Source organism: Aeromonas sp. 602200 (genome assembly GCF_049173895.1).
Taxonomy (GTDB): domain Bacteria; phylum Pseudomonadota; class Gammaproteobacteria; order Enterobacterales; family Aeromonadaceae; genus Aeromonas; species Aeromonas veronii_A.
Map to the genome: position 1 here is coordinate 402,022 of NZ_JAAKSL010000001.1, position 115,343 is coordinate 517,364.

Here is a 115,343-nt window from a genome sequence, read left to right on the forward strand (position 1 = left end):
GATCTGGTCGCCAGCAATCAGGATAGTCCAACCATTCTGGTGGTTGACGATGTTCCAGATAATTTGATGCTGATCACCTCGGTATTTCGCAAAGAGTTTCATCTCAAGTTGGTCAAGGATGGCGAAAAAGCGATCAGGATCTGCCAATCGGATAATCCACCCGATCTGGTGCTGCTCGATATCATGATGCCCAACCTGAACGGATTCGATGTCGCCAGAATTTTGCGTGAACATCCCCACTCAGAGCACATCCCCATCGTCTTTATGACGGCACTGGATGATATCTATTCCCGTAAACGGGCGATGAAACTGGGGGCCGTCGATTTTATCACCAAGCCGATCGACATCGAGATGCTGCGTTTTCGCATTGCCAATCTGATGCGGCTGGTGCATGCCAGAAGAGATCTGCAAAAAGAGTTCGATCAGATGCTTGAGCTCAATGCGCTCAAAGAGAGCCTCGAGTTCAATATCCGCTATGAAATTCGGGAGCCCCTGCTCAACGCGCTACACCTGCTGGAAGAGCTGGCGGCCGACTCATCGCTCAACATGCTCCAAAAAACCCAGCTATCCATCACCAGAAACTCTGTAGGCGATGCACTGGCATTGACCCGGCTGGCCAGCGAGATTTACCAGATTGAAACCGGCACCTTTGTTTTGAAAGCGGGTAAAGTCCAGCTATTTAATATTTTCAACCGGCTTTCGGTGCAATTCAAAAATCTCTATGCCGAGAAAAAGCTCGATATCAAGCTGACCAAACCCCAAAATTACCTCTATGACGAGCTATTCATCGCAGGTGACGAATTTCTCTGTTATTCCGCTTTTCAAATATTGACACGGCTCGCTTGTGAGCATGCGGCGCCCTCCTCCTGCGTGGAAATTGTCTGTCTGAAATACCCCGACAGCATTATTTTAAATATTGATAGCTCGACCTTGCTGGATATCAACAATGTCCTCTCTCTGTTCGACAGATTCCCATCCTCTAATAACAACAAAGAAGCACACAGTCACAATGGCTATCATGGCAAAATCATGCTGGAAGCCCATGGCGCCACCGTTACTGTGTCGCTGGATGAAGAAACCAGGCTGCTGAATATCTCGGCGCACTTCCCGCAAAAAGAGGGTTTCAATCCATATCCAGAGTGAAAAGAATCACGATCACAGAATTCTGCGGTAACATCGCCGTGGATCATTTTTGGCTACTGCGATGGGTGAATAAAAAAAAGGATTTATCACCCCTTTCCATTTATCGTCATCTGGTGGTTTACGCAACGGGGTCTCTTTAATGCAAGCAGCAAGGGCGAACACCATGAAGCTACCTATTATCCTGTTGGGCTATCTCATTTATACCCCACTCAACAAACCCATCCATTTACGGAGATAACATGAATCTCATTCGCCGCGTTATCCCCTTGTATGTTCATATTGCCCATCTGTTTCTGGGTTTATTGCTGGTGTTTGCCTTGATCACTCTTGGTCACCAATATCGGCAAACCAAAACCATGCTGATGAAAGAGGCTGAAGAGAGATTCACCCTGATTGGCCAAATCACCACTCAGGCTTTAGAAGGGCTGTTCAGCACCTCAGCTTTAAGCGTCAATCTGCTCGCCCAACAGCGCCTGACCGAAGCCAAGACCCTGTCAGAGCGAATGGCCAGCCTTCCCTACATGACAACCCTGCTCAAAGGACAACCTTCTGCCAACGCGGTGTATGCCGGTTACAACAACGGCGATCTATTCTGGCTCATGCGCTGGCCTGCCGACACCGAGGTACAACACCTAACGCCGCCCGCCAATACCCGCTGGATCGTGAAGAGCATCCGGCATCAAGAGGCAACCACTCTTACGGAGACCTTCGCGCTGGCCGACAATCTCACCATCATTGAACGGCAAGAGGAATCAGGACAATTTTTTGATCCAATAGAGCATCCATGGTTTATTCAGGCCAAGCAGAGTGGACAGCTGGTGCAATCTCCTCTCTATATCTCGCACGATACTCAGGAGATGTACCTGAGTTTTGCCGAACCAATGCAAAATGGGGCTGGCGTCATAGGGATGAGCCTGAACCTCCGAGCTATCGAGCGCCTGCTCAAATCCGCCAAGATAACCCCCAATATGCGTCTAGCCATCGTCAATGAGCAGGGCGAGCTAATGACAAGTCATAAAGGTGGGATGGTGATTCATGAAAATGGCGCTTATCGACTTGCAAGAGTGACCGAAGCCGACCTGCCTATGATCCAACACTTGATGAATGCCAGTCAGAATCAGAAGGCAGATAGTCTTTCCTTTAAATCAGAGGGCAATGATTGGCAAGGAATGCGTATCACTTTACCGGAAGCCGATGGGTCAAAATTAACCCTCTGGATTGCAGCACCTGTCGATGAGTTGCTGGCCACCGCCTTCACCATTCGCAATCAGACCTTCCTTCTGTCGGGCATCTTCCTGATCTTTGCCCTGTTCGCGGCCATCAAGCTGGCCAGAACCGCCGCCAGGCCCCTTGATGACCTGACTCAAGAAGCAGGAAAAATCGCCCACTTCGACTTCAACGATCCGATCCGAGTCAACTCCTATATTGCTGAAATCATCGATCTCTCCCAGGCCATGGGCGACATGAAATCGACCATCCAGCGCTTTTTGCAGCTTTCCACCTCCCTCTCCAGCGAGACCAGTTTCCCCCGCTTGCTGGTGCGGCTGCTCACCGAAATGCAGCAACTGACCGGTGCAACAGGCTGCATGCTCTACCTCTCCGATAGCGGCAACAAGAAGCTGGATCTGGCAGGGTTGTGCTGGAATGGCGAGGTGCAGGAGCAAACGCCGATCCACAGTATCGGAACGCTCAATCAGCCAAAACATCCACTGTTCCAGAGCTTGCAAGGAGTAGAACTGGAACCCGTTGCGTTGGTCACCAGCGAATTGCAGATCCTGTTTCCCTACATTGAGGAGAGCGACACGCCGCTGACCTTCTGGCCGATTGCCCTGAAAAACCGTGATGGCCAACTGCTCGGCACCCTGGTTTTTCTGATCGATGAACGGAAGAAGTCCCTGACCCCGCAGCGGATGGCATTTGTCAACGCGCTCTCTTCCACCGCCGCCGTGGCACTCACCACCCAGCGGCTGCTGGAGGAGCAGCGCAATCTGCTGGAGGCCTTTATCCAGCTCATCGCAGGGGCCATCGATGCCAAGAGCCCCTATACCGGTGGCCACTGTCAGCGAGTCCCCGAACTGACCAAGATGCTGGCAGAAGCGGCATGTGAGGCCAAGGAGGGCCCCTTCCAACACTTTTCGCTCGATGAAAAACAGTGGGAAGCAATACATATCGCGGCTTGGCTGCACGATTGCGGCAAAGTCACCACTCCGGAGTTTGTGGTCGACAAGGCCACCAAGCTGGAAACCCTGTGCGATCGCATTCACGAGGTCAGGATGCGCTTTGAAGTGCTGAAACGGGATGCCGAGATTGCCTACTGGCAGGCACGTCTCCATGGGGGTGATGAGGCCACGTTACAGGCCACGCTGCAACAGCAGTGGCAACAGCTGGATGAGGAGTTTGCCTTTATCGCCCGTTGCAACGAAGGAGGCGAATTTATGGCCACAGAGGATATTGCAAGGCTGCAGCAGATCGCGGGCCGCACCTGGCAGCGCACGCTCTCCGATCGGATTGGGATCTCTCAGGATGAACTGGCGCGCAAACAGCGGGCCGCGGAGTCACCGCTGCCGGTCACCGAACCCTTGTTGGCCGATCGCCCGGATCACCTCTTCACCCGCAGCAACCGCGACCGCCTTGCCCCTGACAACCCTTGGGGATTTCAGGTCAACACCCCTGAATACCTCTATAACCGCGGCGAGCTCTACAACCTCGCCATCCGCCGGGGCACCCTCACAGATGAGGAGCGCTACAAGATCAACGAGCACATGATCCAGACCATCATCATGCTCGAAAAACTCCCCTTCCCCGCCAACCTGAAACAGGTGCCGGAAATCGCAGGGGGACACCATGAGAAGATGGATGGCACTGGTTATCCCAAGCGGCTGAAACGGGACGAGATGAGCATCCCTGCCCGGATGATGGCCATCGCCGATATCTTCGAGGCGCTGACCGCCGGCGATCGCCCCTACAAGAAAGCCAAATCTCTCTCGGAGGCCATCCGCATCATGGGATTCATGCAACAGGATCACCATATCGACCCCGAGCTGTTTGCGCTCTTTCTCCGCTCTGGCGTCTACCTGCGCTATGCCAAGCGTTACATGAGCCCGGAGCTCATTGACGAGGTGGATATCAGCCCCTATCTCACCAGCCATTGATCGCCGCGAGGCACTCTGGGTTACCTGATGCCTGCTGTCTGGGGATCTGCATGCAGACCCGCCGTCTTGTCACCGGTGGTCACCCCGATGCGTAATAGAGTGGGGAGGATATGCACCGGACAGCCATGCTAACCCTCTCCATGGCACCTTGTTCTGACTGACCTTACGTACACTTGCCAATAACTGTAATCGAACAAAAAAACGAGAAAAATCAAGATAGATAGCCAAATGAAATGACATAATTGACTATAGTTCAATCGAACGTTTGAAAAACGTGACCACTTCACATGGGCCCAGCGTAATGACCACTGAACGGGAACAGTTGATCCGCTCACTGTTTGATGAGTACATCGAGCTGTATTCATCACGGGATGATCGGCTCACCACGCGGTTTAGCGACAATTTCAGCGGTTTTGCCGGCAGCAGTGATGTTCTGGTTACCGATAAAGATGAGTGGATCCGGATAACCCGCCGCGATTTTGCCCAGATCCCGGGCAGGATCCGCCTGGAAATACTCGATGTAACCCTGCAAGATCTGGCCGCCGATGTGGTGGCTGTCACCGCCTTCTTCCATATCCATCTACCGAAATCAGAACCTATCCTCTCCCGCAGAACCGCCAGGCTAGTGCTGATTTTTCGACACGAAGCCATGGCGTGGAAAATTGCTCACAGCAGTATCTCCATCCCTTACAGTGCGGCTCGGGAAAGCGAAATTTACCCGATGACCAGTCTGGAGGAGCGCCAACATGAGCTGGAGCTCATTATCGAGCTCAGAACCAAGGAGCTGGCGGAAGCGAACCGGAAACTGGAAGCGCTCAGCAATACCGACGGGCTCACCAACATCGGCAACCGTCGTCTGTTCGACAACTCATTGAACCAGGCCTGGGAGCGCTGTATTCAGACAGAGATGCCGATTGCGCTCATCATGCTCGACATCGATCATTTCAAGCAGTTCAACGACCTCTATGGCCACGTTGCCGGTGACGAGTGCCTTCGATTGCTGGCCCATACCCTGGCGCAATCCGGGCGCCGCTCGGGGGAGTTGGTGGCTCGCTACGGCGGAGAGGAATTTGTCATCCTGCTGCCACATGTCGAGCGTCAATCCGCCTATGAAATTGCCCAACATATCCAGCGGCTGATTTTTGCACTCGCGCAGCCACACGCACAAAATGCCACCGGTCTGGTGACCGTTAGCATGGGTGTTGCCTGCCTCAGACCATCGAGTCACTGGCAGCCGTCTGAACTGGTAAAACTGGCTGATGCTGCGCTCTACATCGCCAAATCATCCGGCCGTAACTGCATCAGAGTGGCGGAGTCACCCAGCCTCCCGCAACCAGTCTGCCCATAAGTCCCTCATACGCCACCATCCTCCCCATGGGGAACCACTGCGCGCTAACCATGCACGGCAAGGCTCAACGCATCCCATCGCAACATACCTTCCCACAGATCCAGTGTGCTTTGATAGGTATCTGCCGCGTTGTAATGGACCATGGCATGCAGGCGAGCATGATGGCCAAGTCGCTTGACCACATCGGGCATGGCATTGAGGCTGGCCAGCACCCGCGCCAGATCGCCGGGATCGTTTGGCTGATATTTGCGGCAATTTACGTCATCGGTGAGGTGTCGATCCCACCAGGCGCCATCGGCCGGGATCACTACGCATAATCCTGCCGCCATGGCCTCCAGAATGGAGAGACCAAAGGGTTCCTGATGACTCGTGGAGACAAAAATGCCGCATTGAGATCGGATCTCGCCAAGATTGGCGGGGTTGGCATACCAGTGCGTGTCTGGCAACTGTGGCTGAGGCTGGCTACATGGCTGCAGCGTGCCCTTGGGCTGCAGATAGCACACCATCAGCTCGGGGCGAGCATCAGGGATCATTTGATGGGCGGCCAGCATGGTCTCCAGTCCCTTCCAGCGCAGCAACGAAGCCGCCCACAAAATACGGGGCCCCCCCAGGGTCGCTTTGGGCCAATCAATCTCGCTCAAACCGTTGGTAAATGGCTGCCAGTGTGACGGGAACTCGGTCTCGCCAAGCCGGGCCAGCAATGCCGCCAGGGAGCTGCGGGTCGATTCCAGATAAAAGACAAAACTCGCCCGTTGCAAGGCCCTGGCAGAGAGGCCCGAGCATCCCACAGGGCCATGGATCAGCTGAACCACCCGGCACCGCAACCAGCGGGCAGCCCAGTAACAGCAGAGATCCACCCCTGGCCCAGACGCCGCCACCAGGCACTTCACCTGCCCCAAGCGCAGCACAAGCCAGAGGATCAGCAGGGTCTGCCACCCCTGTTTGAGCAGATAGCCGATGCCGGACTCCCGCCCCTTCAATATGTGGGGCAGCCAAAGGGGGTGATGTTGGCAACGGGGCCAGGAGTCGGGATCCTGGGTCAGCACATGGCATGTGAGCCCGGGCATCCGTTTGGCCAACTCATCGAGCAGCACTTCGGTCGCAACCTTGGAACCACCGCGAAACGGGATGGGATCCACAACGATGACCTTTCCGAACACCGGCTCAGTTTGCATGCTCATCTTGCTGCTCCCTTACTCTGGCACCTTGCGGCGGCCAAACCCCAGTTGCACTTTTTGCGCCACTTTTGCCATCCCACTCACCAGCATATTGCGACCTCTGGCAAGGAGTCGTTGCCCCGCCCAATGAATGAGTGGTCGGAAGGGTGTGGGGGCCGTGGCGTGCCAACGACCAGCCCGCGCGGCGTCCCACACCGCAGTGACCCCGTCAACGTAACGCGCCACCGTGAACAACTGTGCGGCACGCAACTTAGCGGCCCGCCCCATTTCACATCGGCGCTGCGGATTGCTCAATTGCCGCCAGTGATCAGCCATCTCGGCCCAATCCCCCGGGGTTGCCAGCAAGCCGGTCCCCCCCTCTTCCACAACTTCCGGAATGCCGCCCACTCGGTAGGCACTGACCGGAAGCCCCAACATGCCCGCCTCCGCCAACGTCAGACCAAACACCTCCTCACGGGCGCCGGAGACCAGCAGATCCACACCGCCCCGCAAGATAGCCGCACTGTCCGGCCGCTCGCCGAGAAAGTGGACACGCTCGGCCACCCCGAGCTCGACAGCCAACGCCATCAATGCTTCCCGCTCCGGACCGCTGCCAATGATCAGCAACTGGGCCTCCTCCCCCGATGCCATCAGGGCAGCCAGCGAGCGGATCAGCAGATCAATCCCCTTGCGTTTGATCAATGAGCCGACGGTTGCGATGATCATATCCCCCGGGGGCAAGCCCAGCATGCCGACGACCGGCCAGTGAGCACCGCCATTCAGGCGAGCGGCATCGACCCCGTTGGGTACCCGGATCAACCGATCGGCCGCGCAGCCATCCTGGCGCCAGCCGGTCAACACCGGCTCGCTCACCCCGATCAGCACGCTGGCCTGATGGACCCGCAGGCTGAACCTGTCTCTGGGCTGGTAACGGGCATGGAGGTGGCACACCAGCGGCACCTGCAACGCCCGACAGACCCCCGCCAGCCACTGACAAGGAGCCGCGCTATTGGCATGCACCAGCTCAATCTGCCGCTCGGTGATGAGCTCTCTGGCTCGCCGGGAGAGGCGCCGATGGGCCGCAAGATCAAAGCGGGGCGCCTGCCATCCCAGCAGCAGGCTGAACGGCTCGACCATGATTTCGACCCCGAGGGTGGCCGCCTCTGCCGCCAGCGTCGGGCTATTGCACCAGAGCAACGGCATAAACCGGCTGCGATCGAGGTGGGCCAGCAGATCCAGCAGGCAGCGTTCGCTGCCGCGGATCCAGTCCTCTCCGTAGTGAACCAGCAAAACAGGGGTTGCGTTCATCCTCTTGCTCCCTTTGGTGGCACTGCCGGCAACCGGGTTGCCTCCTGATGATCCTCAGCGGTGGCCTTCGCCTCTGTGGCCGCCTGCTGCACGTACTTGATGGCGGCGACGGCCAGCGCCAATTCCAGATAGATGGGCCAGGTAAACCCTTGGGTCAGGAAGGATCCCGAAATCACAAACCCAACCATGCTGGCCATCACCCCCTGCATCGCCGTGATCACTGCAGGAGGCATGCCAGCGAGCTGGCAACACCAGCAACTGCGCAGGGTCACCGCCACCATGCCGATAAACAGCGCCAGCCCGACAAAGCCGGTTTCAGCCAGCACCCCGAACCAGGTGGAGTGCACCGCATGATTGAGTCCATCCCAATGGGGGCTGTAGAAGAAGTAGTTGTAATAGAAATTGGACAAGCCCACCCCCACCAGCGGATGGCCCAGCGCCATGCCCCAGGCCGCTTGCCAGGCGTAGATCCGCCCCATGGCCGAGGCATCGACCCCGCTCTCGGCGGCGCCGCCAGATGCCCGATCGCTGATCCCGGCGGCGGCAAACAGCACCACCAGCGCGACCATCCCCATCGAGATCAACAGGATTTTCGACTTCACCCGCTGCCAGGCAAACAGGCCACCAACGGCGCAGATACCCAGCAAACCACCCCGGCTCTGGGTGGCGATAATGGCGGCCGCAGTCAGCGCAAAGCCGAGCCCCCCCAGTAAACGCCCCCCCACCCCATTGCCCTGATTGAGCAGCAAGCTCAGCGAAAAGCCGGCAGGAAAGAGCAGCACCAGCGCCAGATCGTTGGGATCCCCCAGCACAGAGCCCAGCTCGCGCCCTATGGTCACCCGGGTGCCCTCCACCAGCCCGATCCCGCTCGCCTTGTTGTAGAGGGCCACCAGCGCCACCAGACAGCCCGCCACCACGAAGGTGCGCACCGCCAACGCAAAATCCCCCGGGGTACGCACCAGCCAGGCGGTCGCCAGGGTCATCAGATAGATCTTGCTGTAGCTGCCGGTCCAGGTGGCGATCGCCTCGCCCCGGTTGCTGGCAAACAGCACACCGATGGAGACCATCACAAAGAAGGCCGTCAGCCAGCTCAGGGCTGGACTCCAGTAGGGCTTGATCCGACCGGTCAGCAAAATGTGCCAGACCAGCGCACCGATGGCAGCCAGCGAGAAGAGCAGCGGGATCTTGAGGGGATAGAGCTGGGGGAACACCTCATGCAGCCGAAAAAAGGAGAAGGTGACAAACCCCAGTACCATCAAGAAGGGCCAGCGCAGGGCAAACCAGATGGCGGGAATGGCAAGGCCGAGCACCGGCAGCAGCAAGGGATGGGGCAGCCGCCACCAGAGCAGGGCCAGCACCAGACAGATGGCGCTTGCCCAGATGGCTGGCGTTAGACGAGCCATGATCCTGCCCACCATTGGCCGAGCCAGACCATCGCCAGCGCCCCGAGGGAACTGGCCCAGAGGGTGGAGAGGCGATACGGCAGCGGCAGCAACCGCTGACTCACCAGATAAAAGGCCAGCGCCCGCACCAGATAGACCAAAAGCAGGGTCCAGATCACCCCGGCGACCCCGAAGGGGGGGATGGCGAGCAGAAAGCCTGCCACCCCAAGGGCGCTACAGCCCAGATTGATCACCATCTGGGCATTGCTCTTCTCGCCGCTAAAGCAGCCGACATTGAGCAAGTCCGAAACATTGCGCACCGCCATGCCCAGCACCAGCAGCGGAATATAGGCGATCGCCCCGTGATAGCTCTCCGGGGTCAGCCAGCGAATGAGCAAGGGGGCAGTGAGCCCGACAATCCCCGCGGTAACAAACCCCAGTACCGACCCCATCACGCTGTAGTGGGCATTGAGCCGCAGTCCATCCGGCTCGCGCAGCAGCATGAAACGGCGGGGATACCACCAGAGGGCAAAGGGTTGCAGCAACAACCCCACTGCCAGCGCCAGCTTGCCCGCCACCGCGTAGTAGGCAAGCAGCGCCTCACCCACCACATCGGCCAGCAGCCAGCGATCCAGTCCGCTCAGGGCAAAACCTGCCAGCCCGCTCACCACCAGGGGCAATCCATAGCGCAGCAGCGGCCGATAGTGCTGCCAGTCAAAGCGGATCCCGCTATCTCGCCACTGCCAGAGGCTCAGCAGCAGCGCCAGTGCGACGCAGGTCAGGGTGCCGGAGACCAGCACCCCGCTCACGCCCCAGCCGAGCCAGAGCCACCAGCCGGTCAGCAGGGACTGGATCACCGCCTTGCCTGCGGTCGCCACGAAAAAGAGCCGAGCCTGATTGCGCATCCGCAGCCATGCCAGTGGCACGCCGATCACCCCTTCAAACGGCAGGGCGCAGAGCACCCAGCGCACATCCGCAAGGCGGGTTTCCACCGGCAGCCAGGCTTGCACCAGAGGTGCCAGCAGCCAGAGCGGCACCAGACTGGCCAGGGCAATCAACCAGACCAGCCCAAACATGCGGGCCACCACCTGCAGGCGCTCCTGCTCATCTTTCGCCAGTCCGGCAAAGCGGTAGAGGGCATCCACCAGCCCGAAGCCCAAAATAAGGGAGCCCAGATTGATGAGGGTCAACAGCACCTCCAGCTGGCCGTATTCATGAGGCAGCAGCTGATGGGTCAGCACCGGCAGCATCAGCAGGGAGATCCCCTTCATCAGGAGCAAGCCGCCGGCGTAATAGAGCATGGCAATCTGGTTCACACCAAGTTTCATAGGGCCTCCCAGCCTCCCGAAGCATCCCGCTTCGGGTCAGCTACCGCTAATGCAAAGCCCACGCCACTCACTCCCGCCCTGAAGCGATAGCCCCTTAGTGCGGCTTAACCGGCCTGAACAAGCCCAGAATGAGACTGGCATTTGCGTTTTGCACAACGCTGGCTGCAAATTGCACCGACCAGCGCAATCTGCCCCTCCTCTTAGCCCCATTTGGCCCGTTCTAACAGGGGTCCTCCTGTTGGCCCGATCCCTGCTTTCTGCTTAGCGAGCAACGGACTGCACCAGAGGGAGAGGTCGCCATGAACACCATCAACCTGCACCGGATGAAAAGCTGGGCCAAACAGGGAGAGACGCCACTGGCCCGCCGGGTATGGCGACTGGCCAAAAGTGCCCGCCACTGGTCATTCCCCGTGATCCCTCCCCTGCATCGGCTGCTTTATCGGCTCTATCTGCTGGGCAGCAATGCGCTGGCAACCCTGACCCGCACCCTTTGGTGGACCCCCTTGTTTCAATCTCGCCTCACGGCACCCGCCCCGCGCCTCTATCTCTATGGTGGCATCCCCTATATCTGCGGTCCGGTCACCATCGAAATTGGTGCCGACTGCCGCCTCAGCGCCGCCATGACCATCAGCGGCCGGGCATCGAGCCAGACACCACGGCTGGTCATTGGCCGCAATGTCGGGATTGGCTGGCAAACCACCCTGGCGGTGGGCAGCAAGATAGTGCTGGGGGATAACGTCAGAATTGCTGGCCGTGCCTTTCTGGCGGGCTACCCGGGGCACCCGGTCAACGCCCGCGATCGTGCCCTTGGCAAACCGGATCGCGATGAGCAGGTGGGGGCCATTGTGCTGGAGCAGGATGTCTGGCTTGGCACCGGGGTGATGGTGATGGCCGGCGTCACCATAGGCGCCGGTACCATTGTCGCCGCAGGCAGCGTCGTCACCCGGGACCTGCCCGCAGGTGTGCTGGCAGCGGGTGTACCGGCCACCGTACTGCGCCCCTTGCAACCACAGGATCACAGCGACCCCGCACACGCTTCGGAGACCTTTGCATGAAACCACACACACTGCCGCAACTGGTGGTATTGGGAGAGGATTGGGGCCAGCACCCCTCCAGCACCCAACACCTGATCAAGCGTCTGTTGCCCGATTATCAGGTGCTCTGGGTCAACTCCATCGGCATGCGCTGTCCCCGCTTTACCCTTCATGATCTCACCCGCATCGTCCGCAAAGTGGGGGCCGTGCTGCGCGGCGCGCGCCATGCTGGCGGCCAGTCGGTTGCGCCAGTCGACGCCAGCAGCCCCCGGGTTCTGCCGCCGCTCGCCTTGCCACTGCCGGGCAGTCGGCTGGCGGGCAAGATCAATGGCCACTGGCTGGCGGCGCAGATCCGGCGCCAGTTGCCCGAGCTGGATCGCCCCTTGCTCTGGATCTCCCTGCCCAGCGCCGTCGATCTGATTGGCAAGCTCGAAGAGCGGGCGGTGATCTACTACTGCGGCGATGACTTCTCTGCGCTGGCGGGGGTGGATCATCAAGCCATCGCTCACTGCGAGGCCCGACTGGTGGAAAAAGCGGATCTCATTCTGGCCGCCAGCCCCGCGCTGGCCAGCCGCTTTCCCCCCCATAAAACCCGGCTCCTCAGCCACGGCGTGGATCTCGAGCTGTTTATGCCCCCCAGAGAACGCCCGGCGGATCTCCCCTCCGGCCGCCCCATTGCCGGTTTTTACGGCAGCCTGAGCGACTGGATTGATATTCCCCTGCTGGCAGAGACGGCTGCCGCCCTGCCCCACTGGGATCTGGTGCTGATTGGCCCGGTCCAGACCGATATCTCCCCCCTCAAGGGGCTCCCCAATATCCATTTGCTGGGGCCCCGTCCCCACCACACGCTGGCGGCCTATGCCCAGCACTGGCAGGTGAGTCTGCTGCCCTTTGTCGACAACGCCCAGATCCGTGCCTGCAATCCATTGAAATTGCGCGAATATCTGGCCGCAGGGAGGCCCATCGTCAGCACCGATTTTCCGGCTCTCGATGGCTATCGGGATCAGATCCAGCTCCCCCACGATGGGGAGAGCCTGGCCCAGGCCATCAACCGGGCCGCCTTTGATCAACCCAATCCGGGCTGGTTTCAGGAGAGTGGCTGGGAGGGGCTCACCCGCAGCGAAGGGCGCCACACTCGCCAACAGCAGGTGGCCCTGCAAAGCTGGGATCACAAGGCTGCCGAGCTGAATAACTGGTTGAAGGGGCTGGCCGGATGAGCAGAGGGCTTTGGCTGGTTATCCTGCTCTGCTGCCATGCAGCAATGGCCGCCACCCGGCTGGAGGGGCTGACCCCGCTGCCCCTGACAGGCAACCAGACACCCCAGCGGCTCGATCTGAGCACCCACAACTGGCCAATAGGCAGCGATGATGAACTGGTGATCGAGGGCTATAACCCCAGCGCCCGCCCACAAACCCTGATCCTGCGTATCGACGATAACGCCTCGGTCAACTACCGCAGCCGAGTCAATCTGGAGCGGATTGTCGCACCCGGCCCCTTCACCCAGCGCTTTGCCTTGAGCGAGTGGCGCACCAGCCAGCCCAGAGCGCTGGCGCTGGACAAACTCACCAAGCTCTATCTCTTTATGGCCGATAACGCCCCCTCAATGACCATTCACCGCTGGTACTGGGAACCCGGTCTGACCCTGCCTGCGGGCACCATTGCGCTGGATCTGGGGGCGGCGGCTGCGCCCCGCTTTACCGGCTTTGAGCCCCTGAGCCCGGGGGATCCCCGGCTGATTGGCCACCCCACCCCCATCTTGCGTCCCTCCGGCGATGCCCTTGTGCGCGATGGGCTGCGCAATCTCGACGGGGTGCGGCTGGACCTGGCCAAAGGACGCTACCAGCTCACCCTCTGGCTGGATGACCCAGGTGAATGGGAGTACCTGCCCCACCCCTTCGAGCGCAGCGTGCTGGTCAATGGCGAGCCCATCTGGGCCGAGCAGTGGCAACCGCAGGAGTGGCTAACGCAGCGCTATCTGGCGGGGCAATCTCGCGAGGCACTGCCAAATCCGGATCCCTGGCAGCTGTTCGGGGCACGACAGGGCGGCCCGGTTCATGTCACCCTGAACCACCCCGGCGGCCCGCTCACTATCACATTGGTGGGTCACTCACCGGATGCCAAATACCTGGCGGGGCTGCTGCTTGCCCCCTATCCGGCCAGCACCCGCAAAGAGGCTCTCCCGAATAGTGGAAAAGATCTCGCCGTATTGGCTGACGCTACCGCAAGCGTGCTGACCAAGCAGCGCCAGCTGTTTTTGGAAAAGTGGACTCTGGCCCCCTATTCCCCAACCCCAGCCCCAGCTGCGCAGCAATTGAGCCTCACGCCGATTACGGATGCCGCCCCAACCCTGCAGATCGCCCCGCTATCTGCGGCCGATGCGTTGAAGCAGGCTGCGCAACCCGTGCTGGCCGCCCGTGGCAGCCAGCTGTTGCTGGAGTTTGCCATCCACGCCGCCACCGACGATCCGGCCCCCTTGCTGGTGATCCAGCCCCCCGAGCAGGCAGGATCGCCGCTGGAGCTGACCCCCTATTACGGCAAGTGGCATCTGGTTCGCCCGCAGGCGAGCGGCACCCTGTTGGCCCCCTCGGATCAGGAGCTGGTCGAGGGGATCGCCGGGCTCACCCTGCTGGCAGGCGTACCTCGGCGTCTGGTGCTGCAGATCACAGTCCCTCGCGATGCGCCTGCCGGTCACTATCTGGGCAATATTCAGCTGCTGAGCCAGCAGCAACTGGTGCAATTGCCACTGACTATCGAGGTGCTGCCGCTGACTCTGCCCGCGGCCAGCAAGCCGGTCGGCATCTATGTCGAAGCGCCCCCTTATCTGAATTGGCTGAGCCCCAATCCCGAGGCGTTAAAAGAGCAGATCGCCGAGGCCAGTCGCTGCGATCTGCAGCGGCTCGCCAAACTCGGGATCAGCGGCCTTTCACCCGCCCTGCCACAGGATGAAGCGGGGATGCGGGAGGTCATGGGAGAGGCGGTGGGGCTCGGTTTTGTGCCCCCCCTGCTGGCCTATACCCCGCTCAAACGCTGGGGGGGCGACCCTGTCAGCCAGCTTGAACAGTGGCAGACGCGGCAACAGGGGCTGACCGCCAGCGGCTTGCCGCCAGTGGCATGGAGCCTGTTTGATGAGCCCGATCTTGCCACCCTGCCCGCCATTACAAGCCTGGCGCGAGAGATGAAACGGCGGGATCCGGCGGTGATCCGCGCAGGCCACTTCAATCATCCGGGTCAGGTTGGTCTGCTGGCAGAGGTGGAGATTGCCCTGATCAACGCAGGCTTTGGCGCCGACAAGGCCGATGTGGCGCGGGTGCTCCAGCACAAGGTCACCCCCTGGTTTTACAATCTGGGCACCCCGAGAGCCGCCGGGTTCTATCTGTGGCAAAGCGGCGCCGAGGGCTATTTGCAGTGGCATGGCCGCATGCCCACCGCCCTGCCCTATGACCCCACCGATGGGCGGGAGAGCGACTTTATGCTGCTCGGCCCGCAAGCCTGCGAGGCGCACCGCCTCTCCCACGATCTGTTGCTGTTGCAGCAAGCCATAGAGGATCTGCGCTGGCTCGCCTGGCTGGAGCAGGAGGCCCGCTATCAGGTGGAGGCCGCCTTGCTACTGGAACGCCTGCGCGATCAGCTGCCGACCCGCTGGCAGGTGGCAGAGCAACTGCCCTCTGCCGCCTGGATCCAGTGGCGCCGCGAGATTGAACAACTGGCCAAGGGATTGAAAACATTGCAAACTGGTGCCAACTCATCCTCCTGAAGTGACTGTGTATGGCCAACCAGACTCCCCGATCCACAGCAAAAGACTGCGTCCTGCCCCGCCTGTTGCCTCTGATGCTGCCGCTGCTGATCCTCACCGGTTGCGCCCGTCAGGAGCCGGTCAATGAGACCCTGCCGATCCTCAACCAGTTGCGGGAACAACAAATGGCCGAACAGCCCCAGCTGCAACTGCAGTACCAGCAAGCGGAGACACAACTGTCAGCGGATCAGGAGCAGCTGCTGCATCAGTTTTTAGGCCGTAAGGATCCGGCCCGAATTGCGCTGGTAAGCGGTCCCGGGTTGCAAACCGACATGCTGGAGAGTGCGCGGATGGCGAGCGTGCGGCTAACCGCACTCACCCGTTTGCTGGGAGCTCGCGCCATTGAACTGGAGCCCCGCTATGACCCCATGCTGGCCCCCAATACCTTGCTGATCCGCATTCTGCCAAACGGTGAACCGGGGTCGGTCACCCCAGCGGCGGCGCAATAAGGCCGAGGCAAGAGGTTGGCAAAGCCACCCGATAGAGGGGATAAGGGGCCAGCCCCCACAATTTGCGCCAACCCTGGGTCAGACGGTAAGAGAGCAGCGGCGGGCTCTGGTGCAGCTCGCCTAAAAACATCACCCCCTGACTCATTCCTTCACTCGCCAGCGTCACTGACATCGCCTCCCGATCCGGCGCCACCAGCATGGCCTGCAGCAGGCCGTCACAGCGGGGATGGGCCAGCTGATAGCTGACATAGGTGCCGCCCAATACCGGCGTGGCCACCCGCAAGCGCCATCCCAGCTGGACCAGCTCCAGCAGCATCGGCTTGGCCCCCTCGTTAACTGCCCGGTTCTGATAACGCCAGCCCATGGCGGCAGCACTGAGCAGCGCCACCAGCAACAGCAGCAGATATCCCCTAGATAGATGCATCACGGCGTCCCCGGATAAAGAGGATGGTCATCACCAGCAACATGATGGCCCACTGGTAGAGCTGGGCCAGCGAGCCGGTATGCAGCCAGCCATACCAGCGCAGATCCAGGCTCATCAGCACCAACCGCAGCTGATTGGCCCCGATATAGAGCAGACAAACCAGCAGCAACATGGGCCACTGCCGGTAGAGTGGGCGCTCCGGCGCCAGCCAGCAACAGGAGACCAGCCAGGAGAGCACCACCAGATAGAGTTGAGAAAACGAGGAGCACCCCTTGAGCACAATCAGGGCATGGCCCCCCAACCGCTCGATGCGATTGCCATCAAGGCGAGTCTCCCAGCCCAGCAGCTGCAACCACTGGCCCACCCCCCAGGCATCGAGCGCCAGCACAGGGCCGGAGAGCAGGGCAAACACCTGCTGCCCCCACAACACCGCCACGGTAAAGGCGAGCACAATCTGCAACACCGCCCGCTCATCGCCACTCTGATGACGGCGCCATAGCGAGGCCACCAGCAGCAGACAGGCCAGCGCCTTGCAACTGGCGCTGGGGATCAGGATCAGCAGGATAAAGAGGGCGAGCGCCAGTGGATGCGGGCGCCAGCTCGGTGCAACCCGCGATGCAATTTGCCACCAGATAGCAATCAGCAACACCACCAGCAAGTTGAAGTGGCCCATATTGAGCCACACCATGCCCCACTGATTGGCCAAACCAAGTAGCAGCCAGTTGGGTGCCCACTGCCAGGGACGGATCTCCATCGCAACTCCTGCCGGTTATCAGCGCTTTTGACCGCTGTCGCAAGTTCCATGCCTGCCCGACCTCACCCGGATCAAGCCAAGTCAGAGGATTCGCCAAAGCTGGCACGCTTTATTCATTCCACCCTGCTGGCACTAGCGCCAGGGAGAAGGAGTGAGCAATGAAACTCAAACCGTTGGCAGGGCTGCTGGGGATGTTGTTGGTAACCTCCCCCGCATACGCCTTGACCGAAGTCGATACCGAACTGCAACTGCTGATGGATGTGTCGGGCAGTGTCAGTTCATCGGAATTCAATCTGCAATTACAGGGCTATGTGGACGCCTTTTACAGTCAGGATGTACAAAGCGCCATCCTCGATACCAGCGGCGGCAAGCTGGGGTCAATTGCGGTACAGATGATCATGTGGAGCGGCTCGACCCAGCAGAGCGTGATGACCGACTGGTTCCACCTCTACGACATGACCTCCATCAACAACTTCGCCGCCACCCTTGATGCCCTGGTGCGCCCCTATGCGGGGATGACGGCACCCGGTTCGGCCATGGCCTTTGGTGGCTTGCAGTTTGATACCAACGACTTCACCGCCGCCCGCCAGGTGATGGATGTGTCGGGTGACGGTATCCAGAACGCAGGGCTGGATACCGCCACCGTGCGTGATCAACTGCTCGCCTCCGGCATCGATACCATCAACGGCATCACCATAGGTCAGGACTATGCCGATGGGGTGTTGCAAGAGTGGTATGTGGAGAACGTGGCGGGCGGTCAGGATGCATTTGTCATCAATGCCACCACCTTCGCCGACTTTGGCAATGCCTTGCAGCTCAAACTGGCGGCCGAAATTGAAGGGGGCATTATTCCGGAAGGGGCACTGGCCGCTCCCATCGAGGAGATCCCGCTGGCCGCCCAGCTGCTGCTCGGTATGCCGCTACTGCTGGCCTGGCGCTATCAGCGCCGTAACCAAGGACGCCTGCAGCCCGCCAACGGGCAACTGGCACCCGCCATCGGCTGATTTATCACCCCGTGTGTCGCGATTAGGGAGCAATGGCTCCCTGATTTTTTGGCTTCGTCATAACATTAAGCAAGATATACACGGCAACTGTGTTCATTAGCATACTATTGGCCCATAGAGTGGTCGTAGCTGCCATACTTTACCAACTACCGTTTCCCAATAAAAAGCTGACAACACAAAGCGTTAAGCGTCGCCTTTGAACAATTTGTTATATTTTGGCTTTTCTAATGGCTAATTTCTCGTTATATAAATGAACTGCATAATCTGTCGCTTTAGACATAAAGTGATACCCCACCATTGCCACCACTTCATATTGATGGCTATTTTGTTCAATGCCGAACACTTTTAGTGCAGAGGGATGAATCAATTTTGAACTTAACTTATAGAAAAATTCATAGTCCTCTAGGTAGTCATGCACAACAGCCAAATTACGAATATTAAAAGGATGAGTTGCGACATTTTCAAAGATAGTAGGAATAGGCTCCTTCTGAAGCATACTATAACCACTTTCTGATAGTGGATAATCAGCATCTTTACACTTTTTTATAAATGCTGAGTTTAGAACATCTCTATCGCCTGCCAATTGCGCATAAAATCTGTACAGTGATTCTTCATTTGAATTGACCTCAAGCATGATTAAGTACAGTTCAAAGATGTTTCTGCTTGCGAGCGTGACCACTGAGTTGTTATTTATATTTAAAAGCCACATGTGGACTTCACTGTTAATAGCCTTGAAAATATAATAATTCAACAAAGACTCTTTATTGAGATAGTCCAATGTTCCCATCTCGCTGGCGATATATGCAAGATCCCTGTGGCAACAACTAAGCATATCAATAATTTTCTGCTGTCCGTTAAAATCCATATAGCAACCTATTTAAAACAACTAAAATATCCCACAACGATACATGACTGTAACTATATGTAAGGCTGGATTTATTTATAAATACATCCTTCAATATAATTTCATTCTATCACAAATCACCACAACCAATTAAAAACACTTAAATAAAAAATAATTTTAAATGTTAATTATAATTTAAGGGCTGTAGGTTCGATTAGCGAAGTGCAATCGGACGTTCGCGGCCATTATGTAATATGTTTCTTTAACTAGCCAAAATGCGCCCCTCTTACCTCTTCTCCGAGCCACCGAAACTCGACAACCAAAGGGCCGTAGGTTCGATTAGCGCAGCGTAATCGGACGTTCGCGGTCTTTCTAAAATATTTCTTTTTAACTCACCAAAAACAGCCCAGATTACCACTTCGCCCCACCAAAAACTGACTCTCGAACTGGCACCGGTCGTTACGTTATTGCCATATTGACGCGGAGTGTCACCGCGAGCGTCCGATTACGCCTACCGGCTAATCGAACCTACGAGCTTATCTCTCGAAAATCAGCTTCCAATTTTCCTCCTAGAGCCGTACATTCGACTATCTAAGTGTAATCGTAACCTACGAGTCATGTGACTTTCACCTGTTATAGATTTCATATTCTCGGGATCATTTTAAGAGCTCTTAGCCGCTCATCATTTGCGATCTCTGCACCAAGAAATGTTTGGCTAATGAAGGTTGACACCGCCGGACCAGAATGAATTTTCTTTATTCTTTCTTTAGCTGCATAAACATGTTTTAGCCGAGAATAAACATCTTCCCACCAATCCCATCCATATTTTTTTATGAGACTATCTTTTATCTTGTACATCCTCTTTTTACTGCTGAAACTCTCATCAGAACCAATAAGGCTAGCCCATATCATTCTTTTCTGTAAATCAGTAGGAACCCAGCACTGCTTTTCAAGCTGATTAATAACGTCAGGGTGTAGATAGAGCTTGTGCTCAGAGAGCATCCTATTAACCCATAATGGCTTAGCTTCTTCATATGCTTGAGCCACTTCAGATCTAGTGAATCCTTGGATATGATCCTTCCATGTTTCTAGTTGATCTATCTTGCTTAATTTTGTAGATAATTTTTCCATAGTTCTCTTACATATAATGCTCACCTAAGGGAGTGGAAACGCCCTACGCTGATAGTATCTCTTGAGCGTTTGTTAAGCATTCAGCTTTTCGATTGTGCCCTGTATTGGCAATTTCTGTTCAAAAAACACTCTAAAAGAAATGTGAAGATCTTGAATCCAAATTTCACTATTTTTGGCTTCTAGAAATTTCAATAACTTTTCAGGTATTGGCTCTTTTTGGTAGTGAAATGTAGCATTTCTAAAAAGTCGCAAAGCATCTATAAAGTCGGTTCTTTCTAATAGCAAATCTATTTTATCATTAGAAAAACCCTTCTCTCGATAGCCTTCCACAACAACGTATAACAATGAATAAAAAACTGAAATCCGACGAAATGCAGAACCAAACTGAGAGAGTGTTTGTAATTCACTTGGAAATATCCCATCGACAGGAATATCGGCACTAATTACGACTTTTATAGCATCAGCATTTAACCAATGTGAATGTAATGCGACCATGTTTTGGTCCATACTCTCTCCTTTAAACCTAAAAGTAATTATATGGATCACACGATTAATATGTTATTAACGCCTTCCATCTAACTCCGCCCTACCACTCGTCATAACAACCAATAGATAATATTAAAATCACTGTATTACCAACCAGCGCCTGATTCATAAGTCCATTATCAATAGCCTTGAGCCGGCTCCACTTTTAACACTGGGTATGACCACAGTCAACAAACGGAAATAGAAAATGCAGCCTATCTCCTCTTTTATCGGCTTGCCGCGATGTTTACTCCACCATCTTCACGATATAAAAAAGGCCTCATTAAGAGGCCTAATCAGAAATATCCAGATTCAGGCTGATAGCCCGCTTTTACGGCAATCACCCCGGCTCTGGTGACATGGGCAGCACCTGCCCATCGAGCGCCTGATCACTATGGGATGGATAGTCCGGCACCGGCTCGCAGTAGGGAATCCGGCTTAGAACCGGTGCCTTGACCAGGGCGGCCAGCTGATCGGAGCGGCGCAGGCTGGCATCCGCCAGTTCGGCCACCAGCGCAAGACCGCAGCCGAGCCCCAGCCCGCCAACAATGCCCGCCAGCAGAAACAGCCAGAGCGGGTAGTTGCTCGGCTTGCTGGGGGCAAAGGGCTTGTCGATCACCTTGATCCGCTCCCCCTGCTCGAAGTTGCCCAGATCGCCGGTCACCTTGGCCTTCTCATAGCGCAGCAGCAAATCCTGATAGAGAGTGCGCTTGACCGCAAGATCCCGCTCCAGCTCGGCGAGCTGGCGCTCGGTATCCCCCTGGGAGTCGACCACCTTGTCCAGCCCATCCAGCTGGCTCTTCAAGCCGGCGGCGTTTTGCTCCGCCTCCGTCAGCTGCGTCTGGGCCAGCTGCCACTCGGGCCCGCGGGCCATATCCGGCTGGGATTTGAGCTGCTCGAACTCCTGCTGCAACTGGTCAATCTGATAGCGCAGACTCTGCACCTTGCTGTGCTCGTCGCTGTAGCGGGCCCGCAGCAACACCAGCTCGGTGCGCATCAGCTGCAGCTTCTCATCCAGCTGGCGGGCCAGCTGACTCTCCTGCCCCAGCGATAGCTGATCGACCCGGGCCTTGGCCTGCTGCAAGGTGATCAGGCTCTCGGCATAGCGCTCCTGCAAACCATAAAGACGGGCGACGTTGGTACTCTGCTGCTGGGGCAAGGCGCTGGCATGCTCCCGTTTAAAATCGGCGAGCAGCTGCTCGGCCGCTTGCAGTTCGCTGCGGCGGCTGTCGAGCTGGCTTTGCAGGAAACGTTCGGACGATTCCGCCGACTGGCGCCCCTTGCTGAGCAGGTTGAAGAAAAAGCGCCGCGAAATGGCTTCGAGCAAACCGGCGCTGTTGGCCGCCGAATCCGCCTTGACCTTTATCTCGATCACCTCATCGCCGATCAGCCGCAGCGAGACGGCACTCGAGAGCCAGTCCATGATGGCATCGCGCTGGGCTGGGGGGGTCTCATCATTGACCAGACCGCGATCCCGCGCCACCCCATCCAGTACATAACGGCTGCGCAGCAGGGCTTCAAGCACCGCAAAGCGATCTTTCAGGCTCTCCTGAGTGATCAGATCCTTGAGGGTCGGTGTCTGGTTGGCATCTTGCGGCACCATAAAGGTGGTGCGGCTCTCATACTCCTTGGGGGTGAGCAAGCCGACCGTCACGCCCACCAGCGGCATCACCAGTACCGGGATCACCAGCAGATAGCGACGGCGCCAAGCGGCAAAGAGAATGATGTAGAGGTTGTAATAGAACTGGACAGGCATGGCATCACTCCCTGAGAAAAGCCCTCCCCCCGCACGATGCAAGGGCAGTGCCACCAGAGGTGCTGATCGCCTCTGTGGGCAGATCGCAAGAGTGGTACAAGATTCGCATTCTCCCGCTATCCGGGGTGTCACCCCTTCCCTTGCCGGAGCGCGAACCATGTTGTCATCAACCCCGTCGCACAGACCCCATCCCCGTAGGGGCGCCAGCGCCCAGTCCGTCGTGCAACCTGTCGTACAAATCGTGCAGCACCTGCAGCCCGGCGGGCTGGAGACCATGGTGCTCAACCTCACGCAGGCAAGCCCTGCCGAGCAGCCGGTGCATATCATCTCCCTCGAAGGGCGCAAAGGGGGTGTGTTAAGGGCGTGGCCCGCCCTGCATCCCTTTGCTGGCAATATTCACTGTCTGGAAAAGCCCGCGGGCTGGTCGCTGGAAACCCTCTGGCGGCTCACCCGGTTGCTGCGCCAGCTGAAGCCCGTCGCGGTACATACCCACCATCTGGGGCCCATGCTCTATGGCGGTCTGGCCAGTCGGCTGGCACGGGTGCCCACCCTGGTACACACAGAGCACGATGCCTGGTATCTCGATGATCCCCATCAGCGCACGCTGGCCCTGTGGGGACTGCGCGCCTTCAAACCCATTCTGGTGGCCGATGCCACGCCGGTGGCCAACCAGCTGCTGGCCAAGCTGGGCCAGCTGTCGCCAACCGTGATCCCCAACGGCATCGATGAGCAGCGCTTTGCCCCGGGCGCCGCCGCCCTCGCCCGACAGGAGATGGGGCTGCCGCTGGGGGTCAAGTTGATTGGCTGCGCCGCCCGCCTTGAGTCGGTCAAGGGACATAACTTGCTGCTGGAGGCGATCCGCACCCTGCCAGAGGAGGTGCATCTTGCGTTGGCAGGGGTCGGCAGTTTGCAAAATGCGTTGCAACAACAGTGTCAGCAACTGGGGATCACCCATCGGGTCCATTTTCTGGGGCTGGTCGAGAACATGCCGCACTTCTATCAGGGGCTGGATCTTTTCTGCCTCCCCTCGCTGGCGGAGGGGATGCCGCTCTGCGTGCTGGAAGCGCAGGCCTGCGGGGTGCCGGTGGTGATGAGCGATGTGGGGGCGGCCAGAGAGATCGTCTGTCAGGCCAGCGGCCATATTCTGTCGGAGCGGGATCCCGGCCGCCTTGCCCAGCTTCTGGCACAAGGGTTGCTGCAGTGCCATAGCCTGCGTGCCGTCACCCGACAGTTTGTGTGCCAGCAAGGCAGCTTGAGCCGGATGGCTCAGGCCTATCAGCAGCTCTACAGCCGCTGATCAAGCGACCCGATGACCAGAGGAGCATCCCATGGAGTGGATCATGATCGTGTTCTGGCTGTGCGCTGTACTGGTGGTCTACCACCATGTCGGCTATCCCCTGCTGCTCAAATTCGGTGGTCGGCAGGCGCGCAAGGTGGCCAATCCGCCCCGCCCACTGGATCGGGGATTCAAAACAGACGCAGCCGATGAGGCGCTGCCGACCATCACCCTGCTGATGCCGGTCTACAACGAGGCGGCGACCATCGCGGCCAAGCTGCAAAACCTCGCCAGCCTCGATTACCCCGCCGACAAGCTGTGGGTGCATGTGCATTTCGACGGCTGCAGCGACAACAGTTACCCCATTGCGCTGAGCCAGCTCGGTGATCCCGCCCTGCAGCAGTTGCAGATCAGGCTGTTTGATCACCCCCGCAATCGCGGCAAGGTCGCCGTGCTCAACGAGGCCATGACCCGGGTGCACAGCGATCTGGTGGCCCTCACCGATGTCTCGGCCCTGCTGCCCATCGACAGCCTGCTGCTGGCGGTCGCCCATTTTGCCGATCCCAAGGTAGGGGTGGTCGGGGAAGCGTACCGCTTCTGGCAACCGGGCTCCCAGGGCGAGGAGAGTTACTGGCACTATCAAAGCCAGATCAAGCTCTGCGAATCGGCCCTTGGCGGCATGCTGGGGGCCCACGGGGCCTTTTACATGATTCGCCGGGAGTGCCTCACCCCGCTGGCCGCCGATACCATCAACGACGATTTCATCTTGCCGATGCAAGCCATCGTCAAGGGGTATCGGGCTGTCTACGACAATCGCTGCGCCGCACTGGAGCTGGAAGTTTCCGATGCCGCGCTGGAGGCGACACGGCGCCAGCGGATCGGGGCTGGCAACACCCAGCAGCTGTTGCGGTTACTGCCCCTGCTGCACCCCAAGTTCGGCTGGGTTGCCTTCAACTTTGCCAGTGGCAAGGGGCTGCGGGTGTTGATGCCGCTCTGCCTGACCCTGCTCTGGCTCTGCGCCATCCCGCTTGCCACCCAATCCCTGCTGTTTCAGCTGCTGCTGGGACTGCAACTGCTGGGGTATCTGCTGGTCATCCTGATCCAGCTGACCCCTGTCCACCCCTGGCCCAATCTGTTTCGCAAGATCCACTATCTGGTACTCGGACACTGGTACAACGGCATGGGCACCCTGCGCTACTGCCTGCGCGCCCCTATACGTTTCATGTCACAGGAGAAAGCCGTATGACACACCCCATTCCAAGATTGACCCTGGTGGTCAAACGCAGCATGGATTTGCTCGGTGCCACTCTTGGCCTGCTGCTGACGCTGCCATTGTGGCCGCTGATCATGCTGGCCATCCGGCTCGATAGCCCGGGGCCTGTGTTCTTTCGTCAGCTGCGGATCGGGCGCAGCCACGCCACCCATACCGAGCTCTTTTTCATGATCAAGTTTCGCACCATGCGCGCCGACGCCGAGGCGGCCACCGGGCCGGTCTGGTGTGGCAAGGGGGACAGCCGGATCACCCGCAGCGGCAACTTTCTGCGCAAAACCCGGCTTGATGAGCTGCCGCAGTTTATCAATGTGCTCAAAGGGGAGATGTCGCTGATCGGCCCCCGCCCGGAGCGACCCGGGATCGCCAACCGGCTGGAAGATGCGGTGCCGTACTTTATCGAACGCACCTATGAAGTGGCCCCCGGCATTACCGGTCTGGCGCAGGTCAATCAGGGTTACGACGAGTCGCTGGATGATGTGCGCAGCAAGCTGGCGTTCGATCTGGCCTACTCGGTCGCCCTGCTCCACCCCTGGCGCTGGCTGGTGCAGGATGTGCATATCATCGGCAAGACGATCGCCATCATGGTCGGCAAAAAGGGGCGCTAATCCCGCCGCGCCTACCTCAACCACATCTCAACGCCCATCAGGCCATTGCCACTGCAATGGCCTTTTTTATGACGCATCGTTGTGGCACGTCGCGTTGATCACAGAGAAGCCAGCGACCTGATCGCCATTATCTGGCCCCATCCACAGGCCGGATGTCCGCTTGACCAACCGCAGAAACCCAAGCGTTGCGTGATCACAGAAGCAATCCGCCCCTGCAACCCCTAACACCGGCACATAAAAAACGAGTGGCCAGCGGCCACTCGTTTTGACAGGTTTCTCCGTGATTCAGGCGCCGTAGACGGCCAGAATATCGGCCACTCTGTTGCTCACGCTGTAACCCCTGGCGATGGTGTTGCGGGCCGCCTGACTCATTTTGCTGCGCACCACCCCATCGCTGCGCAGCCAGTAGTTGACCAGCTCCGCCATATCCCGCACATGGCCGGGCTCCACCAGCCAGCCATTGGATTTGTGATCGATCAGGTTGACCAGGCCCCCCACCGCAAAGGTACAGACTGGTATGCCGTGAGCCATCGCCTCCAGGGCCACCAGCGGCAACCCTTCAAAGCGGGAGGTGATGCAGAGCAGGTCGATGTTGTGCCACTCATTGGCCATGTTCTGGAAACCATGAAGCTGGACGCGATCACCATACTGCTGCAACAAGGCACTTTTCATGGGGCCATCCCCGTAGAGATGAAACGCCCCTTCCGGGCAGAAGGCTGCGAGCTGGCAGAACGCCTCCGGCCCCTTTTCCGGCGAGAGGCGGCCGACAAAGGCAATCCGGTTGCCAGTTACCGTAGCCGGCGTCGCAGGCATGGGGACAAAGTTGCTGATCACCGTGCTTGGCACAGGCAATTTGCGAGCGATGGGCTCGCTCACTGCAATACACTTCGCAAAACGCGCTGTAGTGCGATCCAGCCAGCTGTAAAACTTCAGCAACCCCTCCCCGTCATCCCCACTGTGAAAGGTCGAAACCACCGATTTACCGGTGAACCAGGCTGTCAGCCGCCCCAGCACCCCGGCCTTGTAGCCGTGGGTATGGATCAGCACAGAAGCAGGCTGGCGGGCCAGACGGCGCATAAAATCGCGGCTATTTTGGCACACCTCGTAGGGCAAGCCCTGCTGTTTGAGCAGGGTCGTAAAAGGGGTCATACCGTGGTTGCTCACCAGCACTATGGTGGGGCGAAATCCCCTGGCCAGCAGATCGTTGGCCAAGTGGATAATGTGAACTTCTATTCCACCGACCTGACGCGCATCGATGGCCAGCCAGATCTGCTGCATGGGTAACATAAGGCCCTCCTCCCGTGGCTCCATGCCACCTGAAATGAGGCTTTGCATAGAGCGGGCCAGTCAGGCAAAGAGGGGCAGGATCAGGCGCCGGGACAGGCGACCAGCAAGAGGGTCATGTCATCGAGGGCAGCATCATTGATGCGTTCATCAAACCAGCGGGCAATGCGATGAGCCAGTTGCTCAAGACCGGGCCCCGAAGTCAGGCAGATCTCTTTTAGCTGCGACTCCCAGCGCTGGCGCTCTGCGGCATCACGGCTATCGAGCAGGCCGTCGGTCCAGAACAGCAGGATCTCGCCGGGCTTGAGCTGACGCTCATTGGTCACGAAGTGGGGATCCGGGCGTAAACCGGGCAAGGGACCGGTCACGCCGACCTGACGGATGGTGCCGGGCCCAACCAGCCAGGGCGCAGGGTGGCCCGCGCTGGCCCACTGCACCCGCCCCTCGTTGCCGAGTTCAATGCAGAGGGTGGTGAGCAGGGTAGCCCCGAGGAGCGGATCACTGTGAACCGCATTGGACAAGATGGTCAGCAAACGGGCGGGGGCGCGCTCCAGATCGTGTGCCGTCAGCAAACCGCGCAGATAACCGGCATAGGCATGGGCAAAAAACTTGGCTTCTGCATCGTGGCCCATCACATCCCCGAGCCACAGCACCCGATCCTTGACCAGCAGAAAGTCCCCGCCCCCCACGGTGGCCGCACGGGTTTGCAACGCCAGCTGGTATCCCCCTATGGAGGTGGCGGGCAATAACGGGCGCAGCGCCGAGGTCATGCGCTGATCCAGCTGCTCGCCCCATTGCGACTTGAGCTGCTGCGAGCGTTGCAGCACCCGCGAAACCGCCAGCAATAGGTCCTGCTTGGTGATGGGTTTGACCAGAAAGTCATCGATCCCCAGCGCCCCCGCCCGACTCTGGGTCCACTGATCCTGATGACCGGTCAGGAAGATAAAGGGCACCCCCTTCATCTTGGGATCCTTCATCAACTGCTGGCGCAGCCCAAAGCCATCGATCCCTTCCATCTCGATATCGGAGAGCACCAGCGCGGGAGGTTGCTTTCCGAGCGCCAGCAGAGCGGCATGGGAGTCGGCATAACTTTCAACCCGGTAGTGCTCATGGAGATAGGCGGTGAGCAGGGCACGCATCACCTTATCATCGTCGATCACCGCGATCACCGGCAGCTGGTTGACCGGGCCCTGCTGGCGAAGGGTCACGCGATTGCGATCATCGTCGCGAGAGAAGTGCACCTCGGCAAACAGCTGGTGCACCAGCGCCAGCCCGTATCCCCCCTCCTGCAGCTCATCGGGTAACGGCGCACTGGCAAGACCGGGTTGCGGGCCGCCATCATCCTCCAGTATCAGACTCAAGCCCGTTTCATCCTCTTTCAGAGTGAGCCAGAGCCGGGTCGCGGGAGGCGCTGTGTGTTTGACGCTATTGGTGGCCAGCTCACTGAAACAGAGCAGCCAGTTGGCTTGATCCTTTGGGGAGACCTGAAACAGGGAGAGTCCCTGCGCCAGCCGGTTGCGCAGTTCGCGCACCGACTGCAGGGTTGCCGGAGCAGATCGCAACCAGTCATCCATATCGGGCCTCCATCAGCGGGCGATCAGATCCGGAAATTGAGCAAGGCACTGCGCCGACACCAGCGCTTGAGCCATTCGGTCACCCGGTTGCTGGGCAGCCGGTTGAGCTCGCGCAGGATCTCGCTGGCCAGCCCCGGGTTGAGCTTGTCGTTATAGACTGCGCCAATCAGATTGGCCTCGGCACGGGTCAGTTTATCCACCGCACTTTGTACCACGGTCGTCGGCGTCACTCCCGCCAGCACCACCAGCAGCGCCCCTTCACAGGCCCCACACACCTGATCGGCTGGAATATTGCCCCGATTGAGGGCGGTGAGCGGCGAGGTATCGAAGATCACCACATCGTAGTGCTCGAGCCAGCGAACCAGCAATTGGCGCAAGGTATCCTTGTTGCGAAAAGCCATCAGATCCTTACCCGGCGCCGGGAGCAGGGACAACGACCGGCCAGTGGCCACCGGCTCGGGCACATCATTGGGCCCCCAGGCAACCGCCGTGGCGCGGCCGGGGTGATAGAGATTGAGATCCACCAGCAGGGTGCGCAGCCCATCCGCTTCCGAGCGCCTTGCCAGCGCATCGCAGATGGAGCTCACCCCCTCTCCCCCTTCCGACGAGGTGACCGCCAGCGAGCGGATCCCCCGAGCGACCGTCGCCGCGTAGAGGGATTCGAGCTCCAGGTATTGAATGGGGATGCTCATATCAAAGCGTCCCGACCAGGGCCACCACCGAAATCGTGGTCAGGATGTCGCGCATGCCATCCATGAAGATGGCCCAGTTGCTGCTTTTGCTGTCAGGGATAAAGACGGTGTCCCCTGCGCGCAGCACCGGTAACTGGCTAAAGTCGGGCTCTTTGGCAAAGCCGTCGAGATCGAAGCTGCGGGCCTGATCCCCCTGACCACTGGTGGCCATGTTGATCACCACAATCTTCTTGATATAGGCGCTGCTGGTCGGGCCCCCCGCCTCGGCCAGCAGATCCAGCAGGGTCATGGAGGAGTCAAAGCGGTAGCGACCGGGACGGGCTATCGCTCCCAGCACCCGAATGGTGTTCTCCTTCGGCTCGTCGAGCCAGGGACGATTCTTCTCCGGCAGGTAGATGGAGTCGCCGGGCAGCACCTTGGGCAGCAAGGTTTCATCGCCGGTTTCAAAGTAGAGAGCAAGGTCGAGCTTGCTGACCCGCGCAGTGCTGCCACTGCGATGGGCGATACGCACATTGCGCAGATCCGCCGCCGCAGTCGGACCATCGGCGGCAGACAGGATGTCGATAAACCCCATCTGCTCATTGAAGGCATAGCGACCGGGGGCTCCGACCTGACCGAAGATATAGATGGAACTGTCCGGTGACTGGCGCACCCACTGGGACTTGTTGTCACTGGGATCGGTGGGCAGCTCGGGGATCATGATGGTGAATCCGGCCCGGATCTTCGGCAGGCTGGCCAGCGCCCCGCCCTGATGAAGGAACTTGTCGAGATCAAACAGGGTCGGCGTGGCCTGCCCCCCTTCGGCGGTCAGGATCTGCACCTTGGCGATATCGGCCCGCTCGTTGGGTCCTCCGGCGTGGGCGATCAGATCCAGCAGCGACATCTCGTCAGACCATTCATAGCGGCCCGGGATCCGCACCGCCCCCATCACCATCACCGCCCGCCCGGGTGCCACCTTCAACCAGGACTTCTCGTTGATATCGGTTTTTTCCGGCACAAAGATGGCATCACCGGGTTTGACTTGGGGCAGCGCCTTTTGCATCCCTTCGGTATAGGCCTGCAAGTCGATGGGTTCGATCGTGCCATCGGTGCGCAGCAAACGGATCTGGCGACTCTCGGCATAGCGGGTCGGGCCGCCGGCATTGGCCAGAATATCGAGGAAGGAGTCCCCTTCCCGCCCCTCATAGGCGCCGGGTTTGAACACCTCGCCCATGATGTAGATGGTGCGCGCCCCCCGTTTTATCTGCTCTTCATCCTTGGGCACGAAGATGGTGGCGCCCGGCGCCAGATTAGGGAGCAGCTTGTTGTTGCCGGAGTCGAGATAGGCTTTGAGATCGAACAACTCGGGGGCATCACCATTGATCACCCGGATCCGCTCCACCCCGGCAAAACGGGTCACCCCACCTGCCCGCATCAGCAGATCCACGATGGAGTTGCCACTCTTGAAACTGAAGGCGCCGGGGCTGTTGACCTCGCCAAACACCTTGATCGCCTTGCCGGTATCCCCATCCCCGCCTGCCGCCAGGGTTGCCGCATCAAAATCGATCTGCACGTTGCCGATCAAAGGGGATGCTGGCACGAACACCACATCAAGGGATTGCAATGGCGGCAACAGGCTGGCATCGCCGGTATCGAGATAACGCTTGTAGTCGAAGCTAGAGACCGTGCTGCCGCGCCGCACCTGCATATTGTTGAGCTGGGCACCAGGCACCAGACCGCCAGCGGCATCGAGGGCCATCTGCACGTTGCCATCGGGCGCCAGATCATAACTGCCGGGCTTTTTGACATAGCCCATCACGCTGATCAGCAGCCGCTTCTCCAGCAAGGTGACGGTCAATTGAGAGAGGTTGTTGTAAACAGGTTTGAGGGCGGTGCGGATCAGCTCATCCGCCTGTTGCAGGGTCTTTCCCCCCACCACGACGTTGCCGACTTCAGGCAGTGCAATCTCCCCCTGCTTGTTGATCTGGAAAGGCTGATCAAAAGCAGGCTCACCGGGTTGCACTATGGCCAACCGATCACCGGGAGCCAACAAGGTGGAGGCCAGTAACGGGCAGGTGAACAACAGCAAGAGAACACAGATCAATCCTTCGAGAGCGCCCCGTTTCATAGACATCCTTTTCGTCTGTTACGTCTGCCCCCATTGGCGTAAGGGGAGCCCTGACCAATCAGCACGACAGCCATCCGCTGTTGTCTGTTGCAGCCGCAAACGTACTTGTTGTAGTGATTGTGCCAACACGGTCTGACGCCAGGCTACATCCGACCAGAGCCGTCCGTGCATATCCCGTTCGATATCAATACGTTGAGATTGTAGTCGTTTCAACTCGGCAGGCATACACCCCTGCAGACTCGCTTGCTTTAATTCCGTCAGCTGCAAGTCGAGTTCCTTCTGACGCTCATCATAACGAGACCAGACCCGCCGTTCATCCTCATTGACCGGAATACGGGTGGGTCTTGCCTCTGCCATGCCGCCATACCCCTCCGGCGGCCACTGCGCACAACCCGACAGCAGAATGGACGAAAGCAGGATACCAAAGCGTTTCATGATGCAGCGGCCATCATGCCACGGGAACGCATATAGGCCTTGATGCTCTCATGGCAGGGGATCACCCGGTCGATATGCAACATCTCCAGCAGGTCATGAGGTTGACCGGGTCCACAGACAAGGGCCATCTGATGCCCGTTCATAATCAATCTTTTATAGAGAAATACCAAGGCTCCGATCCCCGATGAATCAATAAAATGAACATCGCTGATATCGGCCAGGATATCTCCCGGGTGGGTCGAGAGGGTTTCAAACAACGGGCGGAGCTCACTGACGGCCATCGCGTCAAACTCGTTTTCCAGTACCACTACCTGGATATCATTAAGGGTGTAAGTCATGCTTTCCATCGCTAGCTCCTTGTCGATTCTCAGACTATTTGCTGTCACGGCATTCAGCACGTTGCAAATGTTATGCCGGGCAGTGCCACGGCACTTGTTCTCCAAATGATACTCTTTGCTCCTTATTCACCGACACCCACTCCTCGTTTTGATTGCCAAATTGCAATTAACCTCCCCCGCACGTTGCAAACTGCAATTCACCTTGGCCGAGATCGCCCGATAACAGGCTAAATAGCTGATAATTCAAGCCCATTAGACTGGGCCCGATTATTGCTTACCCTTGGACACAGCTCACAAGCCACCGTTGGCTCGGCCCCCATGCCGCCATTTTCCAGGAAGGAGAGATCATGAAAGCAGGCCTTTACATCGCACCACTGTTGGCAGCCCTTTGCGGCACCGCACACGCAGCCCCCTCCCCTGACAGCACCGTGTTGAAGGTTGAAGGCGCCATCAGCAGCCCCACTCATCAGGCTCTGGCCCTGTGGGACAGCGCCATGCTGGATCAACTGCCGGTACACGAAATCAAAACCCATACCCCCTGGTATGACGAAGCCAAGACTTTTCGCGGCCCGCTGCTGCAAGATGTATTGGCCAAGGTCGGGGCAACCGGCAAACAGCTCACCATTACCGCGCTCAATGACTACTCGGTACAGGTGCCGACAAGCGATGCCGAGCAGTATCGGGTCATCCTCGCCCGCACGATCAATGGCAAGCCACTGTCGGTGCGTGACAAAGGGCCGCTGTTCCTTGTCTATCCGTTCGATCAATATCCCGAACTGCAAAACAAGCTCTATTACGGTCGGGCTATCTGGCAGATCAGCGCGATAAAAGTGGAGTAGATCCCATCATGCGTTCCATGGCGGCCAGTCAACGTTTCTTGTTTGTGGTGCTCTGCGTGCTGCTCCTTGCCTTTGCCGGTATTGGTACCATCCAGTACCGGCAATTTCAGGATCTGCAGCGCAGTACCAGCCAGGGCGAAGACAACGTGATGTGGAACTATTTCCAGCTCTATAACGAAGCGCTGCGTTTTCAAAGCTCGCTGCTCCATGAGTCGCAACCGACCTTCCAACTCAGATACGATATTCTGGTCAGCCGCATGGATCTGGTGTTGGAGAGCAAGGATCGCAGCCTGCTTCAGCAAACAGAGATCTACCAGCAGGCAAGCAAAGCCATTCGCTCCTACATCTCTCTGGCGGATATCTGGCTCGGGCCGGAAGCCACCAAGCCGCTCGACAATCTTGCCCATCAGGAGCTGCGCCAACAGCTTGCCTCCCTGCTTCCCCTGCTCCATCAGCTGACTCTGGAGGTGAACCAGCAGGCGACCCTGTTTGATGTGGCACGTCGCGACAGCGTGAGGGAGCAGATCATCACGACGACACTCATCGCGACCCTGCAATTTGCGCTGCTCTTTGTGCTCGCCCTGCTGATCTGGCGGCAAATGAATATCTCGTTTCTGCAACACAAACTGATGCAGCAGCTCAATGACAAACTGCTGCGGGCAAATCAGGCGGCAGAGGCCGGCACAAGAGCCAAAAGCAGCTTTTTGGCCAACATGAGCCATGAAATTCGCACCCCCATGAATGGCATTCTCGGCATGCTCTCACTGCTGGCCGACCGGGATATGGATCCGAGGGAGCGAGACTATCTGGAGACGGCGCGGGAATCGGCAAACCATCTGCTCGGTCTGCTTAACGACATTCTGGATGTATCCAAGCTGGAAGAGGGCAAGATCGAGCTGCAACTGGCCCCCCATCACTTGCCTCAGCTGCTGGAGGATATCCGGGCCCTGATGCAGAGCAACTGCGATGCGAAAGGGATCAAGCTGACCCTAGCTGTTGCCCCCGATACGCCAGAGTGGTTGATGATCGACCCGCTGAGGGTGCGCCAGGTCCTCTTCAATCTGGTGAGCAATGCCATCAAGTTCACCCATCAGGGGGAAGTAAAGATCCATGTTGATAGCACCCTGTTGGAGCAGGATCGCCACTCGATACGCATCTCGATCCAGGACACCGGGATCGGCATGAGCAAAAGTCAGTTAAAGAACCTGTTTCAACGTTTCGCCCAAGCGGATGTCTCGATCACCCGCCAATATGGCGGATCGGGCCTGGGACTTGAAATATCCCGTAACCTCGCACGCCTGATGGGCGGCGATATCTCGGTAGAGAGCAGCGAGGGACATGGCAGTACTTTTACCTACATCTGGCCCGCTAGAGCCACGACCCCCTCGATTGTTTGCCTGCCGTCCAAGCCGCTGGATCAGGAGAGCTATCGCATCTTGCTGGTTGATGACAATGCCACCAACCGCAAGGTGATCGGCGCCATGCTCGACTCCGTGGGCCATCAGGTCACACTGGCCGTTCAGGGAGAAGAGGCGCTGGAGAAACTGGGTCACACCGAATTTGATCTGGTGTTGATGGATGTCCAGATGCCAGTGATGGATGGCCTGGTGGCCACCACCCGGATCCGCACCTCCCAGATGCCTTGGGCAGATATCCCCATCATCGCCCTGACTGCTGATGCGATGCCGGAATCCAAGCAATACTATCTTTCCCATGGCATGAACGGGTATATCACCAAGCCCATCAATAAAGAGACGCTGTTAAGCGAGATAAACAGACATATTTCCCATGGGCGGCTCAAATACAACACAGCCATGCGTGTCACCAAGCAATAAAACCGCGGATTCCGGGCTACTGAGTGCTCATGTGGGGCAACATTGACGTCTGCAGGCAACTGAATGGGCTTGGGTCTGGAACCCACGCAGGCAAGCCGCTTCGCAACAGCTGCACGGGCCGTCGGCTTGTCTCGGGTATGCAGGGATTTTTTGATCTCTTTGCGGCGACCACAGGGGAGCGTGGTGACTTTCCGGTAATACCAGATGCCGTGGGGACTGAGCCAGAGATTCATCGATGAGCTCCTCGTCGTCCACACAAAGTGGATGACCAAGGGCTTTAGGAAGCTAACTTATTGAATTGCAGAAACAAGTGGTGGCCCTACCAGCCACATCCCGGCACTCGAGTCCCCCGCCTTGGCTGCTACCTTCCGGTCCTGACCAGGTCGACGGGTTATCAATGCGAGAGGACCAATAGGACCACCGGCGAGGAGAATAGGCAAACTGGGCGTTCAATGCAACGGCTTTCTACCCTTCGATTGTTCGTTTGCCTTATTTTTCAACAATCTGCCGAATGAATCAGCTAAACAGCATAAATTTCGCCCCCACCAGCAGCATCAGCAGAGCAAATGCCTGCTTGAGGCGTCTTGGTGACAATCGGTGTGCCAGCTTGGCACCAAGGCGGGCAAACTGGGTACTGGTCAGCACAATGCCCAGCAGGGCGGGCAGATAGATGTAGCCCACACTCCACTCGGGCAGATCGGCATGACCCCAACCCGCATAGAGGTAGCTGAGGCACCCCGCCAGCGCGATGGGCATGCTGCAAGCTGCAGAGGCCGCTACCGCATTGCGCATTGGCACCGAGTTCCAGCTCAGATAAGGGACGGTCAGCGAGCCACCGCCAATACCAAACAGCGCTGACATCCAGCCAATGATGGTACCGGCGATGCCTGTGCCGAACGCTCCTGGCAGGTGTCTTTCCGCCTTGGGCTTGAGGTTAAGCCCCATCTGCAGCGCCATAGTCCAGGCGAAGCAGCCGATAATGATATTGAGGGTACTGGCACTGAGCAGATTGGCCGTCATACCACCGAGCCAAGCACCAACCAACATACCAGCCCCTAATCGGCGGATCATCACCCAGTCGACGGCGCCCGCTTCCTGGTGCGCTCTAAGCGAGCTGAATCCGGTAAAGATCATGGTGGGAAGGGAAGTGCCCAGGGCCAAATGGGTAATGATTTCGGGTTCAAATCCCATCGCCCGAAAACTGACCACCAGCACGGGAACAATGATCAATCCACCGCCAATCCCGAACAACCCCGCCAGCATACCGGCAAAGGCCCCCAGCAGGAGGTAACCCATAAACAGCATAAAAATTCCTGTGTTAAACAAAAACTGGCCAACACGGCCGGGCAACAGTGGATATCTGCATGAAAAAAAAGAGATGGCGCGAGGGCCATCTCTTCATTGTGCCGGTTAGTGCAGTGGAATGGTACCGTCCATCACCTTGTAGAAGGCCAGCACGGCACAGCCAAGCAGGGCCGCCGTCATTCCCTGCTCCAATCGGTTAAGGCCGCGCAGACCGTGATGCTGACGCGCCTTCCAGTAGATGAAGATGCCCGGGCTGTAGAGCAGCGCCACCAGCAACAGGTACTCAACACCGGCTGCGTAGACCAGCCAGCAGCCGTAAACCGTCGCCACCATGGCCAGCAGCAGGTCACGCTTGCGCTGATGGGGTTGACCCTGATAGGTCTCCCCTTTCAATGCCAGCTTCAGGCCATAAGCGCCCGAAAAGACGTAAGGCACCAGCGCCGCCGAGGTTGCGATGTTGACCAGCGCCAGATAGGTGCTGCTCTGGAAGTAGATGATGATCAGGAAGATCTGCACCAGACAGGTAGAGCACCAGAGGGACACCTGCGGCGAGCCGTTCTTGTTCTCCTTGGCAAACCAGCCCGGGAACACACCGGTCTTGCCCGCGATGTAGGGCACTTCAGCGGCCAGCACGGTCCAGCTGAGCAGAGCACCCATCACCGACACCACCAGACCGATGTTGATAAGCCAGGCGCCCCAGGGGCCGACCACGGCTTCGAGGATCATGGCGGTCGAAGGGTTCTTGAGCGCCGCCAGTTGCGGCTGGCTCATGACACCCAGCGAGAACAGGGTCACCATCACGTAAAGCGTCAGGGCGCCGAGCAGCGCCAGCACGGTGGCACGGCCCACATCCTTGCGATGACGGGCACGGGCAGAGACCACCACGGCCCCTTCAATCCCGATAAAGACCCAGAGGGTCACCTTCATGGTGGACTTGACCTGATCCATCACGGAGCCCAGCTCCATGTTGTTCTGGCCCCAGATATCCAGAGTGAAGGTATCCATGTTGAAGGCCAGCAGGATCGCGACACAGAAGACGATGAGCGGCACCATCTTGGCGATGGTGGTGACGATATTCACCAGCGCAGCGACCTGCACCCCGCGCAGCACCAGCGCATGCACCGACCAGATCAGGATGGAGGCCAGCGTGATGGCCACCGGCGTATTGCCGTCACCGAAGATGACGTGATCCGGCGTATCGAAGAAGTAGCTGAGCGCGCTGAATACCACGATGGCGTAAGAGACGTTGGCCAGCAGTTGGCAGAGCCAGTAACCCCAGGCGGCGTTGAAACCGATGAAATCGCCGAAACCGGCCTTGGCATAGCTGAAGATACCGCCATCGAGATCGGGGCGGCGCATGGAGAGGTTCTGATAGACCAGCGCGAGACAGATCATGCCAAGACCGGTGATGGCCCAACCCAAGGCGACCGCCCCGGCACTGGCATGCGCAGCAATGTTTTGTGGCAGACTGAAGACCCCGGCGCCGACCATGGAGCCGATCACCAGCGAAATGAGGGCGCCCAGCCCTAGTTTCTTGTCCATTTCAATCCTGTTTATTTAGGCGGCGGCAGAGCGTCCGTATTCATACTGCGCGCAATATGGGAGGGGCTGGGAATCCTGACCCCGTGAAAAAGGCGGCAACTATATTGCATGACTATTCCGACCGCAATCCCTCGTCCCGTCAATCATGCACCGCCTTGACCGCGCGCAATTTTACAGCACTGACCCATATGGCCTGTGAGCTGGCTCAAATTAACCAAGACCCATTGATATTTCTCATTTTTCTGCCAACACAACCTGACTCGCATGGTTCCTATGCATCGCCATTCAGGCACTCTCTGTATAAATAATCTGCATAAAAAAGCCCCGGTGGAAACACCGGGGCCCATTATGTAAATCCCTATAAACGCAAACCGCCATCCAGTTCTATCATCCGCCCCGACAGATAGTCGTTGGCAAAAATAAAGCTCACCGTCTCGGCCAGCTGTTGCGCCTCGCCAAGGGTGCCGACCGGAATGGCCTGCTGCATCCGCGCCATCGCCTCCGGCTTCATCGCCGCCGTCATGTCGGTGGCAAACACCCCGGGGGCAATCCCCATCACCCGAATGCCATGGCGCGCCAACTCCCGCGCCCAGGTCACCACCAGCGAGGCAACCCCTGCCTTGCTGGCGGCATAGTTGCTCTGGCCAATATTGCCGGCGCGGGCGATGGAAGAGATGTTGATGATAACGCCCCCCTGCCCCCCTTGCGCCATCAGCGCCGCCCCCTCGCGACCGCAGAGGAAGGTACCTGTGAGGTTGACGTCAATCACGCTCTGCCACTGGGCCAGCGTCATCTTCTCCACCAGCTCCCCCTCTTTCACCTTGATCAGCATGCCATCGCGCAAAATGCCGGCGCAGTTGATAAGACCGTGCAGCACGCCAAAACGCCCCTTGATGGCAGCAAAAACCGACTCAACCTCGGCTTCGCTCGCCACATTGCAGACAAACAGCTCGCACTGGCTATCTTGATCGCACTGATCATTCTGGCTGCGCACCAAGGCTGCGGTCGCCTCCAGATCGACGCGATTGATGTCGAGCAGTGCCAGCGTCGCCCCCTGTGCGCCCAGGGCCAGCGCAATGGCCCGTCCCAAGCCACGTCCGGCGCCGGTAATAACGATGACCTTATCTTTGATATCCATCAATGCTCCTTGTAGCTGGTCGAAGGGAGATGCCTTGAAGAGAGGTGGCCCGTCAGGCGGGATCCTGTTTATCCAGATAGAGTTCGACGATGCTGGAGAAATCGCGGCTCCCCTGCCCCTTAGCGGCATGCAGGTTGAACAGGTTACGCGCGAGCGCCCCCATGGGCACAGCGCTGTGGCCATGCTCGGCCAGCGCCATGGCCAATCCCAAATCTTTCACCATCAAACGGGTCATAAAGCCCCCCTGATAGTTGCGGGCGGCAGGGACATTCTCCATCACCCCGGGCCAGGGGTTGTAGCGCTCCAGACTCCAGTTGTTGCCGGAGCTCTTGCCCATGATGGTGGAGAGCACGGCGGGATCCAGCCCCTCCTTCACCCCGAGGGCCAGCGCCTCGGCAGTGCCCGCCATATGGATCGCAAGCAGCATGTTATTACACATCTTGGCGATCTGCCCAGCGCCCAGCGTCCCTGCGTGAAACAGGTTCTGCCCCATGCAGGCGAGCAGGGGCTTTGCCGCCTCGAAATCGGCTGCGTCGCCGCCAACGATAAAGGTGAGCGTCCCGGCGGCTGCACCGGCGACACCGCCCGATACGGGGGCATCGATAAAGCGCAAACCGCGGGCGCGGGCCGCCTCCCCGACCTGACGGGCAGAGTCGACATCGATAGTTGAGCAGTCGATCACCAGTGCGCCAACCGGCAGGGCTGCCAGCAGATCCTGCCCCTCAGACAACCAAAGATCGCGCACATGCTCCCCCGCAGGGAGCATGCTGATCACCACCTCGCAGCCGGTCACCGCCTCACGGGCATCCCCCGCTGCGATGCAGCCAGCGGCGATAGCGTGCTCAATGTTTTGGGCAACCAGATCAAACACCTGCACCGTATGCCCGGCCCTGGCCAGATTGGCCGCCATGGGCCCCCCCATATTGCCGAGCCCGATAAACCCTATCCTTGTCATCCCGCTTGCTCCTTGCATTGCTGATGGCGGCGTCCGCCGGTTGCCAAGATGTTATTCCTTGCAGGCCAACGGATTGCGCCCCTGCGGCCAGCGATAGAACTCGTCCAGCCATTCCCCCTCCGGTGGCAACTGTTGCCAGCGGGGATCTTTATCCTTGTCGATCAGCAGTGCCCGTACCCCTTCCACAAAATCCCCCTTCAGCACGCAGTTGACCGAGAGGGTCAGCTCCTCGGCAAATACCTCGGCCAGGGAGTAGCGGCGAGCCTGCCAATATTGGCGCCACAAAATGGCGCGGCTGATGGGGCTGCCGGTGCGGCAGATCTGCTGCGCCTGCTGGAGTACCGCCTCCTGTTCATCGAAATGGGCGCTGAACAGCCGCGCCAATACCCCTTGCAACGTGCGTCCCGCCAGCAAGGCATCGATTTTCTGTTGATGGGGTAGCAGCACTGGCGCTGGCAAGCGGGCCACCACCTCACGGTGCAACCCCCTGAACAACTGATCGATCTGCTCACGGGGATCACCACTAGCAGCCCAGTCGAGTACGGCGAGGCGTGACAACAGCGCACTGTGCTCGCCACTGGCGATGGCGTGATCCGCCAACCCCACCCCAAGGGCATCTGCGCCATTAAAGCGGGCGCCAGTCAGACCGAGCCAGAGCCCGAGTCGCCCCGGCATCCGGCTTAAAAACCAGCTCGCTCCCACGTCGGGGTAGAGTCCTATGGTTACCTCCGGCATGGCGAACAGGCTCTTTTCGGTCACCACCCGAAAATCGGCACCGGCAAACAGGCCAATACCGCCCCCCATGCAGATACCGTCAGCCACGCAGATAAGGGGCTTGCGGTAAGAGTGGATGTGGTGGTCGAGCCGGTACTCCTGCTCGAAAAAGTCGCGGGCATATTCGAACAGTTCCGATCCGCTTGCCTCCTGTTTGCGGTAATAGAAGGAGCGGATATCGCCACCGGCACAAAATGCCTTCTCACCCATCCCCTGCAGCAGTAAACAGACGATGGCGGGATCCTGCTCCCAACGGGTCAGCATCTGTTGCAGGATCTGGATCATCGGCAGGCTCAATGCGTTGAGAGACGCAGGGCTGTCGAGGGTCAACACCCCGACCTGATGGCCATCTTCGGTGGGATAACAGCTAACCTTGACCGACTCACTCATAAACGGCTCCGTATGGATTTATTCTGTTGGGCCATATTGCCAGCGCGGTAAGCGTTTCTCCAGGAAGGCGGCCACCCCTTCACGCTGATTGGCTTCGCTAAAGAGATCGAGAAACAGCGACCGCTCAAGGGGCAAGGCGGCATCACGCGGGCCACTGCGGCCCTGATTGATCAGGGTTTTGCAGGCGCGCAGGGCGCTCGGGCTCTGGCGCTCCACCAGATGGGCCATCTGGTGCGCCGCCTCCCATGCCTGACCGGTTTTCACCACCTCCTCCACCAGCCCCATCTCGTAGGCCAGCGAGGCACTCACCTTCTCACCGCAGAGGATCATCCGCTTGGCCCAGCCCGGCCCCACCAGTTCGGTCAAACGCTGGGTGCCACCGGCACAGGGAAGCAAGCCCACCGAGGCTTCCGGCAGTCCCAGCAACGCCTGCTGCTCGGCGATGCGGATATCACAGGCCAACGCTACTTCCAGGCCACCGCCCATGGCATAACCATTGATGGCGGCGATACTGACGCCATGAAAACGGGCCAGCGCCTCGAAGGCCTTGCCAAAGGCCTCGGCTACTTCGCGGGCCAGCTCGACATTCCCCTCGACAAACATATTGAGGTCGGCACCGGCGCAGAAAAATTTGTCGCCCGCACCACGGATCACCAGCGCCACCACATCGGGACGACTGTCGAGCTCCACCATCATCTGCAAAAAGGCCTGCAGGCTGGCGAGGGTCCAGGTATTGGCAGGGGGATGGTCGAGGGTGATATAGGCCACGTGGCCATGATATTCGAGTCTGATCCTTGTCATAACATTGTCCTTGTCGATGAAGCTGCCGCCATGATGACAGGCTTGAATGACGCCAACCTGTGGCTGGCTCACAAAGCCGAAACCGGGATGGTGCAATCGGGTGGCAGGCAACACACCCTTGATGCGACCACCGGTTAGCCCAGCGACAAACCGGGATCGGCCAGCATGCGGCGCGCGATGATGAGTCGCATCACCTCGTTGGTGCCCTCCAGAATGCGGTGTACCCGTGTATCGCGCAGATAGCGCTCGAGCGGATACTCGCGGATATAACCATAGCCGCCAAAGAGTTGCAGAGCCTCATCACAGATTCGATAACCCACATCGGTGGCAAACCGTTTGGCCATGGCACACCAGGCACTCTTGTCCGGTGCCCCACGATCCAGCTTGTCGGCGGCCTGACGCACCAGCAAACGAGCGGCAGCCAGCTCGGTCGCCATATCGGCCAGGCGAAACTGCACGCTCTGGAATTCGCTGATCGGGTGACCAAATTGCTGGCGCTGCTGCACATAGGCCAGCGCATCGTCCAGCGCTTGCTGGGCGGTGCCCACCGAACAGGTGGCAATATTGATGCGCCCCCCATCGAGGGCCTGCATGGCGAACTTGAATCCTTCCCCCTCTTCGCCCAACCGATAACAGGCAGGAATGCGAACCCCGTTGAAAACAACCTCCCGGGTCGGCTGGCTGTTCCAGCCCATCTTCTCTTCTGCTTTGCCATAGCTCACGCCGGGGGCATTAGCCGGCACCATAAAGGCAGAGATCCCCTTCGCACCTTCACCACCGGTACGGGCCATCACCACCAGCACGTCAGTGCTGCCCGCTCCCGAGATAAAGACCTTGGTTCCCTCGATGAGGTAGCTGTCACCCTCGCGCACCGCCCGGGTCTTGAGTGCCGCCGCATCAGAGCCCGCCCCCGGCTCGGTGAGGCAATAGGAGCCCAACAATTCGCCGCTGGCCAGTTTGGGCACCCACTCCTTGGCAACCTCGGTGGACAGCCAGCTGCCCAGCATCCAGCTCACCATGTTGTGAATGGTCAGATACGCAGTGGTCGAGGTACAGCCCATGGCGAGGCGTTCGAAGATGAGGCTCGCATCGAGGCGCGGCAGCCCCAATCCGCCAAACTGCTCCGGGGTATAGAGACCACAAAAACCTAGCCCGGCCGCCTGCTTGATGGTCGGGATCGGAAACTCATGCTCCTTGTCCCAGCGCGCGGCATGGGGTTTGAGCGCCTCATCGGCAAAGGCGGCGGCCGCCTCCACATACGCCTGTTGATCATCGGTCAGGGTAAAATCCATCTTGTCGTTCACTCCCTTGTTGCCCGCATTTATTTTCCTGAGTTGGTGCTTTATGACGCGGCGCCCACACACTGGTCATTCGGATCTGCCACTATGGCGCTGTTGTCGTGGTAGCTGATGACGATCTCACTACCACCGCTTTATCGACACACAACAGATTAACAATTGATTTACGTTTACGCTAACGTAAACTTGTGACAGAAGTGAAGTACAAAAATGGACCGACCACTGCCAACCTTGAAGCCGAGTCAGCCGGTCGAACCCACCTTCCTACCCGACTGTCATATCCGCAAGGAGAGCATGAATGCAGATGGATGAGACCCTGAATGCCCTGACCGAACAGGTTGCGGCCTTCTGCCAGAAAGTGATCGCCCCGCGCGCCAGCGAGATCGATCAGAGCAACGCCTTCCCCCGTGATCTCTGGCCCCGGATGGGTGAACTGGGGCTGCACGGCATCACGGTGGCGGAGGAGTATGACGGGGTAAACCTCGGCTATCTGGCCCACGTGCTGGTGATGGAACAGGTGAGCCGCGCCAGCGCCTCGGTCGGCCTCTCCTACGGCGCCCACTCCAATCTCTGCATCAATCAGATCCACCGCCACGGCACGGCGGAGCAAAAAGCACGCTACCTCCCCCCGCTGGTGAGCGGCGAGCATGTGGGGGCGCTGGCCATGAGCGAGCCGGGAGCCGGGTCCGATGTGGTCAGCATGCGCCTCACCGCGGAGCGCGAGGGCGATCACTTCGTGCTCAACGGCAACAAGATGTGGATCACCAACGGACCCGATGCCGACACCTTCGTCATCTATGCCAAGACAGATACCAGTGCGGGCCCCAAAGGAATTTCTGCTTTTATCGTTGAAGCCGGCACTCCCGGTTTTTCTACCGCCCAGAAGCTCGACAAGCTGGGGATGCGCGGCTCCAGCACCTGCGAGCTGGTGTTCGACAACTGCCGGGTGCCGCAGGAAAACCTGCTGGGCACCCTGCACGGCGGGGTCAAGGTGCTGATGAGCGGGCTCGATTACGAGCGGGTGGTGCTGGCTGCGGGCCCCCTTGGCATCATGCAGGCCTGCATGGATGTAGTGCTGCCCTATGTGCGTGAGCGCAAGCAGTTTGGTCAAGCCATCGGCGAGTTCCAGCTGGTGCAGGGCAAGCTCGCCGACATGTATACCCGCCTCGCCAGCAGCCGGGCGCTGGTCTACTCGGTGGCGAGCGCCTGCGATCAGGGTCGCACCAGCCGTAAAGATTGCGCCGCAGCCATCCTGTTTGCCGCCGAAAACGCCACCCAGATGGCCCTCGACGCTATCCAGCTGCTCGGCGGCAACGGTTACATCAACGAATACCCCACCGGCCGCCTACTGCGGGACGCCAAACTCTACGAGATCGGCGCCGGCACCTCGGAGATCCGCCGCTGGCTGATCGGCCGCGAGCTGATGGGGAATAACGCATGAGCAGGCTCCACTCCCGTCTCGACACGGCGAGCCCGGAATATACGGCCAATCGGGCCGCTATGCAGGGGCTGGTCGACGATCTCCATGCCCGCATTGCCGAGATCGCGCTAGGGGGCGGCGCGGCCAACAACGCCCGCCATCAGGCCCGTGGCAAGCTGCTGCCCCGCGAGCGCATCAATCAGCTGCTGGACCCGGGCTCCCCGTTTCTCGAACTGTCGGCGCTGGCTGGCTGGCAGGTCTATGACGAGCCGGTGCCCGCCGCCGGCATCATCACCGGCATCGGCCGGGTTTCGGGCCGGCTCTGCATGCTGGTGGTGAACGACGCCACCGTGAAAGGCGGCACCTACTACCCGCTCACGGTGAAAAAACACCTGCGCGCCCAGGCCATCGCCGAGCGGCTGCGCCTCCCCTGCCTCTATCTGGTGGATTCCGGCGGCGCCTTTTTGCCGATGCAGGATGAGGTGTTCCCCGACCGGGATCACTTTGGCCGCATCTTCTACAACCAGGCCCGTATGTCGGCCCAGAATATCCCCCAACTGGCGGTGGTGATGGGGCTCTGCACCGCAGGCGGCGCCTACGTGCCCGCCATGGCGGACGAGTCGATCATGGTCAGGGAGCAAGCCACCATCTTTCTGGCGGGCCCGCCGCTGGTCAAGGCCGCCACCGGCGAGGAGGTCAGCGCCGAAGCCCTAGGCGGCGCCGAAGTGCACTGTGCCCACTCCGGCGTTGCTGATCATATGGCCCGTGACGATGCCCATGCGCTGGCCATCGCCCGAACCCTGCTCACCCATCTGGGCAGTGATCATGTTCCGCTCTCGGGTTTGGCATCGGGCAGCCCAACCAACAATGAGCCAGCCTACCCCACTCCCTGTTACCCGATCGAGGAGCTCTACGGTCTGGTGGGCACCAGTCTCAAACGCCCTTACGACGCCCGCGAACTGATTGCACGGCTGGTGGATGGCTCTGACTTTGACGAATTCAAGGCGCTGTTCGGCACCACTCTGGTGACCGGCTTTGCCCGTATTTGCGGCATGGAAGTGGGGATCCTCGCCAACAACGGCGTGCTGCACAGCGACAGCGCCCAGAAGGGGGCCCACTTTATCCAGCTCTGTAACCGGCGTGCCATCCCGCTGCTCTTTTTGCAGAACATCACCGGTTTTATGGTGGGGAGTAGCGCAGAAAAAGAGGGGATCGCCAAGCACGGCGCCAAGCTGGTCACAGCAGTGGCCTGCAGCCGGGTGCCCAAGATCACCCTGATCGTCGGCGGCAGCTTTGGCGCTGGCAACTACGGCATGTGCGGCCGCGCTTATGAGCCCGATTTTCTCTTTAGCTGGCCCAACAGCCGCATCTCTGTCATGGGGGGCGAGCAAGCTGCCGGAGTGCTGGTGCAAGTGCGTCGGGACAAGCTGGCGGCCGAGGGCAAACATTTGAGCGAGCAAGAGGCGGCCGCCATCCGCACTCCCGTGCTTGAGCAGTATGAGCGCCAAGGCCACCCCTACTACGCCAGCGCCCGCCTATGGGATGACGGCGTGATCGATCCGGCCCAGAGCCGTACCGTGCTGGCGCTGGCGCTCGCCGCCTGTCAGGGTGCCCGCATTGAACCCGAGCAGTACGGCATCTTCCGGATGTAAGGAGCAAACCTATGTCAGATCCATTTACTTCATCAGCACTTGGCTCTTCAACACAGGGCTCGTTTCGGCTGGAACGGCATGGCCCGCTGGCCGAGCTGGTGCTGTCGCGCCCGGCCCGCCACAACGCCTTTGATGCCGACCTGATGCTGGGGCTGCTCGACTGTCTCGATGATCTGGCCCATCTTCATGGTCATGATCTCGCCGAACGCCCCCACGCCCTGCTGCTGCGGGCAGAGGGCAAACACTTTTGCGCGGGCGCCGACCTCAACTGGATGCGTAATCTGGCCCACGCAGATTTCGAGCACAATCGCGAAGACGCTCGGGTACTGGCGCGGCTGATGCAGACCCTCGATGAGCTTCCCTTCCCTACGGTGGCGCTGGTGCAAGGGGCCGCCTATGGCGGGGCGCTGGGCCTCATCTGCGCTTGCGATCTGGTGCTGGCCAGCGACGATGCCCGCTTCTGCCTCTCAGAGGTGAGCCTGGGTCTGGTGCCTGCGGTGATCAGCCCCTACGTGGTGCGCACTATGGGGATGCGTCAGGCGCGCCGCTACATGCTCAGTGCCGAGCCGTTCGATGCCATTACCGCCTGTCGGCTCAATGTGGCACACCAACTCTGCAAACCGGATCAACTGCTGGCGGAGGGGCGAGCGCAGGCCCTTCGTCTGTGCCGCAACGGGCCGGAGGCGATGAAAGAGACCAAACGACTGCTGGCGGCCATAGAGGCCCATCCTTCCCGCCTGCACGAAGAGAGAACTGTCGAGACCATTGCCCGGGTTCGGGTGGGGCTCGAAGCACAGGAGGGAATGCAGGCCTTCTTTGACAAACGCCCTCCCGCCTGGCGTCCCCGTTTCAAGGATGAGACATGACCCATCACACTCAAATTAAGCGCCTGCTGATTGCCAATCGCGGCGAAATCGCCGTGCGCATCATCAAGACGGCGAAACGCCTCGGCATCCACACCATCGCCCTCTACTCCGATGCCGACGCCCATGCCATGCACACCCGTCTGGCCGATGAGGCATGGCATCTGGGGCCTGCACCGGCCAGAGAGAGTTATCTCGACACCGGCAAGGTGCTGAAGATTGCCAAAGAGGCGCACGCCGATGCCATCCATCCCGGTTACGGTTTTCTGTCGGAAAACAGCGATTTTGCCACCGCCTGCGAACAGCGCGGCCTGCGCTTTGTCGGCCCAAGCGGCGCCGCCATTCTCGCCATGGGCGACAAATCGGGCGCCAAGGCGCTGATGCAGTCCGCCGGCGTACCTGTACTGCCTGGCTATCACGGCACGGATCAGCGGCCGGACTTCTTGCGCGATCAGGCGAGCCAGATTGGCTTCCCGCTACTTATCAAGGCGGCCAGCGGCGGCGGTGGCAAGGGGATGCGCCGGGTCGATCAGCTGGCCGACTTTGACGAGTCGCTGGCGGCAGTCAAACGGGAGGCAAAGGCTGCCTTTGGCGACGATCTGGTGCTGCTCGAGCGCTATCTGCCCAAGGCTCGCCATGTGGAAGTACAGGTCTTTGCCGATAGCCTCGGCAACGCCATCTATCTAGGGGACAGGGACTGCTCGTTGCAGCGACGCCATCAGAAGGTGATCGAAGAGGCGCCCGCCCCCGATATTCCTCCGGCTCTGCGCCGCACCATGGGGGAGGCAGCCGTGGCCGCTGCCAAGGCCATCCACTATCAGGGGGCTGGCACCATCGAATTTCTGCTCTGCAAGGATGAGTTCTTCTTTATGGAGATGAACACCCGGCTGCAGGTAGAGCATCCCGTCACCGAAGCGGTGACCGGACAGGATCTGGTGGCCTGGCAACTGGCCGTGGCCGAGGGCAAGCCGCTGCCACTCACTCAAGATGAAGTGGTGCTGCGCGGCCATGCGGTGGAGGCGCGCCTCTACGCCGAGGATGTGGCGGCCGGTTTTCTGCCCGCAAGCGGCCCCATCCACTGGCTGCACTGGCCCGTTGGTGTGCGCATCGACACCGGCGTCACCGCAGGCGATGAGGTCAGCCCCTATTACGATCCCATGATCGCCAAGCTGATCGCCCACGGTCAGAGCCGCGCCGAGGCGTTCGTCCAACTGGCCGATGCGCTGGCGGCGCTGGATCTCGGCCCGCTGGTACACAACGGCCCGCTGCTGCTGCGCCTGTGTGAAGAGCCTGACGTCTTGGCGATGCGCCACCACACCCAGTGGCCTATCCCCACCACAGCGCAGCCCATTCCTGACCTTGCCTGGCCGCTGGCCACCCTCTGGCTGGCGAGCCGCCCCACGGGCCCCTCTCCCTGGCAGCAAGCCTGCGGATTTCGCCTTGGGCCAGATCGCTGCTGGACAGCGGCGGTGCGCATCGGTGATGAGCGCCGGGTATTGACCCTTCACGATCATGGCGGCCAGTTTGAGTGGCAAGGGGAAACCCGTTGCTACCAGAGAGGTGATGATAATATCCGGCTGCAGCAGGGTGGCTGCTGGCAACAAATCCCCATTCAGAGGGTCGCAGGCTCGGAGGCAACCTTCATCATGACCCTGGGGCGCCAGCGCATCCGCTTCGCGGCCGATGATCGGCAGCACAGCCACCACCATGAGCAGACAAACGAGAAGGCGCAGGGCGCCATCGCCCCCATGCACGGCATCGTGGTAGCCGTGCTGATCGAGCAGGGGCAAACAGTCAGCAAGGGGCAACCCCTGCTGGTGCTGGAGGCGATGAAGATGGAACACCAGTTGCGTGCAGAGCGAGACGGGGTAATTGAAGCCCTGCAGTGCAAACAGGGCGAGCAGGTAAGCCAGGGGGCCGTGCTGGTGCGCTTTGCCGAAGAGACTGCTTCACAGGAGGTTCACCCATGAACCGATCACAGGACGTCCGTGACGACAGGGTCAGTCTGGTGGAGATGGGGCCGCGGGACGGCTTGCAAAATGAAGCCAACCCGCTGGCACTGATCCAGCGGCTGGAGCTGATCCAGCGACTGGCCGACAGCGGTCTGCAGCGCATCGAGGTCGGCGCCTTCGTATCGCCCAAAAAGGTGCCGCAGATGGCGGACTCCGCAGTACTTTTTCAGGCACTGCCGCGCAAGGGCTCAACCCGTTACGGTGCCCTGGTGCCCAATCTGCAAGGCTTGCAGGCTGCCATTGCCGCTCGCGCCGACGAAATTGGCCTCTTCACCGCCTGCTCCGATGGCTTTACCCGCGCCAATATCGGCATCAGCGTGGAGGAGTCGCTGGTCCGCTTCGCCCCGCTGGTGCAGGAGGCGCGCCGACTCGGCATCAAGGTGCGCGGCTACCTCTCCACCGTCATCGCCTGCCCGTTCGATGGCCCGACCCGCCCGAAACGGGTCGCCGCCATGGCCGAACAGTTGCTGGATCTCGGCTGCCACGAAATTTCGCTGGGAGACACCATAGGCGTCGGCACCCCGGGCACGGTGACGCCCATGCTGGATGCGGTGCTGCACGAGATCCCGGCGGGACGGCTCGCGGTCCATTTTCACGACACCTACGGCCAGGGTCTGGCCAACCTGCTGCCCGCGCTGGAGCGCGGCATTCGCACTATCGACTGCTCGGTAGCGGGCCTTGGCGGCTGCCCCTATGCACCGGGCGCTTCCGGCAATGTGGCGTCAGAAGAGGTGGTCTACCTGCTGCACGGCCTTGGCATGACGACCGGGGTGGATCTCGACAAATTGGCGGCCACCGGCCAGTGGGTCAGCGAGCAGCTCGGTCGCCCCAACGGCTCGCGGGTCGGTCAGGCTCTGCACGCCAATGCCGAGCGGCTGCGGGCCCGCCTCTGCCAGCCACTCTCCCGGCAACAGGAGTCATAACCATGTCCCGTTCCCAGCCCTGCAAGGAGATCACCTACAGCATCTCGGAGCTGGCCCACGAATTCGATGTCACGCCGCGCACCATCCGCTACTACGAGGATGAGGGGCTGCTCACCCCGCTGCGGGAGGGGCAAACCCGCATCTACAGCCATCGGGACAAGATCCGGCTCAAGTTGACCTTGCGCGGCAAACGGCTGGGGTTTAGCTTGGCCGAGATCCGCGAGCTGTTCGATATGTACGACACCGACAAATCGAGCAAAACCCAGCTCCACTCCATGATCCAGCTGATCGAGGCAAAACGCGGCATGCTGCGCCAACAACTGGAGGATATCCAGATGGTGATGGCCGAGCTGGAGGCCGCCGAACAGCGCTGTGTTAATTCCCTTAACAGCTTGAAAACTGGCGCAGATTAACCGAATCTGGGAGCAAGCTATTGCCTTGGGGATCCCATGAGATATTGGTGCTGGTTTTTGCTCTTGTTCAGCCTCTCTGGCTGGAGCCATCCCCTCATCAAGGTTGGCGGATACCCCTATGCCCCCTTTGTGGTCAAACTCTCCGATTCCCGCTATGAAGGGCTGACGCTGGACCTCATCGCCAAGCTAAACGAGATCCAGCACGAGGTAAGATTCGTGTTTGTTCCCACCTCGGCCGCCAACCGTTACAAGGCGCTCGATCTGGGCCGTTTCTCGCTGATGCTGTTTGAAGACACCAAGTGGGGCTGGGACACAGATAAATTCAAGATAACAGCCCCCTTTCTCGGTGGTGGTGAGGTCTATGTGGCCCTGAACAAAACGGGCCGGGATCAGCGCTTTTTTGACGATCCTGCCAGCCATCACCTCATCGGGGTGACCGGCTATCACTACGGCGTCGGCCAGTTCAATGCTGATCCCCTCTACCTGCAGCGCAAGCTCAATATCACCCTGGTCAAGGACAACATCAGCGCCCTGCAAGCCCTGCTCAAAGGGCGCGGCGAGGTAGCCATTCTCAACGTTTCATACCTTAACCAGTATCTGCAGGCCAATCCCGACACAGCCGACCAGCTGCTGATCTCGCAAAAATGGGATCAACAGTATCAACACCGCGCCATCCTTCACCCTGAGGCCCCCATTACCCCTGCCCAGCTGGAACAGTGGCTGGCAGCGCTGCAACAAAAGGGTGAACTGGATCGCCTTTGGACAAAGTACGGCGTACAACAGCACGCAACCCCATGATTACTATCCAGCTTTTCTGTACCATGGCGGGAACCAAATGGGAGTGCACCAAATGAACACCACCGAGCCCGCGTCCCCCAAGCTCCGCTTGCTGCGCTACCTTGCCTACGCTTTCCTGCTGCTTCTTATCCTGATCACCCTGCTGCTGTGGCAAACCCCCCGTCTGATCCAGCGCTATCTGCCCGGCTGGCTGGCCGAGCACTACGGCCTGCAACTGATGCTGGGGGAGATTAATGTAGGACTGCGCAACCCTTCTCTCACCCTCGGCGCGACTGCCCTGCTCGATGCCAAACAGCAGCCTATCATCGGTTTTGAGCAGCTATTTATCACCCCAAACCTGCAAGCCAGCTGGCAGCAGAGAGGGGTCGTGCTTTCCACCGTCACCCTGACCAAACCCGTGGTGCTGCTGCAACGGCTGACAGATAAAAAAGGAGATGTTCGACTCAACCTGACCGATGCGCTTGCCACCCTGCTCGCCCCTGCGCCCTCCCCCGAGCCCGAAACAGCCAGCGCCCCGCTATTGGTCGATATTGCCAGCATCGCAGTCACTGACGGCCATGTGCGCTATCAGGATCAACGCAAGGAGAGCGAACCCGGCTGGTTTCCGCCTCTCAATCTGGAGAAAGTGACCCTCAAGCTCGATAACCTGCGCACCGAGGCAAATCACCCGACCGCCTATCAGCTGAACGCCGCCATCAACGGCAAAAGCAGCCTCGCTGCCCACGGCAAACTCGATGTGATGAGCGGCATGGGTCAGGGTAAGGTGAGCCTCAAACAGGTCGACCTGAAACCCTTCGCCCCGCTCTGGACACCCTATCTCAAGCTGGATCTGGCCAAGGGCCACGCCAATGCAGAGGTGGAGTACCAGCTTAAAGAGGGCAAGCAAGGGGTACTGTGGCAATTGTCCAAAGGCAAGCTGACGCTGGACAACTGGCAGCTTAAAAAACACAAGGGCGACGAATTTGCCCGCTTCGGCCAGCTGGCCCTTAGCGATCTGGCTGTCGATGGCCAGAAACAGTCGCTCCAGATCGGCAAGGTAACCCTGCAACAGCCCCTGCTCAAGGCCACCCTCAACCCACAGCAGGAGCTTGATCTGGCTGACTTGCTGATTGAACAAGCTCCCGCCAAGCCCGTCAAAGGAGCCGACACCGCAAACGAGGTGGCCAACAATGCGGCGCCCAAGTCGGCACAACAAGCAAAGACAGCCGGTAACGGCAAGAAACATATGCCAGACAAACCCTGGCAGTGGCAGATCAAGCAGATCGCCATCGTCAAGGGCGATCTCACCCTCACCGAATCGAGCAGCGGCAAACCGCAGGCACGCCAGCTCTCCGGCCTCAAGCTGGCGTTGGGGCCACTGGGCAGCAAGGGGGAGCAACCGAGCAAACTGACTCTGGCCACCCAGTTCAACCAGAGCAGCCCCCTCGCCTTTGATGGCCAACTGACCCTGACTCCTTTCACCTTAAGTGGCGACATCAACCAGCAGGGGCTGCCCCTGACGCTGGCACAGCCCTATCTGGCCGATCTGGTACGCATTAAGGTGCAAAACGGGCTGCTGAGCAGCAAGACCCGCCTTGATCTCGCCACCACCGCCCAGGGAGATCTGAGCAAGCTGACCCTGCAAGGGGGGCTCGATATCAACGGGCTCAAAGTAGTCGATCGGGCAGACAATCAGCGGCTGCTGGAGTTTAACACCCTGGCTCTCACCGGTCTGACGTACGACGGCATCAGCCAGCAGATGCGGATCAAGGACATTGCTCTGAACAAGCCCTTCGCCCGCATCGAGATCAACGAAGATGGCACCACCAACCTGCAACAGCTGCTGTTGCCGCAACCAGCGGCAGCAAAAAGTACTGAAGCAAAGGCAGGCAGCAAGGCTCCCGACTTTCGTTTCACCATCGACCAGCTGCGCACCGAGCAGGGCAACCTGCGCTTTGCCGATCGCAGCCTGAGCCAAGATTTTGTGGCCGATATCGCCTCGCTGGGCGGCCAAAGTCGCCATATCAGCAATATTCCGGGGCAACGCTCCGATCTCGCCTTCAACGGCAAGGTGGATCGCTATGCGCCAGTGACCATTCGCGGCGGTACCAACCTGCTGGTGGCCAACCCGATCCTCGACATCGCGGTCGCTTTCCACAATCTGGAGCTCACCACCTTCACCCCCTATTCGGGCACCTATGCCGGTTATGCCATCGACAAGGGGCAGCTCTCCATGAAGCTGCACTACAAGCTGGAGGGCAATCGGCTGGAGGGGGATAACGACATCACCATCAAGAAGCTGCAACTGGGCGAGAAGATCAAGAGCGATCAGGCCAAGGATCTGCCGCTGGGGCTAGCCATCGCCCTGCTAAGCGATGCCAACGGGGTGATACAGATGAACCTCAAGGTGAAGGGCGATCTCGATCAACCGGACTTCAGCATCGGCAATATCTTCTGGGATGTGCTGGGCAACACCCTGAGCAAGGCGATCACCTCCCCCTTCTCCCTGCTCGCCTCGCTGGCCGATGGCACCGAAGATCTCGACGAACTTCCCTTCCTGCCGGGGGATCCCGATCTCACCCCCACCCAGCAGGAGAAACTGGTCAAGCTGGCGCAGGCCCTTAAGGATAGACCCAAGCTCAGCATGAACATTCGCGGCAAGGTCAACTTCAACGAGGAGCGCCCCATCCTGCAACGGCAAAAGCTGGAGCGGGTACTGGCCAAGCTCACCGGCAATCAGGCGGATCTCGACCTGCTGGAACAGGACTCAGCCCTGCAAGAGGCGCTGGCCCAGGCCTATGAAGAGCGCTTTGGCGAAGATCTGGAAGATCTGGCGGACCGCCTCCATCTGGATGAAGAGAGCACGGCACTGCGGGCCCAGGCGGTGATCCTGCTGCGGGATCAGCAGCTCATCACCGCCAAATCCCTGCGCAATCTCGCCATGCGCCGGGCGCAAAATACCAAGGAGTTTCTGGTCGACAGCCAGGGGATCGCCCCGGAGCGGCTGTTCGTGCTCGACAGCCAGGTCAAGGAAGAGGACAAGGAAGCCAAAGTGATCCTGACACTGGATCAGTGACGCCGCCGCACTTCGTAAAAAGCGTAATAAAAATACAACCCCTCAACTATTTTGACACCTTTTGCTCACCAAACAGCCTGCCTTGGTGAGCATTTGGCCTCTGATGCAAATAATCACGTAGTTTTTTTACGATTTATCCCCATTGCCCCCTTGCGGGCGCGCCACAGCCTGCCTAAAATCGCGCGTCTTTTGTTAACCCCCACCTCTATTTTTGGAGAACGCCACGTGAGCGAAAAATTGGCCAACCCTGCCCCTCTGGGTCTGATGGGTTTCGGTATGACCACCATCCTGCTGAACATCCATAACGCAGGTTTCTTCCCCATCAGCGCCATGATCCTGGCCATGGGCCTGTGCTACGGCGGCATCGCCCAGATCATTGCTGGCATCATGGAGTACAAGCGTGGCAACACCTTCGGTGTGACCGCGTTCACCTCCTACGGCCTGTTCTGGCTGAGCCTGGTGTTCCTGCTGATCATGCCGACCATGGGTCTGGCCGAAGCCACTCCGCACGCCTACATGGGTTGGTATCTGCTGATGTGGGGCATGTTCACCCTGTTCATGCTGGTTGGCACCATCAACTACCCGCGCGCCAAGCAGTTCGTGTTCGCCTCCCTGACCGTGCTGTTCTTCCTGCTGGCCGCCCGTGACTTCACCGGCAGCACCCTGATCGGCACCATCGCCGGTTTCGAAGGCATCATCTGTGGCGCCAGCGCCATCTACCTGGCCATGGCCACCGTGATCAACGAGCAGTTCGGCCGCACCGTGATGCCGATCGGCGATCACAAGAAAGCCGCCGCCGTACAGCTGAAAGCCGCTGCCTGATAGGCAAGCCACTCAGATTGTAAAAAAGGCACCCTCGGGTGCCTTTTTGCTATCTCGAATAACCATTCAACCGATCGGTTATCAGCTAAGTGACCCGGCGTCCACCTCCCCCGCCAGCAAGCGGGTCACGGGGAAACGTAGGGCGGGATCCTGGCTAAAGAACTGGCTCAGTTGCCGGTATACCGCGGGATAAACCTGCTGCAGCCGCAGCGGATCGGTAAAGAAACATTCGCAGCTGACGGCAAAAAATTCGGCGGGATGTTCAGCCGCATAGGGATCGATAGCGGTTACCTCGTCCCGATCAAGCTGCTGGCAGAGCGCATCGAAGGCGCTCTGAAAGGCCTGTTGCCAAAGCAGGCTGCTCATCTGCCCCGGCAACGGCGGCGCACCGTCCGCCTCACCACCCAGCATATCGAGTTTGTGGGCCAGCTCGTGGATCACCAGATTAAAGCCGTCCCAGTCGCCATCCTGCTGCAGTTCGCTCCAGGCCAGCACCAGCGGCCCTTGCGGCCAGGATTCGCCAGCGTTCTCCTCTTCAAACTCGCTCACCAGCCCGAACTCATCCTGTACTTCCTGACGCCGGGTCACGGGCTCGGGAATGATGATGATTTCGTGAAAGCCGCGATACCAGTCAAGGCCGAGGTGCAGAATAGGCAACGCCGCCTGCAGCGCCAGCACCGCCTGTTGACGGCGGCTGAGCTCGACCCCGATCAGGGTCAGGGTCTTGCGCTTGAGCAGCTGTTGCCCCAAGCCGATAAGCATTGTCTGCTCGGTGTCGCTGAGCCCTTGCAAGACGGGCACAGCCGCCAGCGCCTGACGCCACAGCGCCAACTCATCCTCACTCATGGGAGTTTGCGGGCGACCACCCAGCCATTTGAACCATCCCAGCACGCCTACTCCTTCTTTTGATGCAAACAACAGGTCACAGCAGTTTGACGAACCGTTTCGGCCGCTCCTGATAATCCTGCGCCAGATAGAAACGGTGGGCCGCCTCGCGCTTGAGACTGCTGGAGAGTTCCAGCTGGGCGCAACCTGCGGCCCGCGCCATCGCTTCGGCGCCCTTGAGCAAGGCTGCGCCCACTCCCGCCCCTCTTGCCCCTTCATCGACAACCAGCGCCGAGATCAGGCCCCAAGCTGGTGCAACATGCAGCGGTGCCAGCTTGTGCCACACCAGCACGCCGACCACCTTGTCGGCCAGGGATGCGAGCAGCACAACGCTCGCGGGATCCGGCGCCAACAGGCGCGCCGTCACGTCAGCGCCTTCGGCAGGATACCCCAATTGGGTGAACAGGTGGGCGATGGCGCTCCCGTCGTCGGCCTCAGGGGGACGGATCGTCAACGTTTCAGGATCATTTTTCATTGTTGGCCTCATGTTTGCTTTCCATTGTGTTACGCCCGTCACATTGTCCGGCGCAGATCAACAAGGAGGATCTCATCTTTACTCATAGAAAACGCTGCCTGCCATTATCCACCCACCCTTGTCAATTCACAAATTTGCAACAAGACAACATTTTTAGCTGGGAAGAATGGATGCAACTCGATATGTTACCTCCCATGCATGGCGAGGGTTTGCGCCCTGCCAAACCACTCGGAGCCACCCTCGTTTGCTTACCTCAGACTGTTAACAAATGAGCCCCGAACTGTGACAGAGAGCGAGGCCAAGATCTCGCCAAGACAGCGCCACAAACACAACAAAGGAGTTGTTGTACATGAATGAAATCGTCAATGCCATCAATGGTGTAATCTGGAGCCCTGCGCTCATCTACCTGTGTCTGGGGGTCGGTCTTTACTTCTCCCTGCGCACCCGTTTTTTGCAACTGCGTCATATGAAAGAGATGGTGCGCCTGATGTTTGATGGCAAGAGCACCGATGCCGGTGTCTCCTCCTTCCAGGCGCTGGCCATGACCCTGGCCGGTCGCGTGGGTACCGGTAACATCGCAGGTGTGGCCACCGCCATCACCTTCGGTGGTCCGGGCGCCCTGTTCTGGATGTGGATGGTCGCCTTCCTCGGCGCCAGCTCTGCTTTCGTGGAGTCCACCCTGGGTCAGGTTTACAAAGAGAAGATCAACGGTGAATACCGCGGCGGCCCGGCCTTCTACATCGAGAAAGGGCTTGGCATGAAGTGGTACGCCTGGACCTTCGCCATCGCCACCGTCTTCGCCTGCGGCGTGCTGCTGCCGGGCGTGCAGGCCAACTCCATCGGTTCCAGCCTGCAGACCGCCTTTAATATCGATCCGAACGTCACCGCCGCCGGTCTGGCGCTGCTGCTCGGCTTTATTATCTTCGGTGGCGTCAAGCGTATCGCCAGCTTCGCCAGTACCGTGGTGCCCTTTATGGCGCTGGGCTACATCATCGTGGCTTGCGTCATCATCGCCCTCAATATCGGCCAGCTGCCGGGCGTGATCCTGCTGATCTGGAAGAGCGCCTTCGGTCTGGATGCCGGTTTCGGTGCCATTCTGGGTCTGGCCATCATGTGGGGGGTAAAACGCGGGGTCTACTCCAACGAAGCGGGTCAGGGTACCGGACCGCACGCCTCCTCTGCTGCGGCAGTGAGCCACCCGGCCAAGCAGGGTCTGGTGCAGGCGTTCTCCGTCTATATCGACACCCTGTTCGTCTGCTCCGCCACCGGCTTTATGCTGCTGATCACCGGCCTCTATAACGTACAAGGGCCGGACGGCGCCGCCATCTACACGGGTATTGCCGGTATCGCAGCAGGCCCGGGCTATGTGCAGACCGCCATGGAGAGCATGATGCCGGGCTTTGGCAGCATTTTCGTGGCCATCGCGCTGTTCTTCTTCGCGTTCACCACCATCGTTGCCTACTACTACATCGCCGAAACCAACATCGCCTACATCAACCGCAAGATAAATCGCCCCTGGCTCACCTTCTTGCTGAAGATTGCGCTGATGGCTGCCACTGTCTACGGCACCGTCAAGACGGCAGATCTGGCGTGGGGCATGGGTGATATCGGGGTCGGCCTGATGGCATGGCTCAACATCATCGCCATCCTGCTGCTGCAAAAAACCGCCTTCACCTGTCTGAAGGATTATGAAGCGCAGCAGGCACAAGGGATTGACCCCGTATTCCACCCGGAGAAGCTCGGCATCAAGAACGCCGATTACTGGGTGGGCAAACGCTCCGAAGAGAACTTGGAGCGGGAGAAATCGGGCCATCAGTTCGAGCCGGATCAGGATCGCAAGATCTCCTAAACCGACACGAAATAACCGTTCGATAAAAATGGCAGCCTCGGCTGCCATTTCTTTTTCCTGTCACCTCATCTCAGAGCGGATTGCGGCGCGGCCCGAAGGGCAGGCGCCAGCGAAACAGGCTGTTAAGGGTGGCCCGCCACTGATTGGGTCGCCCCAGGATCTGCTTTTGCAAGCGGGTCTCTTCTTTCAGCATCGCCTCATCGCTGCGGGCCCAGGCCTGACTGTAGAGCTGCTTGATCCCCGCCAGTGCATCCGGCGACTTGGTGATAAGAGTGCGGGCAAACTCCCGCGCCTCCACCAGCGGATCGGCGCAGACCCGACTCACCAGCCCGAGGGATTTGGCCTCGATGGCATCCAGCTCGCGCCCGCTCATGGCCAGCTCCATGGCGGTATCCACTCCCATCAGGTTGCGCATGGTGACGCTACCGCTCATATCGGGAATGATGCCCCACTTGATCTCCATCACCGAGAAGCGGCAATCGGGGGTGCTGAAGCGAAAATCGGCGCCGAGCGCAATCTGCAAGCCACCGCCAAAACAGACTCCCTGGGTCACCGCAATCACCGGCACCGGCAGCTGGTGCCAGCCATAGGCAACCCGCTGGGCCAGATTGGTCGCCTCGTCTGCTTCACGCTTGAGAATATCGAGCGCCGCTACCGGCTGTCTCAGCATGGATTTCACATCCAGCCCGGCGCAGAAGGCTCGCCCCTCGCCATGCAGGATCACCGCCCGCAGCCCCTTGTGCCGGGCGAGCTGCGTCAATGTCTCATCGATGGCGCTGAACATGGCGCGGTCCAGCGCATTGAGTTTGTCCCCCCGCGTCAGCATCACTTCGGCAATCCCGTCGTGGATCTCGCACTTGATCCTTGGTTTTTCCATCTCCCTTATCCTCCCCTTGATCCCTGAAATTGACTCACTGGTCATACCACTACGTTATCAGAGTGTGAACAGGCGGTACAGCTGAGACTAAAGTCGGCTGGTCGCCTCCCCCTCCCTTTGTCACACTGGGAGCTGCATGAGTGCCGCAAGCCAGCAGAGGACGCTGTCATGTCAACCCTGTTCAATTTTGCCAGACCACCGTTCGACCGACTGGGCGAGGAGGCGCGCGAGCGGCTCTCCCGTCACCTTTCGCTCTGCTATTTTCGGGCCGGGGATCTGCTGCTCAAGGAGGGGGACGAGCCTCCCGGCCTCTATCTCATCATCAAGGGAGCGGTGGAAGAGTCGGCCCCTCACCACCAGTTTGGTGATTACGGGGTTGATGATCTGTTCGATGTGCGCGCCCAGTTTGACGGCCGCTGCCGCCACCGCTTCACCGCGCTGGAAGATAGCCTCTGCCAGCTCATTCCTCGCCACACCTTTCTGGCGCTCTGTGAGCAGGATCCACAGTTTGCCAGCTACTTCACCGCCAATCTGGCCGAGCGCCAGCGCCAGCAGGAGCAACGCGAACAGCTGGGTCAGAAGAATCTGGCGGAATTTATCCTGACCCGCATCGAACCGGGCCACCTGCAGGCACCGCTTATCGTCGACAGCAAGCTGTCACTGCTGGCGGCCACCGAAGCCATGGTGAGCGAGGGGACCGATTGCCTGCTCTCCCCGGCCCACGACGGCTCCCTCACGCTGGCAACCCGCAAGACCTTGCTCCACGCCCTGACTCTCAAGGGATTGCCGCTGACGGCCCCCCTCTCGGTGCTGACTCCCACGCCCTTGATTGGTCTGCCGCTGGAGAGCTATCTGTTTGATGCCCTGCTGCTGATGACCCGCCATCGCATCAAGCGACTGGTGGTGTGGCGCGGCAACGAGGTGGCGGGCATCTTGCAACTGACCCAGGTGCTGGGGCTCTTCTCGACCCACTCCCACGTGCTGACGTTACGTATCGCCCGCGCCGACAGCCTGCCGACGTTGGAGGCAGTCGCCCGCGAGCAGCAACAATTGACCCGCTCGCTGTTTGCTCAGGGGATTCACACCGCATTTTTGATGAAGCTCATCGCCACCATCAACGAGCAACTGATCGCCAAAGCCTTTGCGCTGGTGATCCCCCCCGAGGTGCAGGATAAGGTCTGCCTGCTGATGCTGGGCTCGGAGGGGCGCGGCGAGCAGATCCTCAAAACCGATCAGGACAACGCCCTGATCCTGCCAGAGGGGCTGGCATGGCCCACCCAGGCAGCCGATCTGGCCGAATTCAGCGCCCTGCTGGAGCACCTCGGCTACCCGCTGTGCCCCGGGCAGGTAATGGTGAACAATCCGGCCTGGGTAAAAACAGGCGATGAGTGGCAAAGCGCCATTGCCAGCGCCTGTACCACGGCAAATGAGGATGAGCTGCTCTGGCTCGCCACCCTGGCCGATGCTCACCCCATAGCAGGGGATCGTCAGCTCCATCTGCCTGTTGCCAGAGCGCTGCGCGAGCAGTTGGCGGACAGGCGGGATCTGCTGGCGGAGATGGTGCGACCGGCGGTGGCCTTTCATGCCCCCCTCACTCTGTTTGGCAGGCTGGAGCAGCCACCGGAAGGGCTGGATCTCAAGCGGGGCGGCCTGTTTCCGCTGGTGCACGGTATCCGCATGCTGGCCCTTGAGGCTGGCATTCTGGAGACCTCAACCCTGGGGCGTATCGATGCGCTGGTGGCAGCCGATCGGCTCAGTGCCGACTATGGCAGCAATCTGGCAGAGGCGTTTCGGCTCTTTATCCGGCTGAGGCTGCGCAGCCAGCTCAAGGGGGGCAATAGTCGGGTGCAGACAAGCGAGCTTAGCCACAGCGAGCGGGATCTGTTGCGTCAGGCGCTGCATCAGGTTAAGAAGTTCCAGCAGTGGCTCACCTTGCACTTTCGTCTGAGACAATAGCCATGTTGAGCCGCGTTCGACGCTACTGGTATGGCCGTGCGTTCCGAACTGGCGAGTTCGCGCCGCTCTTTGCCACCCCACCGGAAGATGAACGGATCGCCCTCGATTTCGAGACCACCAGTCTCGATCCCGAGCAGGCCGAGATCGTCTCCATCGGGGCGGTGCGCATTCAGGGCAACCGGCTGCTGACCGGTGAGGCCCTCGCCATCAAGGTACAGCCACCGGCCAGCCTGACCAGCCAATCTGTGGTGATCCACGGTCTGCGCCATCAGGATCTGCAACAGGGAATGGAGCTGGAAGCCGCGCTGCGCCTGCTGCTCGACTATATCGGCCCGCGCGAACTGGTGGGCTATCACATCGCCTACGATCTGCGCATTCTCAATCTCGCCTGCCAAAAATTGTGGGGATTGACCCTGCCCCAGCGAGGGATCGAGGTGAGCCAGCTTTATCATGACCACCTCTATCGCCGCTACCCCGATGCTGCGATTGACCTCCACTTGAGTGACATCTGCCGTCACTTGGCGCTGCCCCCCCTGCCCGCCCACGATGCCCTTGCCGATGCCACCACGGCCGCGCTCATCTACCTGCGCCTGACCTGCGGCTCGCCGCTCACTTATCCCAAAGTCTAATTGTCGAGAAATAACATTTAATTCACATTTTGCTTACATGAGCAGATTGCCTGCTCGTCGGGGTTACCCCATCCACCGCTGACACTCATGTTATGGAGAACTGCAATGGAACAGCAAAGCTATCTGAGGATCCAGCAAGATCCCAACTTCCAGGAGCTGGTCGCCAAGCGCCAGCGTTTTGCCTGGGCCCTCTCGGCTCTGATGCTGGGACTCTACCTGGCGTTTATTCTGCTCATCGCCTTTGCCCCCGGTTGGCTCGGCACCCCCTTGAGCGAAGGGTCGACCATTACTCGCGGCATTCCTGTCGGGGTAGGATTGATCCTCTCCTCCTTCGTGTTGACCGGCGTCTATGTCTTTCGCGCCAACGGCGAGTTTGATGAACTGAACCAGAAGATCCTCAAAGGGGTGCAATCATGAAAGGCAAGTTGCTGCTGTTGACCTCACTGGCCTCCTCTCCCCTGCTGGCGGCCGATGCAATCTCTGGCGCCGTGGAGCGTCAGCCCCTTAATGTCGCCGCCATCGTGATGTTTCTGGTGTTTGTGGCCGCTACCCTGTTCATCACCTACTGGGCCTCCAAGCGCAACCGCTCGGCTTCCGACTACTATGCTGCCGGTGGCCGTATCACCGGCTTCCAGAACGGTCTGGCCATCGCCGGTGACTATATGTCCGCCGCCTCCTTCCTCGGGATCTCCGCGCTGGTCTACACCTCCGGCTATGACGGCCTCATCTACTCCATCGGCTTTCTGGTGGGCTGGCCCATCATTCTGTTCCTGATCGCCGAACGGCTGCGCAATCTCGGCAAATACACCTTCGCAGATGTCGCCTCCTATCGTCTGAAGCAGACTGAAGTGCGTACCCTCTCCGCCTGCGGCTCGCTGGTGGTGGTCGCCCTCTACCTGATCGCCCAGATGGTCGGTGCCGGCAAACTGATCGAGCTGCTGTTTGGCCTGCAATACCATGTGGCCGTGGTGCTGGTCGGTATCCTGATGGTGCTCTACGTGCTGTTTGGCGGCATGCTGGCCACCACCTGGGTGCAGATCATCAAGGCAGTGATGCTGCTCTCTGGTGCGTCCTTCATGGCCATCATGGTGATGAAGTCAGTCAACTTCGACATCGGCGCCCTGTTTAGCGAAGCGGTCAAAGTGCACGAGAAAGGCTCCGCCATCATGAGCCCGGGCGGGCTGGTCTCCGACCCCATCTCCGCCATCTCGCTCGGTCTGGCATTGATGTTCGGTACCGCCGGCCTGCCCCACATCCTGATGCGCTTCTTCACCGTAAGTGACGCCAAAGAGGCGCGTAAATCGGTGTTCTACGCCACAGGCTTTATCGGTTACTTCTACATTCTCACCTTCATCATCGGTTTTGGCGCCATCTTGCTGGTGAGCACCAACCCGGCCTTCAAGGATGCCACCGGCGCCCTGCTGGGCGGCACAAACATGGCAGCCGTCCACCTGGCTGATGCAGTGGGTGGAAGTCTGTTCCTTGGCTTCATCTCTGCCGTGGCATTTGCCACCATTCTGGCGGTAGTCGCCGGATTGACCCTGGCCGGTGCCTCTGCGGTCTCCCATGACCTCTATGCCAGCGTGTTGAAGAAGGGCAAGGCCAACGAGACCGATGAACTGCGCGTCTCCAAGATGACGACTCTGGTGCTGGGTGTGGTTGCCATTGGTCTGGGGATCCTGTTCGAGAAGCAGAACATCGCCTTCATGGTCGGTCTGGCCTTCTCCATCGCCGCCAGCTGCAACTTCCCGGTGCTGTTCCTCTCCATGTTCTGGTCACGCCTGACCACCCGTGGCGCCGTCTACGGTGGCTGGCTGGGACTGGCGAGCGCAGTGACCCTGATGATCCTGGGTCCGACCGTGTGGGTGAAAGTGCTGGGCCATGCCCAGGCCATCTTCCCCTACGAATACCCTGCCCTCTTCTCCATGGGGTTGGCATTCATCGGGATCTGGTTCTTCTCCATCACTGACAGCTCCCAGAACGCCGCCGACGAGCATGCCAAGTTCCTGCCGCAGTTCGTTCGCTCCCAGACCGGGCTGGGTGCCTCTGGCGCCACCTCCCACTAACAGATCAAGTTCATCCTTCCAAGCCGGCTTCGCGCCGGCTTTTTTTATTGCCCATCAATCGGCTGCACGCCCCGCTTGCCCCGATCAAGATCACACTTCTCGCTAAAACTTTCGGGGGATCTGTGCCATAATGCGCGCCATTTGACAGACCAATCGGGACACATACCTTGTTAAGTAGCAACAACATCACCATGCAGTTCGGCGCCAAGCCGCTGTTTGAGAACATCAACGTCAAGTTTGGCGGCGGCAACCGCTATGGCCTTATCGGCGCCAACGGCTGTGGCAAGTCCACCTTTATGAAGATCCTCGGCGGTGATCTGGAGCCCACTGGCGGTAATGTGAGCCTGGACGTCAACGAGCGCATCGGTAAGCTGCGTCAGGATCAGTTCGCCTACGAAGATATGCGCGTACTGGACGTGGTCATGATGGGTCACACCGAGCTGTGGGCGGCCATCGCCGAGCGCGATGCCATCTACGCCAACCTCGAAGCCACCGACGAAGACTATATGAAGGCCGCCGAGCTGGAAGGTCTGGTCGCCGAATATGACGGCTACACCGCTGAAGCGCGTGCAGGCGAGCTGCTGCTGGGTGTCGGCATTCCCCTTGAGCAGCACAGCGGCCCGATGAGCGAAGTGGCGCCGGGCTGGAAACTGCGGGTGCTGCTGGCACAGGCGCTGTTCTCCAACCCCGATATCCTGTTGCTGGACGAACCGACCAACAACCTGGACATCAACACCATTCGCTGGCTGGAGCAGGTGCTCAACGAACGTGAAAGCACCATGATCATCATCTCTCACGACCGTCACTTCCTGAACTCCGTCTGTACCCACATGGCGGATCTGGACTACGGCGAGCTGCGCGTCTACCCGGGCAACTACGACGACTACATGCTGGCCGCCACCCAGGCGCGCGAGCGTCTACTGGCCGACAACGCCAAGAAGAAGGCCCAGATCGCCGATCTGCAATCCTTCGTCTCCCGTTTCAGCGCCAACGCCTCCAAGTCCCGTCAGGCGACCTCCCGTCTCAAGCAGATCGACAAGATCAAGATTGAGGACGTCAAGGTCTCCAGCCGCCAGAACCCCTTCATCCGCTTCGAGCAGGACAAAAAGCTCTATCGCAACATCCTGGAAGTGGAAGGTGTATCCAAGGGGTATGGCGACGGTCCCCTGTTCAAGGGCCTCAACATGATGATGGAAGTGGGCGAAAAGGTCGCCATTCTGGGTACCAACGGTATCGGTAAGTCTACCCTGATCAAGACCCTTGTCGGTGCACTGGCTCCGGATACCGGCAGCATCAAGTGGTCCGAGAACGCCCAGATCGGTTACTACGCTCAGGATCACGCCGAAGATTTCGACACCGATCTCAACGTGTTCGACTGGATGGCCCAGTGGAAACAGGAGAACGAAGACGAGCAGGCTGTACGCTCCGTACTGGGCCGTCTACTTTTCTCCCAGGACGACATCAAGAAGCCGGTCAAGGTGCTCTCCGGTGGTGAACAGGGCCGCATGCTGTTCGGCAAGCTGATGATGCAACGCCCCAACATCCTGATCATGGATGAGCCGACCAACCACCTGGACATGGAATCCATCGAATCCTTGAACATGGCACTGGAGCTCTACCAGGGGACCCTGATCTTCGTCTCCCACGATCGCGAGTTCGTCTCCTCCCTGGCGACCCGCATCCTGGAGCTGACTGAAGATGGCATCCGCGACTTCGGCGGCACCTACGAGGATTACCTGCGCACCCAGGGCGTGGTATAACCCCGCAAGTGCGCAATGCAAAACCGGCACTCATGTGCCGGTTTTTTTATATCCCGTATTTAGACGACTGAGATGGCGTATAGCAGTGGTGTGACTACACGCCACAGAGCAGAGAGCAGAGAGCAGAGAGCAGAGAGCAGAGAGCAGAGAGCAGAGCTTGAATATCCCCCCTCTTGCCCACAGATAAAAAAACGGCTCCATCAAGGAGCCGTTTTCACTGAATTGAACTGACGATTACTCGACGGTCGCTTCCACGCTGGTGAAGTACTCGATCTTGGCCGCTTTACGCAACTCGTCGATCAGAGATTTGTAATCCACCTGGGCTTTGCCCTGACCCAGCTGAGCTTGCAGCATGGCGGCCATACCGGATGCGGCGGCAGGGACGTTGACCTTGTCCAGCGCAACCACAACGCGGTCACCATTGGTCTCGGCAACCAGAGCCACGCTCGGCTTGCCGTCGATCGGATGGGGCAGCGTGAACGCCTGGGCAATCAGGTTCTGATCCAGCTCGCGATCGAAGCGGGCAACCCCTTTGTGGGTCTCCACTTTCAGACCGAGTGCAGTCAGATCGGCGGTGATGCTCTCACCTACCTTCAGCTTGTCCAGCAGGCCCTGGGCCTTGCCACGGGCCACTTCGCTAGCCTTGTCATGCTTGATGGCGGCAATCACCTGCTCTTTCACCTCGGCCAGCGGCTTGACCGCTTTGGGCTTGTGACCAGTGATGTGCAGCACCAGCGCCTTGCCGTCAGCCAGCTCGATCACGTCGGAGTTGGTGTTGTCATCGCGCAGCTGTTCGGAGAACGCTACGGAAAGCACCTTGGGATCGTTCAGCGGAGCCGGAGCAGTCGCCTGGGTGAAGAAATCGGAAGATTGAACCTTCATCCCCATGGCATCAGCGGTCAGATCCAGCGAGTCCGGGTTTTCGAAGCTGTTGTCAGCCATCTTCTGCTGCTCGGCGAAGAATTTCTCCTTGGCCTTGTCAGCTTGCAGACGAGTGATGGTCTCTTCTTTCACATCGGCAAACGGCTTGGTCTGGGCTGCTTCAACCCCCAGCAGCTTGATGATGTGGAAACCGAACGGGCTCTTCACCACGCCGGAGAGATCGCCAGCCTTGTTCAGGGCGAACGCGGCTTTCTCGAAGGCCGGATCCATCACCCCTTTCTCGAACCAGTCCAGCTCACCGCCTTTTTTGGCAGAGAAGGTATCGGAAGAGTCAGCCTTGGCCAGCGCAGCGAAATCATCACCCGCCTTGGCTTTGGCCAAAACGGCTTCTGCTTTCTGCTCGGCCGCTTTCTCGTCCTTGCCAAACGGGATCAGGATGTGAGCCACGTGGCGACGCTCGGCACGCTGGAACAGATCCTGGTGCTGATCGTAGTAATCCTGGGCATCCTGCTCGGTGACCTTGATATCTTTGGCGAGGTTGGCGGCGTCCAGCAGCAGATAGTCGACCTTGACCTGCTCGTCGTTCATGAAACGGGCGCCATTGGTCTTGTAGTACTGCTCAAGCTCGTTGTCGGATACCTGAACGTCAGCCATGTAGTTGGCGGCAGCCAGACGCACCAGACGCAGATCGCGAGTCTGGTTGTAGAGCTTGTCGAGCTGCTCCGCTTCACCCTTGAGGGAGAATTCGGTGCCCAGCAGGGCGCTCATCAACTGTTGACGCACCATGTCCTGACGCAGGGAGTCACGGAACATTTCGGGAGTCATGCCGGCACGACGGATCAGTTGCAGGTAACGGTCATTGTTGAACTTGCCGTTCTCGGCAAACTCCGGCATCGCTACGATGGCTTGCTTGATCTGCTCATCGCTGACGCGCAGACCCAGCTCGCGAGCCTTGCTGTCCAGCAGCGCCTGATCGATCAGCCGATCCAGCACGCCACGGCGGAACTGTTTCATGTAATCGGGGTTCGCGGCCAGCTGGCTGAATGCCTCTCCCATCTGGGATTCCATGCGGGCGCGCTCGTTACGGTAGGCATTTTCCAGTGCCGCAGCACTGATCTCGGTGCCATTGACGGTGGCGGGGGCGGTACGGGCCGGGCCGTTCAGGTAACTACCTACACCAGCCAAGGCAAAGGAGAGGATGATCAGGCCCAAGATAACCTTGGCTACCTTGCCCTGCGCCCCTTCGCGTAGTTTATCCAACATCATGTTTGTACTTATGCTCCCGAACTCGATGGGCGTAAACAATAAAAAGGCGCACCGATTGCGATGCGCCTTGGTCAATCAGTATGAGAGAAGACTCTCTAACTTGTCTGGTCTGCGACCAAGGACGGTAGCCGACGGATATCAGCGACCGACTTAGTTAACAGCGTCTTTCAGGGCCTTACCGGCTTTGAAGGCAGGAACTTTACCAGCAGCGATTTCGATGGTCGCGCCAGTCTGCGGGTTACGGCCTGAACGGGCAGCACGCTCGCGTACAGCGAAAGTACCGAAACCAACCAGAGCAACCTGGTCACCCTCTTTCAGCGCTTCACCAACAGCATCAATGAAGGCATCCAACGCACGGCCAGCGGCAGCTTTGGAGATATCGGCACCGTCTGCAATCTTGTCAATCAGTTGAGATTTATTCACTCTTATATTCCCCTTTTATCAAACACCGCTGCGGCGCTGATTTCCCTGGCCACAACAAGTGGAGGTTTTATAGCAAGCCTCCTGATCAGTTGCAAGTGACAATCTGGCGCAAACCCGCGCCACACAACGCATTGCGACTCATCACGAGTACCCGATCGGTGGTCAAGGCTACTTCCGTTATCGGGCGCATGCAAGCCTTAACCACCCGCCGAATGCGCCAAATTTGCGGCGCATCAACATTTACACGACAGAAACGCGCTCAAACCCCTGTGGATTGTCCTGCAACGCCAATTCCAGCACCTCGTCAATCCAGCGAACCGGATAAATTTCAAGGTCTTGTTTGACGTTTGCCGGGATCTCCTCAAGGTCACGCTCGTTCTCTTTCGGAATAAGCACTCGCTTGATGCCGCCACGGTGGGCTGCCAGCAACTTCTCCTTGAGACCGCCGATGGGCAGCACTTCGCCGCGCAAGGTGATCTCCCCTGTCATCGCCACATCAGCACGAACCGGATTACCGGTCAAGCTGGAGACCAGGGCAGTACACATGGCGATACCGGCGCTCGGACCATCTTTCGGGGTTGCCCCTTCCGGTACGTGCACGTGGATATCGCGCTTCTCGTAGAAGTCGGCATTGATCCGCAACTTCTCGGCACGGGTACGCACCACCGTCATGGCCGCCTGAATGGACTCCTGCATCACTTCACCGAGAGAACCGGTATAAGTGAGCTTGCCTTTGCCCGGCATGTTGGTGGTCTCGATGGTGAGCAGATCGCCCCCCACCTCGGTCCACGCCAGACCACATACCTGACCAATCTGATTCTGGTCGGTCGCCTTGCCGTAATCGAAACGCTGCACCCCGAGGAACTCCTTGAGGTTGGCCTGATTGACCTGAACATGCTTGATGCTCTTGTCCAGCAGGATGCGCTTGACCGCCTTGCGACAAATCTTGGAGATCTCGCGCTCCAGACTCCGCACCCCCGCCTCGCGGGTGTAGTAGCGGATCACTCCGACCAGGGCAGAATCTTCGATGGTGATCTCGGACTCTTTCAGGCCGTTGCGCTGGATCTGCTTGGCAACCAGATGCTGCTTGGCAATGTTGAGCTTCTCATCTTCGGTGTAACCGGAGAGGCGGATCACTTCCATCCGGTCCAGCAAGGGGCCCGGGATGTTCATGGAGTTGGAGGTAGCCACGAACATGACGTCCGACAGGTCATAATCCACTTCCAGATAGTGATCGTTGAAGCTGTTGTTCTGTTCCGGATCCAGCACTTCCAGCAAGGCGGATGCGGGATCGCCACGCATGTCCGAGCTCATCTTGTCGATCTCGTCGAGCAGGAACAGCGGGTTCTTCACGCCGACTTTCGCCATCTTCTGGATGAGTTTGCCGGGCATGGAACCGATATAGGTACGGCGGTGACCGCGGATCTCCGCTTCGTCACGCACCCCACCGAGGGCCATCCGCACATATTTACGGCCTGTCGCCTTGGCGATGGATTGGCCCAGCGAGGTCTTGCCCACACCGGGAGGCCCAACCAGACAGAGGATAGGGCCCTTGAGCTTGTTCACCCGTGCCTGTACCGCCAGATATTCGAGGATGCGATCCTTGACCTTCTCGAGGCCATAGTGATCGGCATCCAGCACCTCTTGCGCCTTGCCAAGGTCTTTCTTGACCTTGGAGCGCGCCTTCCACGGCACCTGTACCATCCAGTCCACATAGCTGCGAACCACGGTAGCCTCGGCGGACATGGGAGACATCATCTTCAGCTTGGCAAGCTCGGCCTGGGCCTTTTCACGGGCATCTTCCGGCATGCCAGCCTCTTCAATCTTGCGATTGAGGGCTTCAAACTCATCCGGGCTATCTTCCAGCTCACCCAGCTCTTTCTGGATGGCCTTCATCTGCTCGTTGAGGTAATACTCGCGCTGGCTCTTTTCCATCTGCTTCTTGACGCGAGTACGGATGCGCTTCTCGACCTGCAGCAGGTCAATTTCCGACTCCATCATCGCCATCAGGAATTCGATGCGCTCGGAAACCGAGACGATCTCCAGCACCTTCTGCTTGTCTTCCAGCTTGAGCGGCATGTGGGCCGCCATGGTGTCAGCCAGACGCGCAGCATCGTCGATCGCCGATATCGAGGTCAGTACCTCGGGCGGGATCTTCTTGTTGAGCTTGATATAGCCTTCAAACTGGCCGATGGCGGAGCGAACCAGCACTTCCTGATCCTTCTCCTCAATAGCTTGGGAGGGGATGTACTGAGCCTCGCAGACAAAGAAATCCTTGTCGTCGATCATCCGCTCCAGGCGGGCACGCTGCCCACCCTCTACCAGCACCTTGACGGTGCCGTCCGGCAGCTTGAGCATCTGCAGAATATTGGCCACTGTCCCGACGGTGAAGATCTCCTCCACAGTCGGCTCATCGGTTGACGCATCCTTCTGGGCCACCAGCAGAACTTTCTTATCCTGCTCCATGGCCGCTTCCAGACAGCGAATGGATTTTTCCCGCCCCACAAAGAGTGGAATGACCATGTGGGGATAAACCACCACGTCACGAAGAGGCAGGACGGGAATCTCGATGCGTTCTGAACGCTCTAGGTTCATATATGTCCTCTCGGCTTGTTATACCGTTGGCAAAGCGCTTGGCTGAGTATATGGGGGCGCAGAGATGAGATTCAATCGCCGAAACCGTAAAAAGCATGAAAGGGGCAAAAAGCCCCTTCCATTCGATTAAAAATCAGACATTTACTCTGATGCAGCAGCCTGGGTTTCGGGATTTTCGTAAATCATCAAGGGCGCGGAGTCCCCTTTGATCACTGTCTCGTCGATCACCACCTTGCTGACCCCTTCCAGAGAAGGCAGGTCATACATGGTATCCAGCAGAACGGCTTCCACAATGGAACGCAGACCACGAGCACCGGTTTTACGCTCCATCGCCTTGCGGGCAATGGCGTTGAGTGCGTCGTCACGGAACTCCAGCTCAACACCTTCCAGATCGAACAACGCCGCGTACTGTTTGGTCAGCGCGTTTTTCGGCTCTTTCAGGATCTGGATAAGCGCAGACTCGTCCAGCTCGGTCAGGGTCGCGACCACCGGCAGACGGCCGATGAACTCGGGGATGAGACCATACTTGATCAGATCTTCCGGCTCTACCTTGGCGAAGGTCTCGCTCAGGGTGGCCTTGGCATCCTTGGATTTAACCTCGGCACCAAAACCGATACCGGTTCCCTTCACTGAACGCTGCTCGATCACCTTGTCCAGACCGGCAAAGGCACCGCCACAGATGAAGAGGATCTTGGAGGTATCAACCTGCAAGAACTCCTGCTGCGGATGCTTGCGACCACCTTGCGGCGGCACGGAAGCGATGGTCCCTTCGATCAGCTTGAGCAGTGCCTGCTGTACCCCTTCCCCGGAGACATCGCGGGTGATTGAGGGGTTGTCCGACTTGCGGGAGATCTTGTCGATCTCGTCGATATAGACAATGCCACGCTGGGCTTTCTCTACGTCGTAGTCGCACTTTTGCAGCAGCTTCTGGATGATGTTCTCCACGTCCTCGCCCACATAACCGGCTTCGGTCAGGGTGGTCGCATCGGCCATGGTGAACGGCACATCCAGCAGACGAGCCAGAGTCTCGGCCAGCAGGGTTTTACCGCTACCGGTCGGGCCAATCAGCAGGATGTTGGATTTGCCGAGCTCCACACCACTGTTTTCGCCGCTGTTGCGCAGACGCTTGTAGTGGTTGTAGACGGCAACGGCCAACACCTTCTTGGCATACTCCTGCCCGATCACATAGTCATCGAGATGAGCGCGGATCTGATGAGGGGTCGGCAGCTCGTTACCATCGCGCTTGGGAGAGATCTCGCGGATCTCTTCGCGGATGATGTCGTTGCACAGCTCGACGCACTCATCACATATGTAGACGGAAGGGCCAGCGATCAGCTTGCGCACTTCATGCTGGCTTTTGCCGCAAAAAGAGCAGTAGAGCAGCTTATCACCCTCACCCTTGCGTTTCTCTGTCATTCAGCAACCTCGTTTTATCAATAGAGGATGGATCGGCCTGTTGAGTTTACAACAGACCGGGACACCCTGCTCAGCTACGCTGGCTCAGGACACCATCGACCAGACCATAGGCCACGGCCTGCTCGGCGGACATGAAGTTGTCACGATCGGTGTCACGCTCGATGGTAGCCATGTCCTGACCGGTATGGAAAGCCAAACGCTCGTTCAGGGTATTTTTGATCTTCAGGATCTCTTGGGCGTGGATCTGGATATCAGATGCCTGACCCTGGAAGCCACCCAGCGGCTGGTGGATCATCACGCGGGCGTTAGGCAGGCAGAAACGCTTGCCCTTGGCGCCACCGGCCAGCAGGAAGGCCCCCATGGAGCAGGCCTGCCCCATGCACACAGTGCTGACATCCGGCTTGATGAACTGCATGGTGTCATAGATGGACATGCCCGCAGTCACCGAACCACCCGGCGAGTTGATGTAGATATAGATGTCCTTGTCCGGATTCTCGGACTCGAGGAACAGCAACTGGGCAACCACCAGATTGGCCATGTGATCTTCAACCTGACCAGTCAGGAAGATCACCCGCTCTTTCAGCAGACGGGAGTAAATATCGTAGGAACGTTCACCCTTGGCAGTCTGTTCGACCACGATGGGGACCAGCGCATTGCTGGGAGAATCGGTCATATCGTTATAGTTCTTGTACATAAGGCATTGTCCCTAAAATAAAATGGCCCGAGTGGAGATCACACGAGCCATTATACTTAACAGTCTTGACCTTAAGTCAAATGTTCTTAGGCAGCGGCGCCAGACTTGTTGATCACTTCGTCAAAGGCAACTTCTTTTTCGGTCACTTGCGCTTTGGAGAGGATCAGGTCGATGGCTTGATCTTCTACTGCCAGGTTACGAACGCCGTTCAGCATCTGTTCGTTCTTCTGATAGTACTCGATCACTTCCTTCGGATCTTCGTAGGCAGTCGCCATGGACTCGATGATGCTGTTTACACGGGCATCGTCAGCCTTGATCTCGTTGGTACGGATCACGTCGCCCAGCAGCAGACCTACGCGTACACGACGCTCGGCTTGAGCCTGGAACAGTTCAGCCGGCAGCTCGGGAGCGTTGCCGCCCTGGAAACCACCGAAGCGCTGCAGAGCCTGCTGACGCAGTGCGTCGATCTCTTGAGCAACGGCAGCTTTCGGCAGGTCGATTTGGTTGGCTTCAACCAGACCGTTCAGAACCTGCTCTTTCACGCTGTTTTTCAGGGCTTGAGCCAGTTCGCGCTCCATGTTCTTGCGCACTTCGGCTTTCAGCTCTTCAACAGAACCGCTTTCGATACCGAAACGCTTCACGAACTCTTCGGTCAGCTCAGGCAGGAGCTGCTCTTCAACCTTGATCAGCTTGGAAGCGAACTTGGCTTCTTTGCCTTTCAGGTTTTCAGCGTGGTAATCAGCCGGGAAGGTCACTTCGATGGTGAACTCGTCGCCCGCTTTCTTGCCCAAGATGGCGTCTTCGAAGCCCGGGATCATACGGCCAGCGCCCAGCACCAGGTTGAAACCTTCAGCTTTGCCGCCGTCGAACTCTTCACCGTCGATGGAACCGACGAAGTCCATGGTCACACGCATGCCATTTGCAGCGGCAACATCGGCATCAGCCCAGGTAGCGTGCTGCTTGCGCAGGGTGTCGATCATGTTGGCCAGATCTTCATCCTTCACGGTAGCAACCGGCTTCTCAACCTTGATGGTCTCGAGACCTGCAACTTCGAACTCCGGATACACTTCGAAAGTGGCGGTGAATTCGAAATCCTGACCTTCTTTGATCTCTTTCGGATCCATGGTCGGGGCACCGGCCGGGCTCAGTTTGTTTTCGATGATGGCTTTGATGAAGTTGCTCTGCATCATTTCATCAGCAACGCGGGCGTGAGCCATGGCGCCGAACATCTTCTTGATGATGGCAACCGGAGCCTTGCCAGGACGGAAACCGTCGATGCGACGAGTTTTGGCCAGGCCATTCAATTCTTTACGCACAGCGGCGTCTACGGTAGCAGCCGGTACAGTGATGGTAAGACGGCGTTCCAGACCCTGGGTTGTCTCTACAGAAACTTGCATTCTTCTACCTCGTTCAACTCAGCACTGTGTGCTGACCCTTTATTGCCCCTGGGCAAAGCCCGGAGTCTTCCTGTTTATAAAGACAACGATATGTCTTTGTGATGAGAAAATATGACGCGGCATTATAGCGGCGCACTTTGGTCGAGTCGAGCCACACATCCCCCACATTGAGCGGCGTGCAAGCACAATTCGTGCAAAACTGCCCTTTATATGGGGAGAGAGGCCCTCTAGTTCAACCATCCGGTGAGGATAATTTTGCGTTTGCTCACCTTTTTTCATCCGAACGCCGCTTTATTACCCATTTTTCGCCGAAAAACAGCCCACTGTTGCGGACGACGACTTAATTTGACCAGCCAAATGGCGATTGGGCCAATCAACCATTGCGTCCCTACCCCTCCCTCGTTATGGTGGCAACCAAATTGATGTTCTGGAGTCACTCACATGGCCTTTTTCCGCTTCTTGTTCAATCTGCTCTGGTTTGTACTGGGAGGTGTCTTTATGGGCCTGGCCTGGTGGCTGGCCGGTCTTGTCTGCTTTATCTCGCTGGTCGGCATACCCTGGGGACGTGCCTGCTTCGTGATCGGCACCTTTACCTTCTTCCCGTTTGGCAAGCAGGCGGTCAATCGCAAGACCATGACCGGCCAGAGTGATATAGGCACTGGCACTCTGGGGCTGATTGGCAATATTCTCTGGTTTGTGCTGATCGGTGTCTGGCTGGCCATCGGCCACATCGCTTCCGCGCTGGCCTGCTTCGTGACCATTATCGGTATCCCGTTCGGTATCCAGCACCTCAAGCTGGCGCTGATCAGCCTGGCGCCCATTGGTCAGATGATTGTGACCAATCAGGAGGCTGAATCGGGCCGCTATATCCGCTAACGGCGGGAAATGCGCGGGCAGACGCTGCCCAGCAACGAAAAAAAGGGCAGACTAGGGTCTGCCCTTTTCTATTCTCTTTTGTTGAGGCCATCATGTTACCCAGTCACTTTTTCGCCAATCTCGCCCGCATGAAACTCATCTATCGCTGGCCCCTGATGCGCAACATCCAGCCGGAAAACATTGCCGAGCACAGCCTGCAGGTGGCCATGGTGGCCCATGCCCTCGGCATCATCAAAAACCGGCTGTTTGGCGGCAGCGTGAATGCCGACCGCGCCGCCGTGATGGCCCTCTATCACGACAGCAGTGAGGTGCTGACCGGCGATCTGCCCACCCCGGTCAAATACTTCAATCCCGAGATCGCCCGCGAGTACAAGAAGATAGAACTGGCCGCCGAACAGCGGCTGCTTGGCATGCTGCCGCCGGAACTGGTAGAGGATTTTCGCCCGCTGCTCGATTCGGCAGCCCAAGATGGCGAGCTGGTCAGGCTGGTCAAGGATGCCGATACCCTCTGCGCCTATACCAAGTGCCTCGAAGAGATTAATGCTGGCAACCGGGAGTTCGAACCGGCTCGCAAGCGCCTTGAAGCCATGCTGGCAGCCCGGATGAGCAATGAGATGCGCTACTTTATCGACACCTTTGTGGCCAGCTTCTCCCTGCCGCTCGATGAGCTCAACGCTCACTAAGCCAGTCTACATGACCTGAAAACAGAAGAGCCCGCCGGTTTAACACCGGCGGGCTCTTCGTCTTTATCAGCGGATTAGATGCAACCCATCAGTGACCCAGCTCGCGGGACGGTACCAGACCGCTCGCCCGCCAGGCGGGATAGAGGGTCGCCACCAGACTCATCAGGATGGCGGCACCCGTCACGATGAGCAGATCCTGCATATGCAACTCGGTTGGCAAAAAGTCGATGAAATAGATATCCGGATTGAGGAAGCGATGGCCGATGAGCTTTTCGACAACGCTCAGGATCTGGGTCAGCTTGCTCGAAAGCAGCCCGCCCAGCAGGGCGCCGAGCAGGGCACCGGCCATGCCGTTGACCATCCCCTGAATGACGAAGGTGAGCCGGATCTGGCCGGGGCTCGCCCCCATGGTTTTCAGGATGGCGATTTCGCTGCGCTTCTCGTTCACCGCCATCACCAGGGTGGAGACGATGTTGAAGCAGGCGACGGCCACCACCATCAGCATCACCACATACATGACGGTACGCACCATCTGGATGTCCTGATAGAGATAACCCTGGCTGTTCATCCAGCTGCGGATATAGACGTGATGGGGGAACTGCTGCGCGGCGGAGATCGTAATATTTTGTGCATTAAGCACATCGCTCACCCGCAGGCTGAAACCCTCCACATCGCTGCCCATGCCGGTGATCGCTTGTGCATCGGCCAGATGCATAAAGCCGAGCAGGCCGTCGAGCTGACCGCCGATCTCCAGCAGCCCCACCACGGTCAGGGCTTCGCGCCGAGGATTCTTGATCCCGGCCTGATCGCCCCCTTGCGGCAGCAGCAGGGCGACCGAATCCCCCACCTTGACCCCCAGCTTGTCGGCGATGGTCTTGCCAAAAATCACCCCACGTTCACCCGGTTGCAGCTCACGCAGACCACGGCCCGTCATGTATTTGCCTGCATCCGACAGATTGGCCTCCAGATCGGGCAGCACGGCGCGCAGTTGCACCCCCTTGAGGGCAGAGCCATGCTCCAGCAGGCCATTGAGGCGAATGACCGGCGCGGCCGCCTCAACGCCCGGCTGGGCCAGCAGGTAGTCGCGCAGACGCGGCCAATCCGGCAGCGGCCGCTCGACGGCGTCCAGCTCACCTTGCGGCACGACCGAGAGCACCCGATCTTTAAGCTCCCGCTCGAAACCGTTCATGGCGGAGAGGCCCAGGATCAGCGCCATCACCCCGAGGGCAATACCGATCAGGGAAGAGGCAGAGATAAAGGCGATAAACCCGTTGCGACGGCGGGAGCGGCTGTAACGCAGGCCCAGAAAGAGGGGCAGCGGTTTGAACATCAGGCAACCTCCGCCATCACGCCGCTCACCAGGGTCACCCGGCGATGGAGCTTGGCCGCGAGGCTCAAGTCGTGAGTCACTACCACAAACGCAGTGCCCAGTTCACGATTCAGTTCACACAGCAGTTCGTACACCGCCGTGGCACTGGCGTGATCCAGATTGCCGGTAGGCTCATCCGCCAGCACCAAGCTCGGTTCGTTGACCAGCGCCCGGGCGATCGCCACCCGCTGACGTTCGCCACCAGAAAGCTCGGAGGGACGGTGGTTCAAGCGATGGGAGAGCCCTACCCTACCCAACATTTTGGTCGCCTTTTCGGTGGCAACCGCCACCGACTCACCGGCGATCAGCAGCGGCATGGCCGCATTTTCCAGCGCACTGAACTCGGAGAGCAGGTGGTGGAACTGGTAGACAAAGCCCAGCTCGCGGTTGCGAAAACGGGCTTGGGTACGGCTGTCCCAATGGTGGATATCCTCCCCTTTGAACAGCACGGCGCCGCTGGAGGGGTTGTCCAGCGCCCCCATCAGATGCAGCAGAGTGGTCTTGCCGGAGCCGGAGCTCCCCACCACCGCCAGCATTTCACCGGGCGCGACGCAGAGATCGATCCCCTTGAGCACCTGAGTCTCCAGCTCCCCCTCTTTATAGACATGATTGAGCGCCTGGCAGCGCAGCAGAGGTTCACGGGATACGGCTTCATTCATAACAGGGGCTCCACTTGCCTCGGTAACAACGCTGGCACCCGCAACTACGGGGGCACCAGTCACAACAGAAGATGCATTATTCACGGCATTACTCATAACGCAGCGCCTCGGCCGGTTTCACCCGTGCGGCGCGTGCCGCCGGGTAAAGGGTGGCACTGAAGCTCAGCAGCACGGCGCCCAGCAAAATGGTGATGACCTGAGCCGGCTCGACAATCACCGGCAGGCCACTGCCGCCCGCCGCCATATAGAGGTTGAGCCCCACCGCATTGAGCAGAGGGTTGAGACCCAGGGAGAGCGCCAGGCCCGCCAGTCCGCCAAACAGGGCGCCAATCACCCCGCTGGAGGCGCCAAGCACCATGAAGATTTTGACGATCCCCGATTCACTCATGCCCATGGTGCGCAGGATGGCCACTTCACCCTCCTTGTCCGTCACCACCATCACCAGCGCGGAGAGGATGTTGAAAGTAGCGACGGCGATGATCAGCACCAGCATCAGCCCCATCATCCGTTTTTCCATGGCGACCGCCTGGAACAGCTCGCCCCGCTCGCGGCGCCAATCCTGCCATAGCAAGCCATCCGGCAGCGGCGTCTTGATCACTTCGTCAGCCGCAAAGGGATCATCGAGCCAGAGGCGAATGCCACCGACGGTTTCTGTCGGCAGACGCAGCAAGCGCTGGGCATCTCCCAGTGCGATCAGCGCAATCTGGTTATCCACATCGGCGCCGACCCCGAAGATACCGGAGACGGTAAAGAGGCGCTGGGCCGGTACCCGACCAAAGGGAGTGAAGCGGGTCCCCTCGGTCAGGATCAGGCGAACCTGATCGCCGATGGAGACATTGAGGCGACGTGCCACCCCCTGCCCCAGCACGATGCGGTAGTGGCCGGCCTGCAGGGTATCGAGGCGCCCCCCCAGCATCTGGCTGTGGAGGATGTCATCCTTGGGCCACTTTGCAGGGTCGATCCCCTGCACACTCACCCCGGTCAGCTGGCCGGGGCTTTGCAGCATCCCTTCGCTGTCGAGCATGGGGGCCGAGGCGACCACATGGGGTAATTTGGCCAGATCCGGCAAGCCTTGCGGGTCTGCATCAATACGGCCAGCCTGATTGGTCACCACCACATGGGGGATCACCCCGAGGATGCGCCCTTTGAGCTGCCCTTCGAAACCGTTCATCACCGAAATGACCACCATCAGGGCGGCGACCCCGATGGCGATGCCAAAGGTAGAGAACAGGGAGATAAATGAGACGAAGCGATTGCTGCGCTTCGAGCCTGCATAACGCAGGCCGATGGCCAGCGAAAGGGGCTGAAAAAGTCCGGTCTTCAAGGATATGTACGTTGCCAACAAAATAAGATACCGGATAATAAAGGGAAACCGTCCATGACAACAAGGGATAGCCTCCATGCAGGAACAGTTCTTCAGCGTCACTCATGCCACGCCGGTCAATGTGATCCCCATGCCGGCCGACTTCCACCTCCCCTCGCTGGAGGAGCTGGACGCTGAGCTGCCGGAGCCCTTTCGGATCTCTTCGGCCATTACCTCCATCGATCTGGTGACCACTCGCCTGCTGCGCAACCAGAACGAGTCGATGCACGATCTGATCGAGATCGTCAATCAGCAGTCCCGCAAGATCGACATGATCATGGGCTATGTGCTCTCCCTGCAGGACCATCCGGAGCAGCGCTTTCACACCCTGCGCTTCGGGGCTGGCCAACTCACCTACCTGCACCCCTATCATGGTCACGGGGATGCGCCGCACCTGCACCAGATCGTGCGCCTCAAGATTTTCCTGCGGGAAGAGGCGGCCGCCATCTACTGCTATGGCCAGGTCAAACAGCTTGACGGCGGTGAACATGGCACCCATGTGCAGCTCGACTATGTGCGGATCCGCGAAGATGACCGTGAACTGCTGGTTCGTGCCAGCCTCCACGTGCAATCGAAGCAGCTCAAGCTGCGCGCCCAAGAACGTCAGCGCTAACCAGAGCGAACGTCAGCGATAGATAACGTCAACGTTAAAAGAATCGAACCATGCCAATGACACTCCCCGCCTTGCCCGCCAAAGCGGGCCAAAAGATCACGCTCGGCCAGCTGGTCGGCAGCAGCCTCTCGCTGATTGCAGCTCGTCTCACCAATGAAGCCAAAGGGCCGGTACTGCTTATCACCGCCGATACCCCGAGCGCCCTGCGCCTGGAGCAGGAGCTACAGTATTTGCTGACAGGCAAGCTGCTGGCAGACAAGCAGCTAGCCGATCAGTCCGCCCCCGTATTGCTGTTCCCCGATTGGGAGACCCTGCCCTACGACACCTTCTCCCCCCATCAGGACATCATCTCCCAGCGGCTCGAGACTCTCTACAAGCTGCCGCAGATGAGCAAGGGGGTACTCATTGTCCCCATCTCCACCCTGATGTTGCGCTGCGCCCCCCGGGTCTATCTCGACAAATACAGCCTGATGGTTAAGGCCGGCCAGCGCCTCAATCTGCAACAGTTGCGCGGCCGCCTGGCCGAGGCGGGTTACGTGGCGGTGGATCAGGTGCTGGAGCACGGCGAGTTTGCCGCCCGCGGCTCCCTGCTCGATCTCTTCCCCATGGGCAGCAGCAGCCCCTATCGCATCGACTTCTTCGACGATGAAGTGGACTCCATCCGCCCATTCGATCCCGAGACTCAGCGCTCCAGCGAACCGGTCAAGACGGTCAGCCTGCTGCCCGCCCGGGAATACCCTACCGACGAGGCGGCCATCGAACTGTTTCGCGGCCAGTTCCGCGAGCAGTTCGAGCTGTCGCGGGCCGAGGGTTCCGTCTATCAGGAGGTGAGCAAGGGACGCTGGCCCGCCGGCATCGAGTATTATCTGCCGCTCTTCTTCAACCAGACCGCCAGCCTGTTTGACTATCTGCCGGAAGAGACCCTGCTGCTCACCGTGGGGGATATCTACCCCGCCGCCCAGCGCTTCTGGAACGACATCGGCCAGCGCTATGAAGACAGACGCTGGGACAACACCCGCCCACTGCTGCCACCGGCCCAGCTCTATCTGCCGGTGGAGCAGCTCTTTGCCTCCCTCGGCCAATATGGCGCGGTGCGGCTGCAAGAGGCCGCCACCGCCGGTGATGCCGGTCAGCACGATCTGCCCATCTCCGCGCTGCCCGATCTGCAACTCGATCACAGCAAGGAGCAACCTCTGCTGGCGCTTAACCAGTTCCTGCAAGGCTTTGCCGGGCGCACCCTGTTTGCGGTGGAATCCGAAGGGCGACGGGAGGTGCTCGGCGATCTGCTGGCGCGTATCTCGCTGCAACCTAAAGAGTTCCCCTCCCTCGACGCCTTTATGGCAAGCCAGGATCGCCACGGCCTCTTGGTTGCACCGCTTGAGCGTGGCTTCCTGTGGCAGGAGGTCGGTCAGGATCCACTGGCGCTGATCACCGAGACCGAACTGCTGGGCGGCAAAGTGCGCAGCAAGCGGGCGCGGGAGAAGAGCAAAAACTTAAGCTCCGATGCGGTGATCAGAAACCTGGGCGAGCTGACCCAGGGTCAGCCGGTGGTCCATCTGGATCATGGGGTCGGCCGCTATCTGGGGCTCGAAACCATCGACGCCGGTGGTCTGCCCACCGAGTTTTTGACCCTCGAATATGCCGGCGGCGACAAGCTGTTCGTGCCGGTCACCAGTTTGCACCTTATCAGCCGCTACACCGGCTCTGATAACCCGCCCAGCCACAAGCTGGGTGGCGAGGCCTGGAGCAAGGCGCGGCGCAAGGCGGCGGAGAAGGTGCGCGACGTGGCAGCCGAGTTGCTGGATGTCTACGCTCATCGCGCCGCTCGCGCCGGCTTTGCCTTCAAGCACGACAAAGAGGCCTATCGCCAATTTGCTGCAAGCTTCCCGTTCGAGGAGACCGACGATCAGCTCAACGCCATCAATGCGGTGCTGGGGGACATGTGTCAGGCCAAGAGCATGGACCGACTGGTGTGCGGCGACGTGGGTTTCGGCAAGACCGAAGTGGCGATGCGGGCGGCATTTGTGGCGGTGCACGGCGGCAAGCAGGTTGCCGTGCTGGTGCCCACCACCCTGCTGGCGCAACAGCACTACGACAACTTCCGCGACCGCTTTGCCAACTGGCCGGTGCGGGTCGAGGTGCTAAGCCGCTTCCGCTCCGCCAAGGAGCAGAGCGCAGTGATGAAGGAATTGGCCGAGGGCAAGGTGGATATCATCATCGGCACCCACAAGCTGCTCGGATCCGAACTCACCTTCAAGGATCTGGGGCTGCTCATCGTCGATGAGGAGCACAGATTCGGGGTGCGCCAGAAGGAGAAGATCAAGGCTCTGAGGGCCGATGTGGATATCCTCACCCTCACCGCCACCCCTATTCCACGCACCCTCAATATGGCGATGTCCGGCATGCGGGATCTCTCCATCATCGCCACCCCACCCGCCAAGCGGCTCGCCATCAAGACCTTCGTGCGTCAGCACGAACCGGCGGTGGTGCGCGAAGCGGTACTGCGGGAACTCAAGCGTGGTGGTCAAGTCTACTATCTGCACAACGATGTCGAGAGCATCGAGAAGTGCGCCGCCGATCTGGCGGAGCTGGTACCCGAGGCCCGCATCGGCATCGCCCACGGCCAGATGCGCGAGCGCGACCTTGAGCGGATCATGTCCGACTTCTACCATCAGCGCTTCAACCTGCTGGTTTGTACCACCATCATCGAGACCGGTATCGACGTGCCGAGCGCCAACACCATCATCATGGATCGGGCGGATCATCTCGGTCTGGCCCAACTGCACCAGCTGCGGGGCCGGGTTGGCCGCTCCCATCATCAGGCCTATGCCTACCTGCTCACCCCCCACCCCAAGCTGATGACCAAGGATGCGGCCAAGCGGCTGGAGGCGATCGCCTCGCTCGAAGATCTCGGCGCCGGTTTTGCGCTGGCGACCCACGATCTGGAGATCCGTGGCGCGGGCGAACTACTCGGCGACGATCAGAGCGGCCAGATCGAATCGGTCGGCTTCACCCTCTACATGGAAATGCTGGAGCAGGCGGTCGAGGCACTGAAAAATGGCAAGGAGCCGTCGCTGGAGCAACTGATGAGCCAGCACACCGAGGTGGAACTGCGCCTGCCTGCGCTGCTGCCGGATGACTACATCCCGGACGTCAATATGCGTCTCTCCATGTACAAGCGGATTGCCAGTGCGGCGGACGAGCAGGAGCTGCGCGAGCTGAAAGTGGAGCTGATCGACCGCTTTGGCCTCTTGCCGGAAGCAACCAAAACCCTGCTGGAGCTGGCCGCCTTCCGTCAGCGTGCCACCGCCCTTGGCATTCGCCGGGTGGAGATGAGCGAGCGTGGCGGCTATCTCGACTTCACCCAGGAGACCAAGGTCAATCCGGCCTATCTGGTCAAGCTGCTCTCCAGCCAGCCAAGGGTCTACAAGATGGACGGGCCGACTCGGCTGCGTTTCCAGGTGCCGACCCAGGATCGCGCCATGCGCCTGAAACTGGTGGATGGTTTGCTGGCTGATCTGGCCAACAACAGCCTGTGAATCTCTGCAACGCTGGCGGCGAGCCAGAGAGATAACGCCAACTAAAACGGGAGCCATATCGGCTCCCGTTTTGTTTATGTTGGCTGGTGACTAGCGTCTCCCTTCTCCCCTTGTGGGAGAAGGGTCGGGGATGAGGGGGGCAGTGAAAACCATTCCTCTCACCCTGCCCTATCCTGAACGGAGAGGGAATCACACCGGTAAATGTTGGGCTTCGCTGCGCTCAGCACCAACCTACACCTCTGACGATCAGCCCTGGTTGGCTGGATCCTCATGGGCGGAGAACTCGCGCATAAAGGCCTCGGCGCGCTCCACCATCTTGGTCGAGCCAACAAAGTAAGGGGTACGCTGGTGCAGCGCGGTGGGTTGGATATCCATGATGCGGCCAAAGCCGTCGGAGGCCTTGCCACCGGCCTGCTCCACCAAAAACGCCATCGGGTTGCACTCATAGAGCAGGCGCAGCTTGCCGTTCGGCGAGTTGGTGCCGGACGGATAGATGTAGATGCCGCCCTTGAGCAGGTTGCGATGGAAATCAGAGACCAGGGAGCCGATATAGCGGGAGGTGTAGGGTCTGTGGGTCGCCTCATCGCGCTCCTGGCAATATTTGAGGTACTTCTTCACCCCGTCCGGGAATTTGATGTAGTTGCCCTCGTTGATGGAGTAGATTTTGCCCTCTTCCGGAATGCGGATGTTCTCGTGGGAGAGGCAGAAGCAGCCGATGGAAGGATCGTAGGTAAAGCCGTTAACGCCAAAGCCGGTGGTGTAGACCAGCATGGTGGAGGAGCCGTAAACCACATAACCGGCGGCGACCTGACGGTTGCCCGGTTGCAGGAAGTCCTCCAGCGTCACCGGCGACCCCTGCGGGCTCAAACGGCGGTAGATGGAGAAGATGGTTCCGACCGAGACGTTGACGTCGATATTGGAGGAACCATCGAGCGGGTCGATCAGCACCACATACTTGGAGTTTTTGGAGAGCGGTGAGTCAAAGGCGACGAAGTCCTCTTCCTCTTCCGAGGCCATGCCGCACACCTCGCCGCGCGCTTCGAGCGCCGCCTTGAAGCGTTCGTTGGCATAAACATCCAGCTTCTGCTGCACCTCGCCCTGTACGTTTTCAGCGCCCATGGAACCGATGATATCCGCCAGTCCCGCCTTGTTGATCTCCCGGTTCACCACCTTGGCAGCAAGGCGGATCGAGCTGAGCAACGAAGTCAGCTCGCCGGTCGCGGTAGGATAATCCGCCTGCTTTTTGACGATGAACTCACCCATGGTGATCATGTTTCGCATTTTTGTTCCTTTAGATCGCATCCGTTGGCATTGAAAACGTTTGCAGGCATCGGCAAAAAAAATGCCGATCACCGGCGGCCTTGATTTGTAACCTAATGTAACGTCTGTTTTTTGTTTTTGCAGCGAATTAAGCGGCCTATTAAATAGGCTATTTTGCTTCACGTTATGGTAAAAGGCGCGTTTTATTCGGTTTCAATCGATAACTTTCAGCCCCTTAATTCGTGGCAATAACCTGCTGCAAGCCATGAGCTGACTGGCCTTGGGCCATTAAAAATGGAGTCTGATGGGCCTGCCGTTCCCTCAGCCATTGCCTCTTGAGATCCGATCGCCAATCCAGCACACTGATTTCGCTTTGGAAGCAAATAAAACTCAAGGATTATCAATGAACAAGACTCTCATTGCCGGCATGGTAGCCGGACTGTTTGCCCTTCCCGCCTTGGCTGCCCAGGTGCCTGCCGGTACCAAGCTGCTGCCGGATGCCCAACAAATCTACGTGACCAATATCGGCACCGAACCCACCACCATCGACCCCCAGCTGGTAGAAGAGACCGCCGGTAGTGCCATCGTCAACGATCTGTTTGAAGGGCTCTATGAGCTGGATAATACCGGCAAGATCAAACCAGCAGGCGCCGTCAGCTACGAGGTCGACAAGACAGGTACCGTCTACACCTTCAAGCTGAGACCCGAGGCAAAGTGGTCAAACGGTGAACCGGTCACCGCCGCCGATTATGTCTACGGCTGGCAACGGGCGGCCGATCCCAAGACGGCCTCCAACTACGCCTGGTTTATCGAGTTGACCGGAGTGGTCAATGCAAGCGAGGTGACACAGGGCAAGAAGAGCCCGTCAGAGCTCGGGATCAAGGCGCTCGATGACCACACCCTGCAGGTCACCCTGATAAATCCGGTCCCCTTCTTCCTGAAGACGCTGGCCCACTACACCACGTTCCCGGCCCCCAAGGCCACCATTGAAAAATTCGGCAAGGATTGGGTCAAACCTGGCAATATCGTCTCCAACGGTGCCTTTGTACTCAAGGAGTGGACCCCCAACGAGCGGCTGAGCGCCGAGCGCAATACCCACTACTGGAACAACCAGCACACCGTCCTGAACAAGGTGATCTATCTGGAGATCGTCTCGGAAACCGCCGCCTACAACCGCTATCGCACCGGTGAACTGCACTACACCACTTATCCGCTGGAGCAGTACAAACAGCTCAAGAGCAAGAGCCCGGAAGAACTGGTCAGCGTCCCCACGCTGGCCAGCTATTACTATGTCTTCAATACCCAGCGCAAACCGTTCGATGACCCGAAAGTACGCAAGGCGCTCTCGCTCGCCATCGACCGGGAGACCATCACCGACAAGATCCTGGGACAGGGACAAATTGCCGCATATAGCTTCACGCCCCCCATTGTGGACGGTTTTGAATTGAAAAAACCGGCCAGCCAGCTGCAGAGCAAAGAGGAGCGGATCAAGCAAGCCAAAGCCCTCTTGGCCGAAGCGGGTTATGGTCCGGACAAGCCACTCACAGTGGACATTCTCTACAACACCAACGAGAGCCACAAAAAGATTGCGCTGGCCGTCTCCTCCATGTGGAAACACAACCTAGGGGTCACTGCCACCCTCAACAACATGGAGTGGAAGACCATGGTCTCGGCGCTGAACGAGGGGGATTTCGGGGTTAGCCGCTATGGCTGGAACGGGGATTATAACGACGCCTCCACCTTTCTCGACATCATGACCTCCAGCAGCAGCGCCAACAGCGGCAAGTGGTTCAACAAGGAGTACGACGCCCTGCTGGCCAAGGCCCACGACTCGCTGGATCCCGCTGAACGCAATGCCCTGTATCAGCAGGCAGAGGCTCTCATTGATGCGGATGCCCCCATCGCCCCCATCTATTTCTCGGTCAAATCAAGGTTGCTCAAACCTTTCGTGAAAGGCTATCCCCACCTTAACCCGCAGGATGTGGTCTACAGCAAGGAGCTCTATCTGGTTGCCCAGTAACCGGCTCGGCAAGATGTGACCATAAAAAAGCGCCTGCATTGCTGCAGGCGCTTTTCATTGGCGGCCAAGCGGGCCATTGGGCCCATCTACGCTTTCACGCAAGATTACTCTTCGGGACAAGGAGCCAACACCTCCCGGCGACGACCCATCACCACCGGACGCACCAGCAACTGAGCCAGCAAAACCCCCAGCAGAGTCAGACCGCCCCCGATCAGGTGATAGCTGGTCAGCCGCTCTCCCAGCAGGGTGATGGCAAGGCCAGCCGTCATCACTGGCAGCAGATTCATAAAGATGGCGGTACGATTGGCACCAAGCAGGGTGATCCCCTGCATCCAGAGCCAGGGACAGAGGGCCGACGCGGGGATCCCCGCATAGAAGATCAGCCAGATCGCACGCCCCTCTGGCAGCTGACCATCCACCAGCAGAAAGAAGGGGGTCAGGATCAGCACACTGCAGAGCACCTGACCGTAGAGCAGCGACCAGTTGTCGAGCCCCAAATCCCACTTCTTGAGCAGCACGCTATAAAGGGCATAAGTGCCCGCCGAGAGCAGCATGTAGACAGAGCCGATATGAATACCCTGGGTAAACAGTCGGGTCGGATCCCCCTGCCCCAGCAAGATAGACAAGCCAAAGATGGAGAGCAGCGCCCCCAGCACGGCGCCCCAGGTGGGCCGCTCACGCAGCAGCCAGATGCTGAGTAACACGGTCAACAGTGGCGTCAGCCCCATCATCAATCCCATCTCGGTGGCCCCCATGGTCTGTGCGGCGTAGTACCCAAAGGTCTGATTAAGCACCATGCCCAGCGAGGCCAGCATGGCGATCTGCCAAAGGCCGGCACGAATGCGGGCACGCGCACGCCATACTCGACGGGCCAGAAACGGGCTTAATACCAGCGCAGCCACCACCCAGCGCGACCAGGCCAAGGCTGCCGGGGACAACACACCAACCGCCAGTTTGCTGACGATGCCATTGCCAGCCCAGATGGCAATGCAGGAGAAAGGAAACAGAAAGGCAAAGGGCATGAGAGGATCCAGACCGAAGAGACAACAGCGGGCCAGTATAGGGGGCGATGGAAGATAAACAAAGGTGTGGGCCTGAACAGCCACATAGTGAACGCCAGTAGCCAGAAACAAATATGCCCGCAAAAGTGCGGGCATATCAGTGCAGAAACAGGTTCAGAAGCGCATCACGCGGCATCCATGTGCAGTCTGGAGATCAGCTCGTTGACCTCGGTGACTGTCTGGCGATGGGGAATATCCGCCGGATTCGGCATCAGCAACAAACCGGATTGGAAATCAAACCGCCCCCGACCATGAATGTAAATCCGACCTTTAAAGAAGGTTTTGACATGCTTTGCCACCATCAGTGGCAGGTACTTCTTGAACACTCTCATCGTTTGCAACCTCTTGCAGTTGTATCCGTATGACAGCAGCTTCTGCGAATTAATTCCGTAAAATATTTATAAAAATCCGGAAAACTCGCCCATCTCTTCCCAAAAAATTCAATCTATAACTTTTTATTAACTTTTAGCCTATTGTATGCGGCCCTTCGAGCCAGAGCAAGGCTCCTTTGCCATCGTGCCACTCGATACAGGCGATCCCCGAGGTGGCAAACATGGGTGCTCCTGCGGCCGGACAGAGGCTTTGCACCAGATAACCCACCAGCGGCAGATGGCTGACCATCAGGATCTGGTCATGTTGTTCAGCCAAAGTGGTAAGGTAGCTGGCCACGAAAGCGGGATCACCGTAAGGGGTAATGTCGCCACTCTCTTCAACGGCTGCTGCGTCAGGCAATTCACTGCATATGGCTTGCCAGGTCTGGCGTGCCCGCAGATAGTTGCTGTGGATCACCCGATCCAGCGGGCCAATCAGCTGAGGCGCCAGCCAGCGGGCCATCTGGATAGACTCTTCAATACCCTGCTCGGTCAATGGACGCTGTTCATCTGTTTTCGCATTCATGCCAGCCTGGCCATGACGCATGATATAGATCTTCATTACAACCTCGCCCAACGGGCCTGTTTTGATAGCCGGGGGATCTTACCCCGCCACGGGTGTGGAAACAATTGCGCTACCTCTCAGAAAAGGGTTTGCCTGACGGGATAGCGGGGTCGATAATCATGTTTAAATTCAAATAAATCCAACGTGAGTCACACACCAATGAGCCCATATGCCAGTCCCAATGACCATCGGCAATACCATTTTCTGGAGCTGGCCAACCGGCTCAGGGTCTTGTTGATTTGTGATCCCGACACCGACAAATCCGCCGCTTCTCTGGCGGTCAATACCGGCCATTTTGACGATCCCGCCGACCGGCAGGGAATGGCCCATTTTCTGGAGCACATGCTGTTTCTCGGCACCTGCACCTACCCCAAGCCTGGTGAGTACCAGCAATTTATGAGCCGTCATGGCGGCAGCAACAACGCCTGGACTGGCACCGAATTCACCAACTTCTTCTTCGAGATCGACAACGGCTTCTTCGAAGCGGGGCTGGCTCGCTTCTCCCAGTTCTTTATCTGCCCCACCTTTGATCCGGAGTGGGTGGACAAGGAGCGCAACGCGGTCGACTCCGAGTATCGCCTCAAACTGCAGGACGACATGCGCCGCAGCTATCAGGTGCATAAAGAGACGGTCAACCCGGCGCACCCCTTCTCCAAGTTCTCGGTGGGCAACCTCGATACCCTGGCCGATCTGCCGGGACGGGATCTGCGCTCCGATCTTATTCGTTTTTACGAAAGCCACTACAGCGCGGATCGCATGGCGTTGGTGATGATCTCGCCGGAATCCATCGATACCCAGTTGCAGTGGTGCTGTCGCTACTTTGCTCCCATTTTGAATCGCAATTTGGGAACCCCGACGCTCACCATGCCGCTTTACCGGCTCGATGATCTCGGCGTGCGCATCCACATCAATCCGGTCAAGGAGACCCGCAAGCTGTCGCTCAGCTTCCCCTTGCCCAATGTGGACGAGTTCTACGACAAAAAGCCCCTCACCTTCCTGAGCCATCTGATCGGTTATGAGGGGGATGGCAGCCTGCTCTCCCTGCTTAAAGCGAAAGGCTGGGTCAACCAGCTCTCGGCGGGCGGTGGCATCAGCGGCGCCAACTTCAAGGATTTTGGCGTCAACTTCGGCCTCACCCCGCTCGGCCTTGAACATGTGGACGACATCCTCGCCGCCCTGTTTGGCTATCTGAAACTGATTGGCCGCGAAGGGCTGCAGAGCTGGCGCTATGACGAAAAACGGACCGTGCTCGAATCGGCATTCCGTTTTCAGGAGCGCGGCCGCCCCCTCGATACGGTGTCGGGGTTGGTGCTCAACCTCTTTAGCTACCAGCCTGAGGATCTGCTCTACGGCGACTACATGATGCGCGAATATGACGAGGGGCTGATCCGCCGCTTCCTCGCCAAGCTCACCCCGCACAACCTGCGTATCACCATCAGTGCGCCGGAAGTAGCGACCGATCGGCTGGCCCGCTGGTATCAGACCCCCTACAGCGTGACGACCATTACCGAGGCCGAGAAAATTCGCTGGCAGCAGAGCGAGCCGGATCCGGCGCTGGCGCTACCCAAGCCCAACCCCTTTATCAGCAGTAGGCTCGATCCGCGTACACCCGAGCTTGCCGCCGACATGCCCGCCTGTCTTATCGATCGCCCCGGTTTTCGCCTCTGGCACCTCCATGAGCACCTGTTCAGCGTGCCCAAGGGCAATCTCTACATCTCCATCGACAGCGAACATGCGGTAAAAAATCCGCGCAATATCGCCATGGCGCGCCTCGCCGTGGAGCTGTTGGCCGACCACCTCAACGCCCTCACCTATCCTGCGGAGCTGGCGGGGCTGGGTTACCAGATCTATGCCCATCAGGGGGGCTTTACCATCAACCTGAGCGGCTTTGCCGACAAGCAGCCGCTGTTGCTCGACATGATCCTCGGCAACCGCACCCTGGGGTATCCGGATCCGGGTCGCTTCGCCGAGATCAAGGAGCAGCTCATTCGCAACTGGGACAACCAGTCCAAGGCTCGCCCCATCTCCCAGCTCTTTAACCAGCTCACCAGCCTGTTGCAACCCAACAACCCGCCGTTCGAGCAGTTGCTGCGTCACCTGCGCACCGTCGAGCTGGAAGAGATGCCCGGCTTCGTGGCCCAGCTGTTTGGCGAGGTGCATGTCGAAGCGCTGGTGCATGGCGACTGGACTGCCGCCGAAGCACTGGAGCTGGCCGCCCTGATGGAGCGCCACCTGAGCGATATCAATGGCACCAGCAGCAAGCCGAGCGGCGAGACCCGTCGTCCGCTCATCTCCATTCAGGACAGGGGCACCCTTATTCGCGAGCAGGGTTGCGATCACGAAGACTCGGCGCTCCTGGTCTACTACCAATCCCGCACCACCCGAGCGCGGGATCTCGCCTGCTTCACTCTGGCGAACCACATCATGTCCTCTACTTTCTTCCACGAGCTGCGCACCCGCCAACAACTGGGGTATGTGGTGGGTGCCGGCAACCTGCCCCTCAATCGCCACCCGGGGCTGATCTTCTATATCCAGTCGCCGGTGGCGGGGCCGCAGATCCTGCTCGATGCGGTGGAGGAGTTTATCGACCTCTTCCCGCTCGCCATGCTCGAATTTACCGAGCAGCAGTGGCAGGAGAGCAAGGCGGGGCTGCAAGCCCAGCTGAGCGAGCGGGATGCCAACCTGCGCAGTCGCGGCCAGCGGCTGTGGGTCAGCATCGGCAACAAGGATCTGGGGTTCGATCAGCGGGAGCAGGTCTGCGACGAGGTGGGCAAGTTGAGCCGCGCCGATCTGGTGCGCTTTATCACCCAACTGCGTTCGCGCACCTCCGATCGGCTGATCCTCTGCAGCTATGGTCAGGGGCACGAACATGACGAGCGGATCACCGGCCAGTTTATCGACGATCCACGGGCATTTCGGCTCAATGCCGCCACCTTCGAAGCCTGATCAGGCCTCGACATCCCCCGTTTTTCCTTCCCACGGCAAATCGCAGGCAATAAAAAGCCGACCCATCAAGGTCGGCTGGAAAAACCATAACAATTGCGACCAAAGCCGCCAAAAGTGAACATGAGCGTGAAAATCAGACACTGAGTTGCTGATCAGCAAGCGGGAAAGACCCGATACTCGCTTTGCAATGCCAACAGTGATTGAGAAACAGCCTCATATTAGGCACTCCCCCCGTCAGTCACGTTGATCTACGTCAAAGGAGGTAGCGAAGAGCGCACAGCCCGGCGATTTGTCGGCGTAGATCACCCTTTGGCCGCCCGTTAGCAGCCCGTTAACCCCGGCGAACCAGCCGGTAGGCTACCTCATCGAAGTAGGAGAGCTGACCCGACAGCACCCGCGGGTGATCCACTTCGGCGGCGCGCCCCAGCACCTCGATACGAAAGTCCCGTTCGAACAGGGCTCGCACCTCCATCTCACCCACCGAGAAGGGGGGCTGACTCTGCTGCTCCGGCTGATATTCAAGGGTCACCAGCAAGATCTGGCCACCGGTCTCGACCAGCGCACTGATCAGGGCCGCATACTGGCGGCGCATCGCGGTCGGCAGGGCGATCAGCGCCGCGCGGTCATAGACCAGCCGGTAACGGCGACCCAGACTGGGGGCGGCGAAAAAATCTCCCTGAAAAATGCGCAGGCTGTCCACCTGATGGCACTGATAAGGGCCCACTTCGCTCACGGTCGCGGCGAGCTGGTTTTCACTGAAGAACTGACTGACGGCAAGGCTCGATAGCTCGAACCCGTCGACCGGATGGCCCTGAGCGCTCAGCCAGAGCATGTCACGGGACTTGCCGCACAGGGGAACCAGCACCGGCTCGTCCGCTTGCTGGGCTGACCACCAGGATTGCAACCAGTGGTTGAAGTCCGCCTGATGAAAGCCAATCCGGTTCTCTTCCCAACGCTGATGCCAAAACGCAGCTTCCATCGTTATTACCCTTCTGTACTTAAAGATGCCTCAATATCACAACTTAACCGGCACCGCGCAACCCTCTGCCCTCCCCTTTTTGCCGCGCTGCCTTTGCGTGTTATCGGGCGAATGGCGGGACGTCCCCTTGCCCTGCGCCTCGCTGTCGCAATGGGCGCTATTGGCTGCGTTTATAACGGACAAGGCATACCAACCCATGCAAAAACGTCATGGGTGTATGGCGATGAATGAATAAGAGGCATGTCATTGGCAGGTCAAACAGCGCCTACCAACGCCAAAAAAGTCACGACAGCGTGGCGCGAGCGGCCGCCAGCTGACGCTCGATATAAGCAAAATCGGGACGATCGGCGGGGAGTTCCGAGATACAGGCCGCTTTGAGCTGATTTAACCCATCAAGCGGTGAGTCTTGCGTATCGCAATGGGCCAACAGCTCCTCCAGCAGGCAGCCAAAGGCGCGCACTTCCAAACGCTCAAGTCCTACGGCCCGCTCGCGGTTGTTGCTGTCATGGCTGTTGCGTTCATACAAAGAAGCCGCACCAAAATCCCCCAGCAGGGCGCGAGCCGGGGCGTCAGGCCCGCGGGTAAACAGAATATTGTGGCCGTAGAGGTCCCCGTGCATGATGCCCGCGCGGTGCAGATGGCACGCCACCGAGGCGATGCCGTGGGCCATCGCCAGCGCATCCGGCACACTCAGATGCAGCCCCTCGGGATAGACATCCCGGGTGCAGGAGTCCAGGCTCGGCGGCCCGGCCAGATTGGCAAAGGCCGGGTCGATCAGCTCCATCACCAGCGCCGGAATGCCGGAGGGGTGATCCGCCACCTTGCCTATCACCTTGATAAGGTTGGGATGAGTGCCCGCCGCCAGCGATGCCGCCATCTCGCAGCGGGGCAGCCCGTCGCTGGTCACCGCCCCCTTGAACAGCTTGACCGCCACCTGACTGCCATCACCTCTGTCGCTCGCCTGAGTCACTTCATCAGCAGGATTACCCACAAGGGTGGCGCGATGGATAACGCCGGATGCTCCCTGCCCCAGCAGCTCGCCCAGCGCCAGCGTCTCCCAGGCAAGGGGTTCGACATGGGCATCATCGATGGCCCGCGCCTCCGCCCCTTCGCTAAAGGGGTTGCCGGAGTAGGCGAGCCATGCAAGGCGCGGCAGCGAGAGCAGCCACTCGGGGAAGCGTTCGATGCGGTTGGCGGCGATGCGCAGCAGCTCCAGATTGCGGCAGTTGGCAAGACTTGCCGGCAACTCGCGCAGGCGGTTGCCCGCCAGCATCAGCTTTTGCAGGGCGTCGCACTGGCCCAACTCATCGGGCAACTGTTCAATTGCGTTATCGGTCAGGATCAGCCAGCGCAAACCGGCGGGCAGCGCCTTGGCCGACACGGTGGCAATCTGGTTATCCTTAAAGCCCACCATGGTCAGCGCCGGGCAGCGTCCCAGCACCTCGGGCAGCTCGGTAAAGCGGTTCTCGGAGCAGAAGATAATGCGCAGTTTGCCAAACCCGGCCAGCTCGTCGGGGAGCGCGCTTAGCTGGTTGCCGGTGAGATCCAGCACCTCCAGCGTCTCTTTCAGGCTCAAAATCTCGGAGGGGAAAACCGCAAGGTTTTCAGAGAGCTTCAAATGGCGGGCACCGCACAATTCACCCGCGCGCAGCTGTTCCAGAGTATGCATAACCGTTTCTCAATCCTGATGATCTGCCTGATGACGTAGCCAGCCATCAGCGCGCGCCGAACCCGGGTCCGGCGATTTTAAAGGGGGGCATTATAAAGAATCAGAGGGGCAGATCACCCCTTGTAGCTTGAAAGTATGCCGCTTATACGATCGCCAAGACAGCGACATCTATTGCACGTTGGCAGCGCTTTGCTCACGGCCTGCTTGCAATGCCGCTGTAGCATGACCTGAATGCACAGCGTAACGAATCCTTATTTCCGTCCGCACCCCAGCGATTGAATAAATGCCAGCGTACGACGATTAAACTGTTCCGGCTGCTCCACATTGCAGACATGGCCGCACCGCTGGATCACCGCCAACGAGGAGCTGGCATCGATGGCCACCTGTTCGCGCACCGGTGCCAGAAACATATGATCCTCCTCCCCCATCACATAGAGGGTGGGAATGGGCAGGGAGCGTTCGCGAAAATAGCGCATCAGCGGGTTGACCTCGGTGGCGAGGCGGAACCAGCGCTTGAACTCTTTCTGGCAGAGCTTGCGGGCCTCGCGCACAAAGAGGTTGCGCGACTCCTGATGGTGCTGGCGCGGCATGATGATGAAGGCAAACAGCCGGTAGAGCCACATATAGGGCAGGAAGTGCTGGCCGAGTCGGCCCAGCTGCACCAGCACCCGCGATCGGATATCGAGCCGCAGGATGGCGCCCCCCAGTACCATGCTCTTGACCCGCTCCGGGCAGAGCTCGGCCAGATGGCGAATCAGGATGGTACCAAGGGAGATGCCGACAAAGTGGGCGCGGCGGATATCGAGATGATCGAGCAGCCGAACGATATCTTCGGTCACTTCCCGAAAGCTGTAGTGGCCCTTGACCACCTGTTGCAGCTGGTGGGACTGGCCGTGGCCGCGCAAGTCCAGCAGCAGCACATTGAAGTGCTCGCGATAGGCGCGCAGCTGTTTGAACCAGATGGAGGAGCTGCCACCGGCGCCGTGGACAAACACCACCCAATCCCGCTCGGGACCCAGTTCGAAAGTCTTGTGATACAACATCCAATAGGCTCCCTTGGTGATGGGGGGTATACTCGGCTGGCGCATATTAACAGAACAGGCCCGCCGATAGATATGCGCCTGACATGACCCGGATCACCCCTTGCGCGAGAACCCACCATGGATTTGACCCGTTTGCGCCACTTTCTGCTCTCCCTGCCGGGCACCACCGAAGATACACCGTTTGGCCCGGAGATCCTGGTCTACCGCATCGCGGGCAAGATGTTCGCGCTGGTGGATTGGCAGGCCGAGCCGCTTACCATCAACCTCAAGTGCGAGCCCGAGCTAGCGTTGCTGCTGCGCGAGATCCACCCCGAGGTCAAACCGGGCTGGCATATGAACAAGTTACAGTGCAAATCTACACGTCATTTTTGAGTAGTCATACAGCGCCTAAGTGGTAAAATCCTTATGTTGATTAATCAGTTAGGAACTTACTATGGCGGTTTATGAGATCTATTCAAAACGACAGAAGCGTCTTCGCGGTGAGTTCAATGATGTTTATCAGTATGAAGACATACCGTCCAAGTTAAGAATTCAGATTTCTAAAATTTATGATGACATTTTTAATGCACATCGGCATTTAATGAATCGCATTTTTAACTCCATCAATGACATTTTGACAAGAGAGTACGGTGTTGATTCATTAAATTGCGATCACAGAGCTATAAACTCATACAGTGAGAAAAGTCGAGAGACTCAGATTCTCCTTTCATTCTCAAAATCAGAATCTAATACCGAATGCTTCCTTGATGTTCTAGAGCTGATTATGGAAGCTGTTAAAAATGCTGTAGAGCGAGGCATGATTCAGTTTGACATTCAAAACGCAATAGAAGAAATCAACATCCGGTTCAGAGAGAATTCCGTCGGCTATCAACTTGACTCAGATAGTCTAACGATTATTAGAGTTGATTCGCAGTTTGTTCATTCAGAGGTAGTTAAACCGACACTTACTCTTCTCAATGCTGATCCTGCTTATGCTGGCGCGCTGGATGAGTTCATGTTGGCTCATGAACATTACAGACACCAGAACTTCAAGGACGCGATCCTTAATTGTGGTAAGTCATTTGAAAGCATGTTGAAAGCTATCCATGAAAAACGTGGGTGGGCTTATGACAAGCATCAAGATACCGCGAACAAGTTAATCCTGTCATGTGTTGAAAAAGGACTGTTCCCTACTTTTCAGCAGGATCAACTCATGCAAGTTCGCAAGATTTTAGAATGCGGTGTGCCTACTATCAGAAATAAAACTGCTGGTCATGGGCAGGGCCTTGAAGTAATTGAGGTGCCAGAACATCTAGTTAGTTACATGATTCATCTAACAGCAACGAATCTACTTTTTTTGGCTAAATCAGACGAGGCTCATGTGTAGGAAAACCATTTTAGCCTCAGCAATAAGACTCGTGTATAATTGACACAATGCTTTTAATCATATTTATCAATAAGTTATGGTGTTTTGTGTCCTTACAATCTAACAAACAACACTGGAACACAGTGACCCTGAACAGCACCTTGCCGGATGATCTCTGGCAAGGCTGGGTGCTCCACTCCTATGAGCGGGTTGTCGCGGGTTTGCCCAAAGCCAAACGGCCACAGGCGCCGCGCACCCTCTCCCCCACTGACGACCCAACCTTATGACGCCAGCACTGCGTATTATCCCCCTTGACGAGACACATATCCCCGCCCTCGTGACCCTGTTTGAGCAGGCGGTGCGACGCAGCGGCCCCGAGCACTACAGCGCAGAACAGGTGGAGCAGTGGGCCCTCGGTTCACAGCATCCGGGCTTTGTCGGCCAGCTGCGTGAACACCACGGCTGGGTGGCAGAGCAGGCAAATGTGCCCCTCGGTTTTGTCACTCTGAGCTCCGATGGCCACCTCAGTCTGCTCTATGTGAGCGCCGACCATCAGCGCCAGGGACTGGGCAATCTGTTACTCACCACGGCGCTCGCGGGAGCCAGAGGGCTCGGTCTGACGCTCATCACCACCGAGGCCAGCGCCTTCAGTTATGAGCTATTTTTACGACATGGCTTTACGTTGACCGGGCTGGAGTGCGTGGAGCGGGGCGGAGTCAGTTTTACTCGCCATCGCCTGCACTGCAGCTTGCCAAGCTAGAGCAAGCCACTAAAATACGCTCAATTTTCGTATTGTTACTGTATTGAGGCAGCAACCATGGTGGTAGAAAGTGAAGGCTATATCTCGCTGATCGAGTATCTGGTGGAGAGTTTGGGATTGTTTGAATCCCAACAGCAGAGCGATGGTGAAGAGACCATCGAAGACCTGGTCAGTGGCCGTGTTGCCAGCAACCTGATGGCCATTTGCGAACAAAACCCCCAGCTCGATCCCAAGGTGCGTTTCGCCATCATGCAGGAGGCCGACGCCGTGGTCGCCGATCTGGAAGAGGTGCTCTCTGCTGTCTGGCTGCGCGCCCCGACCCCGGAACAAAAAACCTTCCTCATCGAATTTATCGATCTCATCAAGAACCTGTTCGACAGCGCGATCGCCTGACCGATCGCCCCTCCCGAGCGAAAACAAGCAGATAAGGAAAAGGGCCGCCTTGGTGGGCAGCCCTGCTTGCTATCATTTTCAACCCGCCAGTGCGTTCATTCATCAGGCGGTTATCAAGGCAAGAAATGTGTCTGGACTTTGCATCCGATCCCTGGACGCTACCTAGTTAGTCCCGACTGGTCGCAATAAGTTCCCTCCTCCGACCATTTATTTTCACTTTTATTAAGAAATCGACTACAAACCTGTTCAACGGTTCAGGCTGGGAGGTAAACAGACTCCAATGCCACCCAATCCGCAGTAACCATCCGGATTTTTCTCCAGATATTGCTGATGGTAATCCTCGGCGTAGTAGAAGGGCGCCAGCGGCAGAATGCGGGTGGTAATGGCACGACTGTCGCCGCTTGCCGCCATCGCCTGCTGGTAGGCCGCCATGCTCTGCTGGGCAATGATCTGCTGACTCTCGTCGCCATAGAAGATCACCGAGCGATACTGGGTGCCAATGTCCCCGCCCTGACGCATCCCCTGCGCCGGATCGTGCTGCTCCCAGAACAGTCTGAGCAGGTCGCCGTAGCTGATCACCGCCGGATCAAACACCACCTGCACCGTTTCGGCATGACCGGTCAGCCCGCTGCACACCTCTTTGTAGGTGGGATTCTGGGTCACGCCGCCCTGATAACCGGCCGCGGTGGAGTAGACGCCCGGCTGCTGCCAGAACAGGCGCTCCACGCCCCAGAAACAGCCCATGCCAAACCAGGCGATCTCCATGTTCTCGGGCCAAGGCCCCTGGGTCGGGTTGCCATTCACCGCATGCTGCTGACCAATCACCATCGCTTCGCGTCGTCCCGGCAGGGCATCTGCCGGTGAAATAATCTGTTCCATGAATTCTGTCCTTGTATAAAACCCTGTGAAATCACACAGCTGACGAAAAGGAGCATCGAAGATAGCAGTTTATCGCGCCGGATCAACAGGAGGGCCCCTCCCCGCTCGCCCCGGCGGCCGTCTGCGCTTCGAACCATCCTTTCCCGATCCGCACGGCCAAGCCGCCCCGCGTAGACCAGAAACGGCCAAAATCAATATTTAGTCTTGATTTGTGAATTAATTTTCATATATTGAGCCAATCGCTGTTTTTTTATGGAAGAAATATCAAGTGCGTGAACGCGAACCCAGTCTGGTCAATGCCTTCCGGCAATCCACCCCCTATGTCAATGTGCATCGGGGTGCCACCTTTGTGCTGATGATGGGGGGAGAAGCCATCTGCCACCCCAACTTCGCCAATATCGTCAGCGATATCGCCCTGCTGCAGACACTGGGCATACGCCTGGTGCTGGTGTTTGGTTCACGTCCGCAAAACGATGAAGCGCTGGCCCGCGCCGGTATCGAGGCCCAGTATCACAAGCGGATCCGGGTCACCGATGACGAGAGCTTCACCATCATCAAACAGGTGTGTGGTGGCCTGCAATATGACATCACAGCCCAGCTCTCCATGGGACTCGCCAACACACCCATGCAGGGGGCGCGGATCAGCGTGGTGAGCGGCAACTTCGTCACTGCCCAGCCGCTGGGGGTGGATGATGGCATCGACTTTTGCCACAGCGGCCGGGTGCGCCGCATCGACGTGGAGGGGATCACCCGCCAGCTTGACCAGAAGAGTCTGGTGCTCATCTCCCCCATCGGCTGCTCGGTCACCGGCGAGAGCTTTAACCTGAGCTCCGAAGAGGTGGCCCGCCGGGTGGCGGTCGACCTCAAGGCGGACAAGCTCATCTGCTTTAGCAGCACCCAGGGGGTAATGGACAGGCGCGGAGAAGCCATCTCCGAGCTCTTCCCCGAGCAGGCCGAAGAGCTGCTGGTGGAGCTGGAGCAGGCGGGCGAAGAGATGTCCGGCACCGCCCGCTATCTGCGCGCAGCCATTGCCTCTTGCCGTGGCGGGGTGCCCCGCTCCCATCTGGTGAGCTATCAGGATGATGGCGCCATGTTGCAGGAGCTGTTCAGCCGCGACGGCCTCGGCACCCAGATCGTGCGGGAAAGCGCCGAGCAGGCCCGCGCCGCCACCATCGAGGATATCGGCGGCATTCTGGACCTTATTCGCCCGCTGGAGGAGGAAGGCATTCTGGTGCGCCGCTCCCGCGAGCAGCTGGAGATGGAGATCGACAAGTTCACCATCATCGAGCGCGATGGCCTCATCATTGGCTGCGCGGCCCTCTACTGCTTTATGGAAGAGGCGATGGCGGAGATGGCCTGCGTCGCCATCCACCCCGACTATCGCAACTCCAACCGGGGGGATCAGCTGGTGGCCAAGGTGGCCGAGCGGGCCAAGCGGCTTGGCATTCGCCGCCTGTTCGTACTTACCACCCGCTCCATCCACTGGTTCCGGGAGCGGGGCTTTGATCCGCTGGAAGTGGAAGATCTGCCGGTGGCGCGTCAGCGTCTCTACAACTGGCAGCGCCGTTCCAAGGTTTTGTCAAAGACCATTGCCTAAGTCATTGATCCTGCGTTGAGTTAGCTGACAATTTGAACTTTTTCACAAACTCGATTGACAGTGCAATCCAACGCAGGGTATTTCTAAATGCACTCCACCGCCCTGGTGGAGCCAGAAGAGGAGCGCTGCCCAGGCAGCCCAAGAGAGGACGCCAGCGTCCGGTGAACTTGGGTCAGGGGGAGCAGCGCCGAGACGAGTGAGGAGACTGGTAACCTCAACGTCGGCTGCGGGGGCTGAATCCCCCGGGTTGTCATCGGTAGTGATCATCCCCCACCGCGCCCTGTCAGGGGCGGTACGGGATGGGCTCTGCAGGTGGAGTGCTTCTGGCCGGGATAGCTTCGTTCATTCCTGCCATTTTCAGCCTCCTCCTCTCTTTTTTGCCCGATGGAACCGGAATCTTAAAATAAGACAGGAGTAAGCAATGAGCCCGATCAATGTCGCCAAGTTTGGCGGAACCAGTGTCGCCAACTTCCCGGCCATGAACCACTGCGCCGATATCGTGCTGGCCAATCCCGCCACCCGGGTGGTGGTACTGAGTGCCAGCGCCGGTGTCACCAACCTGCTGGTCTCCCTGGCACAAGGTGAGCTGGACGAAGCGGGCCGCGACGAGCAGCTGGCCAAGCTGTCCGACATTCAGCAGGCAATTCTGGCCGACCTTGGCCACCCCGCCGAAGTGACGGCGCTGATCCACGATCAACTCGGCGAGATCCGCACCATGTCGCAGCAGGCCAGCCAGCAGACCGATGCCGAACTGGCTGATCGCCTCATCGCCTGCGGCGAGCTGATGTCTACCCGCCTCTTTACCGAGCTGCTGCGCCAGCGCGGCGTCAAGGCCCACTGGCAGGATGTGCGCCAGCTGATGCGCACCGACAGCCGCTTTGGCAAGGCCACCGTCGATCTGGCCACCACCCGTACCCTCTGCCAGCAGACGCTGGGCCCGCAGCTTGGTGACAGCCTTATCATCACCCAGGGCTTTATCGGCGCCGATGGCGATGGCCGCACCACCACGCTAGGGCGCGGCGGCTCTGACTACAGCGCAGCCCTCTTGGCCGAAGCGCTCGATGCCGCCAGTATCGAGATTTGGACCGATGTGCCCGGCATCTACACCACGGATCCACGCCTCGTCACCCGCGCCCGCCCGATCCCCGAAATCAGCTTTGTCGAGGCGGCCGAGATGGCCACCTTCGGCGCCAAGGTGCTGCACCCCGCCACATTGCAACCGGCGGTGCGCCAGAATATTCCGGTGTTTGTCGGCTCCGCCAAGGACCCCGCCGCCGGTGGTACCTGGATCCGCGCCAGCACAGATTCAAGCCCGCTGTTTCGCGCCGTCGCCCTGCGCCGCCAGCAGGTGCTGGTGACCCTGCACAGCCTCAACATGTTCCACGCCTACGGCTTTCTGGCCGAAGTGTTCGGCATTCTGGCCCGTCACCGCATCTCGGTCGATCTCATCACTACCTCGGAAGTGAGCGTGTCACTGACGCTGGATCACACCGGCAGCCAGAGCAACGGCGAACCGATCCTGAGCGACAAGGTACTGGCCGAGCTGGGCCAGCTTTGCAAGGTGGAGGTGGAAACCGGTCTGGCACTGGTGGCGCTCATCGGCAACCGGATGAGCGAAGTAAACGGGGTGGGCAGTCAGGTCTTTGACGCCCTGCGCGAGCACAACATCCGGATGATCTGCTACGGCGCCAGCGCCCACAACCTCTGCTTCCTGGTCAAGGAGAGCGAGGCGGGCAATATCGTCAACCGCCTCCATCAGGAGCTGCTGGACTGATCCTCACCCGAGGCAATTCCGAACACGCAACAGGGCGCCCGCAAGGCGCCCTGTTCATTTGTATTTCGCAGATGTGTTGGCTCAGGCAAGGCTGGTGGCAGGCAACTGGCAGGCCACAGCTTCGCGGCGCAGCTGCTGCAAGCGGGCCAGCAGCCCGGTCTGGCCGAGCTCCGTCTCCTGAGGCGAGAGATTGTCCACCAGCAGCGGATAGTGATCCGTCACCGCCTGCATCAACCAGTCGAGGCGACGCAGGGTGAGCGGGCCGCAGCTCTGGCCGCTCAGATCATCGGCCACATCGAGCCGGTGGCTACGATACATGTCCCGCCACCAGTTGGCGACCAGCGCCTCGTCGCTCGCCAGCGCGGCGCTCCACTCCCCTTGCAGGGCGTGCAGGCGGGCCAGCACGGGCGCGCTGGCCCCTTCGCGGATCAGGTGGTGGATCTCCCGTTTTACCCATTTCAGGCAGAGTTCACGCCAGTAGCGAAATTGCGGCAGAGGATCGGCCTCATCGAGCCAGAGTCCGGAGAGGGTGCGGGTCTCCAACCGCTCCGGCACATGGAACTGCGGGTCGACCAGACCGTTGGAGTTGTATTCAAAGCGGGGATCGAAGGTCCACATATAGCCAAAGTCGAACACGCAGATCTGCTCGCCGTCATCGAGCAGGTTGCCCGGGCTCGGGTCCCAGTCAAACCAGCCCCAGCGGGCCAGCTCCCCCTGCACCTCCAGCATCTGGGCCAGATTGCGCTCGTTGAGCTGATGGACCGGCACACCCCGCAACCAAGGGGAAACCAGCACACCGGCCCGCGCCGAGCCGAAGTTGGTGCAGACCACGTGGGAGAGGACGGTAGGGTGCAGCTCGCGCAGCACCTCGATTTCGCGCCGCCGCTCCAGCTCGGTCAGAAAGGCGGTCTTGCCATCGAGGTTGGCCACCAGTGAATCCTGACGGCGCCGCTTGAGGCACCAGTGATGCCCCTCCACCTTGAGGTGAAACACCTCGGCGGTGAGACCGTGGCGATAGACCTTGACCACAGCCGGATGGCTATCCTTCAGCTTGACCAGTTGGGCCAGCGGCAGCGGGCAGTCGCGCTCGCGTCCGATCCGGATCTCTTCCTTGCTCTCCAGCATGCGCAGCAATCTGGCCTGACGTGCCATCACTTTGGGATTCATACATGTACCTCCAGTCGCTATCGAGAGACTAAACAGCAGATCCCTCCCAAGCCAGTGGCAAAACCCCATGATGACGCTTTCATCACATATTCCGAACAACCCCTCGATCGGGATCACAATTTGCAAGGTTGAGCTGTAACCAAATATTCATTAAGTGGTCATTAAATTGACAAGCTGAAACAAGGCCCGCACCATCGGGTCAAACTCTATGCGGATGAACGATCTCTCCCTCACTCGCTCAAAGGATGAGCTTATATGAATCGCCCCTCCTCAGGCCGCCCCCGCGTCCTGAGTCTGCCCTCTCTGCTGCTTGCCCTGCTGGGCGGATTGCTGCTGCTGACCCTGTTGTTGCCGCTGATCAATCCCGGCAGCTGGCTGGGCCGTGCCCAGCCGCTGGTGCTGGGCCCCGCCGACAACCCGCTGGCCACCCTCACCCGCCACGCCCTGCTCTATAAAAGCGACAGCCGCGGTCTCTATCTGGTGGTGCGCAGTCAGTGGCAGTTGCGAGGGCCATTGCAAGCGGGGGACAAGGTGCGGGTGGAGCTGCTCAACGACAAGGGGGAGCGGATCGACCAGCTGAGTCAAGCGGTGGATAAACGTCAGGTGTGCCGCAATAACCGCTGCACCCTGGATCTCAACAGCACCCTGCGCGCCCCGGACGATGCACTGGCCAGCCGTTATCAGCTGCGCATCGGTCTGCTGCTAAAAGATCGCCCCGAGAGCGGCGATTTCAGCCAGATCCTGCAAACCCTGCCGGAACAGGGCTTCAACCTCACCTATCTGGTGGTGAGCCTGACCCTGGTGCTGGCCCTGAGCGCCGCCGTGCTCAAGACGGTGCTACCAAAGCTGCGCCGCAGCCTGCGCTGGCGGATCATCGGCAGCCTGCTGCTCGGCAACCTCACCTTCGTGCTGCTGCATGGCTTCGTGGTGTTCAAGCTGGGGGAGTTTCTGCTCTGGTCAGGCTTTCGGCCGGAGCACTACTATCTGGCCTGGGGCAGCATGGTGCTGGGTTGGAGCCTCTGCGCGCTGGCGGGCTTCAACCTCTATATGGGGCTGGTCTTTACCGCACTTTCCGGTATAGGCCTGCTCGCCAACTTTATGAAGATCGCCATCTACGGCGTGCCGCTCGGCGGGGATGATTTTGGCAACCTGCTGGCGCTGCTGCGGATCCTGCTCGACCAGCACCCCATCCTGCCCATCTTCACCGTGTTGCTGGCACTGTTTCTCTGCTGGCGCTTTGCCCTGTCACGCTGGGTGCTGCGCACAGCCGCGGCCACCGTCGCCTTCTTTGCCCTCTGCGTCTTTGCCACCCAGACCGGCAACAAGCTGCTGGGGGCCAACATTCGCTACGTGGATCGCGCGGTCAACTACCACAGGGACATCATCCGCTCCGGCCCCGGCCTCTATCTGTTCAATCTGGTGGACGAGATGCTGCAAAGCGGCAGCGTGTTTCGCTACCCCTTGCAGATCAACGAGCTGGCCCCACAGCTGAGCTATCCGCCCCAGGGCATTGCGCCGCGCTGGGATCTGGTGATCGTGCTGCAATATGAGTCGCTCTGGCTCGACTGGAAGGGGCGGATCTGCGCCCCGGCTCCCACCCTCTCCCTGCCCGCCAGCGTGCAGCAGTGGCAAAAAACCATCCACTCCCCCACCACCGGCGGCATGACGGTGCTGGCGGAGTTCGAGATGAACACCGGCCTGCCGGTGGGCTTGCTCAAGCAGGGCGTGGTGCCCTACTACTACCTCTCGCAGCAGGTGCCGGGGCTGGCCCAGAGCGCCAGACAGAGTGGCTACCAGACCCTGTTCGCCCACCCTTATGTGGAAAAATTCTGGGGCCGCGCCAAGGCGATCCCGGCGCTTGGCTATGAGGAGCGCTGGTTCGACACCCGCTTCACCACCCTCGAGCACAAGGGGCTCTATATCTCCGATGATGCGCTGATCGACCACATACTCAAGCGCAGCGAACAGGATGACAAACCGCTGTTTGCCTATGCGGTCACCATGCAGGGGCACGGCCCCTTCGATGGCCCCCGCTATCAGGGGCAGGAGCGCAGCGGCGCCTGCCCGAACCAGAGCGAGAGCGACACCCAGCTGCTCAACACCTATTACACAGGGGTGGTGGATGCCATGGCCTCGCTGGAGCGGCTGCTCAAGACCCTTGACCAGTCGGACAAGCGCTATCTGGTGGTGGCCTTTGGCGATCACCAGCCGTTTTTGATGTCCGCCGGCAAGGGGATTCACGGTGACAAGCCGGCGCGCGATGCCACCTACCAGATCCCCATGATGGCCTTCACCCGCGCCGATGATCCCCTCAATCTGGCGACCCAGTTTGCGCCGGTACGCCAGCTCTACCAGATGGGTCAGGCCACCCGCCAGCTGCTGGCGGGGGATATCACCCCCATCGAAGAGAAGCCCCTGCTCCATCCGGTGCTGGGGGAGGAGAAAGGGTTCGACCCTTCAAGCCTGGTGCCGCAGATCCGCGCCAGCTTCCGGCCCGATGCCCAGCCCTGAGCCTTAAGCCCTGCAACACGAATAGATGAGGCCGCAATAGCGGCCTCTGGTTATTACTTTCTCTTTGTCACTGCGACTGCAAAATCCCGTCTTTAGCGGGCGTTGCGGGTTGCAACGGCATCCGCCAGATTGCGCAGCAGCACTTCGGTATCGGCCCAACCGATGCAGGCATCCGTGATGCTCTGAGCGAAGGTAAGCTCGCAGCCCTCGACCAAATCCTGACGCCCTTCCACCAAATGGCTCTCCACCATCACCCCAAACACCGCCTTGCTGCCGGCACGCAGCTGACCGGCTACGTCTTCGGCCACCACCATCTGGTTCTTGAACTGTTTGCTGCTGTTGGCGTGACTGAAGTCGATCATCACCTTCTGGGGCAGACCGGCCTTCTCCAGCCCCTTCACCACCTCGTCCACGTGGGCGGCGCTGTAGTTCGGCTCACGACCACCACGCAGAATGATGTGACAGTCCGGGTTGCCGCGGGTCGCCACGATGGCGGAGTGACCGTATTTGGTGACCGACAGGAAGTGGTGCGGCGCACTGGCGGCACCGATGGCATCGATGGCCACCTTGATGGTGCCATCAGTGCCGTTCTTGAAGCCCACCGGGCAGGAGAGACCGGAGGCCAGCTCGCGGTGTACCTGGGATTCGGTAGTACGGGCACCGATCGCGCCCCAGCTCATCAGATCCGCCACATATTGCGGGGTGATCATGTCGAGGAACTCGGAGGCAGTTGGCAGCCCCATGTCGTTGAGATCCAGCAACAGCTTGCGACCAATGCGCAGACCATCGTTGATCTTGCAGCTGTTGTCGAGGTACGGATCGTTGATCAGCCCCTTCCAGCCCACTGTGGTACGCGGTTTTTCGAAGTAGACCCGCATCACGATCTCCAGCTGATCTTTCAGCTCGTCGCGCAGCGCCTTGAGGCGCTTGCCGTACTCCAGCGCGGCAACCGGATCATGGATGGAACAAGGGCCAATCACCACCAGCAGACGATCATCTTCACCGGCCAGGATATTGTGAATGGCCTGACGGGATTCAAAAACGGTGGACGAGGCCACCTCGGTAGCCGGAAACTTCTCAAGCACCGCAACCGGGGGTAATAACTCTTTGATTTCACTGATACGAACGTCGTCGGTTTGATGCTGCATGACAAGGCTTCCTGCTAGATGACTGCGATTAGGAAATCTCAACATAGCCCGCGACAGCGCATGTGTAAATAGGAAATTACAGCAATCACAAAACTATTTTATATGACAATCTTGCAAGTTATTGAAATGATGCTAAGTGAAATGGAAGTGCGGATGAGGAAGGCAAAAAGGCCCGCTCCGCGCGGGCCAGAAGCATCTGTGGTGACGGGTTTGTCAGTGATCAGCCACGCTGGCTGATACTGGCCAGCTTGTCGAAGTAATCCGGGAAGGTCTTCGAGGTGCACTTGGGATCATTGATGGTGACCGGGGTATCTGACAGCGCCACCAGCGAGAAGCACATGGCGATACGGTGATCGTTGTAGGTATCGATCTCGGCATGTTTGAGCTGGGTCGGCGGGGTCACGGTGATGAAGTCATGCCCCTCCTCCACTTCGACGCCCAGCTTGCGCAGCTCGGTCGCCATGGCGTGCAGACGATCGGTCTCTTTCACCCGCCAGTTGTAGATATTGCGAATGGAGGTCGGCCCCTCGGCAAACAGCGCGGCAACGGCGATGGTCATGGCCGCATCGGGAATATGGTTCATGTCCATATCCACTCCGTGCAGCGGTGCCTGCTCCGCCTCGATAAAATCATCGCCCCAGGTGATGCGCGCGCCCATCTTCTCCAGCACGTCGGCGAAGTGGATATCACCCTGAATGCTGTGCTTGCCGATGCCGGTGACCCGCACCTTGCCCTTGATGGCGCCCGCTGCGAGGAAGTAAGAGGCGCTGGAGGCATCTCCTTCCACCAGAAAGTCACCCGGGCTGATGTAGGTCTGGTTGCCCTTGATATAGAACAGCTTGTAGTTGTCGTGCTCGATGACCACCCCGAACTGCTTCATGATGTGCAGGGTGATGTCGATGTAGGGCTTGGAAACCAGCTCTCCCTTGATGTGGATCCGGGTATCACCGGCCGCCATCGGCGCTGCCATCAAAAACGCGGTCAGGAACTGGCTGGAGACGGAGCCATCGACGTGCACATCGCCGCCCCACAGCCCCTTGGCATCCACCACCAGCGGCGGATAACCATCGTGTTTGAGGTACTGGATATGGGCACCCGCTTCGCGCAGGGCATCCACCAGATGGCCGATGGGACGCTCTTCCATACGTGGCTCGCCGCCCAGGGTATATTCACCGGAACCGAGGCATAGCGCGGCGCAGAGCGGTCGCATCGCAGTACCGGCGTTGCCGAGGAACAGATTGACCGGCTCTTTTACCGCAAAGCTGCGGCCCAGACCCTGCACGGTACACTCGGTCTTGTCGGCGGAGAGCTTGTACTTGACCCCGAGCTGGGTCAGCGCAGCCAGCATATGACGAATGTCATCGCTGTCGAGCAGGTTGGTCAGACGGGTGGTGCCACGAGCCAGCGCCGCCAGCAGCAGCGCACGGTTAGAGACACTCTTGGAGCCGGGCAGATTGACCTCACCGGCCACACGAGAAATGGGTTCCAAACGCAACGAATTCATAGACTTCCTGTGCTATCTCAAAAATAAACGCCTGTCCGGACGTTAACAGCCTGCGTCCCGCTCGGCAAGGGCACTTTCAGGGGAAATCGCACGGCAAACGCCAGCGCGCTGGTTCTGTTGAAAAAAAGACGCCGGGGTATCCCCGGCGTCTTGAATCACTGCAATAGCTGGAAGCGGCTCACTGGTTGTCACGAGAGGCCGCCGGCAAGCACGTGGGTACTATCTTCTCAGCCGTGGCGCTTGGCAAAGCCATCCATAAAGCTCACTAGGGCCTTCACCCCCTCCAGCGGCATGGCGTTGTAGATGCTGGCGCGCATGCCACCGACAATACGGTGCCCCTTGAGGGCCAGCAGGCCAGCGGCTTCCGATTCGGCCAGGAACTGCTTGTCCAGCTCGGCATTTTTCAGCTGGAACGGGATGTTCATGCGCGAACGGCAGCTGACATCCACCTGATTGCCGTAGAAGCTCGACTGATCGAGATAGTCATAGAGGAAGTCTGCCTTCTCCTTGTTGCGCGCTTCCATCGCCTCGAGGCCACCCTGTTCCTTGAGCCACTCGAACACCAGACCGGCCAGATACCAGGCGTAGGTGGGCGGCGTGTTGAACATGGAGTCGTTCTTGGCAGTGAGCTTGTAGTCGAAAATCGAGGGGACATCGGCTCTCGCCTGATCCAGCAGGTCATCGCGCACGATGGCAATGGCAAGCCCGGACGGCCCGATATTTTTCTGGGCACCGGCATAGATGATGCCAAAGCGACTCACGTCGAGAGGACGGGAGAGAATCGTGGAGGAGAGATCTGCTACCAGCGGCACCTCGCCGGTAGCCGGGATGTCGAACATCTCGATGCCATCAATGGTTTCGTTCGGGCAGTAGTGAACATAAGCCGCATCGGCGCGAAACGCCGGGGTCGGCAGCAGGTGAGAGATCCCCTGCTCGTTCTTGGCAACCCCCTGGAAGGTCTGGATATCGCCATACTTTTTGGCTTCATCCACCGCGCTCTGGGACCAGACGCCGGTCAGCAGGAAGTCCGCCTTCTTGTTGGCGCCGCCCAGCAGGTTCATGGGCACGGCGGAGAACTGACCGCGGCCGCCACCGTGCATGAAGAGCACCTTGTAGTTGTCCGGCACCGCCAGCAGCTCGCGCAGATCCGCTTCGGCCTTCTCGGCCACCGCCATGTAGGGCTTGCCACGATGGGAAAGCTCCATGACCGAGGCTCCCAGCCCCTGAAAATTACAAAATTCGCGCTGGGCGCGCTCCATGACTTCAACCGGCAGCATGGCGGGGCCGGCGCAGAAGTTGTAAATCTGTTTGCTCATGACGCTTTCCGTGAGTGGATGAGAGTAATCGATGACTTGTCAGGTTTTACACAAGAGCAGCCAGCGGATCAAAGGCTTTTTGGGAGCTGGCTCAACCTTTTACCGTCATTCTGCCTCCCCCTTGCAGTAGAAAAAGCCCTGAACGGGTCAGGGCTTGCAGGGAACATGCACAGAAATGGCGGGCAGAGCGCATAAACGACCACAGCTCAGCCATTTCTGACAAATTTACAGTTTGGCGGTGAGCTCCGGCAGAAGAGTGAAGAGATCCCCCACCAGCCCGTAGTCCGCCACCTGAAAGATGGGGGCATCGCTGTCCTTGTTGATGGCCACGATCACCTTCGACTCCTTCATCCCCGCCAGATGCTGAATGGCACCAGAAATACCAACCGCGATATAGAGCTCGGGCGCCACCACCTTGCCGGTCTGTCCCACCTGCAGATCGTTGGCGACATATCCCGCATCAACAGCGGCTCGCGATGCCCCCACGGCGCCGCCCAGCTTGTCGGCCAGCGCTTCTATCAAAGCAAACTGCGCCTTGGACCCCAGTGCCCGGCCACCGGAGACCACCACCCGGGCGGCGGTCAGTTCGGGCCTGCTGGAGCGCACCGCGCGGCGCTCGACCAACCGGGTACGACCAGCGAATTCGGGCACGGCCAAGCGTTCGATGAGAGCCTGCCCGCCCGTCGCCGCCTTGGCAAACGCGGTGGCCCGCACCGTCATCACTTTGACGGGCGCCGAGCTTGCCACTCTGGCAATGGCATTGCCCGCATAGATGGGGCGCAGGAAGGTGTCGCTACTCTCGATAGCCGTCACCTCGGAGAGCATCTCCACCCCGAGCCGGGCCGCCACCTGTGGCAGCAGCGCCTTGCCCATGGCACTCGCCGCCATCAGGCAGTGGCTGTAACCTTCGCACCAGCTGGCCAGCAGCTTGTCCACCCCATCCAGCAGCCCGTCGGCCAGCAGGGGATGTTCGGCAAGCAACACCTTGTCGACGCCGCTGAGGGCTGCCGCCTGTTCACCCGCCTCGGTCAGCCCCTGACCCAGCAACAGCAGGTCAACCTGACCGCCGATGGCTCCGGCGGCGGTGACCAGTTGTGCCACGTTGTCGGCCAGATGGCCCTGATGATGTTCGGCAATGATCAGCACGCTCATGGCAGCACCTTCGCTTCGTGTTTGAGTTTGTCCACCAGCTCGTCCACCGAGCCCACCTTGATCCCGGCGCTGCGGGCTGGCGGCGCCATCACCCCGAGCAAACGGGTCTGGTTGGCCACCTCAACGGCGAGTGTCGAGAACGGAGCGCTATCAAGCGGCTTGCGCTTGGCCTTCATGATGTTGGGCAGCGAGGCAAAGCGCGGTTCATTCAAACGCAGATCGGCGCTCACCACCGCAGGCAACGGCATGCGCAGGGTCTCGAGGCCACCGTCGATTTCGCGGGTCACCAGCAGTTCCCCCGCTTCCACCTTGAGGGCTGACGCACAGGTCGCCAGCGGCCAATCATTGAGGGCAGCCAGCATCTGGGCCACCTGATTGTTGTCAGAATCGATGGACTGCTTGCCGAGCAGCACCAGATCCGGCTGCTCCTGCTCACACACCTTGTGCAAGGCACGGGCGACAGTGAGCGGGGTGAACGTCTCGTCGGTGACATAATGCAGCGCCCGATCCGCCCCCAGCGCCAGCCCATGGCGCAGTTGCTCGGCGGCAGCGTCAGGGCCGAAAGTCACCACTACCAGCTCGCTGGCGATACCCGCTTCCCGCAGCCTGACCCCCTCCTCCACCGCAATTTCACAAAAGGGGTTGATCCCCATCTTCACATTGGCCAGCTCCACGTCGGAGCCGTCTCCCTTCACCCGGATCTTGACGTTGTAGTCGACTACCCGTTTGATTGCGACCAGCAGCTTCATGGGGTCATGCCTCGTCTCTTTGGATTGAATTCATTAGTGTGCCTCTGCGTTTGTTGCAGTACGCTCTTCCCTGATTTTTTGCTTTTTCTTGCTCAGCTTTGCTTACAACTACTTTACGTTTACGTAAACTACCAGCATTACCCTAGGCCAACCAGAGCGCAGAGGCAAGATGGAACGGGAAGCAATGGAATTTGATGTCGTCATCGTCGGCGGCGGACCGGCGGGGCTCAGTGCAGCCATCGCCCTGAAACAGCAGGATGCCACTCTCTCTGTCTGTCTGCTGGAGAAGGGGGCGGAAATTGGCGCCCATCTGCTCTCCGGCGCCCTGTTTGATCCCGTCGCCTTGCAAGAGCTGCTGCCGGATGGCTGGCAGCAAGCGCCGCTCGGCGTGCCGGTCAGCGACGATCAGGTTCATCTGCTGCAAAGCGAGCAACGTTCCCTGCAACTCCCCGCCTGGGCGGTACCGCCCCGGATGCACAATGAGGGCTGTCACATCATCAGCCTCGGCAATCTCTGCCGCTGGCTTGGCCAACAGGCGGAAAAACTGGGAGTCGAAATATACCCGGGATTTACCGCCAGCGAACTTATCATGGAAGCGGGCCGGGTCAAGGGGGTCATCACCGGCGATCTGGGGCTGGATCGGGTGGGCAATCCGAAAGCAGATCATGTGCCCGGCATGGCGCTGCTCGGCCGCTACACCCTCTTTGCCGAAGGGGCCCGCGGTCATCTCGGCAAGCAGCTGATCGCCGACTTCAACCTAGCAAGCCCTGCCCAGCCCCAGCACTATGCCATCGGCTTCAAGGAGCTGTGGCAACTGCCTGCTGGCCAAGGCAAGGCGGGACAGGTGCTGCACGGCAGTGGCTGGCCCCTTGGCAAGCAGGGGGGCGGCAATAGCCACGGTGGCTTCTATCTCTATCACATGGAGGGGGATCAGGTGGCGGTCGGGCTGATTGTCGATCTCAACTACCAGAATCCCTGGCTCAGCCCGTTCGACGAATTCCAGCGCCTCAAGCATCACCCGCTTATCGCCGGCGTGTTGCAAGATGGGGAGCGCATCAGCTATGGCGCCCGCGCCATCACCAAGGGGGGCTGGCACGCCCTGCCCCGCATGCACTTCCCGGGCGGCCTGCTGATCGGTTGTAATGCGGGCACTCTCGACTTTTCCCGGATCAAGGGGATCCACACCGCCATGAAGTCCGGCATGCTGGCGGCAAAAACCGTCGCGATGGCCCTGCGGGGGGGCGATGAAGGGGGCCGGGATCTGGCCCAGTATGGTGACGAGCTGCACCAGAGCTGGCTGGCCCGCGAACTCAAGGCGGCGCGCAACTTCGGCGCGGCTCTTCATCGCTATGGTCCCTGGTTGGGCGGTGCCTTCAACTGGCTGGAGCAACGGCTGTTTGGCGCAAACTCGCCCTTCAAACTGCTCGATAAGGCTCACGATTACCGTCAGCTGCGCGTGGCCAGCCGCTGCGAGCCCATCCATTACCCCAAACCCGATGGCAGACTGAGCTTTGACAAGCTCTCGTCTGTGTATCTGGCCAACACCAGTCACGACGAGGATCAGCCTTGTCACCTCAAGCTGCAGGACGAGCGCATTCCGGTCGAGGTCAATCTGCCCACCTGGGCCGAACCCGCCCAACGCTACTGCCCGGCCGGGGTGTTTGAGGTACTGGAAATGGAAAGCGCGGCCAAACTGCAGATCAACGCCGCCAACTGTATTCACTGCAAAACCTGTGACATTAAAGATCCCAGTCAAAACATTATCTGGACGCCGCCACAAGGAGGATCCGGGCCCAACTATCCCAATATGTGATGGAATACGGCGATGCCAAGATGCGGTGACATCAAAGATACTCAGTCCCAAAACATCGTCTGGACACCGCCACTGGGGGGCTCCGGGCCCAATTATCCGAATATGTGATGAAGCAGGCAGCGGCAACAAGCAGCCCCAGCTAGCCCTCCCCCAGCCAAAGGCTGGTTCTACACCGCATGGCTGCTAAGGTGATCCGACCTCGCTGTTTTTTTGGACAAACAAGCTGAATCCCTGATGAATAGCCCCTGACAAGCGGGGCCCACCCCTGTATAGTTCGCCGCATTCAGGTTTTCCATCGGCCCGATCTGCTTATCCACGGGATCGCCTTCTGCAGCGATCTAAGGCCGCATGACCTGTGCAACCATCCCTGATTACCCATGACTTTTTAAGGGGGGACAGATGATCACCGCCTACATTCTCAATAACAAGGTGCTGGACATAGTCACGCTCGGGCCTGACGACATAGTACCTGACAACACGGTCTGGCTGGATGCCTACAAGCCGGACACGGCAGAGCGAGAATGGTTGACGGGCCTGTTCCTGGAAGAGGTTCCCGACAAGGAAGAGCTCGACGACATCGAAGCATCCGCCCGTTTTTACTGGGATACCGATGGTCTGCACATTCACTCCCTGTTTCCCCAACGGATCGGTCGTGACACCAAGGGTGTCCACGTCTCTTTTACCCTGCGCAACAACCTGCTGATCAGCATTCGTGAAGATGACATCGGGCTGGTGCGCCTGCTGCGCCACTATATGCGCCAGGATCGGCTGGAGGTGGAGGATGCCCTCGATATCCTGCTGGAGGTACAAAACCTCAAGGTGGAGTACCTCTCCGATCTTATCGAAGATGGTTACAAGACGTTGGAAAACACCGCCGATCAGATCTTCGAGCCGGATCAGATCAACCCTATGCTCAAGGAGCTGTTGGCACAGGAAGAGGCCAACGGCCAGATCCGTCTCTCCCTGCACGATACCCGCCGCGCCCTGCGTTTCCTCAAACGCAGCCTGCGCCAGCGCATGAGCCTCGAGCAGAACAAGTGGATCGACGAGATGCTGCACGACGTGGAGTCACTGCTGCCTCACACCCAGTTCCTGTTCGACAAGATCAACTTCCAGCTGGAGGCCTCCATGGGGGTGACCAATCTGGAGCAGAACAAGGTGATCAAGATCTTCTCGGTTGCCGCCGTGATCTTCCTGCCGCCGACCCTGATCGCCAGTATCTACGGCATGAACTTCGGCCGCATGCCTGAACTCGCCTGGGAGTATGGCTATCCCCTCTCGCTGGTGCTGATGGTGATGTCATCGCTCGGCACCGGCCTCTTCTTCAAGCGCAAAGGCTGGCTGTAACGCCGCCGACGCGCGCTGCGATATCTGAAGAAACGGATTGGGGGGCATGGCCCCCCGATTAATTTGCGCCACACCCAACGCCTTGCAAAGGGCGCTTCGTCGCCCCATATCCCTTCCATCATTCAATTCAATTGGATAACGGGCAACCATGACCCTCTACCCCGAACATCGATATGACGATCACGGCCAGTTGCGCCCGCCTCTCTGGTTCTGGCCCATTGCCCTGTTGCTGACCCGCTCGGTCTGGCTCTTTCTGATGGCGGGAGTGACCCGCGAGAGCGGCAGCGAGACCCTGACCCTCTTTTATCCGGACAAGATCACCCTCTACATCAGCCTGCTGACCGACGTACCCGCCATGCTGGCGTTGCTCGCCTGCGGGGGCACCTATCAGCAGACCCAGAGCATTCGCGCCAGACTCCGGCGCCACAGCCCGCTGCTGCTGCTCTGCTCTGCCGTCAGCGGCCTGCTGATGCAGTTGCACAGCCTCAATCTGCAGAAGTGGTCATTCAGCTGGCCTACCGCACTGGTGCTGGTCGCCAGCCTCTGGTCACTCTGGTATCTGCTGCGCAGTCGCCAGCTACGGGAATATGCTGCTGATGATCCTCATCAGGAGTCGAACATCTAGCCAAGTTTTAGCTGCAATCAATTGAAATAAATATAAAAAGCCTCTTGGTGAGTTGAACGCCCGACGCGCGGCCATAACCCCGAGCCGCAAGCTGCCCCGCTGTCGAGGAGCGGCTGCGCCCGCACT

Annotated in this window: 91 protein-coding genes, 1 other RNA gene, 3 pseudogenes and 1 riboswitch (1 of these 96 running past the window's edge); of the genes and pseudogenes, 45 read left to right on the forward strand and 50 right to left on the reverse strand. The window is 59.1% G+C overall.

The window, feature by feature from the left end:
• The 3 genes from G5221_RS01775 to G5221_RS01785 form a co-directional block, all read left to right on the forward strand.
• Positions 1–1,143 carry the 3' portion of a response regulator gene (locus G5221_RS01775; RefSeq protein ID WP_421262686.1) on the forward strand. It extends 474 nt beyond the left edge of the window, so the window shows 1,143 of its 1,617 coding nt (coding positions 475–1,617); the start codon falls outside the window, past its left edge; its stop codon occupies positions 1,141–1,143.
• A gap of 239 nt (positions 1,144–1,382) precedes the next feature.
• Positions 1,383–4,295, forward strand: coding sequence for an HD domain-containing phosphohydrolase (locus tag G5221_RS01780; protein ID WP_421262687.1), 2,913 nt, complete (start codon positions 1,383–1,385; stop codon positions 4,293–4,295).
• Between the two features lie 301 nt (positions 4,296–4,596).
• On the forward strand, positions 4,597–5,643 hold the full coding sequence (locus tag G5221_RS01785) for a diguanylate cyclase domain-containing protein (RefSeq protein ID WP_421262688.1): 1,047 nt from the start codon (positions 4,597–4,599) through the stop codon (positions 5,641–5,643).
• Positions 5,644–5,687: 44 nt separating this feature from the next.
• Here the strand turns inward: G5221_RS01785 and G5221_RS01790 are convergent, their stop codons facing one another.
• Genes G5221_RS01790 through G5221_RS01805 form a run of 4 tightly spaced genes read right to left on the reverse strand, consistent with a single transcriptional unit; the run spans position 5,688 to position 10,818 of the window.
• Complete coding sequence (locus G5221_RS01790) at positions 5,688–6,824, reverse strand: glycosyltransferase family 4 protein (protein ID WP_421262689.1); 1,137 nt, start codon at positions 6,822–6,824, stop codon at positions 5,688–5,690.
• Between the two features lie 12 nt (positions 6,825–6,836).
• Complete coding sequence (locus G5221_RS01795) at positions 6,837–8,108, reverse strand: glycosyltransferase family 4 protein (RefSeq protein WP_421262690.1); 1,272 nt, start codon at positions 8,106–8,108, stop codon at positions 6,837–6,839.
• Positions 8,105–9,511 (reverse strand): O-antigen ligase family protein, encoded by a 1,407-nt coding sequence (locus G5221_RS01800; RefSeq protein WP_421262691.1) that lies wholly within the window; start codon positions 9,509–9,511, stop codon positions 8,105–8,107. The genes G5221_RS01795 and G5221_RS01800 overlap by 4 nt, the downstream gene beginning before the upstream one ends.
• Positions 9,499–10,818 (reverse strand): lipopolysaccharide biosynthesis protein, encoded by a 1,320-nt coding sequence (locus G5221_RS01805; protein ID WP_421262692.1) that lies wholly within the window; start codon positions 10,816–10,818, stop codon positions 9,499–9,501. Before G5221_RS01805 ends, G5221_RS01800 begins: the two co-directional genes overlap by 13 nt.
• A gap of 299 nt (positions 10,819–11,117) precedes the next feature.
• On the opposite strand from G5221_RS01805, the gene G5221_RS01810 reads away from it, so the two are divergent.
• From G5221_RS01810 to G5221_RS01825, 4 genes are read left to right on the forward strand one after another with little or no spacing between them, the layout of a single operon-like run.
• Entirely contained in the window at positions 11,118–11,873 is a 756-nt protein-coding gene (locus G5221_RS01810) for an acyltransferase (RefSeq protein WP_362772082.1), read from the forward strand.
• Positions 11,870–13,069: a glycosyltransferase gene (locus G5221_RS01815; RefSeq protein ID WP_421262693.1), complete on the forward strand. Its 1,200-nt coding sequence runs from the start codon at positions 11,870–11,872 to the stop codon at positions 13,067–13,069. Before G5221_RS01810 ends, G5221_RS01815 begins: the two co-directional genes overlap by 4 nt.
• Positions 13,066–15,606, forward strand: coding sequence for a hypothetical protein (locus G5221_RS01820; protein WP_421262694.1), 2,541 nt, complete (start codon positions 13,066–13,068; stop codon positions 15,604–15,606). The genes G5221_RS01815 and G5221_RS01820 overlap by 4 nt, the downstream gene beginning before the upstream one ends.
• A gap of 11 nt (positions 15,607–15,617) precedes the next feature.
• Positions 15,618–16,094 (forward strand): hypothetical protein, encoded by a 477-nt coding sequence (locus tag G5221_RS01825; protein ID WP_421262695.1) that lies wholly within the window; start codon positions 15,618–15,620, stop codon positions 16,092–16,094.
• Here the strand turns inward: G5221_RS01825 and G5221_RS01830 are convergent.
• Complete coding sequence (locus G5221_RS01830) at positions 16,072–16,518, reverse strand: hypothetical protein (RefSeq protein WP_421262696.1); 447 nt, start codon at positions 16,516–16,518, stop codon at positions 16,072–16,074. The two genes, G5221_RS01825 and G5221_RS01830, sit on opposite strands and share 23 nt — an antisense overlap.
• A complete protein-coding gene (locus G5221_RS01835; protein WP_005351432.1) occupies positions 16,505–17,272 on the reverse strand; it encodes a hypothetical protein in 768 nt (255 codons plus the stop codon). The genes G5221_RS01830 and G5221_RS01835 overlap by 14 nt, the downstream gene beginning before the upstream one ends.
• Positions 17,273–17,430: 158 nt before the next feature.
• On the opposite strand from G5221_RS01835, the gene G5221_RS01840 reads away from it, so the two are divergent.
• Entirely contained in the window at positions 17,431–18,276 is an 846-nt protein-coding gene (locus G5221_RS01840) for a DUF1194 domain-containing protein (RefSeq protein ID WP_088869111.1), read from the forward strand.
• 208 nt (positions 18,277–18,484) lie between these two features.
• On the opposite strand, the gene G5221_RS01845 is transcribed toward G5221_RS01840, so the two are convergent.
• The 4 genes from G5221_RS01845 to G5221_RS01860 form a co-directional block, all read right to left on the reverse strand.
• Positions 18,485–19,141 carry a hypothetical protein gene (locus G5221_RS01845; RefSeq protein ID WP_421262697.1) on the reverse strand — a complete coding sequence of 219 codons (657 nt, stop codon included), beginning with the start codon at positions 19,139–19,141 and terminating at the stop codon, positions 18,485–18,487.
• Positions 19,142–19,762: 621 nt separating this feature from the next.
• On the reverse strand, positions 19,763–20,251 hold the full coding sequence (locus tag G5221_RS01850) for a hypothetical protein (RefSeq protein ID WP_421262698.1): 489 nt from the start codon (positions 20,249–20,251) through the stop codon (positions 19,763–19,765).
• A 72-nt stretch (positions 20,252–20,323) separates the two neighbouring features.
• On the reverse strand, positions 20,324–20,758 hold the full coding sequence (locus G5221_RS01855; protein ID WP_088869114.1) for a hypothetical protein: 435 nt from the start codon (positions 20,756–20,758) through the stop codon (positions 20,324–20,326).
• Positions 20,759–21,116: 358 nt separating this feature from the next.
• Entirely contained in the window at positions 21,117–22,532 is a 1,416-nt protein-coding gene (locus G5221_RS01860) for a GumC family protein (RefSeq protein ID WP_043819760.1), read from the reverse strand.
• Between the two features lie 157 nt (positions 22,533–22,689).
• On the opposite strand from G5221_RS01860, the gene G5221_RS01865 reads away from it, so the two are divergent.
• From G5221_RS01865 to G5221_RS01875, 3 genes are read left to right on the forward strand one after another with little or no spacing between them, the layout of a single operon-like run.
• The gene (locus G5221_RS01865; protein WP_421262699.1) at positions 22,690–23,829 is read left to right on the forward strand and encodes a glycosyltransferase; all 1,140 of its coding nucleotides are present in this window, start codon (positions 22,690–22,692) and stop codon (positions 23,827–23,829) included.
• 31 nt (positions 23,830–23,860) lie between these two features.
• Positions 23,861–25,054 carry a glycosyltransferase family 2 protein gene (locus G5221_RS01870; protein ID WP_421262700.1) on the forward strand — a complete coding sequence of 398 codons (1,194 nt, stop codon included), beginning with the start codon at positions 23,861–23,863 and terminating at the stop codon, positions 25,052–25,054.
• Positions 25,051–25,686, forward strand: a complete 636-nt coding sequence (locus tag G5221_RS01875; protein WP_021230259.1) for a sugar transferase — start codon at positions 25,051–25,053, stop codon at positions 25,684–25,686. Before G5221_RS01870 ends, G5221_RS01875 begins: the two co-directional genes overlap by 4 nt.
• A gap of 285 nt (positions 25,687–25,971) precedes the next feature.
• On the opposite strand, the gene G5221_RS01880 is transcribed toward G5221_RS01875, so the two are convergent.
• From G5221_RS01880 to G5221_RS01905, 6 genes are all read right to left on the reverse strand, one after another.
• Complete coding sequence (locus tag G5221_RS01880; RefSeq protein ID WP_421262701.1) at positions 25,972–26,973, reverse strand: glycosyltransferase family 4 protein; 1,002 nt, start codon at positions 26,971–26,973, stop codon at positions 25,972–25,974.
• Between the two features lie 80 nt (positions 26,974–27,053).
• Positions 27,054–28,544, reverse strand: a complete 1,491-nt coding sequence (locus tag G5221_RS01885) for a SpoIIE family protein phosphatase (RefSeq protein WP_421262702.1) — start codon at positions 28,542–28,544, stop codon at positions 27,054–27,056.
• Positions 28,545–28,567: 23 nt separating this feature from the next.
• Positions 28,568–29,236, reverse strand: a complete 669-nt coding sequence (locus G5221_RS01890; RefSeq protein ID WP_005360129.1) for a tyrosine-protein kinase family protein — start codon at positions 29,234–29,236, stop codon at positions 28,568–28,570.
• A 1-nt stretch (position 29,237) separates the two neighbouring features.
• Positions 29,238–31,343 (reverse strand): SLBB domain-containing protein, encoded by a 2,106-nt coding sequence (locus tag G5221_RS01895; RefSeq protein WP_236316733.1) that lies wholly within the window; start codon positions 31,341–31,343, stop codon positions 29,238–29,240.
• A gap of 18 nt (positions 31,344–31,361) precedes the next feature.
• Positions 31,362–31,778: a hypothetical protein gene (locus G5221_RS01900; protein ID WP_005351415.1), complete on the reverse strand. Its 417-nt coding sequence runs from the start codon at positions 31,776–31,778 to the stop codon at positions 31,362–31,364.
• Entirely contained in the window at positions 31,775–32,125 is a 351-nt protein-coding gene (locus G5221_RS01905; RefSeq protein ID WP_005333409.1) for an STAS domain-containing protein, read from the reverse strand. Before G5221_RS01905 ends, G5221_RS01900 begins: the two co-directional genes overlap by 4 nt.
• A 338-nt stretch (positions 32,126–32,463) precedes the next feature.
• Here G5221_RS01905 and G5221_RS01910 point away from each other — a divergent pair, with 338 nt between their 5' ends.
• Complete coding sequence (locus G5221_RS01910; RefSeq protein ID WP_421262703.1) at positions 32,464–32,955, forward strand: molybdopterin-dependent oxidoreductase; 492 nt, start codon at positions 32,464–32,466, stop codon at positions 32,953–32,955.
• A gap of 8 nt (positions 32,956–32,963) precedes the next feature.
• Positions 32,964–34,790 (forward strand): ATP-binding protein, encoded by a 1,827-nt coding sequence (locus tag G5221_RS01915; RefSeq protein WP_203118039.1) that lies wholly within the window; start codon positions 32,964–32,966, stop codon positions 34,788–34,790.
• A gap of 317 nt (positions 34,791–35,107) precedes the next feature.
• On the opposite strand, the gene ffs is transcribed toward G5221_RS01915, so the two are convergent.
• The 8 genes from ffs to G5221_RS01955 all read right to left on the reverse strand — a co-directional run bounded on the left by ffs (position 35,108) and on the right by G5221_RS01955 (position 42,987).
• Positions 35,108–35,204, reverse strand: an RNA gene (gene ffs / locus G5221_RS01920) — signal recognition particle sRNA small type.
• A gap of 102 nt (positions 35,205–35,306) precedes the next feature.
• Positions 35,307–36,095: a sulfite exporter TauE/SafE family protein gene (locus G5221_RS01925; RefSeq protein WP_421262704.1), complete on the reverse strand. Its 789-nt coding sequence runs from the start codon at positions 36,093–36,095 to the stop codon at positions 35,307–35,309.
• A 105-nt stretch (positions 36,096–36,200) separates the two neighbouring features.
• Positions 36,201–37,637, reverse strand: a complete 1,437-nt coding sequence (gene arcD, locus G5221_RS01930) for an arginine-ornithine antiporter (RefSeq protein WP_421262705.1) — start codon at positions 37,635–37,637, stop codon at positions 36,201–36,203.
• A gap of 358 nt (positions 37,638–37,995) precedes the next feature.
• A complete protein-coding gene (locus G5221_RS01935) occupies positions 37,996–38,775 on the reverse strand; it encodes an SDR family oxidoreductase (protein WP_202002484.1) in 780 nt (259 codons plus the stop codon).
• A 52-nt stretch (positions 38,776–38,827) separates the two neighbouring features.
• Positions 38,828–39,730, reverse strand: a complete 903-nt coding sequence (gene mmsB, locus G5221_RS01940; protein ID WP_421262706.1) for a 3-hydroxyisobutyrate dehydrogenase — start codon at positions 39,728–39,730, stop codon at positions 38,828–38,830.
• A 51-nt stretch (positions 39,731–39,781) separates the two neighbouring features.
• Positions 39,782–40,894, reverse strand: coding sequence for an enoyl-CoA hydratase/isomerase family protein (locus G5221_RS01945; RefSeq protein ID WP_421262707.1), 1,113 nt, complete (start codon positions 40,892–40,894; stop codon positions 39,782–39,784).
• Between the two features lie 18 nt (positions 40,895–40,912).
• Complete coding sequence (locus G5221_RS01950; protein WP_181222554.1) at positions 40,913–41,695, reverse strand: enoyl-CoA hydratase; 783 nt, start codon at positions 41,693–41,695, stop codon at positions 40,913–40,915.
• A 134-nt stretch (positions 41,696–41,829) separates the two neighbouring features.
• Positions 41,830–42,987 (reverse strand): acyl-CoA dehydrogenase family protein, encoded by a 1,158-nt coding sequence (locus G5221_RS01955; protein WP_421262708.1) that lies wholly within the window; start codon positions 42,985–42,987, stop codon positions 41,830–41,832.
• A gap of 304 nt (positions 42,988–43,291) precedes the next feature.
• Between G5221_RS01955 and G5221_RS01960 the strand changes: the two genes are divergently transcribed.
• The 9 genes from G5221_RS01960 (at position 43,292) to G5221_RS02000 (ending at position 54,951) form a co-directional block, all read left to right on the forward strand.
• Positions 43,292–44,434, forward strand: coding sequence for an isovaleryl-CoA dehydrogenase (locus tag G5221_RS01960; RefSeq protein WP_421262709.1), 1,143 nt, complete (start codon positions 43,292–43,294; stop codon positions 44,432–44,434).
• On the forward strand, positions 44,431–46,065 hold the full coding sequence (locus G5221_RS01965) for a carboxyl transferase domain-containing protein (RefSeq protein WP_421262710.1): 1,635 nt from the start codon (positions 44,431–44,433) through the stop codon (positions 46,063–46,065). Before G5221_RS01960 ends, G5221_RS01965 begins: the two co-directional genes overlap by 4 nt.
• Positions 46,066–46,076: 11 nt before the next feature.
• The gene (locus tag G5221_RS01970) at positions 46,077–46,931 is read left to right on the forward strand and encodes an enoyl-CoA hydratase-related protein (protein WP_421262711.1); all 855 of its coding nucleotides are present in this window, start codon (positions 46,077–46,079) and stop codon (positions 46,929–46,931) included.
• Positions 46,928–48,898 carry an acetyl/propionyl/methylcrotonyl-CoA carboxylase subunit alpha gene (locus G5221_RS01975; RefSeq protein ID WP_421262712.1) on the forward strand — a complete coding sequence of 657 codons (1,971 nt, stop codon included), beginning with the start codon at positions 46,928–46,930 and terminating at the stop codon, positions 48,896–48,898. Before G5221_RS01970 ends, G5221_RS01975 begins: the two co-directional genes overlap by 4 nt.
• The gene (locus G5221_RS01980; RefSeq protein ID WP_421262713.1) at positions 48,895–49,863 is read left to right on the forward strand and encodes a hydroxymethylglutaryl-CoA lyase; all 969 of its coding nucleotides are present in this window, start codon (positions 48,895–48,897) and stop codon (positions 49,861–49,863) included. Before G5221_RS01975 ends, G5221_RS01980 begins: the two co-directional genes overlap by 4 nt.
• A gap of 2 nt (positions 49,864–49,865) precedes the next feature.
• On the forward strand, positions 49,866–50,276 hold the full coding sequence (locus tag G5221_RS01985) for a MerR family transcriptional regulator (RefSeq protein WP_421262714.1): 411 nt from the start codon (positions 49,866–49,868) through the stop codon (positions 50,274–50,276).
• Positions 50,277–50,312: 36 nt separating this feature from the next.
• Positions 50,313–51,074 carry a substrate-binding periplasmic protein gene (locus G5221_RS01990; protein ID WP_421262715.1) on the forward strand — a complete coding sequence of 254 codons (762 nt, stop codon included), beginning with the start codon at positions 50,313–50,315 and terminating at the stop codon, positions 51,072–51,074.
• Positions 51,075–51,126: 52 nt separating this feature from the next.
• Complete coding sequence (locus G5221_RS01995; RefSeq protein ID WP_421262716.1) at positions 51,127–54,129, forward strand: DUF748 domain-containing protein; 3,003 nt, start codon at positions 51,127–51,129, stop codon at positions 54,127–54,129.
• Between the two features lie 225 nt (positions 54,130–54,354).
• The gene (locus tag G5221_RS02000) at positions 54,355–54,951 is read left to right on the forward strand and encodes an acetate uptake transporter (protein WP_005336948.1); all 597 of its coding nucleotides are present in this window, start codon (positions 54,355–54,357) and stop codon (positions 54,949–54,951) included.
• Between the two features lie 81 nt (positions 54,952–55,032).
• Here the strand turns inward: G5221_RS02000 and G5221_RS02005 are convergent, their stop codons facing one another.
• Together G5221_RS02005 and G5221_RS02010 are read right to left on the reverse strand one after the other, a co-directional pair.
• Entirely contained in the window at positions 55,033–55,797 is a 765-nt protein-coding gene (locus G5221_RS02005; RefSeq protein WP_421262811.1) for a zinc-dependent peptidase, read from the reverse strand.
• Between the two features lie 76 nt (positions 55,798–55,873).
• Entirely contained in the window at positions 55,874–56,311 is a 438-nt protein-coding gene (locus G5221_RS02010) for a GNAT family N-acetyltransferase (RefSeq protein ID WP_019445255.1), read from the reverse strand.
• Between the two features lie 349 nt (positions 56,312–56,660).
• On the opposite strand from G5221_RS02010, the gene G5221_RS02015 reads away from it, so the two are divergent.
• A complete protein-coding gene (locus G5221_RS02015; protein ID WP_319920702.1) occupies positions 56,661–58,160 on the forward strand; it encodes an alanine/glycine:cation symporter family protein in 1,500 nt (499 codons plus the stop codon).
• A 70-nt stretch (positions 58,161–58,230) separates the two neighbouring features.
• On the opposite strand, the gene G5221_RS02020 is transcribed toward G5221_RS02015, so the two are convergent.
• Positions 58,231–59,037 (reverse strand): crotonase/enoyl-CoA hydratase family protein, encoded by an 807-nt coding sequence (locus G5221_RS02020; RefSeq protein WP_216953774.1) that lies wholly within the window; start codon positions 59,035–59,037, stop codon positions 58,231–58,233.
• Between the two features lie 168 nt (positions 59,038–59,205).
• On the opposite strand from G5221_RS02020, the gene G5221_RS02025 reads away from it, so the two are divergent.
• From G5221_RS02025 to G5221_RS02045, 5 genes are all read left to right on the forward strand, one after another.
• Complete coding sequence (locus G5221_RS02025; protein WP_421249226.1) at positions 59,206–60,993, forward strand: putative nucleotidyltransferase substrate binding domain-containing protein; 1,788 nt, start codon at positions 59,206–59,208, stop codon at positions 60,991–60,993.
• Positions 60,994–60,995: 2 nt separating this feature from the next.
• Positions 60,996–61,622 (forward strand): 3'-5' exonuclease, encoded by a 627-nt coding sequence (locus G5221_RS02030; protein ID WP_421262717.1) that lies wholly within the window; start codon positions 60,996–60,998, stop codon positions 61,620–61,622.
• Positions 61,623–61,727: 105 nt separating this feature from the next.
• Entirely contained in the window at positions 61,728–62,039 is a 312-nt protein-coding gene (locus tag G5221_RS02035) for a DUF485 domain-containing protein (RefSeq protein ID WP_040068110.1), read from the forward strand.
• The gene (locus G5221_RS02040) at positions 62,036–63,688 is read left to right on the forward strand and encodes a cation acetate symporter (protein WP_040068108.1); all 1,653 of its coding nucleotides are present in this window, start codon (positions 62,036–62,038) and stop codon (positions 63,686–63,688) included. Before G5221_RS02035 ends, G5221_RS02040 begins: the two co-directional genes overlap by 4 nt.
• A 167-nt stretch (positions 63,689–63,855) precedes the next feature.
• Positions 63,856–65,448, forward strand: coding sequence for an ABC-F family ATPase (locus G5221_RS02045; RefSeq protein WP_421208366.1), 1,593 nt, complete (start codon positions 63,856–63,858; stop codon positions 65,446–65,448).
• Positions 65,449–65,682: 234 nt separating this feature from the next.
• On the opposite strand, the gene ppiD is transcribed toward G5221_RS02045, so the two are convergent.
• The 6 genes from ppiD to tig all read right to left on the reverse strand — a co-directional run bounded on the left by ppiD (position 65,683) and on the right by tig (position 74,121).
• Positions 65,683–67,596: a peptidylprolyl isomerase gene (gene ppiD / locus G5221_RS02050; protein WP_201981452.1), complete on the reverse strand. Its 1,914-nt coding sequence runs from the start codon at positions 67,594–67,596 to the stop codon at positions 65,683–65,685.
• A 150-nt stretch (positions 67,597–67,746) separates the two neighbouring features.
• A complete protein-coding gene (hupB, locus tag G5221_RS02055) occupies positions 67,747–68,019 on the reverse strand; it encodes a nucleoid-associated protein HU-beta (RefSeq protein ID WP_005315375.1) in 273 nt (90 codons plus the stop codon).
• Between the two features lie 240 nt (positions 68,020–68,259).
• Positions 68,260–70,614 (reverse strand): endopeptidase La, encoded by a 2,355-nt coding sequence (lon, locus tag G5221_RS02060; RefSeq protein ID WP_421254780.1) that lies wholly within the window; start codon positions 70,612–70,614, stop codon positions 68,260–68,262.
• Positions 70,615–70,755: 141 nt separating this feature from the next.
• Positions 70,756–72,030 (reverse strand): ATP-dependent protease ATP-binding subunit ClpX, encoded by a 1,275-nt coding sequence (gene clpX, locus G5221_RS02065; RefSeq protein WP_005336977.1) that lies wholly within the window; start codon positions 72,028–72,030, stop codon positions 70,756–70,758.
• Between the two features lie 70 nt (positions 72,031–72,100).
• Positions 72,101–72,724 carry an ATP-dependent Clp endopeptidase proteolytic subunit ClpP gene (gene clpP, locus G5221_RS02070; protein ID WP_005336979.1) on the reverse strand — a complete coding sequence of 208 codons (624 nt, stop codon included), beginning with the start codon at positions 72,722–72,724 and terminating at the stop codon, positions 72,101–72,103.
• An 86-nt stretch (positions 72,725–72,810) separates the two neighbouring features.
• The gene (tig, locus tag G5221_RS02075) at positions 72,811–74,121 is read right to left on the reverse strand and encodes a trigger factor (protein WP_421254781.1); all 1,311 of its coding nucleotides are present in this window, start codon (positions 74,119–74,121) and stop codon (positions 72,811–72,813) included.
• Positions 74,122–74,562: 441 nt separating this feature from the next.
• Between tig and G5221_RS02080 the strand changes: the two genes are divergently transcribed.
• Positions 74,563–74,997: a YccF domain-containing protein gene (locus G5221_RS02080; RefSeq protein ID WP_005336982.1), complete on the forward strand. Its 435-nt coding sequence runs from the start codon at positions 74,563–74,565 to the stop codon at positions 74,995–74,997.
• 92 nt (positions 74,998–75,089) lie between these two features.
• Positions 75,090–75,680, forward strand: coding sequence for a 5'-deoxynucleotidase (gene yfbR, locus G5221_RS02085; protein WP_421172170.1), 591 nt, complete (start codon positions 75,090–75,092; stop codon positions 75,678–75,680).
• Between the two features lie 88 nt (positions 75,681–75,768).
• On the opposite strand, the gene lolE is transcribed toward yfbR, so the two are convergent.
• The 3 genes from lolE to G5221_RS02100 form a co-directional block, all read right to left on the reverse strand.
• On the reverse strand, positions 75,769–77,010 hold the full coding sequence (gene lolE / locus G5221_RS02090; RefSeq protein WP_421262718.1) for a lipoprotein-releasing ABC transporter permease subunit LolE: 1,242 nt from the start codon (positions 77,008–77,010) through the stop codon (positions 75,769–75,771).
• Entirely contained in the window at positions 77,010–77,708 is a 699-nt protein-coding gene (gene lolD, locus G5221_RS02095) for a lipoprotein-releasing ABC transporter ATP-binding protein LolD (protein ID WP_005336988.1), read from the reverse strand. The genes lolE and lolD overlap by 1 nt, the downstream gene beginning before the upstream one ends.
• An 88-nt stretch (positions 77,709–77,796) precedes the next feature.
• Positions 77,797–79,032, reverse strand: a complete 1,236-nt coding sequence (locus tag G5221_RS02100) for a lipoprotein-releasing ABC transporter permease subunit (RefSeq protein ID WP_040068101.1) — start codon at positions 79,030–79,032, stop codon at positions 77,797–77,799.
• A 76-nt stretch (positions 79,033–79,108) separates the two neighbouring features.
• Between G5221_RS02100 and G5221_RS02105 the strand changes: the two genes are divergently transcribed.
• Both G5221_RS02105 and mfd read left to right on the forward strand, forming a co-directional pair.
• A complete protein-coding gene (locus G5221_RS02105; RefSeq protein ID WP_064336238.1) occupies positions 79,109–79,684 on the forward strand; it encodes a hypothetical protein in 576 nt (191 codons plus the stop codon).
• A 56-nt stretch (positions 79,685–79,740) separates the two neighbouring features.
• The gene (gene mfd / locus G5221_RS02110; RefSeq protein ID WP_421254875.1) at positions 79,741–83,223 is read left to right on the forward strand and encodes a transcription-repair coupling factor; all 3,483 of its coding nucleotides are present in this window, start codon (positions 79,741–79,743) and stop codon (positions 83,221–83,223) included.
• A 246-nt stretch (positions 83,224–83,469) separates the two neighbouring features.
• Here the strand turns inward: mfd and fbp are convergent, their stop codons facing one another.
• On the reverse strand, positions 83,470–84,504 hold the full coding sequence (gene fbp / locus G5221_RS02115; RefSeq protein WP_005336993.1) for a class 1 fructose-bisphosphatase: 1,035 nt from the start codon (positions 84,502–84,504) through the stop codon (positions 83,470–83,472).
• Between the two features lie 382 nt (positions 84,505–84,886).
• Here fbp and G5221_RS02120 point away from each other — a divergent pair, with 382 nt between their 5' ends.
• Entirely contained in the window at positions 84,887–86,503 is a 1,617-nt protein-coding gene (locus G5221_RS02120) for a peptide ABC transporter substrate-binding protein (protein WP_421262719.1), read from the forward strand.
• 104 nt (positions 86,504–86,607) lie between these two features.
• On the opposite strand, the gene G5221_RS02125 is transcribed toward G5221_RS02120, so the two are convergent.
• From G5221_RS02125 to sixA, 3 genes are all read right to left on the reverse strand, one after another.
• Positions 86,608–87,525: a DMT family transporter gene (locus tag G5221_RS02125; RefSeq protein WP_266133916.1), complete on the reverse strand. Its 918-nt coding sequence runs from the start codon at positions 87,523–87,525 to the stop codon at positions 86,608–86,610.
• A gap of 164 nt (positions 87,526–87,689) precedes the next feature.
• Positions 87,690–87,896 (reverse strand): DUF1107 domain-containing protein, encoded by a 207-nt coding sequence (locus G5221_RS02130; RefSeq protein WP_005336998.1) that lies wholly within the window; start codon positions 87,894–87,896, stop codon positions 87,690–87,692.
• A gap of 133 nt (positions 87,897–88,029) precedes the next feature.
• Complete coding sequence (sixA, locus tag G5221_RS02135) at positions 88,030–88,497, reverse strand: phosphohistidine phosphatase SixA (protein WP_021230584.1); 468 nt, start codon at positions 88,495–88,497, stop codon at positions 88,030–88,032.
• 162 nt (positions 88,498–88,659) lie between these two features.
• Between sixA and G5221_RS02140 the strand changes: the two genes are divergently transcribed.
• Positions 88,660–91,446, forward strand: coding sequence for an insulinase family protein (locus tag G5221_RS02140; protein ID WP_421262720.1), 2,787 nt, complete (start codon positions 88,660–88,662; stop codon positions 91,444–91,446).
• Between the two features lie 331 nt (positions 91,447–91,777).
• On the opposite strand, the gene G5221_RS02145 is transcribed toward G5221_RS02140, so the two are convergent.
• From G5221_RS02145 to G5221_RS02155, 3 genes are all read right to left on the reverse strand, one after another.
• Positions 91,778–92,425, reverse strand: coding sequence for a thiopurine S-methyltransferase (locus tag G5221_RS02145; protein WP_064336244.1), 648 nt, complete (start codon positions 92,423–92,425; stop codon positions 91,778–91,780).
• Positions 92,426–92,708: 283 nt separating this feature from the next.
• Positions 92,709–94,094, reverse strand: a complete 1,386-nt coding sequence (locus tag G5221_RS02150; protein WP_421262721.1) for a leucine-rich repeat-containing protein kinase family protein — start codon at positions 94,092–94,094, stop codon at positions 92,709–92,711.
• 251 nt (positions 94,095–94,345) lie between these two features.
• Positions 94,346–95,137 carry an alpha/beta fold hydrolase gene (locus G5221_RS02155; protein ID WP_216978623.1) on the reverse strand — a complete coding sequence of 264 codons (792 nt, stop codon included), beginning with the start codon at positions 95,135–95,137 and terminating at the stop codon, positions 94,346–94,348.
• A 117-nt stretch (positions 95,138–95,254) separates the two neighbouring features.
• On the opposite strand from G5221_RS02155, the pseudogene G5221_RS02160 reads away from it, so the two are divergent.
• From G5221_RS02160 to G5221_RS02180, 5 genes and pseudogenes are all read left to right on the forward strand, one after another.
• Positions 95,255–95,479 (forward strand): annotated as a pseudogene (locus G5221_RS02160) (MmcQ/YjbR family DNA-binding protein); the annotation flags it as partial.
• A gap of 91 nt (positions 95,480–95,570) precedes the next feature.
• A complete protein-coding gene (locus G5221_RS02165) occupies positions 95,571–96,503 on the forward strand; it encodes an STM4504/CBY_0614 family protein (protein WP_209298357.1) in 933 nt (310 codons plus the stop codon).
• Between the two features lie 101 nt (positions 96,504–96,604).
• Positions 96,605–96,769, forward strand: a pseudogene (locus G5221_RS02170) (MmcQ/YjbR family DNA-binding protein); the annotation flags it as partial.
• Positions 96,766–97,242, forward strand: coding sequence for a GNAT family N-acetyltransferase (locus tag G5221_RS02175; protein ID WP_337072121.1), 477 nt, complete (start codon positions 96,766–96,768; stop codon positions 97,240–97,242). The pseudogene G5221_RS02170 and the gene G5221_RS02175, both read left to right, overlap by 4 nt.
• Positions 97,243–97,299: 57 nt before the next feature.
• Positions 97,300–97,635 (forward strand): DUF3802 family protein, encoded by a 336-nt coding sequence (locus G5221_RS02180; protein WP_216978620.1) that lies wholly within the window; start codon positions 97,300–97,302, stop codon positions 97,633–97,635.
• A gap of 246 nt (positions 97,636–97,881) precedes the next feature.
• On the opposite strand, the gene msrA is transcribed toward G5221_RS02180, so the two are convergent.
• Positions 97,882–98,514, reverse strand: coding sequence for a peptide-methionine (S)-S-oxide reductase MsrA (gene msrA, locus G5221_RS02185; protein ID WP_005352745.1), 633 nt, complete (start codon positions 98,512–98,514; stop codon positions 97,882–97,884).
• Between the two features lie 268 nt (positions 98,515–98,782).
• Between msrA and argA the strand changes: the two genes are divergently transcribed.
• Together argA and lysC are read left to right on the forward strand one after the other, a co-directional pair.
• Complete coding sequence (gene argA, locus G5221_RS02190) at positions 98,783–100,111, forward strand: amino-acid N-acetyltransferase (protein ID WP_005345063.1); 1,329 nt, start codon at positions 98,783–98,785, stop codon at positions 100,109–100,111.
• A 107-nt stretch (positions 100,112–100,218) separates the two neighbouring features.
• A riboswitch (Lysine riboswitch) is annotated at positions 100,219–100,442 on the forward strand.
• 90 nt (positions 100,443–100,532) lie between these two features.
• Complete coding sequence (lysC, locus tag G5221_RS02195; protein ID WP_421262722.1) at positions 100,533–101,885, forward strand: lysine-sensitive aspartokinase 3; 1,353 nt, start codon at positions 100,533–100,535, stop codon at positions 101,883–101,885.
• A gap of 81 nt (positions 101,886–101,966) precedes the next feature.
• Here the strand turns inward: lysC and G5221_RS02200 are convergent, their stop codons facing one another.
• Entirely contained in the window at positions 101,967–103,052 is a 1,086-nt protein-coding gene (locus tag G5221_RS02200) for a hypothetical protein (RefSeq protein ID WP_421262723.1), read from the reverse strand.
• Positions 103,053–103,307: 255 nt separating this feature from the next.
• Between G5221_RS02200 and G5221_RS02205 the strand changes: the two genes are divergently transcribed.
• On the forward strand, positions 103,308–105,563 hold the full coding sequence (locus tag G5221_RS02205; protein WP_421262724.1) for an LTA synthase family protein: 2,256 nt from the start codon (positions 103,308–103,310) through the stop codon (positions 105,561–105,563).
• A 92-nt stretch (positions 105,564–105,655) separates the two neighbouring features.
• Here the strand turns inward: G5221_RS02205 and aroG are convergent, their stop codons facing one another.
• From aroG to G5221_RS02230, 5 genes are all read right to left on the reverse strand, one after another.
• Positions 105,656–106,711, reverse strand: a complete 1,056-nt coding sequence (aroG, locus tag G5221_RS02210; protein ID WP_421262725.1) for a 3-deoxy-7-phosphoheptulonate synthase AroG — start codon at positions 106,709–106,711, stop codon at positions 105,656–105,658.
• 220 nt (positions 106,712–106,931) lie between these two features.
• Positions 106,932–108,215, reverse strand: coding sequence for a 3-phosphoshikimate 1-carboxyvinyltransferase (aroA, locus tag G5221_RS02215; RefSeq protein ID WP_005351267.1), 1,284 nt, complete (start codon positions 108,213–108,215; stop codon positions 106,932–106,934).
• Positions 108,216–108,442: 227 nt separating this feature from the next.
• A complete protein-coding gene (gene serC / locus G5221_RS02220; RefSeq protein WP_005345045.1) occupies positions 108,443–109,531 on the reverse strand; it encodes a 3-phosphoserine/phosphohydroxythreonine transaminase in 1,089 nt (362 codons plus the stop codon).
• A 225-nt stretch (positions 109,532–109,756) separates the two neighbouring features.
• Positions 109,757–110,683, reverse strand: a complete 927-nt coding sequence (locus G5221_RS02225; RefSeq protein WP_216978614.1) for an electron transfer flavoprotein subunit alpha/FixB family protein — start codon at positions 110,681–110,683, stop codon at positions 109,757–109,759.
• The gene (locus G5221_RS02230; protein ID WP_421262726.1) at positions 110,680–111,432 is read right to left on the reverse strand and encodes an electron transfer flavoprotein subunit beta/FixA family protein; all 753 of its coding nucleotides are present in this window, start codon (positions 111,430–111,432) and stop codon (positions 110,680–110,682) included. The genes G5221_RS02225 and G5221_RS02230 overlap by 4 nt, the downstream gene beginning before the upstream one ends.
• 169 nt (positions 111,433–111,601) lie before the next feature.
• Between G5221_RS02230 and G5221_RS02235 the strand changes: the two are divergent.
• From G5221_RS02235 to G5221_RS02245, 3 genes and pseudogenes are all read left to right on the forward strand, one after another.
• Positions 111,602–113,353, forward strand: a pseudogene (locus tag G5221_RS02235) (electron transfer flavoprotein-ubiquinone oxidoreductase).
• Positions 113,354–113,644: 291 nt separating this feature from the next.
• Complete coding sequence (gene corA, locus G5221_RS02240; protein WP_266133904.1) at positions 113,645–114,592, forward strand: magnesium/cobalt transporter CorA; 948 nt, start codon at positions 113,645–113,647, stop codon at positions 114,590–114,592.
• 148 nt (positions 114,593–114,740) lie between these two features.
• A complete protein-coding gene (locus G5221_RS02245; protein WP_421262727.1) occupies positions 114,741–115,217 on the forward strand; it encodes a DUF2919 domain-containing protein in 477 nt (158 codons plus the stop codon).
• Positions 115,218–115,343: the final 126 nt, after the last annotated feature.

Coding starts and splice junctions, on each gene's coding strand:
- G5221_RS02015 (WP_319920702.1), top strand. CDS start 56,661: ATGAATGAAATCGTCAATGCCATCAATGGTGTAATCTGGAGCCCTGCG.
- serC (WP_005345045.1), bottom strand. CDS start 109,531: ATGAGCAAACAGATTTACAACTTCTGCGCCGGCCCCGCCATGCTGCCG.
- G5221_RS01935 (WP_202002484.1), bottom strand. CDS start 38,775: ATGGATATCAAAGATAAGGTCATCGTTATTACCGGCGCCGGACGTGGC.
- ppiD (WP_201981452.1), bottom strand. CDS start 67,596: ATGATGTTGGATAAACTACGCGAAGGGGCGCAGGGCAAGGTAGCCAAG.
- G5221_RS02155 (WP_216978623.1), bottom strand. CDS start 95,137: ATGTTGTATCACAAGACTTTCGAACTGGGTCCCGAGCGGGATTGGGTG.
- G5221_RS02205 (WP_421262724.1), top strand. CDS start 103,308: ATGAATCGCCCCTCCTCAGGCCGCCCCCGCGTCCTGAGTCTGCCCTCT.
- G5221_RS01910 (WP_421262703.1), top strand. CDS start 32,464: ATGAAAGCAGGCCTTTACATCGCACCACTGTTGGCAGCCCTTTGCGGC.
- G5221_RS02140 (WP_421262720.1), top strand. CDS start 88,660: ATGAGCCCATATGCCAGTCCCAATGACCATCGGCAATACCATTTTCTG.
- G5221_RS01870 (WP_421262700.1), top strand. CDS start 23,861: ATGGAGTGGATCATGATCGTGTTCTGGCTGTGCGCTGTACTGGTGGTC.
- G5221_RS01820 (WP_421262694.1), top strand. CDS start 13,066: ATGAGCAGAGGGCTTTGGCTGGTTATCCTGCTCTGCTGCCATGCAGCA.
- G5221_RS01800 (WP_421262691.1), bottom strand. CDS start 9,511: ATGGCTCGTCTAACGCCAGCCATCTGGGCAAGCGCCATCTGTCTGGTG.
- mmsB (WP_421262706.1), bottom strand. CDS start 39,730: ATGACAAGGATAGGGTTTATCGGGCTCGGCAATATGGGGGGGCCCATG.
- G5221_RS02030 (WP_421262717.1), top strand. CDS start 60,996: ATGTTGAGCCGCGTTCGACGCTACTGGTATGGCCGTGCGTTCCGAACT.
- G5221_RS02020 (WP_216953774.1), bottom strand. CDS start 59,037: ATGGAAAAACCAAGGATCAAGTGCGAGATCCACGACGGGATTGCCGAA.
- G5221_RS01880 (WP_421262701.1), bottom strand. CDS start 26,973: ATGTTACCCATGCAGCAGATCTGGCTGGCCATCGATGCGCGTCAGGTC.
- G5221_RS02080 (WP_005336982.1), top strand. CDS start 74,563: ATGGCCTTTTTCCGCTTCTTGTTCAATCTGCTCTGGTTTGTACTGGGA.
- G5221_RS01915 (WP_203118039.1), top strand. CDS start 32,964: ATGCGTTCCATGGCGGCCAGTCAACGTTTCTTGTTTGTGGTGCTCTGC.
- G5221_RS02230 (WP_421262726.1), bottom strand. CDS start 111,432: ATGAAGCTGCTGGTCGCAATCAAACGGGTAGTCGACTACAACGTCAAG.
- G5221_RS01900 (WP_005351415.1), bottom strand. CDS start 31,778: ATGAAACGCTTTGGTATCCTGCTTTCGTCCATTCTGCTGTCGGGTTGT.
- G5221_RS01790 (WP_421262689.1), bottom strand. CDS start 6,824: ATGAGCATGCAAACTGAGCCGGTGTTCGGAAAGGTCATCGTTGTGGAT.
- mfd (WP_421254875.1), top strand. CDS start 79,741: ATGACACTCCCCGCCTTGCCCGCCAAAGCGGGCCAAAAGATCACGCTC.
- G5221_RS01865 (WP_421262699.1), top strand. CDS start 22,690: ATGTTGTCATCAACCCCGTCGCACAGACCCCATCCCCGTAGGGGCGCC.
- G5221_RS01970 (WP_421262711.1), top strand. CDS start 46,077: ATGTCAGATCCATTTACTTCATCAGCACTTGGCTCTTCAACACAGGGC.
- G5221_RS01955 (WP_421262708.1), bottom strand. CDS start 42,987: ATGGATTTTACCCTGACCGATGATCAACAGGCGTATGTGGAGGCGGCC.
- corA (WP_266133904.1), top strand. CDS start 113,645: ATGATCACCGCCTACATTCTCAATAACAAGGTGCTGGACATAGTCACG.
- fbp (WP_005336993.1), bottom strand. CDS start 84,504: ATGCGAAACATGATCACCATGGGTGAGTTCATCGTCAAAAAGCAGGCG.
- G5221_RS01855 (WP_088869114.1), bottom strand. CDS start 20,758: ATGGACCAAAACATGGTCGCATTACATTCACATTGGTTAAATGCTGAT.
- lysC (WP_421262722.1), top strand. CDS start 100,533: ATGAGCCCGATCAATGTCGCCAAGTTTGGCGGAACCAGTGTCGCCAAC.
- G5221_RS01845 (WP_421262697.1), bottom strand. CDS start 19,141: ATGGATTTTAACGGACAGCAGAAAATTATTGATATGCTTAGTTGTTGC.
- G5221_RS01795 (WP_421262690.1), bottom strand. CDS start 8,108: ATGAACGCAACCCCTGTTTTGCTGGTTCACTACGGAGAGGACTGGATC.
- G5221_RS01835 (WP_005351432.1), bottom strand. CDS start 17,272: ATGGAGATCCGTCCCTGGCAGTGGGCACCCAACTGGCTGCTACTTGGT.
- clpP (WP_005336979.1), bottom strand. CDS start 72,724: ATGTACAAGAACTATAACGATATGACCGATTCTCCCAGCAATGCGCTG.
- G5221_RS01830 (WP_421262696.1), bottom strand. CDS start 16,518: ATGCATCTATCTAGGGGATATCTGCTGCTGTTGCTGGTGGCGCTGCTC.
- G5221_RS01815 (WP_421262693.1), top strand. CDS start 11,870: ATGAAACCACACACACTGCCGCAACTGGTGGTATTGGGAGAGGATTGG.
- G5221_RS02010 (WP_019445255.1), bottom strand. CDS start 56,311: ATGAAAAATGATCCTGAAACGTTGACGATCCGTCCCCCTGAGGCCGAC.
- G5221_RS01890 (WP_005360129.1), bottom strand. CDS start 29,236: ATGAGCATCCCCATTCAATACCTGGAGCTCGAATCCCTCTACGCGGCG.
- G5221_RS01780 (WP_421262687.1), top strand. CDS start 1,383: ATGAATCTCATTCGCCGCGTTATCCCCTTGTATGTTCATATTGCCCAT.
- G5221_RS02145 (WP_064336244.1), bottom strand. CDS start 92,425: ATGGAAGCTGCGTTTTGGCATCAGCGTTGGGAAGAGAACCGGATTGGC.
- clpX (WP_005336977.1), bottom strand. CDS start 72,030: ATGACAGAGAAACGCAAGGGTGAGGGTGATAAGCTGCTCTACTGCTCT.
- G5221_RS01960 (WP_421262709.1), top strand. CDS start 43,292: ATGCAGATGGATGAGACCCTGAATGCCCTGACCGAACAGGTTGCGGCC.
- G5221_RS02105 (WP_064336238.1), top strand. CDS start 79,109: ATGCAGGAACAGTTCTTCAGCGTCACTCATGCCACGCCGGTCAATGTG.
- G5221_RS02180 (WP_216978620.1), top strand. CDS start 97,300: ATGGTGGTAGAAAGTGAAGGCTATATCTCGCTGATCGAGTATCTGGTG.
- G5221_RS02120 (WP_421262719.1), top strand. CDS start 84,887: ATGAACAAGACTCTCATTGCCGGCATGGTAGCCGGACTGTTTGCCCTT.
- G5221_RS01895 (WP_236316733.1), bottom strand. CDS start 31,343: ATGAAACGGGGCGCTCTCGAAGGATTGATCTGTGTTCTCTTGCTGTTG.
- G5221_RS01885 (WP_421262702.1), bottom strand. CDS start 28,544: ATGGATGACTGGTTGCGATCTGCTCCGGCAACCCTGCAGTCGGTGCGC.
- G5221_RS02200 (WP_421262723.1), bottom strand. CDS start 103,052: ATGAATCCCAAAGTGATGGCACGTCAGGCCAGATTGCTGCGCATGCTG.
- G5221_RS01975 (WP_421262712.1), top strand. CDS start 46,928: ATGACCCATCACACTCAAATTAAGCGCCTGCTGATTGCCAATCGCGGC.
- G5221_RS01965 (WP_421262710.1), top strand. CDS start 44,431: ATGAGCAGGCTCCACTCCCGTCTCGACACGGCGAGCCCGGAATATACG.
- lolE (WP_421262718.1), bottom strand. CDS start 77,010: ATGTTCAAACCGCTGCCCCTCTTTCTGGGCCTGCGTTACAGCCGCTCC.
- G5221_RS01985 (WP_421262714.1), top strand. CDS start 49,866: ATGTCCCGTTCCCAGCCCTGCAAGGAGATCACCTACAGCATCTCGGAG.
- G5221_RS02245 (WP_421262727.1), top strand. CDS start 114,741: ATGACCCTCTACCCCGAACATCGATATGACGATCACGGCCAGTTGCGC.
- G5221_RS01810 (WP_362772082.1), top strand. CDS start 11,118: ATGAACACCATCAACCTGCACCGGATGAAAAGCTGGGCCAAACAGGGA.
- G5221_RS02040 (WP_040068108.1), top strand. CDS start 62,036: ATGAAAGGCAAGTTGCTGCTGTTGACCTCACTGGCCTCCTCTCCCCTG.
- lolD (WP_005336988.1), bottom strand. CDS start 77,708: ATGAATGAAGCCGTATCCCGTGAACCTCTGCTGCGCTGCCAGGCGCTC.
- aroA (WP_005351267.1), bottom strand. CDS start 108,215: ATGAATTCGTTGCGTTTGGAACCCATTTCTCGTGTGGCCGGTGAGGTC.
- G5221_RS02150 (WP_421262721.1), bottom strand. CDS start 94,094: ATGCATACTCTGGAACAGCTGCGCGCGGGTGAATTGTGCGGTGCCCGC.
- msrA (WP_005352745.1), bottom strand. CDS start 98,514: ATGGAACAGATTATTTCACCGGCAGATGCCCTGCCGGGACGACGCGAA.
- G5221_RS02035 (WP_040068110.1), top strand. CDS start 61,728: ATGGAACAGCAAAGCTATCTGAGGATCCAGCAAGATCCCAACTTCCAG.
- lon (WP_421254780.1), bottom strand. CDS start 70,614: ATGAACCTAGAGCGTTCAGAACGCATCGAGATTCCCGTCCTGCCTCTT.
- G5221_RS01785 (WP_421262688.1), top strand. CDS start 4,597: ATGACCACTGAACGGGAACAGTTGATCCGCTCACTGTTTGATGAGTAC.
- G5221_RS02225 (WP_216978614.1), bottom strand. CDS start 110,683: ATGAGCGTGCTGATCATTGCCGAACATCATCAGGGCCATCTGGCCGAC.
- sixA (WP_021230584.1), bottom strand. CDS start 88,497: ATGAAGATCTATATCATGCGTCATGGCCAGGCTGGCATGAATGCGAAA.
- G5221_RS01825 (WP_421262695.1), top strand. CDS start 15,618: ATGGCCAACCAGACTCCCCGATCCACAGCAAAAGACTGCGTCCTGCCC.
- G5221_RS01860 (WP_043819760.1), bottom strand. CDS start 22,532: ATGCCTGTCCAGTTCTATTACAACCTCTACATCATTCTCTTTGCCGCT.
- G5221_RS01995 (WP_421262716.1), top strand. CDS start 51,127: ATGAACACCACCGAGCCCGCGTCCCCCAAGCTCCGCTTGCTGCGCTAC.
- arcD (WP_421262705.1), bottom strand. CDS start 37,637: ATGGACAAGAAACTAGGGCTGGGCGCCCTCATTTCGCTGGTGATCGGC.
- G5221_RS02025 (WP_421249226.1), top strand. CDS start 59,206: ATGTCAACCCTGTTCAATTTTGCCAGACCACCGTTCGACCGACTGGGC.
- G5221_RS02175 (WP_337072121.1), top strand. CDS start 96,766: ATGACGCCAGCACTGCGTATTATCCCCCTTGACGAGACACATATCCCC.
- yfbR (WP_421172170.1), top strand. CDS start 75,090: ATGTTACCCAGTCACTTTTTCGCCAATCTCGCCCGCATGAAACTCATC.
- G5221_RS01805 (WP_421262692.1), bottom strand. CDS start 10,818: ATGAAACTTGGTGTGAACCAGATTGCCATGCTCTATTACGCCGGCGGC.
- aroG (WP_421262725.1), bottom strand. CDS start 106,711: ATGCAGCATCAAACCGACGACGTTCGTATCAGTGAAATCAAAGAGTTA.
- G5221_RS02005 (WP_421262811.1), bottom strand. CDS start 55,797: ATGAGTGAGGATGAGTTGGCGCTGTGGCGTCAGGCGCTGGCGGCTGTG.
- tig (WP_421254781.1), bottom strand. CDS start 74,121: ATGCAAGTTTCTGTAGAGACAACCCAGGGTCTGGAACGCCGTCTTACC.
- G5221_RS01980 (WP_421262713.1), top strand. CDS start 48,895: ATGAACCGATCACAGGACGTCCGTGACGACAGGGTCAGTCTGGTGGAG.
- G5221_RS01905 (WP_005333409.1), bottom strand. CDS start 32,125: ATGGAAAGCATGACTTACACCCTTAATGATATCCAGGTAGTGGTACTG.
- G5221_RS02125 (WP_266133916.1), bottom strand. CDS start 87,525: ATGCCCTTTGCCTTTCTGTTTCCTTTCTCCTGCATTGCCATCTGGGCT.
- G5221_RS01875 (WP_021230259.1), top strand. CDS start 25,051: ATGACACACCCCATTCCAAGATTGACCCTGGTGGTCAAACGCAGCATG.
- G5221_RS01945 (WP_421262707.1), bottom strand. CDS start 40,894: ATGAGTGAGTCGGTCAAGGTTAGCTGTTATCCCACCGAAGATGGCCAT.
- G5221_RS01950 (WP_181222554.1), bottom strand. CDS start 41,695: ATGACAAGGATCAGACTCGAATATCATGGCCACGTGGCCTATATCACC.
- G5221_RS01990 (WP_421262715.1), top strand. CDS start 50,313: ATGAGATATTGGTGCTGGTTTTTGCTCTTGTTCAGCCTCTCTGGCTGG.
- G5221_RS01925 (WP_421262704.1), bottom strand. CDS start 36,095: ATGCTGTTTATGGGTTACCTCCTGCTGGGGGCCTTTGCCGGTATGCTG.
- G5221_RS01840 (WP_088869111.1), top strand. CDS start 17,431: ATGAAACTCAAACCGTTGGCAGGGCTGCTGGGGATGTTGTTGGTAACC.
- G5221_RS01850 (WP_421262698.1), bottom strand. CDS start 20,251: ATGGAAAAATTATCTACAAAATTAAGCAAGATAGATCAACTAGAAACA.
- G5221_RS02130 (WP_005336998.1), bottom strand. CDS start 87,896: ATGAGAGTGTTCAAGAAGTACCTGCCACTGATGGTGGCAAAGCATGTC.
- G5221_RS02165 (WP_209298357.1), top strand. CDS start 95,571: ATGGCGGTTTATGAGATCTATTCAAAACGACAGAAGCGTCTTCGCGGT.